85 protein-coding genes and 1 pseudogene are annotated in these 101962 nt (G+C 44.8%); 43 read left to right on the top strand and 43 right to left on the bottom strand.

What is annotated here, in order from left to right; all coding sequences use genetic code 11:
- Positions 1-322: 322 nt before the first annotated feature.
- A complete protein-coding gene (locus R7Q39_RS20435; RefSeq protein ID WP_242013366.1) occupies positions 323-949 on the bottom strand; it encodes a LysE/ArgO family amino acid transporter in 627 nt (208 codons plus the stop codon).
- A gap of 1 nt (position 950) precedes the next feature.
- Positions 951-1655 (bottom strand): B3/4 domain-containing protein, encoded by a 705-nt coding sequence (locus R7Q39_RS20430; RefSeq protein ID WP_005389417.1) that lies wholly within the window; start codon positions 1653-1655, stop codon positions 951-953.
- A gap of 45 nt (positions 1656-1700) precedes the next feature.
- On the opposite strand from R7Q39_RS20430, the gene R7Q39_RS20425 reads away from it, so the two are divergent.
- Positions 1701-2303 (top strand): helix-turn-helix domain-containing protein, encoded by a 603-nt coding sequence (locus tag R7Q39_RS20425; protein ID WP_025768446.1) that lies wholly within the window; start codon positions 1701-1703, stop codon positions 2301-2303.
- A gap of 306 nt (positions 2304-2609) precedes the next feature.
- On the opposite strand, the pseudogene R7Q39_RS20420 reads toward R7Q39_RS20425, so the two are convergent.
- Positions 2610-3955 (bottom strand): annotated as a pseudogene (locus tag R7Q39_RS20420) (PLP-dependent aminotransferase family protein).
- Between the two features lie 161 nt (positions 3956-4116).
- On the opposite strand from R7Q39_RS20420, the gene R7Q39_RS20415 reads away from it, so the two are divergent.
- Positions 4117-4725, top strand: coding sequence for a LysE family translocator (locus R7Q39_RS20415; protein ID WP_005389411.1), 609 nt, complete (start codon positions 4117-4119; stop codon positions 4723-4725).
- Between the two features lie 169 nt (positions 4726-4894).
- On the opposite strand, the gene R7Q39_RS20410 is transcribed toward R7Q39_RS20415, so the two are convergent.
- Complete coding sequence (locus R7Q39_RS20410) at positions 4895-5140, bottom strand: hypothetical protein (protein WP_033906842.1); 246 nt, start codon at positions 5138-5140, stop codon at positions 4895-4897.
- Between the two features lie 40 nt (positions 5141-5180).
- Complete coding sequence (locus R7Q39_RS20405) at positions 5181-5396, bottom strand: DUF3820 family protein (RefSeq protein ID WP_005375557.1); 216 nt, start codon at positions 5394-5396, stop codon at positions 5181-5183.
- Between the two features lie 144 nt (positions 5397-5540).
- Between R7Q39_RS20405 and R7Q39_RS20400 the strand changes: the two genes are divergently transcribed.
- Positions 5541-5849, top strand: coding sequence for a cysteine-rich CWC family protein (locus R7Q39_RS20400; protein WP_080276966.1), 309 nt, complete (start codon positions 5541-5543; stop codon positions 5847-5849).
- 38 nt (positions 5850-5887) lie between these two features.
- Here R7Q39_RS20400 and R7Q39_RS20395 read toward each other — a convergent pair whose 3' ends face one another.
- Positions 5888-6232 carry a HopJ type III effector protein gene (locus R7Q39_RS20395; RefSeq protein WP_005375560.1) on the bottom strand — a complete coding sequence of 115 codons (345 nt, stop codon included), beginning with the start codon at positions 6230-6232 and terminating at the stop codon, positions 5888-5890.
- A gap of 199 nt (positions 6233-6431) precedes the next feature.
- Here R7Q39_RS20395 and R7Q39_RS20390 point away from each other — a divergent pair, with 199 nt between their 5' ends.
- Entirely contained in the window at positions 6432-8201 is a 1770-nt protein-coding gene (locus R7Q39_RS20390) for a choice-of-anchor I family protein (protein ID WP_318076724.1), read from the top strand.
- Positions 8202-8272: 71 nt separating this feature from the next.
- Here R7Q39_RS20390 and R7Q39_RS20385 read toward each other — a convergent pair whose 3' ends face one another.
- Together R7Q39_RS20385 and phhA are read right to left on the bottom strand one after the other, a co-directional pair.
- On the bottom strand, positions 8273-8611 hold the full coding sequence (locus R7Q39_RS20385; RefSeq protein WP_005375563.1) for a 4a-hydroxytetrahydrobiopterin dehydratase: 339 nt from the start codon (positions 8609-8611) through the stop codon (positions 8273-8275).
- A complete protein-coding gene (gene phhA, locus R7Q39_RS20380; protein WP_318076723.1) occupies positions 8601-9395 on the bottom strand; it encodes a phenylalanine 4-monooxygenase in 795 nt (264 codons plus the stop codon). Before phhA ends, R7Q39_RS20385 begins: the two co-directional genes overlap by 11 nt.
- Positions 9396-9617: 222 nt before the next feature.
- Between phhA and R7Q39_RS20375 the strand changes: the two genes are divergently transcribed.
- Complete coding sequence (locus tag R7Q39_RS20375; RefSeq protein ID WP_318076722.1) at positions 9618-11591, top strand: acetoacetate--CoA ligase; 1974 nt, start codon at positions 9618-9620, stop codon at positions 11589-11591.
- Positions 11592-11739: 148 nt separating this feature from the next.
- Here R7Q39_RS20375 and R7Q39_RS20370 read toward each other — a convergent pair whose 3' ends face one another.
- Positions 11740-12315: a class I SAM-dependent DNA methyltransferase gene (locus R7Q39_RS20370; protein ID WP_017821100.1), complete on the bottom strand. Its 576-nt coding sequence runs from the start codon at positions 12313-12315 to the stop codon at positions 11740-11742.
- Between the two features lie 171 nt (positions 12316-12486).
- Between R7Q39_RS20370 and R7Q39_RS20365 the strand changes: the two genes are divergently transcribed.
- The gene (locus tag R7Q39_RS20365; RefSeq protein ID WP_115386719.1) at positions 12487-13365 is read left to right on the top strand and encodes a LysR family transcriptional regulator; all 879 of its coding nucleotides are present in this window, start codon (positions 12487-12489) and stop codon (positions 13363-13365) included.
- A gap of 176 nt (positions 13366-13541) precedes the next feature.
- Positions 13542-14435 (top strand): cation diffusion facilitator family transporter, encoded by an 894-nt coding sequence (locus R7Q39_RS20360; RefSeq protein WP_053303754.1) that lies wholly within the window; start codon positions 13542-13544, stop codon positions 14433-14435.
- Between the two features lie 151 nt (positions 14436-14586).
- Here R7Q39_RS20360 and yddG read toward each other — a convergent pair whose 3' ends face one another.
- Positions 14587-15489 carry an aromatic amino acid DMT transporter YddG gene (gene yddG, locus R7Q39_RS20355; RefSeq protein WP_042521459.1) on the bottom strand — a complete coding sequence of 301 codons (903 nt, stop codon included), beginning with the start codon at positions 15487-15489 and terminating at the stop codon, positions 14587-14589.
- 120 nt (positions 15490-15609) lie between these two features.
- On the opposite strand from yddG, the gene R7Q39_RS20350 reads away from it, so the two are divergent.
- The 5 genes from R7Q39_RS20350 to R7Q39_RS20330 all read left to right on the top strand — a co-directional run bounded on the left by R7Q39_RS20350 (position 15610) and on the right by R7Q39_RS20330 (position 19887).
- On the top strand, positions 15610-15759 hold the full coding sequence (locus tag R7Q39_RS20350) for a hypothetical protein (protein WP_017634379.1): 150 nt from the start codon (positions 15610-15612) through the stop codon (positions 15757-15759).
- Positions 15760-15771: 12 nt separating this feature from the next.
- Complete coding sequence (gene elbB, locus R7Q39_RS20345) at positions 15772-16422, top strand: isoprenoid biosynthesis glyoxalase ElbB (protein ID WP_318076721.1); 651 nt, start codon at positions 15772-15774, stop codon at positions 16420-16422.
- A 333-nt stretch (positions 16423-16755) separates the two neighbouring features.
- Positions 16756-17904: an L-threonine dehydrogenase gene (gene yiaY, locus R7Q39_RS20340; RefSeq protein ID WP_005442614.1), complete on the top strand. Its 1149-nt coding sequence runs from the start codon at positions 16756-16758 to the stop codon at positions 17902-17904.
- Between the two features lie 149 nt (positions 17905-18053).
- Positions 18054-19130 (top strand): PQQ-dependent sugar dehydrogenase, encoded by a 1077-nt coding sequence (locus R7Q39_RS20335; RefSeq protein WP_318076720.1) that lies wholly within the window; start codon positions 18054-18056, stop codon positions 19128-19130.
- 142 nt (positions 19131-19272) lie between these two features.
- Positions 19273-19887 (top strand): HAD family hydrolase, encoded by a 615-nt coding sequence (locus R7Q39_RS20330; protein WP_005388252.1) that lies wholly within the window; start codon positions 19273-19275, stop codon positions 19885-19887.
- 109 nt (positions 19888-19996) lie between these two features.
- Here R7Q39_RS20330 and R7Q39_RS20325 read toward each other — a convergent pair whose 3' ends face one another.
- The 4 genes from R7Q39_RS20325 to R7Q39_RS20310 form a co-directional block, all read right to left on the bottom strand.
- Complete coding sequence (locus R7Q39_RS20325; RefSeq protein WP_005388254.1) at positions 19997-20476, bottom strand: Dps family protein; 480 nt, start codon at positions 20474-20476, stop codon at positions 19997-19999.
- Positions 20477-20776: 300 nt separating this feature from the next.
- On the bottom strand, positions 20777-22777 hold the full coding sequence (locus tag R7Q39_RS20320; protein ID WP_213965130.1) for a methyl-accepting chemotaxis protein: 2001 nt from the start codon (positions 22775-22777) through the stop codon (positions 20777-20779).
- 121 nt (positions 22778-22898) lie between these two features.
- The gene (locus tag R7Q39_RS20315) at positions 22899-23252 is read right to left on the bottom strand and encodes a hypothetical protein (RefSeq protein WP_005375589.1); all 354 of its coding nucleotides are present in this window, start codon (positions 23250-23252) and stop codon (positions 22899-22901) included.
- A gap of 432 nt (positions 23253-23684) precedes the next feature.
- On the bottom strand, positions 23685-41786 hold the full coding sequence (locus tag R7Q39_RS20310; RefSeq protein WP_318076719.1) for a tandem-95 repeat protein: 18102 nt from the start codon (positions 41784-41786) through the stop codon (positions 23685-23687).
- Positions 41787-41969: 183 nt separating this feature from the next.
- On the opposite strand from R7Q39_RS20310, the gene R7Q39_RS20305 reads away from it, so the two are divergent.
- The 7 genes from R7Q39_RS20305 to R7Q39_RS20275 all read left to right on the top strand — a co-directional run bounded on the left by R7Q39_RS20305 (position 41970) and on the right by R7Q39_RS20275 (position 51522).
- Positions 41970-42338 carry a hypothetical protein gene (locus R7Q39_RS20305; protein ID WP_031777210.1) on the top strand — a complete coding sequence of 123 codons (369 nt, stop codon included), beginning with the start codon at positions 41970-41972 and terminating at the stop codon, positions 42336-42338.
- 9 nt (positions 42339-42347) lie between these two features.
- The gene (locus R7Q39_RS20300) at positions 42348-43697 is read left to right on the top strand and encodes an HlyD family type I secretion periplasmic adaptor subunit (RefSeq protein WP_318076718.1); all 1350 of its coding nucleotides are present in this window, start codon (positions 42348-42350) and stop codon (positions 43695-43697) included.
- Positions 43698-43700: 3 nt separating this feature from the next.
- Positions 43701-45932 (top strand): response regulator, encoded by a 2232-nt coding sequence (locus R7Q39_RS20295; protein ID WP_318076717.1) that lies wholly within the window; start codon positions 43701-43703, stop codon positions 45930-45932.
- The gene (locus R7Q39_RS20290) at positions 45907-47331 is read left to right on the top strand and encodes a TolC family protein (RefSeq protein WP_025768454.1); all 1425 of its coding nucleotides are present in this window, start codon (positions 45907-45909) and stop codon (positions 47329-47331) included. Before R7Q39_RS20295 ends, R7Q39_RS20290 begins: the two co-directional genes overlap by 26 nt.
- Positions 47321-48907, top strand: a complete 1587-nt coding sequence (locus R7Q39_RS20285) for an ATP-binding cassette domain-containing protein (RefSeq protein ID WP_258458024.1) — start codon at positions 47321-47323, stop codon at positions 48905-48907. Before R7Q39_RS20290 ends, R7Q39_RS20285 begins: the two co-directional genes overlap by 11 nt.
- Entirely contained in the window at positions 48904-51042 is a 2139-nt protein-coding gene (locus R7Q39_RS20280; RefSeq protein WP_318076716.1) for an ATP-binding cassette domain-containing protein, read from the top strand. The genes R7Q39_RS20285 and R7Q39_RS20280 overlap by 4 nt, the downstream gene beginning before the upstream one ends.
- A 105-nt stretch (positions 51043-51147) precedes the next feature.
- Positions 51148-51522: a hypothetical protein gene (locus R7Q39_RS20275; protein WP_238952544.1), complete on the top strand. Its 375-nt coding sequence runs from the start codon at positions 51148-51150 to the stop codon at positions 51520-51522.
- Between the two features lie 26 nt (positions 51523-51548).
- Here the strand turns inward: R7Q39_RS20275 and R7Q39_RS20270 are convergent, their stop codons facing one another.
- The 3 genes from R7Q39_RS20270 to R7Q39_RS20260 all read right to left on the bottom strand — a co-directional run bounded on the left by R7Q39_RS20270 (position 51549) and on the right by R7Q39_RS20260 (position 54736).
- On the bottom strand, positions 51549-52439 hold the full coding sequence (locus tag R7Q39_RS20270; protein WP_017635872.1) for an RNA polymerase sigma factor RpoD/SigA: 891 nt from the start codon (positions 52437-52439) through the stop codon (positions 51549-51551).
- Positions 52440-52767: 328 nt separating this feature from the next.
- Positions 52768-54210 (bottom strand): diguanylate cyclase domain-containing protein, encoded by a 1443-nt coding sequence (locus tag R7Q39_RS20265; RefSeq protein ID WP_238952543.1) that lies wholly within the window; start codon positions 54208-54210, stop codon positions 52768-52770.
- A gap of 229 nt (positions 54211-54439) precedes the next feature.
- Positions 54440-54736: an alternative ribosome-rescue factor A gene (locus R7Q39_RS20260; RefSeq protein WP_017635870.1), complete on the bottom strand. Its 297-nt coding sequence runs from the start codon at positions 54734-54736 to the stop codon at positions 54440-54442.
- Between the two features lie 365 nt (positions 54737-55101).
- Here R7Q39_RS20260 and R7Q39_RS20255 point away from each other — a divergent pair, with 365 nt between their 5' ends.
- The 4 genes from R7Q39_RS20255 to R7Q39_RS20240 all read left to right on the top strand — a co-directional run bounded on the left by R7Q39_RS20255 (position 55102) and on the right by R7Q39_RS20240 (position 56946).
- A complete protein-coding gene (locus R7Q39_RS20255) occupies positions 55102-55311 on the top strand; it encodes a cold-shock protein (protein WP_005375625.1) in 210 nt (69 codons plus the stop codon).
- An 89-nt stretch (positions 55312-55400) separates the two neighbouring features.
- On the top strand, positions 55401-55946 hold the full coding sequence (locus R7Q39_RS20250; protein WP_005375627.1) for a YaeQ family protein: 546 nt from the start codon (positions 55401-55403) through the stop codon (positions 55944-55946).
- Positions 55933-56475 carry a hypothetical protein gene (locus R7Q39_RS20245; RefSeq protein ID WP_318076715.1) on the top strand — a complete coding sequence of 181 codons (543 nt, stop codon included), beginning with the start codon at positions 55933-55935 and terminating at the stop codon, positions 56473-56475. The genes R7Q39_RS20250 and R7Q39_RS20245 overlap by 14 nt, the downstream gene beginning before the upstream one ends.
- A 111-nt stretch (positions 56476-56586) precedes the next feature.
- A complete protein-coding gene (locus tag R7Q39_RS20240) occupies positions 56587-56946 on the top strand; it encodes a glutaredoxin family protein (RefSeq protein ID WP_005375631.1) in 360 nt (119 codons plus the stop codon).
- 191 nt (positions 56947-57137) lie between these two features.
- Here R7Q39_RS20240 and R7Q39_RS20235 read toward each other — a convergent pair whose 3' ends face one another.
- Complete coding sequence (locus R7Q39_RS20235) at positions 57138-57764, bottom strand: OmpA family protein (RefSeq protein ID WP_025768460.1); 627 nt, start codon at positions 57762-57764, stop codon at positions 57138-57140.
- 282 nt (positions 57765-58046) lie between these two features.
- Here R7Q39_RS20235 and R7Q39_RS20230 point away from each other — a divergent pair, with 282 nt between their 5' ends.
- On the top strand, positions 58047-58679 hold the full coding sequence (locus tag R7Q39_RS20230; protein WP_042521488.1) for a thiol:disulfide interchange protein DsbA/DsbL: 633 nt from the start codon (positions 58047-58049) through the stop codon (positions 58677-58679).
- 13 nt (positions 58680-58692) lie between these two features.
- Positions 58693-59166, top strand: coding sequence for an FKBP-type peptidyl-prolyl cis-trans isomerase (locus tag R7Q39_RS20225; RefSeq protein WP_005375638.1), 474 nt, complete (start codon positions 58693-58695; stop codon positions 59164-59166).
- Between the two features lie 82 nt (positions 59167-59248).
- Here the strand turns inward: R7Q39_RS20225 and cyoE are convergent, their stop codons facing one another.
- From cyoE to R7Q39_RS20205, 4 genes are read right to left on the bottom strand one after another with little or no spacing between them, the layout of a single operon-like run.
- A complete protein-coding gene (gene cyoE / locus R7Q39_RS20220; protein ID WP_042521489.1) occupies positions 59249-60148 on the bottom strand; it encodes a heme o synthase in 900 nt (299 codons plus the stop codon).
- Positions 60141-61160, bottom strand: coding sequence for a COX15/CtaA family protein (locus tag R7Q39_RS20215; protein WP_064376784.1), 1020 nt, complete (start codon positions 61158-61160; stop codon positions 60141-60143). Before R7Q39_RS20215 ends, cyoE begins: the two co-directional genes overlap by 8 nt.
- Before the next feature lie 11 nt (positions 61161-61171).
- The gene (locus R7Q39_RS20210; RefSeq protein ID WP_064376783.1) at positions 61172-61708 is read right to left on the bottom strand and encodes a hypothetical protein; all 537 of its coding nucleotides are present in this window, start codon (positions 61706-61708) and stop codon (positions 61172-61174) included.
- Positions 61698-62489, bottom strand: coding sequence for an SURF1 family protein (locus tag R7Q39_RS20205; protein ID WP_182039332.1), 792 nt, complete (start codon positions 62487-62489; stop codon positions 61698-61700). Before R7Q39_RS20205 ends, R7Q39_RS20210 begins: the two co-directional genes overlap by 11 nt.
- Here R7Q39_RS20205 and R7Q39_RS20200 point away from each other — a divergent pair.
- Positions 62488-62724, top strand: a complete 237-nt coding sequence (locus R7Q39_RS20200; protein WP_005375504.1) for a DUF2909 domain-containing protein — start codon at positions 62488-62490, stop codon at positions 62722-62724. The genes R7Q39_RS20205 and R7Q39_RS20200 overlap by 2 nt on opposite strands.
- A 24-nt stretch (positions 62725-62748) precedes the next feature.
- Here the strand turns inward: R7Q39_RS20200 and R7Q39_RS20195 are convergent, their stop codons facing one another.
- From R7Q39_RS20195 to coxB, 4 genes are read right to left on the bottom strand one after another with little or no spacing between them, the layout of a single operon-like run.
- Positions 62749-63633, bottom strand: a complete 885-nt coding sequence (locus R7Q39_RS20195) for a cytochrome c oxidase subunit 3 (protein WP_005385214.1) — start codon at positions 63631-63633, stop codon at positions 62749-62751.
- 51 nt (positions 63634-63684) lie between these two features.
- The gene (locus tag R7Q39_RS20190; RefSeq protein WP_005385211.1) at positions 63685-64224 is read right to left on the bottom strand and encodes a cytochrome c oxidase assembly protein; all 540 of its coding nucleotides are present in this window, start codon (positions 64222-64224) and stop codon (positions 63685-63687) included.
- Positions 64225-64244: 20 nt separating this feature from the next.
- A complete protein-coding gene (gene ctaD / locus R7Q39_RS20185) occupies positions 64245-65876 on the bottom strand; it encodes a cytochrome c oxidase subunit I (protein ID WP_033906818.1) in 1632 nt (543 codons plus the stop codon).
- A complete protein-coding gene (gene coxB, locus R7Q39_RS20180; RefSeq protein ID WP_017821602.1) occupies positions 65873-67036 on the bottom strand; it encodes a cytochrome c oxidase subunit II in 1164 nt (387 codons plus the stop codon). Before coxB ends, ctaD begins: the two co-directional genes overlap by 4 nt.
- Before the next feature lie 330 nt (positions 67037-67366).
- On the opposite strand from coxB, the gene R7Q39_RS20175 reads away from it, so the two are divergent.
- A complete protein-coding gene (locus R7Q39_RS20175; protein ID WP_017821603.1) occupies positions 67367-69061 on the top strand; it encodes a phospho-sugar mutase in 1695 nt (564 codons plus the stop codon).
- Positions 69062-69159: 98 nt separating this feature from the next.
- Here R7Q39_RS20175 and R7Q39_RS20170 read toward each other — a convergent pair whose 3' ends face one another.
- Both R7Q39_RS20170 and R7Q39_RS20165 read right to left on the bottom strand, forming a co-directional pair.
- On the bottom strand, positions 69160-69582 hold the full coding sequence (locus R7Q39_RS20170; RefSeq protein ID WP_005375519.1) for a GNAT family N-acetyltransferase: 423 nt from the start codon (positions 69580-69582) through the stop codon (positions 69160-69162).
- Between the two features lie 79 nt (positions 69583-69661).
- The gene (locus R7Q39_RS20165; RefSeq protein WP_005375522.1) at positions 69662-70294 is read right to left on the bottom strand and encodes a LysE family translocator; all 633 of its coding nucleotides are present in this window, start codon (positions 70292-70294) and stop codon (positions 69662-69664) included.
- Positions 70295-70523: 229 nt separating this feature from the next.
- Here R7Q39_RS20165 and R7Q39_RS20160 point away from each other — a divergent pair, with 229 nt between their 5' ends.
- The 3 genes from R7Q39_RS20160 (at position 70524) to R7Q39_RS20150 (ending at position 72452) form a co-directional block, all read left to right on the top strand.
- Positions 70524-71351, top strand: coding sequence for an AraC family transcriptional regulator (locus R7Q39_RS20160; RefSeq protein ID WP_005385198.1), 828 nt, complete (start codon positions 70524-70526; stop codon positions 71349-71351).
- 79 nt (positions 71352-71430) lie between these two features.
- Complete coding sequence (locus R7Q39_RS20155; RefSeq protein WP_054574397.1) at positions 71431-72141, top strand: AzlC family ABC transporter permease; 711 nt, start codon at positions 71431-71433, stop codon at positions 72139-72141.
- Complete coding sequence (locus R7Q39_RS20150; protein ID WP_005385193.1) at positions 72141-72452, top strand: AzlD domain-containing protein; 312 nt, start codon at positions 72141-72143, stop codon at positions 72450-72452. The genes R7Q39_RS20155 and R7Q39_RS20150 overlap by 1 nt, the downstream gene beginning before the upstream one ends.
- Here R7Q39_RS20150 and R7Q39_RS20145 read toward each other — a convergent pair.
- Together R7Q39_RS20145 and R7Q39_RS20140 are read right to left on the bottom strand one after the other, a co-directional pair.
- Positions 72449-73063: a fumarylacetoacetate hydrolase family protein gene (locus R7Q39_RS20145; RefSeq protein ID WP_017635857.1), complete on the bottom strand. Its 615-nt coding sequence runs from the start codon at positions 73061-73063 to the stop codon at positions 72449-72451. The genes R7Q39_RS20150 and R7Q39_RS20145 overlap by 4 nt on opposite strands.
- Before the next feature lie 221 nt (positions 73064-73284).
- A complete protein-coding gene (locus R7Q39_RS20140; RefSeq protein ID WP_017821605.1) occupies positions 73285-74343 on the bottom strand; it encodes a porin in 1059 nt (352 codons plus the stop codon).
- A 609-nt stretch (positions 74344-74952) separates the two neighbouring features.
- Here R7Q39_RS20140 and R7Q39_RS20135 point away from each other — a divergent pair.
- The 3 genes from R7Q39_RS20135 to R7Q39_RS20125 all read left to right on the top strand — a co-directional run bounded on the left by R7Q39_RS20135 (position 74953) and on the right by R7Q39_RS20125 (position 77903).
- On the top strand, positions 74953-75924 hold the full coding sequence (locus tag R7Q39_RS20135; protein WP_136976480.1) for a porin: 972 nt from the start codon (positions 74953-74955) through the stop codon (positions 75922-75924).
- Positions 75925-76387: 463 nt separating this feature from the next.
- Positions 76388-77245 carry a DMT family transporter gene (locus R7Q39_RS20130; RefSeq protein WP_167415928.1) on the top strand — a complete coding sequence of 286 codons (858 nt, stop codon included), beginning with the start codon at positions 76388-76390 and terminating at the stop codon, positions 77243-77245.
- A 43-nt stretch (positions 77246-77288) separates the two neighbouring features.
- Positions 77289-77903 (top strand): glutaredoxin domain-containing protein, encoded by a 615-nt coding sequence (locus tag R7Q39_RS20125; protein WP_005385185.1) that lies wholly within the window; start codon positions 77289-77291, stop codon positions 77901-77903.
- Between the two features lie 127 nt (positions 77904-78030).
- On the opposite strand, the gene R7Q39_RS20120 is transcribed toward R7Q39_RS20125, so the two are convergent.
- From R7Q39_RS20120 to R7Q39_RS20110, 3 genes are all read right to left on the bottom strand, one after another.
- The gene (locus R7Q39_RS20120; protein WP_017635854.1) at positions 78031-78165 is read right to left on the bottom strand and encodes a hypothetical protein; all 135 of its coding nucleotides are present in this window, start codon (positions 78163-78165) and stop codon (positions 78031-78033) included.
- A gap of 133 nt (positions 78166-78298) precedes the next feature.
- Positions 78299-78646 (bottom strand): hypothetical protein, encoded by a 348-nt coding sequence (locus R7Q39_RS20115; protein ID WP_005375501.1) that lies wholly within the window; start codon positions 78644-78646, stop codon positions 78299-78301.
- Between the two features lie 176 nt (positions 78647-78822).
- Positions 78823-80016, bottom strand: coding sequence for a multidrug effflux MFS transporter (locus tag R7Q39_RS20110; protein ID WP_017635853.1), 1194 nt, complete (start codon positions 80014-80016; stop codon positions 78823-78825).
- Between the two features lie 105 nt (positions 80017-80121).
- Between R7Q39_RS20110 and R7Q39_RS20105 the strand changes: the two genes are divergently transcribed.
- Together R7Q39_RS20105 and R7Q39_RS20100 are read left to right on the top strand one after the other, a co-directional pair.
- On the top strand, positions 80122-81009 hold the full coding sequence (locus R7Q39_RS20105; RefSeq protein WP_025768470.1) for a LysR family transcriptional regulator: 888 nt from the start codon (positions 80122-80124) through the stop codon (positions 81007-81009).
- A 184-nt stretch (positions 81010-81193) separates the two neighbouring features.
- Positions 81194-83014, top strand: a complete 1821-nt coding sequence (locus R7Q39_RS20100) for a putative bifunctional diguanylate cyclase/phosphodiesterase (protein ID WP_318076714.1) — start codon at positions 81194-81196, stop codon at positions 83012-83014.
- Between the two features lie 106 nt (positions 83015-83120).
- On the opposite strand, the gene R7Q39_RS20095 is transcribed toward R7Q39_RS20100, so the two are convergent.
- Together R7Q39_RS20095 and R7Q39_RS20090 are read right to left on the bottom strand one after the other, a co-directional pair.
- On the bottom strand, positions 83121-84404 hold the full coding sequence (locus R7Q39_RS20095) for a peptidoglycan DD-metalloendopeptidase family protein (RefSeq protein ID WP_017635851.1): 1284 nt from the start codon (positions 84402-84404) through the stop codon (positions 83121-83123).
- Between the two features lie 124 nt (positions 84405-84528).
- On the bottom strand, positions 84529-85158 hold the full coding sequence (locus R7Q39_RS20090) for a hypothetical protein (protein WP_017635850.1): 630 nt from the start codon (positions 85156-85158) through the stop codon (positions 84529-84531).
- A gap of 200 nt (positions 85159-85358) precedes the next feature.
- On the opposite strand from R7Q39_RS20090, the gene R7Q39_RS20085 reads away from it, so the two are divergent.
- The 4 genes from R7Q39_RS20085 (at position 85359) to R7Q39_RS20070 (ending at position 90714) form a co-directional block, all read left to right on the top strand.
- Positions 85359-85760, top strand: a complete 402-nt coding sequence (locus tag R7Q39_RS20085) for a GFA family protein (RefSeq protein WP_017635849.1) — start codon at positions 85359-85361, stop codon at positions 85758-85760.
- Positions 85761-85913: 153 nt separating this feature from the next.
- Positions 85914-86585, top strand: coding sequence for a YoaK family protein (locus R7Q39_RS20080; protein ID WP_005375484.1), 672 nt, complete (start codon positions 85914-85916; stop codon positions 86583-86585).
- Between the two features lie 455 nt (positions 86586-87040).
- Positions 87041-88405, top strand: coding sequence for a YjiH family protein (locus tag R7Q39_RS20075; protein ID WP_136976482.1), 1365 nt, complete (start codon positions 87041-87043; stop codon positions 88403-88405).
- A gap of 437 nt (positions 88406-88842) precedes the next feature.
- Positions 88843-90714 (top strand): methyl-accepting chemotaxis protein, encoded by a 1872-nt coding sequence (locus tag R7Q39_RS20070; protein WP_318076713.1) that lies wholly within the window; start codon positions 88843-88845, stop codon positions 90712-90714.
- A gap of 144 nt (positions 90715-90858) precedes the next feature.
- On the opposite strand, the gene R7Q39_RS20065 is transcribed toward R7Q39_RS20070, so the two are convergent.
- The 3 genes from R7Q39_RS20065 to R7Q39_RS20055 form a co-directional block, all read right to left on the bottom strand.
- A complete protein-coding gene (locus tag R7Q39_RS20065) occupies positions 90859-91206 on the bottom strand; it encodes a hypothetical protein (protein ID WP_213972135.1) in 348 nt (115 codons plus the stop codon).
- A 232-nt stretch (positions 91207-91438) separates the two neighbouring features.
- On the bottom strand, positions 91439-92596 hold the full coding sequence (locus R7Q39_RS20060) for an amino acid permease (RefSeq protein ID WP_053303777.1): 1158 nt from the start codon (positions 92594-92596) through the stop codon (positions 91439-91441).
- Positions 92597-93319: 723 nt separating this feature from the next.
- The gene (locus R7Q39_RS20055) at positions 93320-93631 is read right to left on the bottom strand and encodes a hypothetical protein (protein WP_054730288.1); all 312 of its coding nucleotides are present in this window, start codon (positions 93629-93631) and stop codon (positions 93320-93322) included.
- Positions 93632-93772: 141 nt separating this feature from the next.
- On the opposite strand from R7Q39_RS20055, the gene R7Q39_RS20050 reads away from it, so the two are divergent.
- Entirely contained in the window at positions 93773-94105 is a 333-nt protein-coding gene (locus R7Q39_RS20050) for a helix-turn-helix transcriptional regulator (RefSeq protein WP_031780945.1), read from the top strand.
- A 111-nt stretch (positions 94106-94216) separates the two neighbouring features.
- Here R7Q39_RS20050 and R7Q39_RS20045 read toward each other — a convergent pair whose 3' ends face one another.
- The 3 genes from R7Q39_RS20045 to R7Q39_RS20035 all read right to left on the bottom strand — a co-directional run bounded on the left by R7Q39_RS20045 (position 94217) and on the right by R7Q39_RS20035 (position 96129).
- Positions 94217-94597, bottom strand: a complete 381-nt coding sequence (locus R7Q39_RS20045; RefSeq protein ID WP_005375467.1) for a hypothetical protein — start codon at positions 94595-94597, stop codon at positions 94217-94219.
- 167 nt (positions 94598-94764) lie between these two features.
- Positions 94765-95151: a GlcG/HbpS family heme-binding protein gene (locus R7Q39_RS20040; RefSeq protein ID WP_042521512.1), complete on the bottom strand. Its 387-nt coding sequence runs from the start codon at positions 95149-95151 to the stop codon at positions 94765-94767.
- Positions 95152-95160: 9 nt separating this feature from the next.
- Positions 95161-96129, bottom strand: coding sequence for an aldo/keto reductase family oxidoreductase (locus tag R7Q39_RS20035; protein ID WP_318076712.1), 969 nt, complete (start codon positions 96127-96129; stop codon positions 95161-95163).
- A 154-nt stretch (positions 96130-96283) separates the two neighbouring features.
- Between R7Q39_RS20035 and R7Q39_RS20030 the strand changes: the two genes are divergently transcribed.
- On the top strand, positions 96284-97159 hold the full coding sequence (locus tag R7Q39_RS20030; RefSeq protein ID WP_213961753.1) for a LysR family transcriptional regulator: 876 nt from the start codon (positions 96284-96286) through the stop codon (positions 97157-97159).
- A gap of 9 nt (positions 97160-97168) precedes the next feature.
- Here R7Q39_RS20030 and R7Q39_RS20025 read toward each other — a convergent pair whose 3' ends face one another.
- Positions 97169-98926 carry an SgrR family transcriptional regulator gene (locus R7Q39_RS20025; protein ID WP_318076711.1) on the bottom strand — a complete coding sequence of 586 codons (1758 nt, stop codon included), beginning with the start codon at positions 98924-98926 and terminating at the stop codon, positions 97169-97171.
- Positions 98927-99491: 565 nt separating this feature from the next.
- Between R7Q39_RS20025 and R7Q39_RS20020 the strand changes: the two genes are divergently transcribed.
- Together R7Q39_RS20020 and R7Q39_RS20015 are read left to right on the top strand one after the other, a co-directional pair.
- Positions 99492-100031, top strand: a complete 540-nt coding sequence (locus R7Q39_RS20020) for a redoxin domain-containing protein (RefSeq protein ID WP_005385152.1) — start codon at positions 99492-99494, stop codon at positions 100029-100031.
- Between the two features lie 512 nt (positions 100032-100543).
- On the top strand, positions 100544-101227 hold the full coding sequence (locus R7Q39_RS20015) for a hypothetical protein (protein WP_064369141.1): 684 nt from the start codon (positions 100544-100546) through the stop codon (positions 101225-101227).
- Positions 101228-101422: 195 nt separating this feature from the next.
- Here R7Q39_RS20015 and R7Q39_RS20010 read toward each other — a convergent pair whose 3' ends face one another.
- Positions 101423-101788 (bottom strand): winged helix-turn-helix transcriptional regulator, encoded by a 366-nt coding sequence (locus R7Q39_RS20010; protein WP_005375456.1) that lies wholly within the window; start codon positions 101786-101788, stop codon positions 101423-101425.
- Between the last annotated feature and the right edge of the window lie 174 nt (positions 101789-101962).

Raw genomic sequence — 101962 nt, 5'->3', positions numbered from 1 at the left:
AATGTAGCGAGTAGAAAAGACATTATTATTTTGGTTTTCATTTTTCCCTCAGCCGGTCAACACATTATTCTGCACGGCATCTAGAAAAATAACGCGCAGGAGATTCTCCATATATTTTGCGAAACATAGCAATAAAGTTACTTGGAGTCGAGTAACCCAAAGCAAGTGCCTACTTTGAACTGCGCCAGCACTCTCTTGGACAGAAATAATTTAGAGCATTTACTTAAATTAGCAAAATGCGAATAACTTCTGGTATGGAAAATCTGTGTCCAATCTGGCAGGAGCAGTTTAGTTATTGGAAATGCAGCTTTATCGAGACGCTCTATATGTATTGGCTTAACAGAGGTGTTGCGAGCTTCAATGCAATACCAAACATGATGCATGAAATCGCAGAATCTAAAATTCTCCATGTTCTTGGCTTACTAAAAAGTGGGATCAACTTGTTAGCCAAATACACTAATCCATAAAACCAGATCCCTGATGCAATCAGTGCCCCTATAACAAACAATCGTTTTTCATCAGGTTCCATTTGAGCAGTCACACCACCAAGGATCACCACCGTATCCAGATAGACATGTGGATTTAAAAAAGTGATAGCCATCGCCATTAAAACGACTTTTAACCAACTCTGGGCAATGTCCGAATTTTCCAACTCTAGGTGACTTGAACCATTCCATGCTGATTTTGCAGATTGGTAGCCATACCAGAAAAGAAATACTACGCCGCCAAGAGTCAAAAGGTCTTTCCATAATGGTGCTTTATAGAGCAGTGTCCCTATACCAAGTACACCAGTACTGATCAGTAGAATGTCTCCAAGAAAGCAGATAGTGGCAACGGACAGTGCGTATTGCTTTTTTAATCCGCACTTTAATAGAAACGCATTTTGGCTACCGATTGCGACAATCAAACTTCCAGAAACAACGGCACCCGTTAACAAAGTATTTATCACATCAAACCTCAATGGATTTTGAAGCAAACACCAACGATTGCTCTATCACTGAATCAGGCATGATCACTTGCAAGTGTTTAATCATTTCTTGCCCCGCCTCCTGCAAGCGTTCTAGTGGCATTTCAGGCAAGCTTTCTAGAATAAACCACATGTTACGTGTGTCAGATTCAATTCGGGTTCTGACACCCTGCCTCCAGTTCCAACGACGACAAGTAACGCCTACTTCATCGCGCCAAATTACTTCCCCAACATCAGGGTTTTCAATTGAAGCCTCACCATTTTTCATGGTGTCAAAGGATTCAGAGCCATCTGCGATAGTGAGTGTTGGCGTTCCTTGATAACTGTCCATATCTTCACCACCTACGGGTATGGCGTATCGAATACTGATGGCATTATAAATATCCACAATAGGGTCAATGCTCTGCATTCCTCCATCTTTCAATACTCGTTTTCGCAGTGCAGCAGCCGAGCAAGGGGTTCGATTTGGTTTAGCGCCAAATTGACGAAAAACGTCTCCCCACGCATTGATGTGTGATTCTGCCCATGGATAGTCGTTCTCAATGACGGAAGTACATGCTTCTTGCAGAACCCGTTTTGCATACTCTTGGCTCTGAACTTCCGTTCCTTTAACGGATATGCTCAATGCTTTGAACTCTGGTGCAATCTGGGAAATTCGAGCATCGATTGACGGCACTACAACAACCATTAGATAATTCCTTCAGTGATTCATTTTCATGCAAGATACATTACAATGACCAAAAAAGTCAATATATCGACCGACAGTGGCACTGATGCTGATTTCATTAATCAAGCGGTAGCCGCAAGGATCAAGGAACATCGAAAAAGGCTCAAGTTGTCACTGGATGCCCTGTCAAAAAGAGCAGGGATAAGTAAAGGCATGTTAGTAGAAGTAGAGAAAGGGGCAGCTAACCCTAGCATTTCGACGTTGTGTAAACTGTCTGCTGCCCTTGGGATTTCGGTTGCCGATATTGTGAATGTTGCGAGTAATCCAACAGTCAACATCATTGATAAAGAGGACATTCCAACGCTTTGGACTGGCGAGCACGGTGGTAGCGCAAAACTTCTGGCGGGAACAAGCGGCCCAGATATGATTGAGTTGTGGCGCTGGAATATGAAACCATCAGAAGTTTTTGAATCAGCAGGTCATCCACAAGGCACGTTTGAACTTTTTCATGTTGAGTCTGGAATACTCACTTTGAATATTGATGGGAAAGCCATAGAACTGCATGAAGGTCAGTCCGCTATAGCTAAAACGGATGTCCCTCACAGCTACTCAAACCAAGCAGATTCGGATTTAGTTTTCACTATGAGCGTTGCTGAGTTACATCGATAAGCCCACTCATTTAGAGGCGAGTTCAAATAAGATTTATTAAGGCAAAGCCATACTCACAATAGATGGATTAGTACTAGCCCCAAGTAACAATGGGGCACTTTTGCGTTGGAAAGTACTCAACATGAAGGCTCTCGACAAAGATGAATCAACTCGATGCTGCCCAAAAGACGTCTAAGCGAGTTTCAGATTTCAAGTAACTTTTGAGACTTTGAGCACAACTTCGAGCACTTTATGTATATCGGTGTGTTCAATCCTAATAGAGCATTGAATAGTTAGATATTGAGCAATCCATGTGAACTATGAAACTTAAGTTAACCGTTTGATTTGCTCTCTTACGATATCTAAAGCTGATTGCAATTGTAATCGGCTTAATGGACCTGCAAGTGATATCCTCACTGCTGCCGGCACTTCATACCGACCCACAGCAAACATTTCCGCTTCCCTCACTCTGACACCATGTTTCAACAACGACTGGTTAAAGTGATACCCTGTTAATGGCTCAGGCAAAGGTAGCCACACATTGTAACCAGGAACACCAATCTGGATTTCGGGAAATACTGCCTTCCAGATCCGATGACGTGCACTGAGTTCCATCGCTATCTTTTTGTCCACGGCTTGCATAGCTCCGCTAGTTAACCAACGACAAACAAGGTCGATTATCAAAGGGCTAACATACATACAACTGGCTCGTAGCGCACGTTGCAGTAAATCTTTGAACGACAAAGGCGAATGATGAAACCCAGCCGCAATCCACCTGCAAAGTACTTAGAAAAACTGCCCACGTATAAGGTAATATCTGGAGCGATAGCAACTAAGGGACTCTTTCGATGAGACGGTGGGCAGTAGAGAACATCGTCCTCAATAATCAACACATTGTAACGACGACATATCTCTATGATTTTTAGTCTTCGGCTATCCGTTAACTGAGCTCCGGTCGGGTTCTGTATTCCCGGCGTAAGATAAAGCAGTTTTGGGCGATGCCTCTTACAGTGCAAAGCCAGATCTTCTGGATCTAATCCATGTTCATCGACTTTTACTGGCACTAGCTTTCGTTCAGATTGCTGACATGCATAGATGAACTCTGGATAACACAGCCCTTCAGCAAGAATTGTATCTTTAGGGCGGCTCAGAGATTGAATAATCAACGAGATCCCGTGTTGCCCTCCATGAGTCCACACTAGACGCCGTGCATCAATATCGATATTGAATTTGGTCATCAGCCATTGTCGAAGAGTCTCGTTATGACCCTGAATGCCATCAGCGGAGTAGTAATCCAGCACGGCTGCCTGCGCAATTTCCTCGTGTGATAGCTCTTTCAACGCATTCGCAAGAAATTTCGGCTGCGATAATAGCAAAGGTCGGCAACGTGCCAGATCAATGCCTTTTTCTTCCAATACCGGATGATAAAAGTGGTTCAGTTCAGTTTCTCTGTTACGTACATAAGTACCGCTTCCTACTTTTGGTTCCGTTAAGCCCCTCCGCTCTAGCTCCCTATATGCCCTCGTCACCGTTCCAACCGTCACACCTAAGCGATAAGATAAAATACGCTGAGGAGGTAATTTAGTGTCTGGTTCGAGTTCACCACTCTCTATCACCTCAGCCAGTGCCATAAACTTAGGTCCGGAACGACCCGATATATCAGGGACTAACATTGTCTCTCTCCGAAGGGGTACAATTAATTCTTGTATTCAGGATAAATAAGGCCTGACGAAAATGAAATCAAAGAATTGTCACCATGACGCATTAACTGTAGGTCTCTCTCACTTCATCCCTTTATTCTTGGCTTATCAGCACTAATTTGAGAAGAAAAGAAATGACAACATTATGGGACCTAACTCCAGCGATGAGTTTATTTGCGTTTGTCACCGCCATAACACCCGGCCCAAATAACTTATTGCTCGCCAACTCAGGGGCACAATTTGGTATAAGGAAATCATGGCGACACCTAATTGGTATCCGTATTGGCGTAATAGGGTTAATTCTGCTTTGTGCATGTGGTGTCGGTGTTGCCCTACAGACTCATCCAAGTTGGTATCTCGCTATAAAATACATCGGTCTGGTTTACATGTTCTGGCTGATGATTAAGCTGCTATGTACCAACCCTTTCGCAGGCAAACCCACTAAAAGCAAACCAATCAACGTAACTCAGGCTACGTTGTTTCAACTGGGTAATATGAAGGCTTGGATGGCATCACTTGCTTTGGTCACAAGTTATAGTCTCCCTTCTAACTATTGGTTCTCTGTTACATTGATTACTTTCGTGTTTACGACATTCGGACTGTTTGCAAATATTACTTGGGTCTGGGTTGGTAAAAAAATTCGTATTTATCTCAATACCGTATTAAGACAGCGCGTATTCAACATCAGCCTAGCGACGATAACATTCATATCATTGTTACCAGTTTTGGGGCACTCTGCCTGAATGACAAAGAGCAGAGTTTTGTATGTATAAAATTGCCAATTATCTAAATTCGCATTTCGAGGCGTAACACACTTTGGGACAAAAAAGAGTCAGCCTAACGGTCTGGCTCTTTTGAATGAAAAAACAGTCTGGTGGGAGAACTTGTAAGGCTGTGGCAGGTTACACTCACTTACTCCTTAGGCAGGTGACCAGTTTCCTTCGCAAGCTTTTGCATCGCCTCGGCAAACGTTGTTGTCCCGCCTTTAGCTTTAAGCTGTATTACCTTATATCCCAACTTTTCCAACGCTTGGCGCTCTGCCAAAACAGCTTTGTCATTGTGTTGGCTACCTTGAGCTGGCTGATGAATGTAGCATCCCTCTAGTTTACCATCTTCGACCAATTGGTGATGTTTCAGTGCATCGATATCAAAATTCATAATAAGTCTTTTCATTAAGAGTGGGAGTTTCTGTGGCTAGTTACATACGCTTCAAAGGCTTCACGACACTATCTAAGCCTTCAATTTTGAGCGCTAAACATAGCTTGAGCAAATCCCCTAGCTCGCCGCTTGGCCAGCCCTTTTTATCAAACCACAGTAAGTATTCTTCAGGCAGGTCGATTAACACTCGCCCTGCATATTTCCCAAATGGCATTTGCATTCTAGCGAGTTTAATGAGGTTTTCTTTTTCTAACATAAGTGACAGAGAGTTAAGGTAACTCGCCCAAGGGTAACACTGGTTCTCCCTCCTCACCAGCAAATCGCAGTCACGTTTATTTTTGGCGGCCTTGACTCGCTTTATGCTAGAGTACGCGGCATAAAAAATGAGAACGAGAAAGCAATGAAGTCACCTTGTCGAGCAGCATGTAAAAATAACGCCGGAATATGCTCTGGTTGTCACCGAACGATGGATGAAATCATCCAATGGAAAGACAAAACCGATCTCCAACGAGATGCGATTATCGAACAAATCGCAGGAGAAGATTCAACACACAGTTGTCCTGAATGCGGGACTCAAGCCCATTGTGATATCGCCGCAGGCAAAGAGACATGCTGGTGCTTTACTATTGAAACCCGTGATTTACCCAAGCCAAGCGCCAACCAGCTGTGTTTGTGCCGAAAATGTCTAGAAAAAAAGCCAGTCGCGTAATATGACTGGCTTACTGATCATCGTTTTCTGACTGGTGTTTATTTAGCGGTTAAAGCGGACGCTTCAAACTTAATGCCTTCCCACCCTGTCACCATAAAATTACGAATATTCTGGTGATCGCTGTTCTCTGGATGCTGCAATACATCTTCACGATAAAAACGGCCAAAGCAGGCTAGCGTCGCTTCTTTGTCTAGGTTGTTTAGCAAACCGAAAGCGAAGATCTTACACGAACCGTTGTTCTCGCCTGCATTGTTTTGTGTCTCACCATTTACAAAAGCGGTTGGCTCAAACGTATAGTTATCTTCGATCACCGCCATCGTTGCTTCAAATTCGACCTGCTCTGGTGACGCTGCCAATAAATCTAAAAACGATTTTAATTCCATTATTCCTCTATCCCTACCTCATCATATTGATGACACATTAGTTTCATAAAAAGCCAATATAAGAGTCATCAATCATACATATATTCAGAGCCTTACCAAATCACACGTCATTCAGCGCTCTATCATTCCAGTTGCGGAAATGGACAGCAGCATAAAACCCATGCTGATTGACAACCTATCGGATTGATAAGGAGATATCATGATCACCCCTTTAAAGGCAATCGGTGCACTCGCATTGTCATCACTTGCCATCGCGTGTTCATCACAACCCGAAGATACCGTGGCTTCATTCGCTACACAATGCAAACCTACCACTGCGCCCGTTGCTGGGGAAACTTCAATTCAAGGGTTAACGTTTATCGGGACATCCGTTGCTGATGCTCCATTCGACACATCGGCAGCTGAAATCGTCAGTTATGACGCCTGTACAGATAAGCTCTATGTGGTGAATGCTCAAGCAAAACGTGTCGATGTAATGTCTATGGATGACAACGGCGTACCAACGCAAAGCGCATTCATTGATCTCAACAGCGCTGGCGAAGCAGCGGGCATTGAAATTGGCGCAGCAAACAGTGTCGCTGTATTCAATGGTTTGGTAGCTGTTGCGATTGAAAACAGTAATAAACAAGCGAATGGTATTGTTGGCTTGTACCGCTCCGACGATTTGTCATTAGTCATGACGTTTCCAACAGGCGCATTGCCAGACATGGTTGGCTTCTCGAAAGATGGCCGATACATCGCAACCGCTAATGAAGGAGAACCAAACAGCGATTACAGCATTGACCCTGAAGGTAGTATCACTTTGATCGATCTGAGCCTTGGTGTTACTCAAGCAGAAGTGACACAAATTGGCTTTAACGAATTTGATGGTTCACGAAAAGCAGAGCTCCCAATGAATGTGCGTATTTCGGGGCCAAACGCCACCGTCGCACAAGATCTAGAGCCTGAATACCTCACTTTTGCAGATAACGGTAAAATCTATGTCGCGCTACAAGAAAATAACGCCATGGCAATCGTCAATCCAGAGAGCAAATCGGTAGAAAAAATTGTTGGCTTAGGTGAGAAGTCTTGGTCGGGCGCTAAACTCGATGCATCCAACAAAGACAAAATCATTGGGAACTTGAAAAGCTACCCACAACTGGTTGGCTTATTTATGCCTGACACTATCGACAGCTACTCAGTGAATGGGAGTACTTACATCGTATCGGCAAATGAAGGCGACGGGCGTGAGTACGGATTCAAAACCACTCAAGAACTGTGCGACAAAGCTGGCTTTATGTGGGATGAAGACGATTACCTCGGTACAGATGAATATACATCTGAGCAAGGAACCTGTTTAAGCCATATTGATGAAGTGCGCGGTAAGAAGCTGAAAGTGGCAGCAGAACACCCATTGGCAGAGGCACTAAAAGACAACAAACAACTCGCGCGTTTAAAAGTGATTAAGCCGGAACAAACGCTTTCTGCACAAGAGAATGTTCAATCATTTGGCGCGCGTTCATTCTCGATTTGGGATGAAAACGGCAAGTTGGTCTTCGATAGTGGTGACGATTTCGCGACTATCGCGCTGCTGAATGAAGGTAAGAACTTCGACAGCACCAACGATAGCAATGACAGTGGGGATGACCGCAGTGACGACAAAGGCATTGAGCCAGAGGCAATTGAAGTAGCACAAATCAATGGTCGTCATTACGCGTTCATCGGCTTGGAGCGACAAGGCGGCATCATGATTTATGACATCACAGACCCGAAACAAGCGCAGTTCCTGCATTACGTAAACCGTCGTGATTACAGCCAACCAGTTTGTACTGAAGTGGAAGATGGCGAATGCGCGAACGACACTTACAATCCAAAAGCAGGTGATTTAGGTCCAGAATCCATTAATTACTTTACCCGTAATGGTGGTCATTTTATCGCCGTTGGCAATGAGGTATCGGGCACGACATCCGTCTTCCGAATCAATCTATAAAGTAATGTAAAAGTCATTTAGAACCAAAACGCCCGACGTAAGCCGGGCGTTTTTTTGTATGAGGTAATGTCCTACTCTGCCGATGCTAGCGCGTCACACTTTGATGCGCAGATAAAATCGTTTTTATGCAGACCTTTGATAGAGTGACTCCACCACGTTACGGTAACCTTACCCCATTCCAACAAAATAGAAGGATGGTGGAACTCATCTTCTGCCAGTTCCGCGATTTTGTTACTGAAAGCCCATGCTTGTTTGAAGTTCTTAAATTTATACACCTTTTCTAGTTGAGGTATATCTTCTCTTTCAATGATCTGCCAATCAGACAATTGCAGGAGCAGAGACTGTTGCTCTTCTTTGCTTAGTGCAATGGCATCGATACTACAAGCTTCGCATTTTTGTTCATTCAACATGAGCAGGTTCCTTTGGTTCAAAAAGTGGAGGAAGCAGTCCAGCTTCAATCGCTAGATCGGCTTGTTTCAATAAATTTAACTGACTGATTTTAAAAAGCTGAGAAAAGTCATCAATCACGTAGTACTTCGGTTGCATGATGTCGATACGATAAGGCGTTCTCAGCACAGTTTGTAATTCAAATGGGTCGCGAATTGCTGCATCACTCTCTAATGCGTAGAGGGTTTCGCCAGGAGATGAAAGAATACCACCACCGTAAATTTTGGTTTTGTCCCCTTCTTTCACCAAACCAAACTCTACAGTAAACCAGTAGAGACGAGCGAGATAGGCTCTTTGTTTTGGGATAGCGGCTTGCCCTAGTTGACCATAGTGCTCGGTAAATGCAGCAAAGTCTGGGTTGGTTAACATCGCGCAATGACCAAATATTTCGTGGAAGAAATCTGGCTCCTGTAAGTAATCGAACTCATCTCTTGTACGCAAGAATGTGGCGACTGGAAAGCGCTTATTACCGAGTAGATTAAAAAATCGGTCGAAATCAATAAGCGCGGGAACGGGCTCCACTTGCCAACCTGTTGTCTCCATCAAGACACGATTAATTTCTGGTAACTGAGGAACGCGGTCTTGAGGTAAATCAAGCAGCGTCAAACCGTGTAAATAAGCCTCACAAGCTCTGTTTTGGATCACACCCATTTGTCGTGTTACCAAATCTCGCCAAATGGCGTCTTCTTCACGGCTCCATTCAACCCTGCCTTCCTGGTTTACGGGTTTAGAACGATACTGCGTCACGGCTCATCTCCATTAACAAATCTTTTACATTAAGCCTATCTGTAGTCTTAAGAGCTTCCAATCCCTGCGCGATTTTCTCAGCACCATCCCGATGTAACATATTGTTTACAATGCATCGTAACTGCATGATTTTTATGACACGATATAATATCTGGCTTGTTTGACTTTATCGTGTATTCCTCTCAAACTAAAACCTGTTATCACTTTGTTATAGAGGGACCTATGCGCGAGAGCAGCAAAGTATGGCAACCGAGCGAAAGTCGTATCGAAGAAGCCAACATTACACAGTTTATTGAACACATTAATCGACAAGGAAATACCCTTGAAAGCTTCGCTGATCTGCATCAATGGTCACTCGATCATGTAGAAAAATTTTGGCAGGAAGTTTGGCTATTCTGCGACGTCATTGGCACTCAGGGAGAGACCATAAAAGAGCGAGCAGAAAGTCGCTGGCAGCAACCTGTTGAAAATAGGGATATAAAATGGTTCCCAAACGCGCAAATTAACTACGCCGAAAATTTGCTAACCTACGCGTGTCACCAACCCGATGATCTCGCTATTTGGTTTGAAAATGAACGTGAAGAAAAACAGACCTACACCTGGAAACAATTGTGCGAAGAAGTTTCGAGTGTGCAGCAATGGTTGAAAGAATGTGGAATTAAGCAAGGTGATGTCGTCGCTGGTTACTTACCTCACCTACCTCAAACGGTGGTAGCCATGCTAGCAACCAGTAGTTTGGGGGCGACCTGGACTTCCACCTCACCTGATTTTGGCGTCGAAAGCGTTTTGGAACGCTTTGGTCAAGTGAAACCCAAAATCCTGTTTACTTGTGATGGCTATACATTCAATGGCAAAACTTTCGATATGTCTGAGAAAAACCAGCATATTGCGGATCATCTTGATGGTCTTAAACAAGTTTGCCAAATTAGCTACCTTAAACCACACATTTTTGAATGCGATGTCTGCACCCAAGATTGGCAAAACGTCCTGAATCAATACACACCCGAAGCGCTGACTTTTACTCGTGTGAATTTTAACGATCCGCTATTTGTGCTTTATTCTTCAGGCACAACAGGCAAACCGAAATGCATCGTTCATTCCGTCGGCGGAACGGTGCTTAATCACTTGAAAGAGCATCAACTGCATTGCGATATTCAACCGAACGAACGCGTGTTTTATTACACGACCTGCGGTTGGATGATGTGGAACTGGCACGTTTCTTCACTCGCGAGCGGTGCATGTTTGGTGATTTTTGATGGTAGCCCTGTTTACCCCACTCATGATGTGCTCTGGGACCTCGCAGAACGAGCCGAAGTGACGCTGTTTGGAACCTCAGCAAAATACCTAGAGGCGCTGGAAAAAGCATCTTTTTCTCCGCAGAAAAGTGATGCATTTCCAAGTCTGAAAACCATTTGCTCAACGGGCTCTGTTCTGTATCCAGAACAGTTTGATTATGTCTATCAGCACATTAAAGAAGATGTACACCTCGCCTCGATTTCTGGCGGAACAGACATTTGTGGCTGCTTTGTATTAGGCAACCCTATTTCTCCCGTTTATCGGGGAGAGTGCCAATCAGCAGGGTTAGGGGTCGATGTCCGAGTCTTTAACCCACAAGGTAATAGCGTAATGGGAGAGCGCGGTGAGTTGGTTTGCGCCAATTCATTACCCAACTTCCCTGCTGGCTTTTGGAACGACACCGGTGAGAGATATCATCGCGCTTATTGGGATAAATTCGACAATATTTGGCACCACGGCGATGATGTTGAACAGACCAGCGTTGGGGGATACGTGTTTTATGGTCGAAGTGATACCACGTTGAATCCCGGTGGCGTAAGAATCGGCACGGCCGAAATCTATCAGCAAGTGAACTGTATAGACGGTATTCTAGATTCGATCGCAGTAGGAAAAGAAGTCGATCGCAACGAACAAATATGGCTGTTTGTCCAATTAGTCAAAGGGGAAGAGCTCAATGACGAGATGATCGCTTCCATCAAAGCACAGCTAAAGTCTGCATGTTCTCCAAGGCATGTACCTAGTGCAATTTACGCAATAAGCGATATACCTAAGACACGCTCAGGAAAGCTGGTCGAGTTAGCCGTTAAGCAAGTCGTTAACAACCGAAGCGTCGAAAATTTAGGCGCAATAGCCAACCCTGAAGTGCTGGAGGAGATACGCAGGATAGTCGTCTCAAAATAACCTCCGAAGACTAAGTTGTTCGAGTATGTCCTTGCCTGCACCACGACGCTTGTTTAGAGCAAGTGAAGTTACATATATCCTCAGCAGATAAGAAAAAAGCGAGCTTGTTAGCTCGCTTTTGTCATTTTTTGTTCTTTATTCAGCGGTATTAGCGACGACCAAGCCCCATTAATACCGACATTGTTTTACCATCAGATGTAATGTCAAAAACGTGTTGCGATTCAACTTCAGTAAAACCCGCTTCTTTCAGTGCACGCTCAGACTTCGCAAGGGTAAAACCGTCTTGTTCACATTCTGCAATCCAATCAAAATGAACAAAATAGCCGCCGTGGTTAAGTAGAGAATGCGAGATCGTTAATGACGCGTCTAAGTCTTCCACAAACGCTAAAACTGATGATGCAACCACCAAGTCGAACTGTCCACGAAAGGCCGGATGCTGAGCGACCAAGCCGCGAGATAATGCATCTACCACAGGTTCTACGTTGACGAGCTCTTTTTTATCGAGTTCCTCAATCATGGCTTCCGATGCGTCTAATGCTACGATGTCTTTAACCATCGGTGACAATCGTTGACTTAACTGCCCTGTTCCGCATCCAAAATCTAGTACTTTAATGCCATCAAGCTGAGTTAGCTGTTGTAACTGCTCAAACACCGACTGCGCAAATTGCTCTGTTGCTGGATTTGATTCCCAGTTTTTTGCTAAGCCGTCCCAATCTTGTGCCATCGTGGCCTCCATGTTCACTTTTTGTAACCCACATAGATTACCGCAAAACCGTTAAAAGACCATAGACTTATCTGGCGGATTCGCGTTTTTTTCGATAATCTTTCATGGCTTTGGGAGCGCATCTGCATAATACCCAAATTATTTGAATTCATTTATTGGTTGTGTCAAATCATGAACTTAACTCAAGTAGAAGCCTTCTGCACCATCGCTGAGTGTGGTTCTGTTTCTGAAGCGGCAAGGCAACTCGACTGCAATCGTACCAAACTCAGTATGTCGATTAAGGCATTAGAGAAAGATCTCGACGTTGAATTGTTTAACCGAACTGGCAACCAGCTCACCCTCTCTGAAGCTGGGAAAGCCATTTACAAAGATTGCGAACACCTACTTATCATCGCACAACGGGTCAGAAAGACCTGCGCTCAAATCTCGGAAGGGTTTAACGCGGAAGTTTGGGTAGCACGTGACGACTCCTTACCTGATGATCTCTGGCAAGAATTATCTCATACATTGAATAACCGCTTTCCTTCAACAACCTTCAACTTAATCTTGGCATCCAGTGGCGACTTAGCCAACTTGGTCAGTACCCACCAAGTAGATTTTGCTTTCGGCGTTGATTATGAGCGAGTAGACGATCCTCGTATCGTATATAACCCATTAGGCAAGATACGTATGATGTCAGTATGCAGTGTAGCACACCGCCTAAGTAAGATGCGCCGTGTCTCAGACGAAGATCTACGTAGTCAAATGCAAGCACTAATGGTGTACCTAAATGAGAAAGACAACCCTGAACTGCAACCTTTCTCGACTCGATATATTGGTTTTTCGAGTTTTGACTACATGCTGAACACCATCTTAGAAGAAGACGCTTGGGGCGTGCTTCCAGAACCATTAATCCGCCATTACCTTCGTCAGCAGAAGCTCGCCGTTATCAAACACACATACGGATTGACGCAAGAAGACTACTGTATGTTTTCACCTAACGGCCATGCTGAGCACCCTGCAATGACGTGGTTAGCAGATAAATTGAGCGAGTATTTATTTGACTTCTAAACATTTTATCAGTGAGCGTCAATTTTACTGACACCAAAAAACCACAGTAAGCCGTTGTTTTATAAGAACATAAATAAAAGCGCAATTTTTTAGATTAGTTACTGGTCACTTTGTGGTTGCCTAAATTACCTTATGAGCGAAGAATAGTAAGGTATTAAAATTCAAAGGCATCTTTTATGTGTGACAGGACAAGCAAAAACGAAAACCGTATTCTAACCATTTCAGCCCTTTTGGCATCTGGGTTCGCTGCTGGTGGTATGGTACTTGGCTTGCTTGTAGGCTCAATTGTCATCGTTTTTGACGGTGTTTACTCTTTGGTCAGCTTACTGTTAACTTTATTGTCACTGGCCGCTTCTTACTATATTAACAAGCCTTCAAAATCTGTATTCCCATTTGGAAAAGCGGTCTTAGAACCAATCGTTATTGCGATAAAAGCAGCCGTCATTTTAGTGGTTGTAAGCTTCTCTCTCTACTCTGCGATATCAGCATTGATGTCTGGAGGTCGCGAGGTCGATGCTTCTATTGCGACCTTATTCGGCATCGTGAATGTTATCGGTTGTGGTTACGCTTGGTGGTTTATGGCGAAACGCAGCCGCCGCTTCTCATCAGGCTTGATTGAAGCGGAGAAAAAACAGTGGCAAATGGATACTTTGTTGAGTGTGGCGGTGACCGTAGGATTTATCTCGGCTTGGGCTGTTTCACTAACGCCATTCTCTGAGTATGCGGTATATGCCGACCCCATGATGATGGTTTTAATGGGCTTTTACTTCCTCAAAGTACCGTTCGATATGCTAGTAGGTGCCTTACGTGAACTACTAATGATGGCACCAAGCAAAGAGCTGTGTCAGAGCGTTGGCAAAGATGTTCTTGAGATTGAAAAAGTAACTGAGCATCAATTGAAACTGGCTGGCGTAACGAAGGTTGGCCAAGAGCTACGAGTAAATGTGGACGTACATATTGATGACGACACATTGGAGCTTGATACACTAGAGCACACTCGTAAGCAGCTTATCAAGCGACTGTCGAAGCACAGATTCAAGCTTCAACTACACTTGAACGTCGCTTATTAGAGCGCCACCAAAGAGCCGTTAAAACTCAATAAAAAGCTCCCAATCTCGGGAGCTTTTTTAATTTTTTCGATTTAGTTGCTTCGTATTCGAATACAGCTCGCAAGGGAGATCTGTTCGTTGCTCACTTAAATTCTCCGATCTCGTTGGTAACTTACCCAGCCGCTTCGCGCTTCTCTTTAGTGACTAACCAACACATCAGCGAGCCCACCGTTACCATCACAACGCCCTGCCAAAAGCTATGGCTCAGAGTTACGCCAAGAATAATGGAAGAAAATAAAGCGGAAAAAATGGGCGTGAAGTAAGACAAGGTGGCGAGAAAAACCATATTGCCGCCAACGATCGCGATGTTCCATAAACCATAACCACCAGCCATTAAAGCCGCAGAAGCCACTAAGTACCCCATCGCTTCCCAACTGAATGTCATTGGTGGCTCATCCGTAAACGCATATTTGACCCAAAGCGAAACAGCTGTTGCAATGAAAAACAGGGTAATCGCATTATGTTTAGATTGCTGCCTTTGGGTTAAGTTGCAATAAAAAGCCCATATAACCGCGCCAGCGAAAGCCATAAAATACACCAGAGGGTTACTACTAACATTGGACATGATCTGAGTTATGGATAAGCCATTCTCACCGCTCACAGTCCAAGCAACCCCAACAAACGCCAGCGTAACTGCTGGATAAAGCAACCAGTTTGTTTTTTTATTGCTGCCAAGGACCGCAAATAAAACCGTCAGTGCGGGCCAAAGGTAGTTGACAATCGACACCTCAATTGCCTGCGCGCGCGAGTTGGAATATCCCAAAGATAGAGCGAGAAATATTTCATAACAAACGAACATCGCACCACCAAGCACAAGATACTTGGGAGAAAAGTAAGACAACTTTGGAATACCGACCACGATAAGAAGGAAAACAGAGCTAAGAGAGTACAACATGGCTGCCCCGCCTACAGGACCTAAACTCTCCGTAACCAACCTCGCGATGCCAAGCAGACAACTCCAAGAGAGAATCGCGATACAACCATAAAGTGTGAAACGAAATTGCACTGATTTCATGTGACCTACCACTCACGAATGCCAAAGGAAACGTCAGCTTAACTCAAAAATGATCAGGTTCAACGTACTGTTTTATAAAAATCAGTATAAAAATCATTCTATTAAGCCGTTGGAGTTGATATGAAACATTTTCTGCCCTCTAGTGTTATGCTTACACCCTTTGTTGTGCGCTACTATGATGAAGATGACAACGAGAGTGAAAACGTTAAAACACACTCGGAAACGCATGGTCTAGATAGCGAAGAGCAATCTAAGGAACGTTCAGAGTAAAGGAATCCAAACATGAAAAAAGTCGCAGTCATTTTAAGTGGTTCAGGCGTTTACGGCGGTTCTGAGATCCACGAAGCAGTGTTGGCGCTCTACGCCATCGAGAAAGCAGGGGCAACTTGGCACTGCTTTGCACCTAACATTGACCAACTCCATGTCATCAATCACCTAACTGGTGACGAAATGGATGAAACCCGTAACGTCTTGATCGAATCAGCTCGTATCGCACGCGGAAACATTGACGATGTTGCCAAACTTAACGTTGATGAATACGATGCCCTACTGCTTCCAGGTGGATTTGGTGCTGCGAAAAACTTAACCGACTTCGCCGTTTCAGGTGCAGAGTGCTCCATTAACACACACGTAGCTCAAGCTTGTCGCGCGTTTGCTAATGCGAAAAAACCAGCTGGCTATCTGTGTATTTCTCCTGTCATTATTCCGATGATTTATGAGCAAGGCGTGAAAGGAACGGTAGGCAACGATGAGGCAGTCTCAATAGCATTTAATCAAATGGGCGGTGAACACACCACGTGCCCTGTCGAAGACATCGTTTTTGATGAAAAACACCTCGTACTTTCAACCCCTGCTTACATGTTGGCAGAAAATATCTCTCAAGCGGCTTCAGGTATCAAAAAGTTAGTATCAAAGCTGATTAAAATAGCTTAATTATTAGTAGTTAACTTATAAAACACTTCCCTATCCCCATTGATAATTAAGTTATTAATGGGGATTTTTTATACTTTAGTCGAATTTAGAGATATATCCGCGTCAGAAGTCAATTTCTGCCAATCGTTTGCGTCCATAGTTTCATATTTGTTCTACTTTATATCAGTGTTGCACTTATACGCAGTGCAACAAGATCACTGTCACAGTTTTTCTCTTGCAAGTACCTCTAAGTAGGTAAACTTGCTTCAGATCAACTTCAATCTGGAAACGAATGTGCGACAGTAAATGGCAAATTAAGAAAGATTATTAAAAATAACGACGGAGCTATCCAATATGACAAGTGCATTTTTTATCCCTACGGTAAACCTAATGGGCGCTGGTTGTTTGAAAGACGCAGCAGACAGCATCCAATCTCAAGGCTTTAAAAAAGGTTTGATCGTTACGGATAAGATCCTTAACCAAATCGGTGTAGTCAAACAGGTTCAAGACCTTCTCACTGAGCGCGATGTAGCAACCGTTGTGTTTGATGGCACTCAACCAAATCCAACTATCAGCAACGTTAACGACGGCTTAGCACTTCTTACTGATAACGAATGTGACTTCGTTATCTCTCTAGGTGGTGGTTCACCACACGACTGTGCGAAAGGTATCGCGCTTGTTGCTTCTAACGGCGGCAAAATCGCAGATTACGAAGGCGTAGACCAATCTGCAAAACCAATGATGCCACTTATCGCGATCAACACGACGGCAGGTACTGCATCTGAAATGACGCGTTTCTGCATCATCACTGACGAAGAGCGTCACATCAAGATGGCAATCGTTGATAAGCACACAACACCGCTTATCTCGGTAAACGATCCAGAGCTAATGCTCGCTAAACCTGCTTCGCTAACTGCGGCAACAGGTATGGATGCCCTAACTCACGCGATTGAAGCTTACGTATCTATCGCGGCAACACCAATCACTGATGCGGTAGCAATTAAAGCGATTGAGCTTATCCAAGCTTACCTACGCACAGCAGTGAAAAACGGTGAAGATCTAGAAGCTCGTGAACAAATGGCATATGCACAGTTCATGGCGGGTATGGCATTCAACAACGCGTCTCTAGGTTACGTACACGCAATGGCACACCAGCTAGGTGGTTTCTATGACCTTCCACACGGTGTTTGTAACGCGATTCTTCTACCTCACGTACAGCGTTACAACGCGCAAGTATGTCCTGAGCGTCTACGTGACGTAGCAAAAGCAATGGGCGTAAACGTAGAAGGCATGTCTGCTGAAGCAGGTGCAGCGGCAGCAATCGACGCTATCGTTACTCTAGCGAAAGATGTGGGTATCCCAGCAGGTATTAAAGAGCTTGGTGCGAAACTAGAAGACATCCCAACACTAGCAGACAACGCACTGAAAGACGCTTGTGGTTTCACTAACCCTAAACAAGCAACTCACGAAGAAATCTCTAAGATCTTCGAAGAAGCGATGTAATCTCGCTAACTAAACAATTCTCTAGCCTTAATTCAATCCCCGATCTCGTATCGGGGATTTTTTACATTCATATACAAGTGAATCTCTGCCAAACATAGTCTTTTAGTGTTAGCTTTTAAGTATTAACACGATTCATATTGGAAGGAACCATGAGAACGATTGCTGCTACCCTACTCGCTTGTTTATCCTTTTCTGCCAACACTGCCGAATACCGTGCCAACGAAGTGGCGAGTGGATTTCAGATCCCTTGGGGGATCGAGTTTTTAGATAATCAACGCGTTATCGTCAATCAAAAGAACGGTACGGTTTCGTTGCTGGATATCACTACAGGCAAACCTCAAAAGCTGTTTAACGTCCCCGATGTGAACACCAGTGGACAAGCCGGCTTATTGGATGTCGCGCTCGCACCGAATGCCGATAAGCAAAACCCGCAACTCTTCTTTACCTACAGCAAGCGCACGAGTAAAGGCAATACGGTGGCGTTAGCGACGGCGCAATTGCAAAACAATCAACTTGTGGGTTGGAACGATCTCTTTGTTGCTGATGCCATCACCGACACAGGGCGTCACTACGGCAGTCGACTTTCATTTGTTGACGACAAAGTTTATTTCTCAATCGGTGACCGTGGCGAACGTGATAATGGGCAAGACACTCAAACCCATGCTGGCAGTATTCTGCGCCTTAACCTTGATGGTTCGGTTCCGCAAGACAACCCATTCAAACCTTCCGAAGCTCGTCCTGAGATATGGAGTTACGGGCACCGCAACCCACAAGGTATGTTTTACGACGAAGCAACAAAACAGCTGTGGTCTATTGAACATGGACCACGCGGCGGCGATGAAATTAATCTAATCAAGAAAGGCGCGAACTACGGCTGGGCTAAAGTCTCTCATGGTAAAGAATATTGGGGGCCGTTGGACGTTGGGGAAGCTAAGTCGTTACCGGGAATGGAAGATCCCAAGCTGGTATACGTCCCTTCTATCGCGCCCAGTAATATGATTTTGTACCGTGGTGATAAATACCCAGAATTGGACGGAAAAATCCTCGCAGGCGCATTGAAACTGGCGCACATCAACGTGGTTTCTATTGATAATGGCAACCTTACCGAATCAAAAAGATTAATGGAGAATCTTGGTGAGCGAATAAGAGATATAACCATCAGCCCCGATGGTTATATCTATTTTTCTACCGACAGCGGCAAAATATTTCGTCTTGAGGAAAGGTAATCAAACACTAAAATCATTAAGACTATTTGATTTGTGACGTACTAGTGATTTATTTTCGTACAATCTAAGCAGAAGAATCTAAACTTAACAATAACCTTTTGTTTTTTAAAACGATAGTTCGGTTAAGTTGTACGAGGTCATTATGATTCCATTCCCTTTACAGCTCGATAAAATTAAAGCCGTGGTGTTTGATTTAGACAACACCTTGGTGAGTTCTGATATGAACTTCGGCGAATTGCGACAACAGCTAGGTTGTCCGCAGAGTGAAGATCTATTGGATTTTGTCGACGCACTTGAGCATCCTCACCATAGAGAGCACGCTCATAACGTGATATTTGATTACGAGATTTCTGATGCTGAGCAGTCTGCTCCAATGATTGGCTGCCATGAGTTGCTCGCCCACTTGCATCAAAATGAAATCAAAACCGCTATCGTGACGCGCAACTGTCAAATCGCCACGCAGCGCAAACTAGAACACAACCAAATCTCAGTGGAACGAGTCATCACTCGTGAATGCTTCCCGCCCAAGCCAGACCCATTGTCTTTGCAGGTGTTGGCGAAAGAGTGGCGTTTGATGCCTGATGAAGTGCTTTATGTCGGCGATTACCTTTACGACTTACAGGCAGCGTATAACGCTCAGATGCCCTCTTGTCTTGTGCATCATGGTAATCAAGAAACTTTCAATGACTCAGCCTCGTTGGCGCTTAATGAACTCAGCGATTTATTGAGCCGTTTCGAATCCTTACCACGCAAATAAAGCACACACATAAAACACGCACACAAAAAAAAGGGGCACCAACGTGCCCCTTATGACTTATTCCCGATTGTTTCATGCGTTCCCAAGGATTGCTTGGGTGATGCGCTGCTTAGCCTTGTAGGTAAGCGTTAAGCATCCACATTAATTTTTCTTGCTCACGGATGTAGTCACCCATCAATGCCGCTGTACCTTCGTCATCTGCTTCACCCGCGTTTTGTAGAATCTCACGCTGTTTTAGAAGTAGAACGCTAAAGCCTTGAACTAGGCCTTGTACACACTCCTCACCAGAAGTCGCGTTTTGATGTTCTTTAATTTCACTTGCTTCCAAGTAGTTGCTGAATGCGTGCGCTGGCGTGTGACCCAAAGTTAGAATACGCTCTGCAAGCTCATCGATTTTTGTTTGTAGATCAGTGTAAATCTCTTCAAATTTTACGTGCAGTTCGAAGAATTGCGCACCTTTAATGTTCCAGTGGTAACCGCGAGAGTTCATGTACAACACTTGGTAATGCGCTAGCAGTTGATTGAGCTGTTGAGCTAGTTGTGCTGATTGTTCGCTGTCTAGACCAATTAGGCTTACTTGTTTGTTCATAATCTTGCTCCTAGAAGGATGATACCAATCGTAGTAACGAACGATTCTCTTACCGGGATTGGTATAAAGTTTAAAAATTCTTTTGCAGTATTTGCTGCCGATGGAGTCATATTACGACTCCGGCTCGGTGAAGAAAATTTGGTTTTAGCTATGATTTAAATAGCTAAATCCAATGAGCAAGTAGACGAATATCGGCGTATCATCCAACAAAAAGCCCCAACCCTTTTTGTGTAAAAAGGATTGGGGCTTTTTTACTATTTGGTTAACGTTCAAAAGTAGATGAACAGACGTAAATCTTATCTACGCCGTTGTAAAAGTTGCCATCTGTTGATTCAGCTCGGTAACTTGCTCTTTTACTTGCAATGATGTCTCTGATGCGCGTTGGCTGTTATTCGAAACCTCATCAACTGATTGAGTAATACCGGACATCAATCCAGTGATCGAATTGGTCGCATGAGATTGCTGCTCTGCCGCTGCCGCAAGCTCTGCCATTTGTTCATTCAAGGAACCTATTTGCTCGGTCGTGACGAGCAAACGAGTTACCGCTTTTTCAATATGCTCAGCGCCCTGCTCCGCAAGTGATTGGCTGTGTTCAATCTCCTCAACCACCGAATGGGTCGAGCGTTGAATCGCGTTGATAATGCCGTTGATTTCCGTCGTCGATTGAGTAGTGCGAGTCGCTAACATACGCACTTCGTCCGCCACAACCGCAAAGCCTCGCCCTTGGTCACCTGCGCGCGCTGCTTCTATCGCGGCATTCAATGCCAGTAAGTTAGTTTGCTCTGCCAAACCTTCAATCACTTCCGTCACTCGACCAATGGCTTCGCTCTCTTTGCTTAGCTGTGTGACTTGCGTACTCGCAGTTTCAATGCTGCCGTGCAAACTTTCCATAGTGACTTTGTTTTGCTCTAAAGCATCGCGACCTTGTTCAATCTCGCCTTTCGCATCAGAAAGCTTCTGCACAGATTGATTGGCTTGATCTAGAGTGTTACGCGCGGCTAAAGCGATTTCATCCAATTGGCTTCCCATTTCAACAATGCTGGTCTGTTGCTGTTCAACATTCGATGAAGTGACTTGCGCCGATTCCAACAAAGCTCCCATGCTGGTATCCACTTGGTGCGCTTTTTCACTCACCCCTGCCACAATGCTCGCTAACGATTGGTTCATACGGTTAATCGAATCGGTAAGGTCTGCCAATTCATCTTTCCCAACAACAGTTAACGGGGGCTGAGAAACGTCCCCTGACGCGATCGTCTTGGCTCGCTCCGATAAGTTTTTCACCCGGCGACCAATGGTGTTGCCCATGTATTTTGAAATCGCTACTGCGGCAAACAAAACTAATGCCGCTGCAATCAACATAGTGGTCAGTACGTTCTTGATCGACTGATTAATACCCTGTCCGCTTTGATCAGCACGACCTTGCTGAGCCAATACGATCGTTTCTAAGCTTTGGTCTAGGGCATCCGCTGCTGGCAACAGTTCGTTCGCCATCAGCAAGTTTGATTCATTCCACTCTGGCGATTGACGCAATGCAATTACCTGCTCTGCTAAAGGAAAGTACAGTTGCTGCATTTCCTTAAACAGTGACCACAATGATTGGTCGTTATCAGTCAGTCTGTCGAGTTTACTGTCGATTTCCGCCACGGACTGATTGTGGTACTTAATCAAGTCGTGGTATTTGTCCAAATGATCTTGCTGCCCGTACAACAGGAAATCTCGCAGAGCAGACAGTGCATTGGCGAGCGAGGTATAACTGTCGGCGTAGACTTTAAACAAACGCTTTCTGTCTCCACCAAATGGGTTTCCTGACTCTTCGTTGATTAAGCTTTGAAGCTGATCAAGTGCCACTTCTGCAATGGGTGCCGCTTCGTTAATAAAGAGGTTGTGCGCGGGTAAGTTCTCATCACTGTGGCTAAGTTCAATCAGCTTGTTCAAAGAGACTTTGACCGCATCCCACTGACTTTGAATCGCTTGAAAATCCTGTTCAGAGATCAACGCCTGCAAAGTTGGAAGCGACTCGTCTGTAGATGCCATGATATTGCGTACGTCCTCACTCAGACGTGCGCTCGCCTCTTCATCGCCACCTAGCAACATGTAGGCTCGAATAGAAGACAGCGACGCTTGAACGGACTGTTGGATACCGCGACTGGTGTCGACGGTCGGTAAATCGGATTTAAGTAACGAAGAGGCGTATTGCTCTACGGTGGTGACGTTGCGATACGTTAATACCGCTGATGCCATAAAAAGTACGGCTAGCAGCACAAAACTGAGCTGCAACTTCCCTGATATCGTAAGGTTCATCCATAAACTCCTGACAACGATGAGCCTTAAATATAACGATGTTTACAAAAATGTTAAATACGGGTATCAAAAGTTACCAAGAAAACCATGTAAACCACTATTTCAAGCCAATAAATGGGACTTATTCGAAGTATGGTATGCGCTCACTACGTAAAATCAGATAATTAACGTAAGTCGTTTCTAAGCAGTCTTGCTCCCACAACGAGAGAATCCGCTTGGTGGCAAAGTAGTAATCTTTATTACGCAGTAGCACGCCCACCGTACGGCTGAGCTGTTCAAAGCGCTGTTGCTCATTAGCAGAGATGTAATTGTCTTCATTTTGAATGATGGGCGCCAATCCATCGGCAAACCAATTGTTCAGAATTTCACGCATCTCTAGTTCTGACTCCGGCACATCGATACTCGACAACTCACGATGCTGTGGTGGTGGCACTATGTACTTCGATGCTTTTGGCGAACTGACATAACGGTACATGTCGCTCCTCCTTGTAAATGACTCTTATACCCAAGTGACTTCAAGATGCAGGATTCAGAGCGTTGTCATTGATTCGGGGTCAAGGAAAACAACGCAGCGTAATAGTCAGCTCTTTCCAAGTTGTTTGACACAGAAACCGAGTCAATGACACGCTCCCGAAGGGCGAGCTGTCTTGGTTTGTATACTTTGTTGTCGATTCTTGATTTAGACCCACTAGACCTTTAAATCGCCGCCGCGTCTACAAACCAAGCCATTCTCGCTGAACCTAACATCTCGAGGTTACTTGGGTATAAACTAGCTAAGAATACTTTTTTCAATTTCCAAGTTTTTTTCTACAGCTCATAGAAAGAAGCCCAACAAAAAAGCCATGCAAAGTAGGCTCTGCATGGCTTTGGTTCGGGCAGCAATGACACTGCCCTTGTCTAGGACTGGTTACATTGAGCTTTGATCGAAATCGTTGCCTTGGTCAGTACCCGTTTGAGTATCCGAGTCGAAGCTGCCAGAGTCATCCGTGAAGTCAACACCTTGATCTTGACCTCCCGCACTTGTCCAGTCGCTGCCGCCAGATTCCATACCCGCCATATCTGGTTGCTGATCTTGAGCAGAACCTTGCATGGTGTATTGATCATCGACTTCAACTTCAACTGTGCCACTCGCACCTTCTACTGCGCTGCCCAATTCGTCGTAACCTTGGAATTGGATTTCGCTCGTACCTTCGTAACCTTCTGGTAAGTCAACCGAAACTGGTTGGTTCAGGTTGCCACTTAATGTGAAGCTGCCATCGCCATTATCCAGTGCGTTGCTTACTGATGCACCATCAGGTAGACCGGACATTTCTGCATAATCCACCGATTCGTTACCACTGACCTCATCTGGAACCGAGATAGAAATGGTATCGCCTGGTGCTGCAGTCACATCAGCTGCGCTCTCCTCTTCACTGTCTGCACCGTTTGCTGCTTGCTCTTCAGGCTGTTGCGCTTCGCCGACTTGCTGCTCTGATGATGCTTGAGCAGTTTGGATTTGTGGCTCGTCGCTTTGCGCTGAATCGTCCGCAACTTGGATGCTCAGATTCTGAGTCGATACTTCACCATTGTCGTTGACCTGAATATCCATAGCCAAATTGCCATCGAAGTCATCGTTCGGCCAGTATGTCCACTCTTCATCACCTGATTTCGCGAAGAAACCAGCATCGTTTGCATCGGCTACATCCAACACTTCTGCTGAAGGGCTAATGCCAAGCTCATCAATCAACTGTGCTTCCGTTAGGGTTAGTGAACCATTATCAGCCAGTGCGTAGCCTTCGCTAGTTGTGGTTTCACCCTCACCTTGGATGTCGACATTAAAGAAGCTCTCAATGCGGTTTTCACCGTCAGTTGCAATAAAGCCAACTTGAACATCTCCGGTGTAGCCTTCTGCTGGTGTGAATTGGTAGTTACCTTGGTTATCGGTCTCTATCACACCTTGACCTTCCATTAGGCTCACTGACTCAATGCTCAAGCTGTCGCCTTCTACATCGCTCAAGGTCGATAGCATGTCATCATTGGTGAACGACAAGGTGCCATCCGCCGCCATTTCTGTGGTAGAAATGCTGTCGATTTCTGGAGAAGCATTCTCTTGTGGTGCATCTTCTTTCACGACCACACCTGTTTGCTCATCATGCAGCACACCGTCTTTATCAATCACGTAAGCGATATCCGCTTCACCAGTAAAGCCAGGTGCTGGATTGAATGTCCATGTGCCATCACCGTTATCGACAATTTCACCTTGGCTGCGATCAGCTAGGTGAACGAATTTCACTTCATCACCCGCGTCAGCGTCCACATTCTCTGCCAATCCGATTAGGTCATCTGCGGTTAGTATAACTGGCTCACCCGCTAGGGTTTCGAAGTCACCTGAATCGATGCCATCTTCGAACTCTTCTGGCTCGTCACCATAATCCACCGTTGTTGCGGTCACGGTTACGAAGAACTCGCCATTAAAGTCAGCCGGAGGCGTCATTTGCAGGTCTGAAATATCCCACTCGTTCAAATCGATGTATTGACCCGGTTCCGTAATGGTAATGGTGTTCACACCATCCGTAACTTCGAAGCCAACAGGGAAACCAGTCATCACTAGGTTACTTAACGTTTCTGAATCGTCGATTAGACCGACATTCAAGCCTAGGTGACCTGTTTCGTCCTCACCGAAGACTAACGGACCATCATGGTCGGTTGTGATGACTGCGCCATCCGCAACAGGGCGAACAAACACTGGTACATCAAGTACCGTCTCAAACTCACCGTCACTTACCACGACTTGCAAGTCAGAAACCCCTGCAAAATCGCCAGTCGGTGTGAATGTCCAAGTACCGTCACCGTTGTCTGTTACGTCACCACCATCTTCACCTTCTGCGGTGATAATGCGTGATACGACTAGGTTTTCAGTGTCGATATCGCCGAACAAGTTCATCAGGTCGCCAGCATCGAAGGTGAATGCGCCATCCTCGTCGGTTGCCATAAAGGCATTACCCACATTAAATGGTGCATCGTTGACTGGAATAACATCCACATTCAACGAGCCTTCAACCACTTCTTCACCATCCGTCGCGGTGTAGCCCAGTTCCACCAAACCATTAAAGTCTTGAGTGGTCACCAAGTGGTACATACCATCTGGTTGCTGAGTTAATGTCGCGTTTGCAGGAGCACGAACCGTGATGCTTTCTACGCTGATTTCGTCACCATCAAGATCCGTAACTTGATCAGCGATGTAAGCTGGGTCAATCACCATGACCACATCTTCTTCGCCTTGCATCTGGATGGTTGGCGCTTCTGGTGCATCGTTAACCGCTTCGACGTTTAGATTGCCTTCAACCGGCGTAACTAAATCACCATCGCTGACGCCGAACGACATTGGCACATCACCATTGAAGTTCTCAGCCGGAGTGAATGACCAAGTACCATCACCGTTGTCTAGCAAGTCACCGTATTGCTCATCAATCACTAAGTCGACAGCAGACAGTTCGTCGTAGGTGTTATCGATGTCTGTCGCGTTAGCAAGCAACATGTCCTGCGTGATAAGAATGGTGGTATCTTCGGTGCCAGCAATATTCACTGGCGTTGATTGCGGCGCATCGTTAATTGGGTTCACCGTTAGGTCAACGCCCACTTCCACGCTTGCACCATCGTTATCAATCAAGTCGAAACTTAGGTCTATATCGCCATTGAAGTTCGCATCAGGCGTAATCGTAAAGCTACCATCTTGGTTCTCAACAACGGTTGCATTGGCTACCGCGGTTAAGTTCACTGCTTCTAGATTATCGCTGTCGACGTCACCCGCTTGAGCCAGTAACTGCTCTTGACTCAATGTGATTGAACCGTCTTCATCGACGCTGTAAGCCAAGTCGCCAGATACCGGAGCATCGTTGACTGGCAATACATCAATGTTCGCGTTGGTTGTCGCAGTTGCACCGTCTTCATCAGCGATGACTACGTCTAGGCTTACGCCACCGTTGAAGTTTTCATTTGGTGCGAAGCTGTAAGTGCCATCGTCATTCGCCGTTAGAATGCCGTCGCTACCACTGTAAGAGACGCTTTCTAGGCTAACGTCGCCTTCCACGTCACTTGACTGCGCTAGCAGTTGCTCTTCCGTAAAGATAATGACTTCGTCTTCATTAACAGAGTAACTTGTCGCACCTGCGATTGGTGGATCGTTCACCTCAAGTACTGTGATACCCGCAGTGGTTGAGTCTGTCGCACCCTCTTCATCGACAACTACAACGTCTAGGCTGACCTCGCCATTGAAGTTCTCGTTTGGAGAGAAGGTGTACGTACCATCGCCATTGTCTTGGAAGACGCCATCGTTGCCACTGTAAGTCACACTACTGATGTCTACGTCGCCTTCAATATCCGACGAATTAGCCAGTAGTTGCTCGTCACTGATGGTGATCGAGTTGTCTTCATGTACTGTGTAAGACGTGCTGCCCGCAACCGGAGGATCGTTCTCTGGCGTCACACTCACATCAATGTTGGCAGAGGTCGTATCCGTCCCGTCTGATACATCAACCGTGAAGTTCACGTCACCGTTGAAGTTCTCGTTCGGTGCGAAGCTGTAAGTGCCATCACCATTATCGGTTAGGACACCGTCTGCACCTGTGTAAGTCACGCCTTCAACTGTTAGGTTGTCACCTTCTACATCCGTCGCGCCTGTTAGCAAGTCTGCATCTGTAAAGGTAAGAAGACCGTCCTCACCCACAGTGAACGCTTGATCTTGTGGCTCTGGAGCGTCATTGACTGGTGTTACTGTTAAGTCGAGACCAGCCGCAACCACTTCTTCGCCATCCGTGACATCGTAACTAAACTCAATGTCGCCGTAGAAGTTCTCGCTTGGAGTAATGGTGAAGCTGCCATCCTCGTTCATTTCAACCGTTGCATTTTCATCATTGGTGCTCAGGTTGATTGCACTTAGGTCATCACCATCGATATCAACAGCGTGTTCAAGTAACTGCTCTTGAGTCAGCGTAATGCTGTTGTCTTCGGCAGTTACCGCAGTGATATCACCCGTCACTTCTGGTGCATCATTGGTTGGCGAGATATGAATCGTCACATCTTGCGTTGCTGTTGCTGTTGTACCTGTATCTACGTCCGTAGAGGTTGCGTTCACAGTTAGCGTCACATCGCCGTTGAAGTCCGCAGAAGGAATAAACTCCAGCCCTTCTAGCTCGCCTGGTTGTAGTGACCAAGTGCCGTCGCCATTATCAACACCTGCTGATAGTGAGCTGCCTTCTGGCACATCTTCAATCAAGATAGAGAGGTTTTCTGAGCCATCGGTATCGGTTAACGCTGCATCGATATCAAGCGGCACTGGTGTATCTTCGGTACCAATGATTTGGTAATCCGCGTCTGCTACCGTGATTTCGATGTTGTCGATGCCGAATGATTCATCCCAAGTTGACTGATTCAAGGTTGAACCGAAGCCCAGTTGCAATTCACCATCCTCGACAGGAACCGTCAGATTGATTAGGTGAGCTTGGTCATTCCAACCACTAAAGCCTTCACGTTGAGAGGCTCCGTGGATAACTTCACCCACTTCGTTACCGTCAGAATCGTAAAGCGTTGTCGTACCATCTTGAGTACGGAACGCGGAGTTTTCCAAGGTGGTTAGCTGTTCACCGTCGACAAAGATTTGGAACGACTCGCCATCCCATGAATCGATTTCGTAGAAGCTAAACGATATATTCACTTCATTAACATCACTTGGAATATCGTAGGTTTTGCTGACCGCTTCATCACCGCCAGTACCACCAATACGACCCAGCATGTCGCCCGTTTCGAAGCCTTGTGAACTCTCTGTGTTCGCGTTCCAACCGTTCGAGCCAGACTCGAAGTTATCAGAAGCAATCACCAAGTCTGACGCAATCGACAGCTCTGGCATATCAACCACAGATTGAACATCAATGTTCGCTTCAGCAGGAACCGTTGCAGTGCCATCGTTGACATCAAACGTCACGTTCACATTGCCATCGAAGTTTTCATTCGGTGCAAAGGTGTACGTGCCGTCACCGTTATCAACCAAAGTACCGCTGTCAGAAGCAACATTTTCAACCGTTAGGTTATCACCATCGATATCACCTGCATTTTGCAGCAGTTGCTCTTCGGTAAAGGTGAAGCTGGTGTCTTCTTGCGTGACGAACTGTGGCTGACCAACCGTTGGTAGGTCGTTTACTGGATTCACAGTCAGATCGGCAGTCGCTTGAATGGTTGCATCGCCGTCCGTAATGTCGAAGCTCAGGTCAATGTCGCCATTGAAGTCCGCATTTGGTGTGATAGTGAAGCTGCCGTCATCGTTTGCAACAACGGTCGCATTACCGTCAACAGTCAGGTTGGATGCCGTTAGGTCATCACCATCCACGTCGCCAGCTTGAGCAAGAAGCTGCTCTTGGCTGAGAGTGATAGAACCATCTTCATCCACGCTGTATGCCAAATCACCTGATACCGGAGCATCGTTGACTGGCAATACATCAATGTTTGCATTGGTTGCTACCGTTGCACCGTCTTCATCGGTCACGACCACATCTAGGCTGACATCACCGTTGAAGTTTTCGTTTGGTGCGAAGCTGAATGTACCGTCGTCGTTATCGGTAAAGATACCATCGACGCCGCTGTAGCTGACGCTATCAATCGCGACATCACCTTCAACATCCGAAGCATTCGCCAATAACTGCTCAGAGCTAATGGTGATGACTTCGTCTTCGTTCACTGAGTAGCTAGTTGCGCCGGCAATTGGTGGATCATTTACCTCAAGTACTGTAATACCTGCGGTGGTTGAATCCGTCGCACCATCTTCATCTACCACGACAACATCTAGGCTGACTTCACCATTGAAGTTCTCGTTTGGCGAGAAGGTGTAAGTACCATCGCCATTGTCTTGGAACACGCCATCTGCGCCACTGTAGCTCACGCTATCAACCGAAACATCGCCTTCAATATCCGACGAATTCGCTAGTAACTGCTCATCGCTGATGGTGATCGAACTGTCCTCATGCACCGTGTAAGACGTGCTGCCTGCTACCGGTGGATCGTTCTCTGGCGTCACGCTTACATCGATATTTGCGGTCACGGTATCCGTGCCATCAGAAACATCGAAGGTAAAGTTCACATCGCCATTGAAGTTTTCGTTTGGCGCGAAGCTGTAAGTGCCATCACCATTGTCGGTTAGGACACCATCAGCACCTGTGTAGCTCACGCCTTCAACCGATAGGTCATCGCCATCGATATCTGTTGCGCCATCAAGCAGATCTTCATCAGTGAACAACAAGACGCCATCTTCACCAATGGTGAACGCTTGATCTTCTGGTTGTGGTAGGTCGTTAACTGGATTAACCGTTAGATCTGCCGTCGCGACCAAGGTGTCAGAACCATCACTGACATCAAACGCGATATCAATGTCACCATTGAAGTTCGCATCAGGCGTGATGGTGAAGCTGCCATCGTCGTTAGCAGTCACTGTCGCATTACCATCTACAAGCAAGTTTTCAGCAACAAGGTCATCGCCGTCCACATCGCTCGCTTGAGACAACAATTGCTCTTGGCTCAATGTAATGGTGTTATCTTCATCTACGTTGTAAGCCAAGTTACCCGATACTGGCGCGTCGTTGATTGGCAATACATCCACTGTGATATAGGTGTCGACTTCTGCGCCATCTTCATCACGAATAGTCACGTCCAACGACACTTGACCATTGAAGTTCTCATTCGGTGCGAAGCTACAAGTGCCATCGCCATTTACTGAGAAGATGCCATCTGGACCGTCGTAGCTGATGCTTACAAGCTCAACATCCCCTTCGACATCCGAAGCATTCAGAAGCACTTGTGATTCACTGAACGTTAGAACTTGGTCTTCATCGATGGTGTACGCAGTTGGACCTGCGATTGGCGGATCGTTCACCTCAAGTACCGTGATACCTGCGGTAGTTGAATCCGTCGCGCCATCTTCGTCGACCACGACAACATCTAGGCTCACTTCGCCATTGAAGTTCTCGTTTGGCGAGAAGGTGTACGTGCCATCACCGTTGATCTCCAGCACACCATCGTTACCGCTATAGCTCACGCTATCAATCGATACATCACCTTCAATATCCGATGAGTTCGCTAGTAGCTGTTCATCACTGATGGTGATCGAGTTATCTTCATGCACTGTGTAAGACGTGCTGCCTGCCACCGGTGGATCGTTCTCTGGCGTCACACTCACATCGATATTCGCGGTCACGGTGTCCGTGCCATCGGAAACATCGAAGGTAAAGTTTACGTCGCCATTGAAGTTTTCGTTTGGAGCGAAGCTGTATGTGCCATCGCCATTGTCAGTTAGGACACCGTCCGCGCCAGTGTATGTGACACCTTCTACCGATAGGTCATCGCCATCGATATCGGTTGCACCATCAAGCAGGTCTTGATCAGTGAAGGTCAACACGCCATCTTCACCAATGGTGAACGCTTGATCTTCCGGCTGCGGCAAGTCATTAACTGGGTTAACCGTTAGGTCCGCCGTTGCAACAATAGTATCGCTGCCATCGTTGATATCGAACGTGATATCAATGTCGCCATTGAAGTTCGCGTCAGGCGTAATGGTAAAGCTACCATCGTCATTAGCCGTAACCGTCGCATCACCGTCAACCACTAGGTTAGATGCAGTTAGTGCATCACCTTCTACATCCGTTGCTTGTGCCAACAATTGTTCTTGGCTTAGCGTGATTGAGTTGTCTTCGTCGACACTGTAAGCCAAGTTACCCGATACTGGTGCATCATTGATTGGTAAGACATCGACTGTGATGTAAGTATCGACCTCTGCGCCGTCTTCATCGCGAATGGTCACATCCAACTGCACTTGACCGTTGAAGTTTTCATTCGGTGCAAAACTACAAGTTCCATCACCGTTTACTGAGAAGATACCATCTGGACCGTCGTAGCTGATGCCAACTAGCTCGACATCCCCTTCAACATCCGAAGCATTCAGTAGCACTTGCGATTCACTAAAGGTTAGAACTTGGTCTTCATCGATAGTGTATGCGGTAGGACCTGCGATTGGTGGGTCATTTACCTCAATCACAGTAATGCCAGCAGTGGTCGAGTCCGTTGCACCATCTTCATCGACAACGACAACATCTAGGCTCACCTCGCCGCTGAAATTTTCGTTTGGTGAGAAGGTGTACGTACCATCACCGTTGATTTCCAGCACGCCATCGTTACCGCTGTAGCTCACGCTATCAATCGCCACTTCGCCTTCTATATCAGACGAGTTAGCCAACAGCTGTTCGTTACTAATGGTAATCGAATTGTCTTCATGAACGGTGTAAGCCGTGCTGCCTGCAACCGGTGGATCGTTCTCCGGCGTCACGCTTACGTCGATATTCGCCGTCACGGTATCCGTGCCATCGGAAACATCGAAAGTGAAGTTCACGTCGCCATTGAAGTTCTCGTTTGGTGCGAAGCTATATGTGCCATCACCATTGTCAGTAAGAACACCGTCCGCGCCTGTGTAAGTGACGCCCTCAACAGATAAGTCATCCCCTTCAATATCGGTAGCGCCTGTTAGGAGATCCGCATCAGTAAAGGTCAGCACACCATCTTCACCAATGGTGAACGCTTGATCTTGTGGTTCAGGCGCATCGTTAACTGGTGACACCAATAACTCAAGGTTGGTTGAGACAACATCATCGCCGTCAGACACATCGAACGTAAAGGTGATGTCACCATTAAAGTCCGCATCTGGCGTTAAGGTGTAAGTACCGTCACCATTGTCTGTGATGGTGATGTTTTCATCATCCGTTGCCAAGTTCAGTGCTGTCAGCTGGTCTCCATCCAAGTCACGCGCATTAGCGAGCAAATCTTCTTGCGTGATTAGGATTGAACCATCTTCTTCAACCACAGCAGAAACAGGCAATGCTTCAGGCGTATGTTCAATGTGAGCACCCGTTGCATTGACGTAGATGGTTTGAGAAACGGTTTCAGAATCATTATTTGATAGCTCTGTCGCCGTTGCCGTTACATTGATTTCTAGCTGTTGGTTAAAGTCTTCTGGCAATTGAATCTGTAGCTCTTGTTCAATTGCTGTGGTTGGAAGCGTTACAGAACCATCTGGACCTACTGTTACTTCACCGCTGTAGATCTGGCTGTTCACTTCACCAACATCAATGGTGAAGTTGAAGTCACTATAATCGGCATCGCCGCCACCGTAGAGATCTTCAAAGCCGTAAACCAGTTCACCGTCTTCGTTCACAGTAGTTCGAGTATGTTCAATGCCATCTTGGTTGAGCTCTGAGCTTGTGCCGCCATGGAAGACTGCATCACCAAATTGGCTTTGAATCACGGTTTCAGAACCATCAGCGCCAACAAACACGAGTTGTGGGTCGACCGTATCCATGTTCGCAGGAGAGCCATCTGCTGCACGGAACTCATATTGACCATCTTGCATTGATGCAAAGTCATTAAAGTTATGACCGTTAGGAATCAAGAATAGGTTGAAGCTTTCGCCTTCCGAGATTTGGAAACTGAACTGATCTTGTCCCGGAACTAGGTCACCGCCTCCGCCAACTTGAGAGGCGTTTTCGTACACCACTTCAACGCCCGTGATATTGCCGTCTTCATCAACTTTGTAATAGCCAGCTGCGTTTTGGTAACCCGCGGTTTCACCTTCAAAGGTAACCGTGATTTCAGTATCGTTAAAACTGGTGATACCGTTGTCTTGATCGTTAAGTACCCCTTCGTTGTCGTAGCTGATCACCGAACCTTCTGGAACACCATCCACGGTCACAGTCAGCGTTTCTGACAAGTCTTGGTCAACCAATGCTGCGGCGATGTTCACTTCAACAATACCGCCTGGCTCAACCAAGATCGCTTGGTCATCCACGTTTCGACCGTCGCCATCAGTGATGACTAGGTCTGGCGCATCTGCTACGGCTTCGATATGGACATTAATGTCTTGCTCAACTTCATCAGTACCGTCAGAAACCGTAAAGCTGAACTGCAAGTCACCACTGAAGTGCTCTTCTGGTACGAAGCTAAATGTACCGTCACCGTTGTCCGTTACAGTACCTTCATCACCCGAGTAGTTAATGCTGGTAACGGTGAGGTCATCACCATCAATATCAATCGCGCCACTTAGAAGATCTTCTTGCGTGAACAGGATACTGCCATCCTCTTCAATGTGGTACATGCCAGGCGCAACAATTGGAATGTCATTGACTGGGTTCACCGTCAATGTCATTTCATTGGCAACACTCAATTCGCCGTCGCTCACTTCATAAGTAAACTCGATGTCTCCGTTGAAGTGCTGTGAAGGCGTAACGGTAAAGGTGCCGTCTCCGTTGTCCACGATAGAGGCATTCGGATCATTGGTTTCTAGTGCCGTTGCGTATAGGTCATCACCATCTTGATCGCTGGCGTTCTCAAGCAGCATTTCTTGTGTCACGAGGATAGAGCCATCCTCGTCCACGTCTGCCACGATTGGTGCTGCTTCTGGTGCGTCGTTGACGAACTCAACTTTCAAGTCGATGTTTGCCGCCACCACATCGGTGCCATCACTCACATCAAACGTGAGGTCAACATTACCAAAGAAGCCCTGCTCTGGCGTTAACGTGTAAGTGCCATCGCCATTGTCTGTTACTTGAACCGTATCGCTTAAACTCGTCACGTTAACAACAGACAGATCATCGCCTTCGATGTCCGTCGCTTGAGCCAGCAGCTCTGCTTCAGTAATCGTGATAGCTTCACCGTCTTCTGTGGTGAAGGACAAATCAGGTACATCTGGCAGGTCGTTCACTGGGTTAACGGTGAGGTTTAGATCCGCGGCGACGGTTTCGATCGCGTCAGTTACGTCATAAGTAAATTCGATTTCACCAAAGAAGTTTTCACTCGGCGTAATCGTGAAGCTACCATCAGCGTTCTCAACGATGGTTGCATTAGGATCGTTGGTCGACAGGTTCACCGCTTCAAGGTTGTCACCATCCACGTCCGTCGCGTTCGCCAACAAGTCTTCTTGAGTGATGGTAATTGAGCCATCTTCATCGACGACCGCATCAACAGGACCGCTGACCTCTGGACCTTCGTTGACGATCTCAACATCGATCTTCGCAGTGCTTGGTACACTTGCTTGACCATCGCTGATGTCGAAGGTCAGGTTCACTTCACCGTAGAAGTTCGAAGTTGGCTCGAAGGTAAAGGTGTTGTCGCCGTTGTCTGTCAACGTACCTTGTGACTGGTCAACAAGCAGCAGGTTCTCGATATGCAGAATGTCGCCATCCACATCGGTCGCACCTGATAACAGGTCTTTTGCTTCGATGATGATGGTGCCGTTTTCTAGCATTTGAGTATGCAGCGGTGCACCAGGGACTGGCACATCGTTGACCGGAATAACGGTCAGATCTAGATGGGTATCGACTTCATCGGTGCCATCGAAGACTTTGTAGTCAATGTCGACTTCACCATTGAAGTTTTCATTCGGCATAAAGGTGTAAGTGCCGTCGCCATTGTCGACAAGCTCACCGTTATCACCGCTGTAAGAGATATCAGAGATAGACAGCGCATCGCCTTCTACATCACTTGCATTCGCAAGCAGGTCGTCCGCGCTAAACGTAATGCCTACATCCTCATCAGTCGACAATACAATCGGACCAGAAACGATTGGCGCATCGTTTACTGCTTCGAAGTTGATGTTGATGATGTTGTCGTCAGTGAGTTCACCATCCGTAACTTGGTAACCCAGCTCAATCTCACCGTAGAAGTTCTCATCTGGTGTGACTGTCCATGTACCATCGCCGTTGTCGGTTAACGTAGCGTGCTCCGCGTTATCCCCCACCAGCTCTAGGTTTTGAATATCAAGAACATCGCTATCGATATCACTCGCTTGTGCTAAAAGCTGTTCTTCTGTGATTACCACAGAGGCAAACTGCGTAGAACCTTCGGTATCGATGGTCACATTTGGCAGGTCAGCGGTCAGTTCGATTTCACTGTCACCTTCACGGATATTCAGTTCTACCGTTTCAGTGATTTCCGTGCCGTCCACGCCAATAGATGTGAACACCGCTTCATCATGACAAGTTTGCGAAACCGTCATGTTTTGAACCACGTAAGTACCGTTACCTTGAATCGTTCCTAACTCAAAGTAAGACACTGGCTCGTTCACCGTTAGGGTGTAATCCGTCTCATAGCTACCACGATCTTCTTTGTGGTAAGTCATCGAGTCGATCAAGTCACCATCAGAGTTGAATGCGCGAATTTCGACTTCGGTAAAGTGGCGAGACTCTTCCATAAACCAGCCGCCTAGACCATCTAGGTGGAAGCTGATTTCGTTGATGTCTTGACCTTCAACGGTCACAGTTAGTTTTTCATCACCACTCAAGCCTTGGCGGTCAGTATCGCCAATACCATGCCCAATGTGTGTGTTACCATTCCACGCACCAAGCGGATCATCATTACTCTGCACCGTGACGGTCAAATCACCATCAGTGAACTGGCGAGTATATGGGTCAATTTCATCACCCCAATCATCAACACTTGCATTGTCATCAAAGGTACCGATTTGAGTGGTATGCGTACCGTTCGCCAACGCATCATCATTTGGAATGAAGCGCACTTCCGTATCTGCAGGAACCTCCTGCCCGACTTCTAGCTGTACCCATTCGTCATTTAGATTCGCTTCAATGATGCCGTTTTCAGGGGCTTGGTCGAGACGTAACGCAGGCTCTTCACGCAGAGAAACACCCACGGTTTGGTCTTCTTCCGCTTGAATAAAGATTTCGTCGCCCGCTTCTGGCGCATCGTTGACAGGATTAACGGTCAGATCCAACGTGGTCAGAACATCATTTTCGCCATCGCTGATGTTGTAAGTGAAGTCCAACTCACCATTGAAGTTTTCCGTATGCGTAATGGTGAATGAACCATCGTCGTTGGCTACGATCGTCGCATCCGGGTCATTGGTTTGTAGATTGCTGGCAACAAGGTCATCACCTTCAATGTCTGTCGCATTCGCAAGCAATTGTTCTTGCGTGATGGTGATGGCGTTATCTTCATCCACCTCCGCTTGAATGCCTGACGTTTCTGGTGCGTCATTCACCGCGATAACATCGATGCCTGCGGTTGTTGTATCCGTTGCACCATCTTGGTCGATAACCGTAACGTCGAGAGAAATGTTACCGTCAAAGTTCTCATTTGGCGTGAAGGTATATGTGCCGTCGCCATTGTCCACGAAGCTACCGTCGTTACCAGAGTAGCTAACATTCGCCAAGGCTACATCGCCTTCCACATCAGAAGAGTTAGCTAACAACTGCTCGTCACTAATGGTGATTTGACCGTCTTCTTGAACCGTGTAAGACGTAGAACCGGCAACCGGTGGATCGTTCACTGGTGTCACGCTGACATCAATGAATGCTGGTGTTGAACCTGTGCCGTCAGACACATCGAATGTGAACTGAACATCACCGTTGAAGTTCTCATTCGGCGCGAAGCTGTAAGTGCCATCGCCATTGTCGGTAAGAACACCATCGGCACCTGTGTAGATAACGTTTTCGATAGACAGATCATCGCCATCAATATCCGATGCGCCTTCCAATAGGTCTGCATCCGTGAACAGCAAGGTGCCATCTTCTTCTACCGTGAACTGTTGATCTTGCGCTTGTGGCAAGTCATTCACAGGATTAACCGTAATATCCAGACCAACTTGTACCGAGCCACCATCGTTATCAATGATATCGAAGGTCAGGTCTAGATCGCCGTTGTAGTTTTCATCCGGTGTGATGGTGTAGCTGCCATCATCGTTGTATTGAATTGTCGCGTTGTCATCTGTCGATAGATTGATGGCTTCAAGGTTCTCACTATCAATATCGCCCGCTTTGGCAAGCAACTGCTCTTGGCTTAGCGTAATTGAGCTGTCTTCGTTGATGGTGTAAGCCAAATCGCCCGATACTGGTGGATCGTTGATTGGTAATACATCAACATTGATGTGCGTATCAACGGTTGCCCCATTCTCATCTTGAATGGTCACATCCAACTGAACTTGACCATTGAAGTTCTCGTTTGGCGCAAAGCTACAAGTACCATCGCCATTGACGGTAAAGATACCATCCGAGCCTTCATAGCTGATGCCAACAAGCTCTACATCACCCTCGATATCAGATGCGTTGGCAAGAATTTGTGACTCACTGAATGTCAGTACTGAATCTTCGTCAACCGTGTAAGACGTTGGACCGGCAACTGGAGGGTCATTCACTTCAATGACCGTAATGCCTGCGGTCGTTTCGTCAATCGCACCTTGCTCATCCGCCACAATCACATCAAGGCTGATATCACCGCTGAAGTTCTCATTCGGCATGAAGGTGTAAGTGCCGTCACCGTTGTCTTGGAATACGCCATCGGTGCCTGAATAAGTCACGCTATCGATAGACACCGCACCTTCCACATCCGAAGAGTTAGCCAGAAGCTGCTCGTCAGAAATGGTAATCGCATTATCTTCATCAACCGTGTAAGACGTTGAACCAGCAACCGGAGGATCGTTCACTGGAGTGACGCTCACGTCCACATTGGCAGGTACGGTTTCAGTACCGTCAGAAACACCAAAGCTAAAGCTGACGTCGCCGTTAAAGTTTTCATTTGGAGCAAAGGTGTAAGTACCATCGCCGTGGTCAGTCAGCACACCATCGCTGCCTGTGTAACTAATGCCATCAACCGTTAAGTTGTCGCCATCGATATCGGTCGCGCCAGCAAGTAGGTCCGCGTCGGTAAACTGCAGTGTGCCGTCTTCTTCAACACTGAACTGCTGGTCTTGAGGAACAGGAAGATCGTTAACCGGATTAACCGTTAGATCCGCCGTTGCTTGGATAGTGTCTGTGCCATCTGTAATGTTGAATTGGATATCAATGTCACCATTAAAGTCCGCATCTGGCGTAATCGTGAAGCTGCCATCGTCGTTCGCTGTGACGGTTGCGTTTCCATCGACAGTCAAATCGCTAGCAGTCAGGTCATCGCCCTCAATATCAGACGCTTGAGAAAGAAGCTGTTCTTGGCTGAGTGTAATCGCACCGTCTTCATCAACGCTGTAAGCCAAATCACCCGATACTGGCGCATCATTGATTGGCAATACATTCACATTGATGACGGTATCAACTTCTGCACCATCTTCATCTCGAATGGTCACATCAAGCTGAACTTGTCCGTTAAAGTTCTCGTTTGGCGCGAAGCTGCACGTGCCATCATCGTTAACGGTGAAAATGCCATCCGGACCATCGTAACTAATGCCAACAAGCTCTACATCGCTTTCCACATCAGAGGCATTCAACAGCACTTGCGACTCACTGAAGGTCAGAACTGAATCTTCATCAATTGTGTAAGAAGTTGGTCCAGCGACTGGTGGATCGTTCACTTCCAGCACCGTAATACCAGCAGTGGTGGCATCCGTTGCGCCTTCTTCATCAGCGACGACGACATCAAGCGTCACTTCACCATTAAAGTTTTCATTTGGAGAGAAGGTGTACGTACCGTCACCATTGATTTGCAACACACCATCGCTGCCAGAGTAGCTCACGCTATCAATCGAGACATCCCCTTCTAAATCCGAAGAGTTTGCCAACAGTTGCGCGTCAGAAATGGTAATAGAGTTGTCTTCGTGAACTGTGTAAGACGTTGAACCAGCCACCGGAGGATCATTCACCGGCGTGACGCTCACATCTACATTCGCTGAAACCGTATCTGTGCCATCAGATACGTCGAAACTGAAGTTTACATCGCCATTGAAGTTCTCATTTGGCGCAAAGCTATACGTGCCATCGCCATTGTCAGTTAGAACGCCGTCGGTGCCTTCATAGCTGATTCCCGTTACAGAAAGGTCATCGCCTTCAATATCGGTAGCACCTGCAAGCAGATCCGCATCAGTAAATTGCAGTGTGCCGTCCTCTTCCACACTGAATTGTTGGTCTTGAGGAACAGGCAGATCGTTGATTGGGTTAACGGTTAGGTCAGCGGTTGCTTGAACGGTATTCGTGCCATCTGAGATATCGAAGCTGATGTCGATATCACCATTGAAATCTGCGTCTGGCGTAATAGTGAAGCTGCCATCGTCGTTTTGAGTCACCGTCGCATTGCCATCTACTGAAAGGTTAGACGCCGTCAGTGCATCGCCTTCCACATCGGAAGCTTGTGACAACAACTGCTCTTGGCTCAAACGAATCGAGCCATCTTCATCCACCGAGTAAGCAAGATTGCCTGATACTGGCGCATCATCGACAGGTGTAACGCTTACATCAATGTTGGCAGAAACCGTATCTGTGCCGTCGGACACATCAAAGCTGAAGTTCACATCACCATTGAAGTTTTCATTTGGCGCAAAAGTGTAAGTCCCATTACCGTTGTCGATCAGGATGCCGTCGCCACCATCGTAACTCACACCTTCAACTGTTAGGTTATCGCCCTCAATATCCGTTGCGCCAGCAAGCAGGTCAGCGTCCGTAAAGATCAGCGTGCCGTCTTCTTCCACGCTGAACTGCTGGTCTTGAGGAACCGGCAAATCGTTTATTGGGTTAACGGTTAGATCAGCGGTTGCTTGAACGGTGTTCGTGCCATCGGAAATATCGAAGCTGATGTCGATATCACCGTTGAAATCTGCGTCCGGCGTGATGGTGAAGCTACCATCGTCATTTTGAGTCACCGTCGCATTGCCATCTACCGAAAGGTTAGACGCCGTCAGTGCATCGCCTTCCACATCGGAAGCTTGCGACAACAACTGCTCTTGGCTCAAACGAATCGAGCCATCTTCATCCACCGAGTAAGCAAGATTGCCAGATACTGGTGCGTCATCGACTGGTGTGACGCTTACATCAATGTTGGCAGAAACCGTATCCGTACCGTCGGACACATCAAAGCTGAAGTTCACATCGCCATTGAAGTTTTCATTTGGCGCAAAAGTGTAAGTCCCATTGCCGTTGTCGGTCAGGATGCCGTCGCCACCATCGTAGCTCACGCCTTCAACGGTTAGGTTGTCGCCTTCAATATCCGTTGCGCCAGCAAGCAGGTCAGCATCGGTGAAGATCAGAGTTCCGTCCTCTTCCACCTCAAAGGTTTTATCTTCAGGCACTGGTGCGTCATTGATTGGACGAACGGTTAAATCGATAGAACTTGAAACGGTTTCTTGACCATCACTGATATCAAACGTTAAGTCGAGTTCACCATTGAAATCAGCGTCTGGAACCACGGTGAACGTGCCGTCACCATTATCGACAACTGATGCATTAGCACCCACTTGCACGTTAAATGCGGCAAGATCATCGCCATCAACATCACTCGCGTACCCGAGAAGTTGTTCTTGAGTGAAGGTAATAGTGCCATCTTCATCCATGATGTATGCCAGATCTTGCCCTACTTCTGGCGCGTCATTTTCACCTTCGACTTTAATCTGGAACGTCTCGCTCGTAGTTTCGGAGTCGAAATCGTCTTCTACTTGCGTCGTGGTTTCTTCGCTGGTGTCTTGTACATCCACCGCGAAGCTCTCTTCAGTGGTTTCTGAATCTAGCTCGTCACCACCTTGAGAACCTTCAGAGTCTGAAGAAGCACTTGGCGCAGATGAAGTTTGTACCGCTTGTCCTTGCGCTTCATTGCCTTCTGCGTCCGAACCACCTTCAGAGCCAGAGGCATCACCACCACCGACCGCTTGGGCACCCGCCCCAGAATCCGAACCACCGCTGCCCAGAGTCTGGTCACCTGATTCTCCGCTAGAAGCTACACTATCAACAACATTGGATTGTGCAGCGTCAGAGTCGCTGCTACTTTCAGTATCCTCTTCTTGAACTGCGCCACCCGAGCTCACTGCTTCTTCTTCCGTACCCGCGCCACTAGGATTTTCTTCCATCGCACGATTGGCTTCATCAACAGCATCTGCACTTTCAGCACCAGTCGCTACAGTCGAAGAGACGGTCGACTGCTGTTTTTCTTCTTTTTTCCCCGTATCCTTCGTTTCTGTTTGCTCTACCGCATCGTTAAGCTTTTCATTGTCTTTTTCTTGATTAGTGTCGCCTGCCATTACAGCCTCCGTTGCTTTTTAGCTAACTGATCGTATTTAGAGGCAGTAAAGGACACCATTTTTAGAAACCAACTTTTTTATACAACTTTTTTCATACCTTTCGAGTTCCATAAAAACAAAAAAATTTGAAAACCCAGTATAAAGATCCTTACTTGTTGTCATTAAAGCAATTAGTGCGGTGGGATAATGATAAATATGACAAATCTGTTGCGCTCAGTCGACAACAGCCATAAGGGGCTGCAATTGCTATTAGGCGATTTTTACCAAGATTTCAGTGATGCAGGGATTGATATTGAGATGCTGCATAAACAAAACCGTTTTGAAGCACTCAGATGTTATTCAAAAAGGCTAAAGACCATTCTCGTCTTGTTATGTGATGACGACTTACCACCAAAATTGGCAAAGCTTGAACACTTAAACAAACACCATTTCCCTGCTCCTAATGAATTGATCGAGGACGTTAAAACCGAGCTTAACAACGTAAACAAACAAATTAGCCAGCTGTTAAAAATCGAAAATTCAATCGATAGCCGCACAGGTAGTGAATCGTAGGGGTGGCTCATGAGTAATAAGCAAATAGAACATCACCTCAAAAAGGCGCTTGTTTCGAACAACGAAGCGTCGAAGGTAACAGCAGACGATACAATCGTGCTAGCCAGTGCAATGACCAGCGTACACAAAACCTTGCTGGTTATCTTTTTGCTTTCCATGGTGGCTATCGCCGTGGCATCTCAGGCTCGTATCGACATTGTGGTGTCGGTGCGCGGTGAGCTATTGCTCGAATCTGACATCGAAAAAGTGCAACACCTTGAAGGCGGTATTCTAGAAGAAATGCTAGTGCGCAAAGGCGAAGTGGTTTATGAAGGTCAGCCTATTGCACGCCTTCGCTCTCTGGATAGAAACACTCAACTTGATACGGTAAACACAGAGATCATTCAGCTTGAGCTAGACAAGATTCGTTACGAAAGCCTGCGCGATATGGTGGAACCCGATTTTTCTGCCTACATCGAAAAGTACCCAGAATTAGTGCAAGTCAACATGAATACCTGGCAGCAAGAATTTTCTAAAAACCGTTCCAATGAAGAGTTGATCACTCACGATATCCAACATAAGAATTCGCTTATTGATTCAATGCTCAAGCGCCGTAAAAGCTCCGATAACCAGCTCTCCTTAATACGCAAGCAGCTCAATATTAAGAACACCTTGTACAAAGAGGAAATGGCGTCTTACGTCGATGTTCTGAATATGCAGGTTCAAGAGTCAAACATGGTGCGTGAGATAGAAAACCTTGATGAGTCGGTCATGAATGAGCGCTTCCAACTCGACAAACTAGAGAAGCAGTACCGAGACTTGGTGGAGAATCGTAATACCGAGTATCAAGCACAAATCATTCAAGCAAACAAGGACTTAAAGTTGAAACGTATATTACGTCCTCAACACTCAGATAAAGTGGATCGCCTCGTGGTTTACGCCCCTATTGACGGTGTAGTAGATAAAGTGCACTTCAACTTCCGCTCCGCTGTGATACCGCCAGGTGAAAGCATCGCGGACATTGCACCGATCAATAACGCCCTTCACGGAGAGGCGAAGATCCCGCGTAAAGACATGGGTTTTGTAGAAATCGGACAAGCGGTCAAAGTGAAGATGGATACCTACAACTTTGCCAAATACGGATTTTTGGAAGGTCGAATTGCATCGATCAGCCGTTCTTCTTATGAAGAAGAAGACGCTGAATTCTATCTCGCGGAAATCCAAATCAGTCAAAACTATCTAGAGCGCGGAGGCACACAATACAAGCTGTCCCCTTATATGGAGTTTACCGCAGACGTGAAAACAGGTTCACGCCGGGTGATCGAATACGCAGCGAAGCCGGTTATGTCGGCTATCGAAGACGCATTCGATGAGAGGTGATGGATGAGTAGCAAACCTTCTTACAATATTTCCGTTCCTGTTATGCGCCTAAGCATTGCTTTCAGCTTGATGCTGGCTGCCCTCGCCTTTTATTTGTATATATCTTGGGAAAAAGTGGATTCAGTCGAGAAAGTGCAAAACGCGCCTCTGTTGGTTCAAGCTCAACAGCTCAACCAAACTATCGAGTTTGATATTCAAACGCTTCAACGCTGTTTAAGCGCACGTTATTGCAGTACAACAGAGCTTGATTTTGAGGTTCTGAAAGACGAAATTGACCAATTTAAGTCGCTCGCGTCACTCAACAAAACCGAGTTTAGCTTGGTGGGCGCGACCGAATACACGCAGCTTGAACTGGCAATCAATCGCTTCTCAGACAGCCAAAAAACACGCGACGATGTGTTGGCACTGTACCTCTCGCTCACCAATAACTACCTACAAATGGACGACAACTACCGGACCATATTTAACAACCATGCGAGCGACCTAATGATGGAGAAAAACGAGTTCTTCATTTGGTTGTTTGTGGTCGTTGTCGTACTGGTTGGTATCGCAGTGCTATCGAACTTGGTGGCAATCCTTAAACTGAAAAAATCCAGCTCGAATGAGCGTGACATTGACCAAGAATTCGATGAGCTTTATCAAGAGCTCAAACAACTGGATTTACAAAGGTTGGAAGAGTTGCTGAATGAAGTGAGCATCAATCCTAAGCAGCGTCAGATCTACTCTCACCTAAAACTGATTTTCAGCAAACTCGAAGAACAAAAACGCAATAACGATCTCTACAAGCAGCTCTATGCTCTGATTGGTTACGAGATTCGTGGCATCACCAACACCATTAACGGCGGCGTGCAATATCTCGTTCAAGAGACCGATGAGAGCGGAGTGTTGATGGCGCAAGATATAACCTCGGCTGCCAATACCCTGTCTGAATTGGCAGAGAACTACAACCGACTCATTTCACAAGGGACCGAGAGCAAATCGAAAGAGTTTTCACTGCTGAATGTACTGTCTGAATTGATGATTCACATCAGTTCAAAAGTGCAGCGAAATGAAGGTGAGCTAGACTGCTTTATCTCGGATAACCTACCAAACCGTGTTGAAGGACAATCCACCAGCTTATTCTGGGTGTTGTTCCTACAGCTATCAAATGCCATCCAACTCAAAGCCGACAAGAAACTGTTTGTCACCATTGAATCTGGGGCGGCGTCAGACATTGAAAACACCCGCTTGACCATCAATCTAAACTTCTTAACCACGCTGGATGTGCCGTTTGCCAAGCTCAATACCCTACACTGGAGCGACCATAAACAGCACACAGCAACCAAAGACGATTTGGCGAAAAGCGTGTTGAAAGATTATGGCTATTACGAGAGCCATTGGTATCAATCGGGCAATCAGGAACGTTTTCAAATTCAGCTCGATTTGAAAGCCAAAAGCTTCCACACCGAGAAAACTCGCTTCGACAATAAACGTTTGTTGCTATGTGCCAACTCTCAGCTGCGCATTGATGTAATGAACAAAATGTTGGCCAACTTAGGATTAGAGATCACACCAATTCGCACCCCGAACGAGCTCTTCTCTGCTGCAAAAACCTTTGGCGAATACGATGCCATTATGCTGACCGACACGTTCGAGCCAAACAAGCTGCCCTCACTGAGCAAAACGGTGAAGTCGCAACTGCGCAATCACCCGAACACTAAGTTGTTGCTTTCAGTTACTAGCACTCAGCAAGCACAAGAGAGCCATACCTTTGTCGACAAGATTCTGAACTCTCCTGCGATTCCATATGAGTTCATCCCTAACCTGTTAGCAATCATGGAAGCGGAAGCCTCTGAAGATCAGATGGAGAACAGCTCATTCCTGATTGTTGAGGATGACCGTGTTCAACAGATTCTACTCAAACGTATTTTGAGCAAGCAAGAATACGAAGCCGACACCGTTGGCGATGGCGCAGACGCCGTTCAGCACTTCATGAATCAGCGCTCGGACATCATTTTTATGGACTGCATCATGCCAGGCATGGGCGGTATTGAAGCAACCAAACGCATTCGACAATACGAACAAGAGAGCGGACAGAACCCTTGCACCATTATAGGTGCGACAGCATTGACCAGCAGTAATGAACACCAAGCTTGTATCGAAGCTGGAATGGATTACGTGATCAGCAAACCTTATAAAAACGACGAAATCATCAAGGTGATCAACAAGTATGTGGCGGTACAGAAACTTAACTAGCTGTGTATTGGCAGCGCTTACATTGAGCAACGCTCCTTCGGCAATGGCGACCACCTTGCTTGAGGCGGTCAAACTCGGCTTGGAAAACAATTTATCTCTGCGCGCTAGTGACAAAGGCGTGGAAGAAAACGAATACAACATCGACATTAGCCGTTCTAAGTTTCTACCCTCTTTAAACGGTGCTGCTGATACCACATGGAATGAAAACGAAACCATATTAACGGGAACACCGGATACACGTTCTAGCTACAACTCGAACAGCTACAGTGTGTCTTTATCCCAATCGGTGTTTAACCTTGGTGACATCTTTAAATACGGCACCGCGAAGCTTGATTTCAACATTGAAGAAATCAAACACGAGAACAAAATCCAGAGCACCATTTCTGAAATCGCGACGCAATATTTCGAATACCTCAAAAACAACGCGCAAATCAAAGCCACCCAAGTAGAACTTAAATCGTCTGAAACACGTGAGCGCCAAATGCGTCGCAACGTGGAACTTGGCAACACTGCGGCGAGCGAGTTGTATGAGGTAATTGCCCAGAAAGAAGGCATTGCCAATCGCTTAAGAACCTTAGAGAAAGACCGGCGCGTAATTTTGAACGGTTTAGAGATTCAAGTTCAATACCCAGTCACCCCATCACAGGACATCTACGAAAGCGTGCCCTTGGCGGAAATCAGCGAATCCGAACAACGTGAGATTCTTGAACAAGCTTTGAAGCTCAATAACGACTTATTGGTTGCGAAGAAAACCGTCGAGCGCAGCCGAAGAGGCTTGAAAGAAAGCGGTTCAAACTTTGTGCCGACCGTATCGCTCTCTGCCAGTTACCGTTACGACGATGCGAACAACTATGACCGAACCGACCCAACCGCAACAGGGGACAGTAACTCGACCAGCGTCGGGTTGAACTTGAATGTGCCAATTTTCTCCGGCGGTTCGGATTACTACGGTTATCAAAAATCGTCGACTGCCATCGAGCGAACCGAGCTGCTGTACCAAGATTCATTGTTCGCGACGCGCAATAGCGTTAACACCTCAGTACTCAACATTAACGACTTCTCCCGCGCCATCAGCAGTTACGAGAACATCATCCGTGCCAACTACTCTTCCTACAAAGGCATTCAACGCGCCTATCAGCTTGGTACGCGAACCATTACCGACTTACTGGCAGCGGAAAGTAAACTGTTCAGCGCACTACGTGATTACGAGAGCGCGCGCTATGACTACATCATTGAATCGATCAATCTTGAGCAAATCAAAGGCATGCTATCGGTTCAATCTATCGAAAGCATCATGCAGTTGATGAGCGATATCGAAGGCAGAAGCAATCAAGACTTAGTTCCAAAACACCTTCTCTCTAAACCATCGATTAAGAAAGGAGGTCGCAATGCAAACTGAGCACTTTTCCCAAAAGATTAACTTTGCTGACAAGTGTTATCTGACTTTCTCAACGGTCATCTCAACACTGTTTGGTTTAGTGCTGCCCTTTTCGATTCTTATTATCTTTGACCGTGTTTTACCTAACCAAGCCAAAGACACGCTGTTTCTTCTGTTTGCCATTATCTTGATCACCATCTTCCTCGACTATCACTTAAAGAATCAGGAAGAGAAGATTTCGTCGGTGATCATGAAGCAATTCGAAACCAACTTAACCAACAAGGTGTTTCAATCAATCTGTTTGGCTGAGATATCGAAGTTTCGTCGTCTAGAACCCGGTGAATACCTAGAGCGTATTGCGACCATTCCAGAGATTAAATCCTTCTTTGGCGGAGAATCTGTACGGGCATTGATCAACCTTGCCGTCAGCATACTGACCATTCTGATTATCGGTGTGATCAACATTTGGGCGGGAGTGACCATCTTGCTCGCCTCCATCATTTTGGCGGTGTTCGCACTCAGTCTTTCCAAGCAGAAAATCAACAGCTTAGAAAACAAATCCGACATCGAAGGCTTAACTACTTCTAAAATCATCGAGATCATCTCTAGCCCACTCGATATCAAAGCGCGCAATATGGAATATCGCGTTGAGAGCTTGATGACACAAATGGTGGAAGAACGTGAAGTCGAGAACATCAAATACGAGCAAATTGAATCAAACTTCAACCTTATCTTGTCGCTCATACAACAGCTCTCCATCGCTTGTGTGGTGGTGGTTTTGGCAACGGCAGTTATCAACATGCAATCGAGCCAAGGCATCATGGCTGCCATCATCATGCTTACCAACCGCTACTTCGCGCCATACCAGCAAGTAATGCGCACGGTGAGTCGATGGGAGTTGAACAAGCTTCATATTCAACGTATCGCCGAGCTGCTTGAGCTTGCTGCATCTATAGAACAACAAAACGACACGACGGAAGTCGAGCGCATCTCGGTGAAGTATTCGGAAAAACAACGCATTGAGTTTGAACGCGGTCAGGCTTACTTGCTGACGGGGAAAAGCGGCGCAGGTAAAACCCACCTCGCCAATTGCATTACGCGGCAAAACACCGACAGCAAGCTCGATATCCAAATCAACGAGACACCGCTCGATGACGTCAACTACAACGTCTGGCGTAATAGCGTGCTCATGGTCGACAAAAGCAGTTCGTTCGTCGAAGGCACCATCATCGACAACTTGACTTGTTTCCGCCCGAGCTTAAATAACACGGCATTTGCGCTTTGCGAAACCATGAACATCAAGGCACAAATCGATGCCCTTCCCGCTGGTTTTTACACCGAGCTTAAAGGACATTTACGCAACCCATTCTCGCGCCAAGTCGCTTATGCCTTGTTGTTAGTGCGTGCCTTACTCGCTAACAAACGTGTGTTGATCTTCGACGACATCGACTGTGTTTATGATGACGACTTTGCTCGATTGGTTTTGACCAGCACCGCCTATCGCGCCAACGACAAAATCCTCATCATCGTCAGCAACAAGATGGACAAACTCAATCACCGCCTCAAACGCGTCAAACTTACCGGAGGTGACCAATGAGTATTTTGGTTGATTTTAACAATGTCCCTCAGCGCTTGTTGGACTTTGAGGCTCGCAGTTATGACGAGCGATACAATGAGTCACCTTTGATTCGTGGTTTAGCTTACACCCTCATAGCGCTTGAATGGGAAGGCACACCTCCTATCCTCAGCGACGCTTTTATCCCCAAACCAAAAGACAGCGACAGTTTTATCGCTACGATTGAACGCCTTGGTTACCGTTGTGACGTCACCAAACTAAAAACGTTGGAGCACATCGAGGGGCATCCTCATCCTTGTTTTATCGAGATAGAAAACCTCACTGCGATTTTCTTGGGCACTAAAGACGGCAAACTGATCCTGTTTGATTACACAAATAACAACACCATTGAATACCCGCTCTGCAAGAAGCCGTGCTTGTTGGTCTCGATCAGCGAATACTCCCGCTTATTCCGAGAACCGCCACCTGAATCTCAAGACCGCAGTAACTGGATTAAATACGCGTTTTATCGCTACAACAATGAACTCAAAAGCCTGATTATTCTCAGCTTCGTGGTCAGCATTCTCGGCGCACTCCAGCCCTTTTTTATTATGAGTGTGTACAACTTCGCCTTAACCTCTAGCTCGCAAGCCACGCTTTATTGGCTCACGTTATTTGCTGTGATTGTTGGGTTCTCGGAATACTTTTTCAAGAAAATGCGGGTCAACATCATCGCCACATCAGGAAAGGATTTGGCGGTGCATATTTCTCAAAACGTAATATCCAAACTGTTGTGGCTTCCTTATTCGATGACATCTACCGCTGGTGTCTCTTCTCAGTTAGCACGATTGAAGGACATCGACACTTTCCGCCGTTTGGTAACCGCAGAGTCAACATTAAGCTACTTCGACATGCCGTTTGTTATCGTATTCATTATTGCCATTGCTCTTATGTCTGGTACCGCAGCGCTAGTCGTTATGGCGGGGTTGATTCTAATGTTGGTGTTCTGTGTTTATTCTCGTTACATCTACTCGCAAGCCACGTCCAAGAGCTCTCGCGCCAACGCCATGGTTTCTTACCAATGGAATGAGATTCTTCGTGGTATAAAAACCATCCAAGGCTTGCCATTATTGCGTGTTATCCAGTCCCGCTTTAGCGCATCGCATTTACAAAGCACCAACGATGCAGAACATGTTTCAGTGACTAATAGCAGGGTTCAGGCAGCAGGCGGGAGTTTGATTCAGGTTATTGGTACCGCAAGTATCGTCGCGGCCGTTATCGGCGTGATGGACGGCACCTCCGATGCAGGTGCAATGCTTGCTACCGTAATTTTAGTCTGGAAGGCGTTGGGGCCAATTATGGGCATCTACAACTCTATTTCTAAGTTCCAATCCATTAAGGCGTCTTCTGCGCAAATCAACAACCTTATGGCGATGAATGACGATAAGCTAACGTTAGAGAAAAGCCCCCCTATTCGCCTCTTTCAAGGTAGTATCGTCGGCTCTGGTGTGAGCCATCGTTATAGTGGTGCGGCAACAGGCTTAACTAATCTTGGTTTTAAAATTCCACCGGGCGCAAAAGTCGTGATTTGTGGACCAACAGGTTGCGGTAAAACGACGCTCATCTCTATTATCGCTGGGCTAGAGGAACGCTATCAAGGCTCAGTTTCGGTGGACGGTTATAACATCAAACAGTTCAACAGTTACCGCTATCGAACCTCGATTAACTACATCCCGTTTAACCTGCATATTTTTGAAGGCTCCTTGGAGACTAACTTCATCTTGCATAATGGATTAATCCCAACAGAAAAAATGCGTGAAATGGTGAGTTTCTTTGAGCTCGATACATGGTTACCACAAGGCCTGGACACTCAATTGAGCGTTGATATCTGTAAAAGTTTACCAAATGGTATTCAACAAAGACTGCGGCTCGCATTAGGGCTAGGCAACTGCGAACAATCTTTGATTATCATTGACGAGCCATTTAATGGTGCAGAGCAAGAAAACTCCCACTATTTCAAGCGGTTATTTAGCGACAAACTACTCAATAAGACCGTTATTTTCTCAACGAATGATCCGGGCATGATCTCTACATCCAACATGAGCTTAGTCTTGGAGCCAGATGGCAACCTGAAATATTTCGGGTTAACCGATAAGTACTTAAAAAGTCTAAGTTAAGTTCGGAATGTGGTGTGGTTCATCATTCATACTTGAGCACGGTCATTGACAAAAATGTAAACGATGAGACTATTTACTCTGTAAGCGCGTACACTAAGGAATCCGATGTATACATTTGTTGCAGACAAATTGGATGTGGTTTATTTATCAACAATACCAGAAAACTACCAGTTACAAGACTTCGATGTGCCTGAAGAAGAACTCGAAATTCGTGAAATTGTAGAGGTATGGTATGAGTCTGCGTTTCTACCTGACTTTAACCTTCAACACATCGACATCGAAAACAAAACCGCATTAGTCGAGACACAAGCGCAAGTCGTAAACAACTACACAAGTACGCTCGCTTTTTTACTCAAAAGTCGCACTTATCGCGCAGCACTTAACCGATTATTGAGTGTATGGAGATTGGAGGCAGCAGCTAAAGCACAGCTTGAGCTGCTGTTACTTACGGAAGAACAGAGTAGCAAGCCAGTAAATTAATCGGCTAGGATAAGGGGCTAAAAATCTTAAACCCAACCATCGAATCGGAGACGTTTCTGCACGCGTTCAACCGCCTCTATCTGCATCTGACGAACACGCTCGTTAGATACGTTTAATAACAGGCCTATTTCCGACAAGGTTTTCACTCTCTGGTCAAATAATCCGAATCGATGGATCAAGACTTTCTGCAACTTAGTTGGCAAAGTTTTAATAATATTTTCAATAGCTTGAGTAAAGCACTGGTTTTCACAGTCTTGTTGTGGATCTGGCGTATACTCACTTTCACACAGTTCAAGAACAAATGGAACACGATGTAGGTCCGCCGTGGTCGATACATCAATAAACCCACTTAGAGCAACAAGTTCATCTATGCGCTCTGCTTTCACCCCTGAGCAGCGTGAGAGTTCAGAAATAGACAACTCCTTGCTCTCACTTTTTGACGCATCGAGCTTTTTTAAAGCCAGGCTATTTATCTCTTTGCACACATGAGCAGGTAAACGTACCGTGCGGCCATTGTTCATTAATGCCGCTTCTATATTCTCGCGAATCCACCATACCGCATAAGTAGAAAAACGGTAGCCTGGCTCAGGATCGAACTTATCGACCGCTTTTATCAAACCAATGTTACCTTCTTCTATTAAATCGAGCAGAGTAAAGTTATTACCTGGCCGTTTGAGGTAACCTTTTGCGATTTTCACAACAAGTCGAAGATTAGACTCAATCAACATTTCGCGCGCTTCTTCATCACCAGCTCGATTAAGTTTGGCGTAATGCAACTCCTCTTCACGAGACAACAAATCAATGCCCACAATATCTTTGAGATAGTGAGCATAAGGGTCTTTCCCAACTGACAACGATTCTTTCATTGACAGTTCATCCGTGACAGCTCGGAACCTAGCAAAGCATTCGTTGTTCATTCCCCGTCCTTCTCAAGCCAACTTATTTCTTATCTTCTTTAATTGTTTTTGTACAACACCGTATGCATCATGCTTTATATGCATTACTTTACACTGAGTGTAGACAGGGGTTCTGATCTTTACCAAGAAATCACTTATCACTTTAAAACAATTACTGCTTCTATGATAAAAACGTGAGCAGGCGGGGGTTTATATATATGAGAGTGCAAGTATTTGTACGCAAATTGGCCTCAAAGAAAACAACGCAACGTGATCGTCAACGCTTACCACCTTACTCTGACTAAAACTTTGAGGCTTGAGGATGGTTTGAAGTATCAGTTGAATTAGCTTAATTCACTTGACGAAGCGCAGGTAGAAGCTGACAGTCTGTTATAACTTGGAAAACTGCACGATTCTTTCCTTCAGACTTACCTTGATACATCAACTCGTCAGCATCTTGCAAGCTCACGATGTGGGTAAACTCAGGATAGTAAGCACAGCCCAAACTGATACTCAAATGAATTGCTTGTCCGCCCAGTATAACAGGCTGATCGTAAACGGCTTTACAAAGCATATTGGCAAAATTGAGCGCTTCTCGCTCTGACAGAGAAGACGTAACGAGTGCGAACTCTTCTCCTCCAATTCTCGCCAATGTCATTCGGTCATCAGTCATCGACTTAGCGGCTTCTGCGATGGCAACTATTGCTCGGTCTCCAGCAAGGTGGCCATATCGATCATTGATTGATTTAAAATCATCAATATCAAACACCATCACCGTTAAGTTTCGCTTCAAATGATTCAGTAGCGCCAATTGCTCAATCAGGTGTCTACGGTTGTATAGCTTTGTGAGAGAATCCGTCAACGTCATCTCTAGCAATTGCTGATTGGCAATCGTTAATTGCCTTGTCCGAAGAGCAACCATACGTTTGAGGGCAAAAATATGATAAAGCGTTGCGACCGCCATAATGAAAATAGCAATAGGGAAAAGATAAAGTGGATAAACCGTTTTCACCAGACTCCAACGGGTGAGGATCCGCTCACGATCCGTATCGATGACTTTTTCAAACGCTCGTGATACCTCTAAAATGGAAGTTGCACTGTGCATTCCTGCTGCAATCCGAAGATCTTTACTATATAAGCTAATTGTCGGGACAAACATACCCGCTCCCGGCGTGGTTGCCATATAAAAGTTAGCAACTTGCAGGTCCGCAACGAAGTACAGCACCTTTTTATCGACGGCGGCTTGTATCATCGAATCATTGTTAATGTATTCTGCGATAGGTGCATTCGGATAATTCGTCTGAACAAACTCAGACTCGTAACTTCCTTTAACAACGCCAATTGGCAGCGTCATTTCGCCAGTTAAAACACTCCTGATATCAACCGAAAGTACATCTTTATTTACGTACAATTTGGTTTGGATAGGCATTATGACTGCGCCAAAGTCCATATACTTCGCCCTTTCGGGCGAGTAGACAAGTCCTCCGTGAAAGTCAGCCTTACCCTCTTTTACGGCTTGCAAAGAAGCATCCCAATCCAAAAGGAGAAACTGAACGTCGATTTGGTTGTTCACCGCGTACTCTTTCCAAAAGTCGATTAAAATACCTTTAGGTTCACCATCTGGGCTAAGGTAAGAGAACGGCTTCCACGCTTTGGAGTTAGCAACAATTAAAGAATGAGACTCTGACTTGTGTGCATGCGCCATCGGACAAATGGACAGCCACAGTAGTAATAAAGAAGCACACGCTTTTTTACATTTGCAACCATAAGTACCATAACTCGTCGATGACATACCTACTTCTCACCAGTCTTTTTAAACCATAATCTCGGCTGTTTGATTAGACTAAAGATATAGTAGAGTTGCATAAGACAGGAAGTGACGCTTATTGATATGAATCTAACTTAGTAAGTTTTAGTACTTAATTGGTACTTTCAACGCCTAGTTCGCTGAAGCAGTTGAAGCAGTTGAAGCAGTTGAAGCAGTTGAAGCAGTTGAAGCAGTTGAAGCAGTACATGATAAATTAGGAAAACTTATCTGGTACTAAAAATTGAATATCATCAGTTTTGCAAACACCTAGTACCAACAAAAAAGCCCTATTCAAAATCCACCTTGGGGAGAACTTTGAATAGGGCTCTTTGCCTCTATGCTTCATTTTACGGCTGAAGCTACCTTTACCTTTTTTCGCTTTAACGACTCGTGTTTGGAACAGCTGACTGGTAACAACCGCTTTTAACGCGTTGTCTTTGATTTCACCTCTGCCGAAGTCGGTCTCATGTTGTGAGCCACTCGGTTGAGGACTGATTTTACGCTTTGCCATAAATCCTCCTTAATGGTCGAACCAGATTGGACAATAATTATATAAATAAGTCAAATTTATAGATTTAGTTGAATTTTATGCTAAAAAACTTCACATCACCGTCATTTATTTGAAATTTAATCAAAAACATGCTGGTTAAATAGTGACTAAATACAAATATTTGTCCATAAAGCACTAATATATGTTGACTCTTCGTGGAATTAACCTAGACTCAAACACGGCTAGAAAGAAAGTTCTTTGTTTTCACATTTCGTTGGATTACTTGTAACCCGTCGTCCTGTGGTACGCAATAGCAATTTATTTTTCCACGCTATAAGCGCCGTTGAGGCGAAAGATTACATTATTTAGATATTTAGGAAATAGACATGTCTAACACAGCTACTGGCACAGTTAAGTGGTTCAACGAAACTAAAGGCTTCGGTTTCATTCAACAAGAAAACGGTCCTGACGTATTTGCTCACTTCTCTGCAATCACTGGTGACGGCTTCCGTACTCTAGTTGAAGGCCAGAAAGTAGAATTTGTTATCTCTCAAGGTCAAAAAGGCCCTCAAGCAGAGCAAATCAAAGTACTTTAATTCTTAAAGAATTTGATACGATAGCCAGCTTTTAAAGCTGGCTATTTTTTTGCCTAAAACTTATTTTGCCAACAAAACGATATAAATCCATGGCTCTTAAACCAACCATTTACAAATTTCGTATCGCCATTTCCGATATGAATAATGACTATTACGATTCTAAAAATCTAACTATCGCCCTTCATCCTTCTGAAAAGCCGCAACGAATGTTGGCTCGCATTCTAGCTTACTGTTTAAATGCTCAAAGCAATCTGGAGTTTACAAAAGGACTCTCTACGATTGAAGAGCCTGATTTATGGCATGTTGGCGATGATCAAAGCATTACTCACTGGATTGAAATTGGCGAACCAGAACCAGACAGAATTAAGAAAGCTTCTCGCCTCGCAAAGCATGTAAAAGTTTACACTTATAACACCAAAGCGGCTGTCTGGTGGGACAAAATGTCAGGAAAGTTCTCAATGCTTCCCGTCAACGTAGAGAGCTTTGACTATGACGCTATCGACTTGATTTGTCAGCATCTTGACCGAGGTACTAGCCTTTCTGTTATGATTACTGGCAGCTCAATTTTTGTTGATATCAATGATCAACATATCGAAGTAACGGTGAAGGAACTAAAAAACCATGACGTCTCTTAGTGAACTGAGTCAAGAGATGGGATTTGAAGAAATCCCCTTTGTTAAAGAACATAAAGCAGCAAAGCGGCGTTGGTTAAAAGAACAGTCACAACTATTTACAAAAGTTTGTGAGAACAAACCCACAACAGCACCTACTCTTCACCTGCTTGGCCTTTTGACCAAATCACATATTGAAGCAAGTGCTAACTACGAGCAACATGCTCACTCTACCCAGCGTATGCAGCAAGTTCTGACTGACTCCTTGGGTAATGAGCTCGCGGATAAGTTTACTAACCAATCTGCTGAAGACCTAATCTTATTCACCCACCTTTGGTTATACACGCAAGGCTATTTAAATATGGATTTCAGCTTGGCGCACGATCATGCCGAGCAGACTCAAAATACATTGCAGCATGAGCTTGTCATAAAACGCATGGACGTTGATGCATTCAGAACCGAACTCATGCAAAGTTTTTATCAAGGTAAAGAAGCCCGTCCGGCTTCAGCAAGTGGCTTTTGGGGTTGGTTTAAACGTCTATTTTCCGCATAAAATACATGGTTTTATCCATTTCAAACAACTGATAGACTTCACGCTCAGTGCAACAAGCATCATGATTGCATTCTTAAAGGACAGTTACCCAATGAACGTCAAGGGATCATTATGAAGTTTATCCGTTGGATTTTAGGCAAGGTTATCTTATTGCTGAACGCGGTGTTCTCACCTCGTGGTATTAAGCGCACCGCAGAAGAACAGCAACGTATTGATGAAAAAGCGAAACAATACGCACTTTACCAATTTGAAGCCTGCCCTTTTTGCGTAAAGGTCCGCCGTGCAATGAAGCGTCAATCGGTGAACATTGAGCTACGTGATGCAAAAAATAATCCTACTCATCGAGCTGAACTAGAGCAAGGTGGTGGGCGAGTTAAAGTCCCTTGCCTTCGTATCGAAAAAGATGGCGAAACACAGTGGTTATACGAGTCATCTGACATCGTCGCTTACGTTGAAAAAGAATTTGCCTAAGTTCCCCCTATGAACATTGGCGGATGTAAAAGAGGCACCTAACGGTGCCTCTTTTCTATTTTTTCTAGCTAAATGTTGCCGTGCGAGCTTTCCTTATTCAGTCTTCTTGCTCAACTCCGAACTTAAACTCCACTAAGCAAATAACGGGTATGCAAGAACAACACAACGAAGATTACCACCCAACGTCTGCGTTATTCATCCACGATCAATGTTAGCTCTACGCGCCGATTGCAAGCTTTACCACTCGCTGTCGCATTGCTGCACTTCGGTACATACTCTCCGAAGCCTCTAGAAAACACTCGTTGACGTGGAATACTCGTCGCCAATAATTGTTTTTCTACTTCACGAGCTCGCTTTTCAGATAGCGTGTCGTTGAAACTTTCAGCTCCCGTACTATCCGCATGACCATCAATCACGACATCAACATCAGTTCTTCCCGCCAGATAGTGACCAATGTTTCGAATCCAGTCTTGAGATTGAGCAGATAACCGTGCAGAGCCCGTTTGAAAATGCACTTGCTCTTTCAAACGTATCATCAGGTGACCACCACTGAGCGTCTCGTGAGGAATGTTATGCCTGCTCAGGAACATTTCCAGAGAGGTCACGTTTTGCGACTTTTTTACTGACGCCCTCGCCGTTTGATATGAACGAGGGGAAGAAGCCACATTGGATGCGCTCGGGTATCCCCATTCTGGGTGTCTCAGCTCAGTGTTTGATTTAGGAGCTGTATCTAAAATGTTCCCACCTGGGACCATATCTTGATCGAGGCTACTGCACCCGGCCAGAATGCCACAAACAATTAAAAACCAATGCTTCATACCATTACCAACGTAGAAAAACTCTTGTTCATTGTGTCGACAAAACACGCCGAATCTTTAGCGCTTTTGTCCACCGATTGGTTTGTCTATGCAGCGTTCATGCCACTGGAGTCAATGCCAAATCATCTCTCAAATAAAAAGCAACACTAAAATACCCTACCCTTACAGCCCATACGTCAGGCTAAGTCTGTTACCAATGGTCTCACTTTATTGTTATTTAATGGTTTTAGTCACTATCGTTAACCGATAAACTAACGCAAATTTCTCATTTAGAGCACTACTATGTTAAAAACCATATCGAAAGGCTTTGCTGTTGTTGTTGCCGTAATGGCTTTGTCGGCATGCGATAGCGGCAAGAGTCAGCCTCAGCAAGGCAAACAATACGAAGTTTTGCCAGTATCCCTTGAAGAATATGATTTAGCTCCCCTGACTGAAGCATTCTCTTTAACTTGTGGCCACTGCCGCTCAATGGAAGAGTTTGTCCCTCAAATTGAATCATTGACCGATCAAAGCGTTGAAAAAATGCATGTAACGTTCAATGAAAGTGCACAAGTGAGCGCCATCATCTTTTATACTGCCGTAATGCAGCTTGAATCAACACCAGATAAAGCGTTTATGGCAGATCTTTTTACTGCTGTGCAAATGGGTGCCGATGCAACGGCTGAGGAACGCCAAATCGCTGTTGAGAAAGCCTTTGAGTCTCGCAACCTTATCAGCCCTTACCATTTAGATGAAGCACAGCAAAAAGCGCTGTTTGAGTACATCACTAAGGCAGAAGCGATCACCACGCGAGGCCAAATTAACTCCGTTCCAGCCTTTATCGTAAACGGAAAATATCAAGTAATTACTGGTGGTCATGACAGCGTTGAAGCCATGGCAGAAACCATCAACTTTTTGCTAAAACAACCTAAATAGACAAGGAGATTACGTGTCTAAATTTTTGTTTCCTCTTATTATTTTTATTTTGGCGGGCTTTTTCATTTACCGTACTTGGACAAACCATAAAGTAGCAGATGAAAACTTTGCCAAAGGCCAAGCATTCTTACTAGAAAATGCGAAAAAAGAAGGCGTCATCACAACAGAAAGTGGCCTTCAATACATGGTTCTTGAAAAAGGCGAAGGTGAGGTTCACCCAACGGCAACAAGTAAAGTAAAAGTACACTACCACGGCACCTTGATTGATGGCACGGTATTCGATAGCTCTGTTAATCGTGGTGAGCCGATTTCATTTGGTCTTAACCAAGTCATTAAAGGCTGGCAAGAAGGTCTACAATACATGGTAGAAGGTGAGAAAATCCGCCTTTTCGTACCAAGCACGCTTGGCTATGGTAAGAGTGGCTCTGGCCCAATTCCACCAGCAAGTGTTTTGATCTTTGATGTTGAACTGCTAGAAATTCAATAAATCTAGAAAGCTTTGTCTTAAAGCCAAAGTATCAAAACCAAAAACGCCGCGAACCACGCGGCGTTTTCTGTTTTAAGAAAGGTTAAAAACCAATATAGTGATCCGAAAGCAATGCAATGAACAACGCCAAAAGATGATAGATAGAGAATTTAAACGTCTCCATCGCGGTATTTGGCTCTGGTGCATATTTTAGCTTCCATGCATGGTACATAAAGCCAGCATTGAGGAGTAGCGAGGCAAAAAGATACACCACGCCGACCATACCAACCAAAACCGGTAGGACACAAACCAAAGTCAATAGCACCGTATACAACAGAATAGAAGTTTTGGTGTACTCAATGCCGTGTGTCACTGGCAGCATGGGAATATCTACCTTGCGGTAATCCTCGACACGATGAATAGCCAGAGCCCAAAAATGTGGTGGCGTCCAGATAAAAATGATCATTACGAGCAGCCAGGCATTCGCATGTAATTGCCCTGTTACAGCAGTCCAACCGAGAAGAGGCGGCATCGCACCGGCAATCCCTGCAATGACGATATTTTGGGGCGTAGCACGTTTGAGGTACATTGTGTATACCATCGCATAGCCGAGCAAACTCATCAAAGTCAACCATGCCGTCAGCGGGTTGACTATCGCATAGAGAAGTACAAACCCTAAGACACCTAAAACTGTAGCGAAGGCTATCACCGATGATGGTTTAGTCTCACCCGATGGCAATGGTCGTTTGTGTGTACGTGCCATTCTCGCATCAATTCGGCGGTCAATTAGATGATTAAACGCTGCCGCAGACCCTGCCATCAGACCAATCCCCGTTAGGCCAACTACCGCCTGCAACCAGGGGAAATCATCAACCGGGGCTAAGCTCATACCTACTACTGCCGTCACCAACATTAACGCCACCACTTTAGGTTTCGTTAACTTCAAATAAACGGAACTTAGTCGCTTTCGCCCATTTAACGACAGCGCGATTTCTTTACTCATAGCGAACTCCTTTCGCGGTGTAATTCCAAGCCGTTTTACCCTGCCACAAGTAAAACTGGCTAACACAAACGAGACTCAACATAACAGCGGCACCAAGGTTGTGCGCCACCGCGACATAGATAGGAAGTTGAAATACTACGTTGCTTACACCCAGCATAATTTGGCACACCAGAGTGAATAACAACCACCCTCCAATTCTCTGTGAATGATGAGAATCTTGCCTCATAAGCCCAATACTATAAGCCAATACCACGGTGGCGGTAACAATAGCGCCTATACGATGAGTGACGTGTATAGTCATTCTTGCCGGATACTCCAAGACACCAAATTCATAATTCTCGAATCCAGTTTGCCAGAAAGAAAACGCTTCTTTCCATGAGAGATGGCTCATCCAGTCTCCCTCACAAATCGGCAGTGTGGTACACATCAGCGCAGCATAATTTGACGAAGTCCATCCTCCAAGGAGCACTTGCACCAAAACAACCAGAAAAACCAACAATGAAAAGCCTCTCAGAGAGCTAGAAGATGGAGAGAAATAGAGATTGTTTTGCGCTTTTAATTGGCAGTAAAAAATCGCCTGTAACGCCAATAAAACAAAACCACCGAGCAAGTGAAGCATCACGATGACGGGCATTAATTTAAGAGTAACTGTCCACATTCCCAAAAGTGCCTGCCCAATCACCAATACGCTTAGCAACATCGGAATGGTTGAATTTACACGCTCAGACCTTACTGATATCGCTGCCATCGCAAAAATGACTAAACCTAACGTTCCCGCAAAATAGCGATGAATCATCTCAAGCCATGCTTTCTCATGCTCTACTGCCCGCTCGGGGAAGTTCAGGTTAGCACGTATGACGTCTTCTTCTTGATGCGGTACAGAAAAGTGCCCATAACAACCAGGCCAGTCCGGGCAACCTAACCCTGCATCTGAAAGGCGAGTATATGCCCCTAATATGATCACCACGAGAGTTAGCAGCAAACTGAATCTAACCAACTGAATTAATTTCATATGCACTTCCTCTAACCGACTCGTGACAGTTTTAAGAGCTTGCGTAAGTCCGCCAACATACCTTTATTCAATAGGACTAAGTCCTCATTTGGTTTCGGCGAGTAAGACATCACCAGTTGCCCAAGAGGATCAACGATCAATATTTGCCCAGGTTTCACTTTAGCGGTAACCAATTCATTCATTTGCATCGCTAACATCGATACTTCCATGGGTTCTGAATGCTCAGTCTGCCAAACGACTGGCACTACTCGCTCTTGATACTTACCTAAAGCAACATGGCTTTGCTGAAGCAGGTAAAGCTGCTGTTTACACTGTTCAGTGCATTCGTTAGGCAATACATAAGCGAGTTGCCAACCATGGTCTTTGAGAGGTGACTCTTGACCAAGCTGCTCTAACGTCGTATATGGTTCGACTAACTCGCCTCTATTGGTCACTCCGCTTTGATACCACCCTTGTGTGAGAATGACTTTTGCAATGACAGCGGGAAGCGCGAACGTACAAACCAGCGCAATCAACATTAGTCGTCCTTTGGTTACTTTAGATGTCATGCTTCACCTCCATGTGACGCAACTTTTTTTGCCAACGAACAAAAACAATTAAAGTCAGTATTAAGAAAACACCTGCCATCGAAAACCATTGAATCGAATAGCCAAAATGTTTGGCACTATTGAGTGGCAATGGATTCCAAGGAAAGTCATAGGGCCAACGAGTTAAATTGTCTGGCTGCAAGACTGCGGGCATAAGTTCAATATTCAGTAGCTGATTCAATTGCGCGATGTTTAGGTTTTGCACGCGAATAACATCGCCAACTTCCGGCATTAACTCTGAACTCAGTGGATTAGTAGATTTTCGGTACAGGCGTCCTGTGATGAAAGTCGAATTATCGAGTTTGGTGACCGTTGGTAACACTGAGCGTTCTGCTCTTCCCTCGACAAAACCAAGCTCCAATAACGCATAGGCACTAGGCTCATCGATCGTCAATACAATCTGAAATGCTAAATATCCCACACTGCCTTGATGCGTTTGGTTGTCTAACAAAATTACGGGAAACGCCTGAGGAACAACATTAACTTCCACTTTTTTCCCGAGGATACTTTCCTCTCGCCAGTCGTTGTCTTCAAGAACGACGCTTAGTGCTTGGTACGCACTATCCGCACGCGCGAGAATGGCTTGTTCCAATGCTTGTTTTTCTTGCCCTCTCTCAAACTGCCAAAAACCCAGTTTGACCAAAAGAGAAAACACAACCACAGTTAAACCAACTGCAACCCAAAACCGTTTCGATAGCCATAATTGTCTTGATAACAACAATGATGAAACCGGAGGTGCCATGTCCACCGTATTTCTATTCAAACTGACGCTTGTCCTTTTGCTGCTTTTCATTATCTTCAACCTCGCAAAAGCGCTTATCGAAATGGTTCGTGAAGACCCAGATAATCCTGAAAAAAGAGACAAACCCATGAGTCATTACTTAGGCCGTCGAGTCATGTTCTCCGCTTTGGTGGTCGTCCTTTTGCTTATTGCGCTCAGCTCGGGTTGGCTAGCACCAAACCCTCGCCCTTATTAGTCGAACCAAGAGTTCACACTGCGCCTAAAGTACGTAAACAAACACAAACAGACATAACCAAACCACATCCACGAAATGCCAATACCAGCTGCCCGCTTGAAAGGCAAAATGGTTCTTTGGCGAAAAGTGATCTTTAGCGATTCTGAACAGCAGCACGATCAAGAAGATAGTCCCAAGACAAACGTGTAAACCGTGGAACCCCGTCAACATGAAGAACGTGTTACCGTAAATACCGGACTGCAACGTGAGCCCTATGTCTTGATAAGCATGAACATACTCAACCGCTTGGTAATATAGGAAAAAGCCAGCAAGTACGATGGTTATCTCTAACCAAACAATCAGTGCCGTTCTTTTGTCTTGTTCAAGGCTTATATGCGCCATATGTAGCGTAATAGACGACAATAGCAGCAAGATAGTATTGGTAAGGGGTATGCCCTGCCACGGCATAGCTTGTGTTGTTTCTCCTCCCGGCGTCAGTGTGAGTGGCCACATCGCTTCGAAGGTTGGCCACAGGACTTCGTTAGTCATGAAGTTATTATCTGCCCCACCTAACCAAGGCACAGAAATCATTCTGGCGTAGAACAAGGCACCAAAAAAGGCACCAAAAAACATCACTTCAGAAAAGATAAACCAGCTCATTCCTTGGCGAAAAGAACGAGTAATTTGCGAGCTGTATTTTCCACTCAGTGATTCAGTAATCACATTACTAAACCAACCAGCCAACATGTAAAGCAAGAACAAGAAGCCCACCGCTAGCACAATGCCACCAATGGTTCCCACTGCACCGTCACTTTGTGTCCCCTGGACGGTCATGCCTGCGCCAACAGCAACCAAAAACAGAGCAAATGCACCGATGATCGGCCAGCTACTTTGAGCGGGAACATAATATGTTCCTGGCTTGTTACTCATAATTTCTCTCCTTACTGACCAACCTTGGTCTGTATCTCTCTCCCTGAGTGGCTAAGAGCCTGTAGGAGGGGGAAGTTTATAGAGTGTGTAAGACAGCGTTAACGTGTGTATAGACTCCGGCAAGTCCGGTTCGATATAAAAAATCAACGGCATTTGAGCTTGCTGTTTACCATCCAGAGGCTGCTGGTTAAAACAAAAACACTCAATCTTATTGAAGTAAGCAGCTCCAGTCCCGGGAGAAACAGAAGGAACGGCTTGCCCCACCAACTTCTGCCCGCTTTCATTAAATGCAAGGTATTCGGTTTGCACGACTTCACCTGGGTGAACATCCATCGAAATCACTTTGGGTCTAAACTCCCAAGGCATATCTGGGCTGACATGCGCCATAAACTCCACGCGAACAGTTCGGCTCATGTCCGGTTGCATACCTGTCGGTTGAATGGCGGCTACTTCACTTGTCTTTCCATTGATTCCCAGTGCGTCGCACATCACGTCATAAAGTGGGACCAGTGCATAGCCGAAGCCAAACATTAACAGGGTCGCCAAAAGCAACTTCACTGTGAGCTTCTTGTTTGATGGATTCGGTTTCATGTCACTCACCCCACTCTTTGCTAGTCAATCTTAGGCGGTGTAGTAAACGTATGATGCGGCGCAGGGCTTGGCACTGTCCACTCTAAACCTTCCGCACGTTCCCACGGTTTTGCAGAAGCCTTCTCCCCGCCACGAATACACTTGATCACCAACCATAAGAAGATCAGTTGTGACAACCCAAATGCAAACCCACCAATTGATACTATTTGATTAACATCAGCAAACTGAATGGCGTAATCCGGTATGCGCCTTGGCATGCCTGCTAAGCCTAGGAAGTGCATTGGGAAAAACAGGACATTGACGGAAATAATTGAGCACCAGAAATGCCATAAACTCAGCTTGTGGTCGTACATATTGCCCGTCCACTTAGGTAGCCAGTAGTATGCCGCTGCCATGATCGAGAATACCGCACCAGATACCAACACATAATGAAAATGGGCAACCACGAAGTAAGTGTCATGATATTGGAAATCCGCCGGCACAATCGCCAACATCAGTCCCGAGAAGCCGCCAATAGTAAAAAGCACAATAAAGGCAATGGCAAACAACATTGGCGTTTCAAATGTCAGAGCTCCACGCCACATGGTGGCAACCCAGTTAAAGACTTTCACCCCCGTTGGTACCGCAATCAGCATAGTGCAATACATAAAGAAGAGCTCAGCAAAAACTGGCATCCCCGTGGTAAACATGTGGTGCGCCCACACAAGGAAAGATAACAATGCAATGCTGCACGTCGCGTAAACCATCGAATGATAACCAAACAGCTTCTTACCACTGAAAGCAGGCAGAATAGCGGAGATGATTCCAAACGACGGTAAAATCATGATGTACACTTCTGGGTGACCAAAGAACCAAAAGATGTGTTGGAACATTACCGGGTCACCACCACCAACTGCGTCAAAGAAGCTAGTCCCGAAATATTTGTCAGTAAGAACCATGGTCACCGCACCCGCTAGTACCGGCATAACCGCGATCAACAAGAAAGCGGTGATTAGCCAAGTCCAAACAAACATTGGTAACTTGAACCAAGTCATTCCCGGAGCTCGCATATTTACGATCGTCACGATAACGTTGATCGCGCCCATAATGGAGCTGATACCCATGATATGAACAGAGAATACAAACAGCGCAGTGCTATCCGGGCCATAAGTCGTGGACAGCGGAGCATAAAACGTCCAACCAAAATCAGGACCGCCACCAGGTAAAAACAACGAGCTCAACAAAATAAGAAATGCAAAAGGTAAGATCCAAAAGCTCAAGTTGTTCATACGCGGCAGCGCCATATCTGGAGCGCCGATCATCATCGGGATCATCCAGTTAGCAAGACCCGTAAATGCTGGCATCACCGCACCAAATACCATTACTAAACCGTGTACCGTGGTCATTTGATTAAAAAACTGCGGATCGACTAACTGTAGCCCTGGCTGGAACAGTTCGGCACGAATGATCATAGCCATCGCACCACCTGTTAGAAACATCGCAAAGCTAAACCAAAGGTAGAGGGTGCCTATGTCTTTATGGCTTGTAGAATACAACCAACGAGTGATGCCCTGGGGTGCATGATGCTCGTGACCATCATCAATCGCAATCGTACTGTTCGCACTGGCTTCTGCTGGCGCAGACTTCACTGCCTTATCTATTGGCTTACTCATATTTCCTCCTTAGCACTGCCTTGTGCCTTAAAGGCATTCACATCGGATGCTTGCACTGTATCGCCAGTATCGTTGCCCCATGCATTTCGTTGATATGTGATAACCGCGCCAATTTCTTTGTCACTTAACTGATTAGAAAAAGCCTGCATTGCGGTGCCAGGGCGACCGTTGACAATAATATCTATGTGCTCTGTAACATCTCCGGTTGCAATAGGACTGCCTTTAATCGCGGGAAATGCACCCGGAATCCCCTCACCATTTGCCTGATGACACACAGCGCAACGCGCCGTGTATATCGATTCGCCTTGCGACATCAATTCGTCCATAGATAAGTCTTGAGAGAGCGCTTCTTGTGCCGCCGCTTTTTGAAGTGCGAGTTCTTGCTTCTTACTCGCTAGCCATTCATCGAACTTTTCTTCTTCCATCGCATGCACCACCACTGGCATAAATCCGTGTGCACGACCACATAGCTCCGCACATTGGCCGCGATATACGCCTGGCTCATCAATTCTTGTCCATGCTTCATTAATAAAACCTGGAATGGTGTCTTTCTTGACGGCAAAGTCCGGTACCCACCAAGAGTGAATGACATCATCAGAAGTCATCAAAAAACGCACTTTGCGATTCACAGGCAACACCAAAGGGTTGTCTACTTCCAGTAAGTAATGTGCGCCTTTAGCTTCGATTCCATCAATTTGTTTTTGGCTGGTGGCAAGCAAACTAAAAAACTCAACATCTTCGCCAAAATAGCTGTAATGCCATTTCCATTGCGAGCCTGTGATCTTGACCGTGATATCCGATTGGCTTGTATCTTCCATTGCTACTAGAGTTTTTGTTGCGGGAATCGCCATAGCGACAAGAATGATGATGGGTATGACCGTCCAAATAATTTCCACTTTTGTACTTTCATGGAAATGTGCGGCAACTGCTCCTTTTGACTTGCGATGACGGAAGATGGAATAGAACATCACACCAAAAACAATCAAAGCAATTACACAGCAGATATAGAAAATCAGCATATGTAATTCATACACTTGCCCACTTATCTCTGTGACCCCTTTTGTCATGTTGTAGTCATTTTCCTTTGACCAACCAAAAGAGGAAAATGTGATTAAAATCACATTCAGTGATAAGGCTAGAGTAGTCGTTAATCTTTTCAAAAGATCTCTCCTCTGCTCAGCCGCTGCGCCTACGCGAGCTTCCTTGCGTCCCGATGCAAATATCGAACAACTTTACGAAAAATCACAAAAACTACGATTTCGACACGGTTTGTTATATTTATGTTAAAAGGCTAGTTATAGTTCCAAGGTTCTTCAAGAAATTAAATATGATTAAATTTTGTTCGGATAAGAAAAATTAATTCGGTTTATCGATTGCCCTCTTTGAAATGTAATTGAGAACCATTTACATTGATTTAAAAGAAAACATTGAGATACTTACCAAACGAAGTGTCCAAGAAAGTAGGCTCCACCTACTAAGGAATGACTGATATGACAGCACTAATTACTCAATGGCTAGAACGAGACCCTGATCCTAAGACTCGTGAAGAGCTACAACACCTCGTCGATACGAACAATGAACAAGAACTTACTGATCGCTTTGGCTCACGCCTTGCCTTTGGTACTGCAGGCTTACGTGGCAAAGTGGGCGCAGGTCCAAACCGAATGAACCGCTTGGTGATTCAAGAGACCGCCACTGGTTTAGGGCACTATTTGCTTGAGCAAGTCAAAGATGCCGCGAGTCGTGGTGTCGTTATTGGCTACGACGGTCGTCCCGATTCAAAACAATTCGCGCATGATACCGCATCCGTACTGACGGCCCTTGGTATCAAGGTTTACCTAACGTATGACGTTGCAGCAACCCCAATTGTCGCGTTTGGTGTCCGTACATTGAATGCGGCGGCCGCTGTTGTTGTTACTGCCAGTCACAATCCACCAGAATACAATGGCTTTAAAGTATATTGGGAGAATGGCGCACAGATTATTCCTCCGCACGACTCTGGAATCGCAGCGAAAATTGATGACGCAACAACGAAGCCATTACCTTTAATGTCTCTCGATGATGCAAAACAGCACGGTTTGTTAGTTTGGTTGGAAGACGACTACTACCAAACTTACCGTAAGACAATGAATGAAAACGCGCTGCTTACTCCTGACAACAACACCGATATTTCTATCGCTTACACTGCGATGCATGGCGTTGGCGCGAATATGGCGGAAACGCTACTTGCCGACGCAGGCTTCCAAAAAGTGGCAAGTGTTAAGGAACAGCGCGAACCTGATGGAAGCTTCCCAACCGTCAACTTCCCAAACCCTGAAGAAGCCGGTGCAATGGATATGGTGATGGCGTTAGGTAAGTCCGTAGATGCCGATATCGCTTGCGCTAACGATCCAGATGCGGACCGTTTTGCCGTGGCAGTTAAACGCCCAGATGGCGAGTATCAAATGCTAACGGGTGATCAGGTGGGCTCACTGTTTGGCGATTACTTGTTGGAACAGCAACCTAACGCTTTGGTTGGCAACACCATCGTATCCTCAAGAATGCTGAGCAGCATCGCTAAGGCGCATGGCGCACAATACTATCAAACATTAACTGGCTTTAAATGGCTTACTAACGTTGCCATGGAACAAGAGACAGAAACCAACCCATTCTTGTTTGCTTATGAGGAAGCGCTCGGTTATACCGTGGGTAACAAGGTGTGGGATAAAGATGGTTTATCTGCAATCGTCGCGTTTTCACAGCTAACAGGCAAGCTTAAAGCGCAAGGCAAAACACTGTGGGATAAACTGGAAGAGCTGTACCGCGAGCACGGTTTCTACTTCAACGCACAACGCAGCATCGCTCTCGACCCGAACTCTCCACCAATCGGCGACAAACTCCGAGCAAATCCACCAACAGAGATTGCTGGTAAAAAAGTTGCAGTAACCGAAGATCTAAAAACATCGGTTCGCATGTTTGACGACGGCTCTGAAGAATCCATTGACTTACCGGCAAGTGACGTATTGATTTATCACCTAGAAGATCAATCACGCGTGATTGTTCGTCCTTCTGGTACTGAGCCAAAACTAAAATGTTACTACGAAGTCATCAACCTCTTCCCTGCGGATATGAGCTATGAGCAAGCACAGCAAGCAGCAGAAGCGAAGATGAACGAACTTATCGACGCGCACCAGCAAAGTTTGTAAGTCAAAGAGAAACATAGATATTTGATACAACAAGAGGCGCAAATTCGCGCCTCTTTTTTGATTTTCACTAGAACAAGTCAAGCTAACCCGTGCTTTCCCTAGCCTACAATTTCCTTTTGTAGAAAGTACTTGTGGATGCCCTCTGCAGGATAGCCTGAGTACTGCCCCACTTTCTCAAAACCCAATTTGAGATAGAACTCAAGAGCTTGAAAGCTGTAGGTATCCAAATAAACATGGGTAACCCCATGAGGCTTTACTTTTTGTTCTAGCATCGACATTAATTGACTACCGAGACCAGAGGTTCGACTTTCAGCGTCTACCCACAAAAACTCCACAAACACCGTATTTTTAAACATTTCGCCAGTCAAGCCACCCATGATCTTGCCATTCTCATCTTTTGCGAAACAGCCTACAGCATGCACTTCCCCTTCAGGTAAATGCAGTCGGTTATAAGATCGAATACCTTCACGAACAAAATCAAGGTCTGTTTGATCTGGATTTAAACAAAATTCAAGCTTCATATATCCTCTCCTTAGGAAACACCAATATCCTAAAACAAAAAGCCAGCAATTGCTGGCTTTCTGATGGAATATGATAACTTTACAAGGCGAAACTACTCAGCATCCACAACGCCAGAATAACAAACACTAACCCCATTAGTTTATGTTGATACGTGCGGAATTTTTCGTTCTCGAGCAGCCCTTTGCCCAATGTGCCTGCTAACCCAACAAGTAATAAATTGAATGACAAGCCAAGAACGTTCAACAATAACCCTAGCGCTAGCATCTGCTCACCGGAAGATGCCGTGATATTGCTTGAGACAAACTGCGGCAAAAACATCACAAAAAAGACCAAGGCTTTAGGGTTGAGCAAATTACTCATCAAAGCACGTTGATAATAAGTTGATGCCATTTTGTTTTGACCATCAAGCTCTGGAGCCGAAGATGCCTCAGCTCGTAAGCAGTCCCAACCCATTTTTAACAAGTAAGCGCCACCTAGTAGATGAAGGACTTTAAGGGCTATTGGGCTCATGGCAATCAGGGTAGATACTCCCATCGCAGCAAGCAAAGTAAGAATAACACCAGACGTCGCATTGCCTAAGCTAGCAAAAAGACCGACCTTCTTACCGTAACTCATACTAGAGCTCGCTATCAGCAACATATCGGGCCCTGGTAACAGCAACAAAGCCACTACTGCGGTGAGATAAACAGGAAGTACAGATAAATCAATCATGATGGAACCGCTTTTCTACAACAAGGCGGCGAATGTTATACCAACAAAATAACATCATCCAGCCCAAAATAGCCAAGATAAGTCAAAAAATAAAAATCATAGTTTGCCCAGTTGAAAAGTAGCAATCAATTCGCCTGTTTATCAAAATCAAATAGCAATTTTGTACAAAAATAAGCACGATGGATCCGTTACACTTCTAAAATGATTTTCTTGAGCAGACCGGATAAAGATGAAAGAAAAGAATAAGGAAATCGCTACCTTCAAGATAGCTCAAGAGCTCGGCGGTTTAGAACTTCTCGATGCAAAGTATGAGAAGCAGAATTTTTCACGCCATAGCCACGAAGGTTACACTATTGGTGTCATCGAAAAAGGGGCACAACAATTTTTTAGGACGGGCGGGAATCATATCGCGCCACAGGACAGCATCATCCTTGTTAATGCAGATGAAGTACACAACGGGCATTCAGCCTCGGAAGGCGGTTGGGAATACAAAGCAATGTACCCTGTACCTCAGCAGTTTCAAACTTTAGGACAAGAGCTTGGTTCACCAAATGTAGCTCTGCCCTATTTCCCTCAACCTGTGGTTTACGATCCTGAGCTGGCTAGTCAGTTACGATTGGTATTTGAAACACTAGAAAAATCAGACAACCGTTTATTGAGAGAAACTTTGGTTTACGGCACGTTGATCAAGCTAGCCAGTAAACACAGCACTCATCGGGCACCACTGAAAGAGTCAACCAGAGCTCAGCGACAAGTGCAGCTCGTCAGAGAATTTTTGGAAGACTTTCCACAAACGGACGTCTCACTAGAAGAACTCGCCAAACTGTCTGGATTAAGCCCTTTTCATCTGCTGAGAGAGTTTCAAAAGCAATTTGGCTTTCCGCCTCATGCCTATCAAATTCAGCAACGTTTACGTATGGCGAAGAAGCTACTAAAAATGGGACAAAAAATTTCAGACGTGGCACAAGAATGCGGCTTCCATGATCAAAGCCATCTGCATCGACACTTTAAAAAAGCCATGGGCGTCACTCCCGGCCAATACGTCCGTCACAGCTAAAGCAGCAATATTGTACAAGGCGTTATGCGACTACCGAGCTATCTTGGTAATCTGATTTAGGAATAAATAAGAAGAAACTATGGACCACACTTTGCCGTTACAAAAAGAATCAAAAGCCACGCTATTTTGGCAAGGTACACTTGCGATGATGCCTCTGAGTATCGCAGTGCTCCCTTGGGGCTTACTCGCAGGCTCATTCGCAATTGATACTGGGCTTCACCCTTTGGAAGGACAAGCACTATCCGCCATTCTGTTCGCAGGTTCTGCACAGCTCGTCGCGATGGGTATGATTAAAACGGGAGCAGGTCTAGTGACCATGTTACTGACAACGTTTTTTATCACCTCTCGACACTTCCTCTACAGTGTATCGATGCGCAGTAAAATTGCACCGCTCCCTCTAAAATGGCGATTATCACTCGGCTTCTTACTTACTGACGAGCTGTTTGCGATTGTAGGCCACCATTCCGATAAACAATTTAATCGCTGGTATGCACTTGGGGCTGGTCTGAGTTTTTACCTGTTTTGGAATGTCGCGACATTGACGGGCATTATTGCGGGAAGTCTAATCCCTGAACTGAACGAAATGGGTTTGGAATTTGCTGTAGCCGCTACTTTTATCGCGATAGTAGTACCCACCATTAAAAATGCAGCGGTGCTCGCGAGTGTTATTGTGTCTTTGGTGAGCTCAGTTGCCCTAACCTATTATCAAATTGAGGGAAGTTTGATGATTTCGAGCATTTTAGCCATGCTTACTGGTTACTTTGTGGAACAAGTAAAGGAGAAACGCTAATGATCATGTTGGCTATTTTGCTGATGACGGTACTTGTTTTCACCAGCCGCTACTTGTTTTTAGAACCCAAGCTACCATTGCGATTAGGGACGCGCACTCAAAAAGTACTCAATTACGCTAGCCCCGCAGTACTGACTGCGATCTGGGCACCGATCGTTTTCATTCCCGATGGGGAGCTCAGCGTCAATGTGCAAAACCCATTTTTACTGGCTGCCGTACTGGCTGCTTTAATCGCGTATTTTACTAAAAATGTTCTTTTAACGACGGTTATCAGTATGGTGGTATTTCTCGTTCTACGAATTTGGCTTTAATCCGCCAACCACTCAATCTCCAACAAGGTGACATCGCCACACTTTAATCGACCAAGGAAGATGTCACCTTCATGTACCTCACCAACGCCCTTTGGTGTACCAGTCATCACTACATCGCCATCTTGAAGTGTTGTGTAACTGGTTAATTCATCCAGGATAGTTAGCGGCGGATAGAGCATTTGGTTAACGTGACCTTTTTGTACACGAACACAGTTGATTAAGAGCTCAAGGTTAAGATCATTGATATCAATGTTATCCAAAGAGACAAACCGACTAAACACAGCAGAGCCATCAAATGCCTTAGCTCGCTCCCACGGCAACCCCTGATTTTTAAGCGAGGATTGCAAACCACGCTTGGTCAGATCCAATCCCAAACCAACCGCTGAATAACGTCCATCCTTGATCAAAAAGCAGATTTCAGCTTCATAATGAAGGGGCTCTTGATGGAATGAACGCAGAGTTGTTGATACGGAAGTTGCGGGTTTATTAAATACAACCATTTGCTCAGGCATTGCATTATTAAGCTCATGAATGTGTTCAACGTAATTTCGTCCAACACAAAGCACTTTACCCACTTCTACTTTCTTTTCTTCAACTTGAATAACACTCATCATTCTTCCCTGCAAAACAAAAATCCCATCATAATCTAACCTATTGACTTAACGACACTAAATAGCAACCTCTAGTGTAAAAAATAAGACATTCACCCCGTTTTGAGTTTTGTATCATCTAATTGAAACAGCAAAGTATTTGTAAAACAAATAGACAAAAAAGCCAGCACGAGGCTGGCTTTAGATCAATGAGCTTGAATAATAGTTCTCGCTAAACCCTATTATAGGTAGTAACGAGCACCTAACGCCCATTTGTCATCAGTTTCACGACCATTGTCGTCATTTAGGTCAAACTGGTAACCCGCGTAACCAACAAATTTAGGCGTGAAGTTGTATTCTGCTTGTAGTGCCATTTCTTCACGAGCAGTTTCTGTTTTAGAGTTCTTAAACTCTTTACCTTCCACCATCTCATAGTTAACACTCAAGTTTAGGCTGTTTGCTAGAGCGTATGCGATGATCGCTTCGTATGCATCACTTTCTTCTAAACGGTCGCCTTTTGCACTGAAGTTCATGTTTTCGTTTGAACCATAAACCGCAGCAAGGAATAGGCCTTGGCCGTACGCACCGTAAGATGCTGATACAACGTGTGATTCCGCCGTGTGCTTACCTGCATATGCAGGGTGCTGGAAATCGCCGCCATTGTAAGAGTAACCGATTTTAGCGCCCATGATTGAGTAAGAAAGCGCAGCTTGCACACGGTCATCGTATTTAGCACCGCCAGTTATAACTCCAGCATCGTTGCGCGTGTAATCATCGTTTGCACCCTGCCAACCAAGACCAAAGTTGATCACACCCGCTTCACCCAGCTCGATGGCATTACGGTAAGAAAGCATTTTATCCGCACGGCCAGTGCCAAGGTTTCCATGATCGTCATAGATGAAGTCGTTGGCAAACGCGATTGGCATATCTGCAATACCTGCGACATCGTAGTAAGGTGACCATTGCGTACCACCTACTGCACGACCATAAACCTCATGCGTTATACCTAAGTAACCTAGACGAGTTTTAAACGACTCTTCACCACCGTCTAAGTAGTTTAGCGCCCATTCACCACGTGCGTCTGCGGTGAAGCCATTACCCAAATCCTGTGTCGCAGAGATATTGATACGAGGAGAGTTAGTACCCACATCCGTGTCACCTTGCTCTGATCCATTTAAATTAACAGAAACGTGGCCGCCCATCGAAAATGTTGTGCCATCGTTATTATATAGTTCCACTGCAACTGCTTGAGTACCGAAGGTTGCTGCCGCGATTGCCGCTGCTAATAATTTTTTATTCATTTCTAAATCCATTACTTATTAGTTGGTTAGTCAGTTTTAGACCCGGCTTTGGTTCACTTTCGTAAAAACGAAATGATGAACAAAGAGAGGAATACAAAGGCTATCCGAGGCATCGTTTCCACCAGATTAGTTTTACCTTTGTGTAACAACTGCCGACACTTTATTTGATTAGTTCCTGACAACCGAGTGAAAAGATCTCAGACAAAACCTAAAAAGCAATCGTTTACTTAGTCTTCAAGAAATCGAGAAATAAAAACCTTACAATAAGAAATGCTTTAGAGAGAGTTAACTCACAAATAGCTGATGATTCGCTATTTTTAGGCCAAACTTCCCTGCCAAATTGAAATGTTTACTTACATTTAGGGTCAAGAAGCAATTCAGGAACTTTTTGAAAAAAACACAGTCTTTAACGGAGAGGAAAAAACCTCAAAAAAGATAAACCTTTCTTTTTATAAGTGGTATGAGAAGGGGAACTTATTCTTTCCAGCAATAAAAGTGCAATCAAATCATAACTTAACAGAAATCTATCTTTCATTTTCAGCCTTTACCTTAGCGTCATCAACACATCGGGCAAGAAAGCCCATCGATTACAACTAGGGTAATAAGAAAATGAAAAAGGCAGCACTAACTACTGCAATTCTTACAGCATTGGTATCAGCACCATCATTCGCAGCAACTGTATACAAAAACGACGGTACTGAATTAAAAGTTGGCGGCCGCGTTGAGTTTCGTGGTGACTTCATCGGTTCAGACGGTGCTGAAATTGAAGGTTCCATGGAAGATAAAAGCCGTGCTCGTCTTAACCTAAAAGGTAAAACAGACATCGGCAACGGCCTTTCTGCTTTCGGTGTTTACGAAGCCGAACAAAAAACGGGCAAGAGTGAATTCAAAAACCGCTACATGTATGCAGGCGTCGACTCTGATATCGGTGCTTTCTCTGTAGGTCGTCAAGACATGGCTGCAGTCATCATCTCTGACATGACGGATATCACAGAATTCTCTGGTGTTCAGCAAGTTATTGATTCGTCGTCTGATAAGCAAGACAGCGTTTTCGCATACCGTGGTGCGTTTGATGCACTACAACTTCAAGCAACCTACCAAGCAAACTCTAGCGATAACGAAGATAAATACGGCATCTCTGGAATGTACTCACTACCAATGGGACTCGACTTTGGTCTTGCATACTCTGGTGGCGATGTAGATAAAGATAACTCTGAAGATCAAATTCTAGGTGGTATCGCTTACTCGATGGACAACCTTTACCTAGCAGGTACTTATTCTCAAGGTTCCCTGACTGACTCTGAAGACTTTACGGCTTACGAGCTAGTCGCAAGCTACAAAGTAGCAAGCAAAGTGACACTTGCAGCTCTATACACAGCTCAAGAGAATGATCCAGACAACGGTTCAAAGTACGACACAGTTGAAGGTATCGAGCTTGTTGGTTACTACAAACTAAACAGCAACTTCCGTACTTACCTGTCTTACTACATCAACCAACTTGATGAAGCAAAAGATGCAACAACAGGTCTAGTAACAGAAGGCGAAGATACACTGCGCCTAGGCGTACGTTACGATTTCTAATTCACTCTTGTCCTAAGAGCGAGTCCACTTGGCCAGCACCTTTGCTGGCCATTTTTATTTAACCCAACACAACTCGATAAGTTTTCACACTATCCAAGCATCGCTCAGCAATGAAAAACGAGCGTAACGACGCCTACTTCTGCCCTCTTTTAATGCGATTGATCACTAAGTTAGTGCATTTCATCTAATCGACAACACAGAAAAACCAAAAAACCATTTAAAATCAAACACATAAAAGTTGGCACGTGTTCTGCAATATTATTTATGCAAATGCATGGCAGCGTTTGTGCTTCTCGTTCTTTGTACCTGTTATAACAGGCACGTCCTTTGAATTGGTAATGTCGCCTCCCTCTGGGAGGCATTTTTTTATTGGCGCGAAAAACAATAGGACGTATGATCCCGCCACCTCTATCAAACTGGAATTTTTCAATTGAATCATCATCCTGTTCAAGGTGCGTCCTGGATGCTAGCAGCTGGCTTGGCATTCGCCATAGTGAACAGCTTCGCCCAAATTGCTAGCATCAACTTTGGTGTCTCTTCCACCACATTTGCGTTATTCCAATATGCAATCGCCTTATTTGTTATTCTGCCCTACCTACGTACACTTGGGATTAGACGTTCTTTAAGAACCCAACACTTTGGCTGGCATGCATTCCGCATTTTTCTCTCTGTTATCGGGATTCAACTTTGGTTATGGGCTCTCGCTTACCCAGTTCCAATTTGGCAAGGCATTGCACTTCTCATGACCTCTCCGTTATTTGCCACAGTTGGTTCTGGCTTGTTACTCAAAGAGAAAGTAGGTACTGCACGCTGGCTCGCTACATTGACGGGGTTTGTTGGTGCCATGATCATTCTTGAGCCTTGGGCAGACTCATTTACATGGGCGACCCTGCTCCCTGTTGGCGCCGCATTTTTCTGGGCAGCGTATTCATTAATGGTTAAAAAAATGTCGGTAAACGATCCGCCTTCAACCATGGTCGTCTATTTATTACTGCTGATAACGCCATTTAATATCTTGTTAGCGATACCGACGTTTACTATGCCAGATACGTGGACGATATGGGGTGTGCTTTTAGCCGCAGGTGCACTTACAGCACTCGCTCAATGGGCTATCGTTAAAGCATATGCAGTAGCAGACGCCTCATTTGTGCAACCATTTGATCACGCCAAACTGCCTTTGAATGTTGTTGCTGGTTGGTTGGTGTTTGGTTGGGTGCCACCTGGTCGTTTATGGTTAGGTGCTGCGATTATTATTGCATCTATTGCGTTTATTACGCATTGGGAAGCGAAAAAGACAAAGTTAGTTGAAAGAAAAATCTAATTTAAAAGTTCTATATTTTCAGGAAAGGAAATGAGGAACCCATATGAGTCAACCAATCAAAATTACACTGTATCGCTGGGCTGGTAGTTGGGGCCCATTCAAAGTCAATATTCCTTGTGGTGAATGTACATTAACCAAAGATATTTTAAAGGATACTTTTGAAAACGAACTAGCCGATGTGCCCGTTGAACTTGAAGTAAAAGATTGGTTATCGCACTGGTGGGAACCATTAAAAGCTGGTGCTTGGCATGCACCCATTCTTCTTGTCGAAGGGAAAGTTATCAGCCAAGGAGAAGCATTGAATCGGGGTGTGCTTGTACAGTCTGTTATTGCTGAGTGGGTAAAACGCGATGAGCTAAAAGGCAACATTGTTTATGGTAAAGCAACTTGCCCTTACTGTGTCAAAGCCAAACAATTACTTGACGAGGCTGGCGTTCAGTATGAGTACCATGATGTAGTTAAAGACAGCGCCGCCTTATACCGCATGATTCCTGAAGTAAAAGCCATCATTGGCGAAAAAACACCGGTAACAGTGCCGCAAATCTGGTTAGATGGAAAATATATTGGAGGCGCTGACGATTTAGAAAAGTGGTTATCAGCAAAGGGGCTAGATAAAGTGCCTAACAATGTTGTGGAGATACCAAGCCAATCCGCGTAATTCTAGATTTAAATGTCATCAGTCTTTGAGTAGCGTTTTGCCAATGTTGTGCAATATGTTGGCTACTTACTAACAACAAAACAGAGAAAAGCAAAAAGCCCTGATTTTTCAATCAGGGCTTTTTAAATTATTTCGCCAGTTTTTTAATAACACGAGCAAAAACAGAAGCTTTTTTCTTCTTCGCTTTACCGTAAAGCGCTTTGTGCATCGCGTCTTTTGCAATCATCTGGCCAATATAAGCACCACCAAGTTCGTTACCCATGACCTTCTCCTGAATGTATTGACTTAACTATGTTGTAATTTTACACCACAATTAGATAAAAACAAGACTCCAGTCACATTTATTTTGTAATTAACTTTCAGTTTGATTTTCGTGGATTTCTTGAAATGAGCGTCTATCGCTTAGGTTGTTGGTATGTTTTTCCCGCTGCGACGTACGTATCTTTCTGTTTGATTTCAAAGAATGTTTCAAAGAACCACGCAGCAAACTTGATCAAGTGATCGCCTTCATTCATGACGTGCTCTACGTATTCTTGCTCTTCTCCGGACTCATCTTCTTGAGTGGTAATATGGTAAATACGTTTCTCACCATCAACTTCTGCAAGGCCAAACTGACCCGTTAGGGATTGCGCCGCTTGTGCAACTTCTTCTTCCTCACACGCCTTCAAGATTTCAAGTGCCTTTGGCATGCTTTCTTGCTGAGTAATTTCTTTTACCAGTGTTTCAAATTCGTTTTGTTGCATTCTTTCACCTAACGATTAGAGATCGGATAGCCATTGGGCAGAAATGTATTCCAAGCTTGAGAGAAGTATCAAGGTTCGCCCTCTTCCTTTCAAACCAAGTCATTCAGTATACACAACAGGCCAGACTTAATTTAGCTGCGCATTTTAGAAAGCCGACCTTCTGGTTGCAAGTATATTCAGATGGAAGTTTCTGCTTGAACCGTCCCTTCTGGCACTTTACGAAATTGGCTTAGTACAAGAACAAAGCAAGAAAGTAACGCAATAAACAAATAAAACACCCCAAGCTGCTGCTGATTCGTAACCCATGAGTCTACTAAGTACCCACCAAACAAACCTGCTAAACACATTTGAATAGAACCAGATAGCGCAGAAACCGCGCCTGCCTGTTGCTTATGTGGTGAAAGTAGCAAACTGATCGAGACCGGGAATGACATTCCTTGAGCAAAACTTAAACACGTGAATGCCGTCAGCAATGAAAATACACTGAAGGGTGTAACCAACAACATGAAGCCAGCAATAGCAACAATCGCGAAACTCATCAGCAAGATTTGCTGAGCTTTGTAACGAGCGTTGATCAAATTCAGCACTAAGCTACCCGTCAGCAAACCAACTGATGGTATGATCATTAAAGAGCCGTAATCTGCCGCCGTTAATCCTAACTCTTGTTGCATTAAAAATGGATACAAGGAGAGCGTAACCAGAGCCGATAAATAACTAAGCCAGTTGTAGCTCGCACTACCAATCACTTGTGTATTCGTTAACAGACGCAAATAGTTCGCGCTTACTTCGCCTACTTTAAATTTTCTCTTCGGATAAGGCAGCGTTTCTGGCAGCACCAATAAACCAAGTGTAAAAATTGCCATTAAGTAAATCAGCACAAACACGAAGACAGCATGCCAACTCAGGTGAAAAGCAATCCAGCCACCAAACAGCGGAGCAATAATTGGCATCACTGAAGCAGTGACTGAAATATAAGATAGCGCTTTGGTTAATTGCATACCGTCATAACTATCACGCAGTACTGACCGACCAAGTACCGAAGCGCTGCCCGCTCCTAGGCCTTGCAGTAACCGTCCCGCTTCAAGGGCAACAATGTTGTCCGAAAACGCGATGCAAATAACCGTACCAACTAGATATACACTTTGCCCCAGAATAAACACCGGCCGACGACCAATCGCATCAGACAATGGGCCGTAAAAAAGCTGAGAGATACCGAAGCCAACGAGAAATAGCGTGACGAGATTCTGAATCGAATGTTGCGGCAAATTCAAGTCATGACCAATCAATGGCAAAGAAGGAAGATAAATACTAACGCCAACTTGGCCTGTGGCAATGATCATCATCGCTAATAACAATGGTGTTTTACGCAAACGTTCCTCCTACTTTGTGACAGATTGATGGCAAACAGTGTATATTTGATACTCAAAGATGATAATCAGCTAAGTTGGAAAGGAATTAATTCCCAAGGAGATACAATGGACTGGATTCAAAGCGTGAAGAGTTATATTCGTGTGGTCGAAGAAGGTAGCTTTAATGCAGCAGCGCGGAAACTCAATACCACCAGCTCAGCTATCAGTAAGCGAGTTCAATGGCTAGAAGATAAAATTGGCGTTCAACTACTCAAACGTACGACCCGCTCAATTAGCCAAACTGAAGCTGGTGCTCTGTTTTATCAACGAGCAAAAAGTCAGCTTGATTCATGGCAATCGGTATTAGATGAAACTCGCTCAGTCAACCAATCACCAGCGGGGCTATTAAAAATTGGGGCAACGTTGGCCGTTGGTTCTAAATTTCTAGTTCATTATCTTGATGATTTTCTTGATAAATATCCAGACATCACACTTCAATTAACAACAACGCTACCAGGTCAATTGCCAGAGCTAAGCTTAGACCTGTTTATTAGCCGGGAATTAGAGCAACTGAACTCTCTAAGTTTCAAAGCTACTGCACTTTTCGAACATAAAGCCCAGTTTTACGCCGCGCCTAGTTACCTAAAGAAATATGGCACACCACAATGCGTTGAGGATCTGACAGAGCATAATGTCCTGATTTGGGGAGAAAAACCCTCACGAGAAATCAAAACAAATCGAGGCAAACGTATCAGCTTGTCCGGTAACTTTGCCACGACCAACCCAGAAGCGCTGTTTCATGGTGCCAAAAGAGGCATGGGTATTTTGATGACGAACAACGTCATGATCAAAGATGATCTCAAATCCGGCGCGTTAGTCCCTATCCTGCCCGATATCACAGCGGATAAAGCCACTGTATATGCCTACTATCCAAAGCTGGATTATCAGCATACCCGAACTAAGCTATTCCTCGATTATCTCAAATCACGATTAGAAGAGGAGAAGCGCGCCTAGCTTAGCGTTTTTTATCGCTATAGCTTTAAAAGGTTCAAGCATAAAAACATGAAAATAATGATTTGTTCGTTCACAAAATTTGAAAAATCTGCCTTAGTAACCGATAGTTTATTTGATGCATATCAAATAATAATTCGTCGTGTCTTACACGATATGTTAATAACAACGCTAGGTGAAATGCTCAATGGGTCAGGTACAAATCAGTTTCCACAAAATTGATGAGATATTGAAGCTAAACGGCACGGCTCAGCTAAACCGAGTCACGCTAGATATTCATCAACACTTGCAGAGCCATTGCACTTGCGTTGTAGAAGTTGCGCATCTTCAGCATTCGGCTCATACCATTTCCTTCGCCAGCAATGGAAAAATTACAGACAACCTAAGCTACCACCTTTCAGGCACCCCCTGTGAAAAAGTGGCGAAAGACATTGGCGAACATATTTTCTATCAAGACCAGGTATACAAGCGTTTTCATGAAGATCAGATGTTTCAAGAAGATGGCATTCAAGCTTACATTGGCCTGCCATTGAAGACACAAAATGGCGAAGTTCTGGGAATTTTACTGTCTACCTTTACCCGAAGCATCCACGCGAAAGAAGCGCAAGATATCCTCGACTTCCACCGATTTTATGCCAATGTCATTATTCATAGCTTACGTGAAAAGTGGGTCAGTGAACGTTCAGATAAGCTTCTTAATCAGCTTAGCTATGAGGTATCGCATGATAACCTAACTGGACTGCTCAACCGTAGCTGTTTAGCTGATACCTTGGAGACATTAACGCAGCAGGCGACTCGCCCATTCAGTTTGGCGTATCTTGATATCGATAATTTCAAATCGATCAATGATATCAACGGAAACTATATCGGCGACCAAATCATTAAGTTCACAGCTAACGCCATTCAACAGAGCTTGTCGTCGCCAAACAATGCGTTCCGTGTTGCAGGAGATGAATTCGCCTTCATCACGTACGACGAAGATCCTGTCGCCGTGTGTCAGGAAGTACTCGACAAAATTGAAAGCGGCTACAGCGACAAATCTAACCGGATTTCTTTCACCGTTAGTATTGGTATTGCACGTGCCCCAGTACATATGTTGAACAGCGATGAGCTGATTTTGAATGCCAGTCTCGCTCTCAAAGATTGTAAAAAACACCGCGATACACGGATTCAGCATTACGACACACACCTTAGTGCGTTATACCACCGTAGGACGCAGCTTATTGAGGCAATGCGAATCCAGCTAAGTACTGATATACAAGACAGCGATGAGTTGTATGTAGTGGTTCAACCGATCGTTGATATCACGAGCGACCGCTGGAATTACTTTGAAATTTTGACTCGTTGGAATAGCAATATCTATGGAAATATCTCTCCAGCGGAGTTCATTGAAGCTGCCGAACAATCAGGCCTGATTATCGAGTTAGGTGAACGGATTATTGAACTCGCGTGTATCGCAAAGCAAGAACTCGAAGCGAACCTAGGCTATAAAGTCAAACTCTCCATCAATTGCTCAGCGTATGAGCTGGTTGATTCCAACCGTTATATTAATCACTTAACCAACATGGTTGAAAAGTATCAGCACGAAGCAAAAGACTTTGTTATAGAGCTCACCGAGACCGTCTTACTCTCACAAAGTGGCCGTGAACAGATGGTACTTAACTCGTTGCGATACTTGGGTTTTAAAGTCGCACTGGATGATTTTGGTACGGGATACTCAAGCTTGAACTATATACACAATTATCCGATTGATAGCATCAAAATCGATGCTACCTTTGTGCAGAACATGCTCTCAAATACAACCTCTGAACAAGTAGTGTTTTTGATAGCGCAATTGGCAGAGCTGCTTGATGTGGATTTGATTGCCGAAGGCGTAGAAGACGATAGAGCACTGCAAAAGTTAATTGAAATGGGCTGCCACTACATCCAAGGTTATTTTTACTCTCGTCCACACAGTGTTGAAGAAATCGTACACCTGATAAATGAACGTGAAGTACGGAGTGCCTAACGTACTGAACAGACTGCTGTCATAGAATTCAAATCTAGTTAATGCACAAAGTAAAAGAGACCAAGCTATGCTTAGTCTCTTTTTGTTTTTTGAGCGAAGTACTTTATTACAGCACTGCTTTCTCTTTATCGCGTAATAGTTTATCCATTTCATCTCTGTTCGCGACAAAAGTAGCCATCTCTTTCTTAGGAACAGAACTCGCCATTGGGATATTTGCTCGCATAGCGTTAACTGGACGGCCGTATTCAATCAACTCATAGTGAAGGTGTGGCCCAGTCACTCGACCTGTTTTACCAGAAAGACCGATACGCTGGCCTCGAGAAACCTTTTGCCCTTTCTTCACCAAAATCTTACTTAGGTGTAAGTAACGGGTTTTGTATTTGCTGCCGTGCTCAACAACCACGTAGTTACCCGCATAAGGGTGTTTACGAGTCATGATCACTGTACCATCACCAGTAGAAACGACGGGTGTACCGGTTGGTACAGCAAAGTCAGTGCCGTTGTGCGGCGCAACACGCCCCGTTACTGGATGTAAACGATTAGGATTAAAGCCAGAACTGATACGCCAACGACTACTTACAGGGTAACGCTGGAATGCGCGCTGTAAGCTTTCACCTTTGGCATTGTAGAATTGACCATCAGTATGAAGGTAAGCGGTGATCTCGCGGCCGCGATTATAAATCTTAATCGCTTCAATTTCGTTCTTACCTGTTGGTACACCATTGATGCTTTGTGAGCGACGAACAACTTCAAATCGATCACCTGCACGAAGATCACGTCCAAAGTTAAGTTGTTCTTTGAGTAAGCTTACGACTTGACTCACTTCCGCCGACGTTAAACCTAAACGACTCGCAGAAGAAGAAAAACTGCCTTGAATAACGCCAACTAAAGGCTCTTGGCTCCACACGCCAGGAATGGAAATATCAGTAAAGTCATAGCTACCATCACTATTCAGCTTGTAGACCACTTTATCTGCAATAGAAAATTGCAGTTCCATTTTCGCTAACTCGCCTGTCGCATCATCACGCCAGAAACGGAGCGTATTGCCCGGCTTAAGTGTATCAAGTGCCAAGTAGTTCAAATCCGTTTCCATTACTTTCATTAACGAGCTGTAACCGAAACCGAGCTGACTAAAAATAGTGCTTAGGTTGTCACCTGCTTGGATTTGATATTCGAAGTTCGGGGGAGTGACAACTTCGGCAGTTGTCGCATCAAGAATTTTTTCAACGACCTGAGATTCAGGTAGGTTCAATGCGATGGTTTTGGTTAAAGATGACTCTTTGAGAGAGTGAGAAACACCAATCGCAACTAAAACTGGCAAGGAGTATAACAGCAGCGCTCTACGACTTGTCAGATTCGGCAACCGTCTTGTAATTTCATTTGTAGACACGGGAATTACTATCTCCTTTCAAACAAGGCTCATAGCTTATGCATTCCCGAATAAGAAATCACTAGGAAATTTCGAGATCTAGCGCAGAAAATACTGAATTTTTACAGAACTCAAAAAAAATTCATCACTGTTGCATATGTAAGTTATTCCCTACACGCTGTAATGTGGATGAATTGAATTGATTTGGCGTGTCTGCCATTGCTTGATCGTCACCGTGCGCTAAATATGAAAGCGTGATAGTTGTATCACTTTTCCATTCGAGCTGAGTAAATTTCACGCGGTCACCAACAAAAATACTGTCTAAAAGTACAACTCGGCTCGGCACGGGGTCAAACTTGAACAAGCCAACATAGTTAAACGAACCGCTACCTTGTGTCGTTACAATCATCGGTGCAACAACCCATGAAACACCTTCAATCTCACGCTGACTAATCGACGCAGTTGGGACAAGTACCTGACCTTTCGTCGCACCTGCATCATAGTCACCTATCAAATAGCCGTTTTCTTTATCCCACTCATCAAGAAAAGTGACCGCACCCTGCTCGGGGACTTGTATCGTCCAAGGATTACGTGCAGTGATACCAAGCGTCTCTTGCACAATAACGTTAGTTTCTACTTCTGTTTGAGGAAACTTAGCCATGATCTCGTCATCAGACAAACTAAAACGATAAACACCTGCGATCACAACCACAACTAATAAAACGATTGGAATAAGTAGAATAAGTGGTATCGGCAGGATTTTTTTGTGAGTCATGAAAGCTTCCTTGTTTCAAGGTATAAACGAAAAGCGAGTATACCATTGTATACCCAAATGATTTCACCTCTTCAAGTGTTTCAAAATTAAACTAAACTGATTATATCCAAATAGTTTCAAGTCCAGAGCTCATAACGAGCTAGTGACACAAGCTCTGTGCTCTAGGTCTATTGGTGTATTGGGACAAATAGGTAATCACGATGACAAAAACCATTCATACATGCGAGTGCGCCTGCGGTTTAGTTGAGATCCGTTGTAAGGGAGAGCCCACCCACACGTCTGTCTGCCATTGCTTCGAATGCCAAAAACGAACTGGCAGTGTTTTTGGGGTACAAGCTCGCTTTGAAAAAGAGCACGTTACTTTAAACGGTGAAGTCACTAGCTATACCCGAATTGGCGATGATGGCAGTGAGGTTCAGTATGACTTTTGTCCATCCTGCGGCACGACAATGAGGTTGTTCGTTTCTGCATACCCGGAAATCATGATCATTCCCGTCGGTCTATTTACCGATAAAGAGTTCCACCAACCTACCGTTTCAGTCTATGAACAAATGAAACACGGGTGGGTGAGTTTCGAATGCACAACGGAACACATCTGCTAGCGAGCAATCCGCGTTCACGTATTTACTTTGGCTCGGACAAACGACCTATAAGTGAGATTTTTTTGAGAATGATCAATCGAGTTTTACTGTAAAGGGTTTCGTAACTCGGTGTGAGCGTTATAATCGGCTCCTAATATTTGGTTGGGGTTTATTGTGATTTCCAGACTTCCTCGTTGGGTGGAATATGGCGCGTTTCTACTAGCTCTTCTCGCGGGCTGCGTCAACGCCGTTGGTCTTCTCGGCTTTCAACACCAAGCGATAACTCATCTTTCGGGAACCGTAACTCAGCTAGGGAACAGCTTGCTAACAGGTGTGGATAGCTCCATTCACCTGCTCTTCATCGTATTTAGCTTTTTGATTGGCGCTGCCTTTAGCGGCTTTTTTATTGAAAGCAGTGCGTTAAAACTAGGGCGAAGATATGGTGTTGCACTGTGCATAGAAGGGAGCTTGCTCTTACTCAGCTTGGGCTTTTTGGTGCAAGGGGATTTGTACGGCCAATATCTAGCATCAGCAGCATGTGGATTACAAAACGCAATGATCACCACGTTTAGCGGCGCAGTAGTCAGAACCACACATATGACCGGAATCATCACCGATCTAGGGATTATGATTGGAGAGAGCTTGAGAGGTCGTCAATTTGACCGACGTAAAGCAAAATTATTCCTATTCATTTTCTTTGGCTTTTTGTTTGGCGGCGTCGCGGGAGCGGCTCTATTTACGGTATATGGTTTATATACGCTGGTTTTCCCAGCAATATTGGCTTTTTCTACAGCTCTGATTTACTGGAGTTACCTATACATACTTAGCCGTCAACAAAAAGCATAAAATTTCGATCCGATTGAAGCGACATGCTTCAATCAGATTTGGCTCAATAGGTTCACACTGCAACGGTACAAGAAACGCTGAACGGTATTTTGACACCACTAAAAACCTTAGAATAGATAAGGCTAACTGAATTTCTGGCAAAGAAGTTAGTTAGATCAAAATCACATTTGTTTACCATTTTATTATTCCAGTCACAATGCGCCCCATAATTCACTGCGCAATTCGCCTCTCGTGCTACAATTTTCTAACACAAGCAACATATTCGCATACACTTAGACGTTATTTGACCAATTACCCGACAAATCGGCTGAATAACTAGATGTATTTAATGAATAGTATTGCAATGGATGCAGTTTGCGGGTACCCTCCGCAAAACTGTGATTAAATACGGATGTTTAGTGAATATTTATGTCATGGAAATGGCAAGTATTGACTAGTAGTAACACGAGACAACTATGCATAACACCACTAATGCTACTGAAGCTCCTAAGGGCAACTTTTGGATGTTTTTCATCCCATCCCTAATTGGTCTTCTACTCTTTATGGCTCCGATCTCTTACGATGGCGGCCTAACCATTCCCGTTGCCGTGATGGCAAAAGTCATCCCAGCGGTGTTAGGCGATACCTTGATTGCTATCGTCACCAGTATCATCGCTTTCATGGCCGTTGCTTCTGTTCTTTGCAAAATTTTTAAGCCAGCTGCAATTTTACGTAATGGTTTTTTAAACGGTCTCTTCAACCCATCTCCACTTTGGCTCGTTGTTCGTTTAATCGGCGGCGCTGCCGTGTTAATGACGTTTTTCCAAGTGGGTCCAAAAGCAATTTGGGAAGAAAACACTGGCGGGCTTGTTCTTACTGGTCTCCTACCTACTCTGTTTGCCGTTTTCATTTTCGCGGGTTTACTGCTTCCGCTTCTTTTGAACTTCGGTCTTCTGGAGCTATTTGGTGCGTTACTCAGTAAAATAATGCGTCCGGTATTCAACCTACCTGGCCGCAGTGCAATTGACTGTATGGCATCTTGGTTAGGCGACGGAAGTGTTGGTATCTTGCTAACCAGCAAGCAATACGAAAATAAGTTCTATACTCAGCGTGAAGCGGCTGTTGTCGGGACCACTTTCTCAGCAGTATCGATCACGTTTAGCTTAGTTGTTATCGCTCAGGTAAAACTAGAGCACTTATTTTTGCCTTTCTACGGCGCTATCTGTCTAGCTGGTATCGTAGCTGCGATTATCATTCCTCGCCTGCCTCCGCTTAGTCTGAAGAAAGATCGCTACATTGACGGCAGCAACCCAGATAAAGACGCAGATACAGTGCCAGAAGGCCACACCACATTCTCTTGGGGTATGGATCTAGCTCTTAAGCGTGCTGGTCAAGTCACATCGGTTCAGTCTGTATTTAAAGAAGGCGTACACAACGCAGTCGACATGGTATTTGGCGTACTACCTGTAGTTATGGGTCTTGGTACCGTCGCATTGGTGATTGCAGAATACACGCCTGTATTTGCAATTCTGGGTCAACCGTTTATCCCATACCTAGAGCTACTGCAAGTCCCTGAAGCTGTTGCAGCATCACAGACAATAGTTGTTGGCTTTGCAGATATGTTTATTCCAGCAATTTTAGCGGCCTCAATCGATAACGAAATGACACGTTTTGTTATTGCAGCAATGTCAGTAACTCAGCTTATCTACATGTCGGAAGTAGGTGCCCTACTGTTAGGCAGCAAAATTCCAGTAAACATTGTAGAGCTCTTCGTAATTTTCATTTTACGTACGTTAATCACGTTACCTGTGATTGCTGGCGTTGCTCATCTTATTTTCTAAAATCGAGACGTCAATTAACAAAGGCTCCGCATCGTCGGGGCCTTTTTTATACCTAAAACTCCGTCCACATTAGGCTTTTAGTAAAAAGCTCATAATTTACAAAGACAAAACTTAAACAAAAACACCTGTCAGCACCAACAAAATTTTCATCACCTCACCTGTAAAACCAGTTGATACCACTGTTTGTTAAGCAATTCTTTTCATTATGACGATTTCATTAATCGAGCTCGCAAACATGATCACACTCACAAGTTTTAACGTAAACTATCGTTTTGTTTAAATTTAGTTAAAAAAGACGACAAATGAGTTCATGTTTTTGACAAAGATGTCGATAAAAATATAACCAAACACAATAGGTTTCTCTTTATGCCCAATTCGCTCGGTTTAAAAGAGGCGAAAGCAAAGTGGAACCAACCGGGAGAATCAGAGGAAAGCTCATGAAATTCAGACATAAGGTTGTCACAGCCTCTTCATTTTTGCTGCTAATTACCGTGTCGTTATTGTCGACACAACAAGTTATGACCATCCGCTCCCAAACTCAGGAGCAAATCGACTCAAGTGTCAACGAGATATTGACCAGTGTTGGTAACACTGTGCAATCAGAAATGGATGCAAAGAAGGATCTCGCTCGCTCCATTACTGAAGTGATTGAGCTTGATCCCAGTTCACATAGCTATGTTCAAAACATACTTGAAAGACCGACGCCAAAAAGCAGCTTCCTTGCCATCGGTTTTGGTTATGAAAGTAATGGCTTTGTGATTGAAAATGACGACGGCTGGGATGCGGGTCCAGACTACGACCCACGTCAGCGTCCTTGGTTTATTGCAGCTAAGAGCAAAGGCGATTTGGTCGTAACCGATCCGTACGTCGATGCGTCTTCGAAAAACGTTATCATCTCTGTTGGTACACCAGTAAAAGAAAATGGCCAGTTTTTAGCCGGTATGTTTTATGACCTCGAATTAACTACCCTTTCAGATCTGGTCAACCAAGTGAATCTGTTTGATGCTGGTTACTTATTTCTGGTCACCGCTGATGGCACAACCATTGCTCACCCTCAAAGTAAATACAACGGTGAGAAAGTCGGTAGCTACCTCCCGCAAATCGAACTTACGCAATCAGCACAACATGTTGAGATTGATGGCAACCGCTACATGGTTAACCTGACTCACATTCCTGGCGAGAACTGGTACGTAGGTTCGGTGATCGATGAAGCTGTTGCCTATTCTGCCGTAGGAGAGCTTCGTAACAACGCTATTATTTATTCAATCATTGCCGTGATTGCATCTATTATCGCCCTAACTCTGTTGATTCGCACTCTCATGTGTCCTTTGGACACGCTAAACAATGCGATTAAAGATGTAGCATCAGGGAAAGGCGACCTTACACAACGCCTCGAAACAGATACTGACCAAGAGTTTTCTGAGCTTGCCACAAACTTCAATACGTTCATGGAGAACTTACAACAGCAAATCATTGAGTCGAAACGTATTTCTGATCAAATTTTAAATGGAACTCAAATCACCGCTGAGGGCGCAAAAGACTCGGCAGGCGCAATTCACACTCAGCTGCAAGAGCTAGAACAACTTGCTACCGCGATGCATGAGATGTCTGTCACCGCGACAGAGGTTGCTAATAATGCGCAAGGTGCGGCAAGTGCAGCCAAAGAAGCCGACCAAGCAACGGTTGAGGGGTCTTCTATCGTTGGTGAATCGACACAAACGATAAACATGCTTTCCGATAGCATTGACCTTGCAGTCGAAGAAGTACAAGTGTTGGAATCTGCTACTGCCAATATCGAAACGATTCTAAAAGTCATCAACGATATTGCGGACCAAACGAACTTACTCGCGTTGAATGCCGCAATCGAGGCTGCACGTGCGGGAGAATCTGGCCGAGGCTTCGCCGTTGTTGCAGATGAAGTACGTACACTGGCACAACGTACTCAAGAGTCGACAACAGAGATTCGTACTATGATTGAGCAACTACAATCTGGCGCTTCATCTGTGGCAAATGCCATGCATCAAAGCAAAGGTAGTGCTATAGAGGCCGTTGAAAAAGCGGGTTTAGCAAATAGTGCGTTACAACGCATTCGTGACGCGATTCAGCGTATTTCCGATATGAACTTGCAAATTGCCTCAGCAGCGGAAGAGCAAAGCCTTGTCGCTGAAGAGATCAACAACAATACGGTGAATATTAAAGACCTATCGACTCAAGTCGCCGAATCGGCAAATCGAACCAACGACGCGATGCAGGCGCAACAAGAAGATGTACATAAACAAGATCAAATCTTAAATAGATTTACTGTCTAACACTCATCTAAGCAAAAACAGCGAGCACCGGCTCGCTGTTTTTGCTTTTAACCCTCAACCCTAGTATTGGTCGATGTTACATGTGCCATGTTGTTGCTATTAAGCTCAACATTACAAGAACGCCGACTATGTGCCCTTTCAAGTTTAATTGAACTCGACATGGATATAGCGATCATTAGAACGGCGATAATAACGGTCGTCCACTTTTAGATAAGTGAAATCTCCAATCTTTATGTAGGTACTATTCCGAGGAATTCGGTCATGGTAATAGTAACTGCGCCTTGGTCGTCTGGTCTCCACATAAATAACGTCACGATGTTTGTGTTTATGTTTATGCTTGTGCTTGCGCTTGTGTTTATGATGGTAGTTATGCGCATGATGGTGATCGTACCGATGTCCATGCTTATGCTTCGGGTCAGCCACCGCTTCTGTACTCAACACACCTAAAGACAACATAACGCCAACCATGGCAAAAGATAATTGCTTTGACACAACAGAGCCTCTTATTCATATCAACATCGATATAATAGAAGGGTGAATCACTGTACATGTCAGCCTTTCGCTAAGGAGTTTTACTAAAAAGTCAGCGCTAACCGTGATTATCCGAGGAACGTCAAACATCACAAATGCTGATGACTTCGAGTGGCCTGGGTTCGGCTATGAATACAAAAAAGCCGCCCGTTTGACTACGAGCGGCTCAGTTTTTAAATAAGCTAGCGTGATTTTATACTGCTTGGGCAAACAGCAAGAAACAGCCGAATAGGAAGATCATGCTCATTCCCATTGCGCCGCCACCAGCTTCATAAATATTGTCATCTTCTACCGGCACTCGGCGCACTTTCATGGTCATTGATAATGGAACAAAGACCGCGAGAAACACAAGAATAATCCCCGCGTAGCTGAGAATAGCTAGGAAGTGTTCTGGGGCAAATACAGCACCTAATAGTGGTAGTACAAAAGTAGTAACAAAAATCACTGGCTTACTTGCTTTCAGTAGGTCTGCATTTTGATCGTATAGCGCCATTGCAACACCTAAGAACGACGTTAGTAGTGCCAAACCAGTAAACATGGATAGGATGAACTCTAAGCCCTCGTATTGCTGACCTAGTACCGATATCAACTCTGTTACGTTGGAGTATTGAACAAGCTCATGAGGTGGTAGGTTGCCGACAACCGCTAACAACCATAATAGGTAACAAACAAGCGGAATAGTTGAGCCCACGATAATCATATTACGCAGCTGTGTTTTACTCGCTTCTTTGTTGTAAGTTACAAGCGATGGGATAACGACCATAAAACCGAAACTGGTGAAAAGCACCGAACTGGTTTTGATAAGTGCCATTTTATCGTCGCTCACAACCTCATCAAGTCCTTCAAACGAGACGCTTGGTGCAAGCGCAAAAAGTGTCAGGATCAGCGCTACGATCATGCCTAGGAACAAACCGCGATTCAGCTTATCTACTACCCCTGTACCTGCCGAAACAATGATACCAACTAAAAGAGTAAAACCGACTTGGCTTGAGATCGTAGATGTTGGAAGCCCAAATGAGGCTGTTACTTTTTGTACGAGATCACCCGCACCAATGATGTAAGCCATTAATAGACAAACTAACAGGGCGTAAAGCAAGCTGTTGGTTACCAACTGGCCTCCTTTACCAAGCGTTTCGCGAGCAATTGCATTCATGCTCACACCACCACCTACTTTGCAACTGGCTTCAAGAAGGAGCAGCGCAGCATAAGTCGTTCCAGCCCAGATGAACAACATAAGAAGAGTGCCCCAAAGGAGGCCAAATTGAGCAAGCACCATTGGTATAGCAAGCATACCAGCGCCAAGAGCAGTACCTGCAACGATCAGGGAGCTGCCGACAAGTTTTAGGTTCACGGTTAATACCTCTAAATTCAATCCGTTAATTTCTCGCCAGTTGTGCTTTATCTAAAGCACACAAAAAAACGCTCCGACTTAGTCAAAATTTGGTTACAAGAGCACTATGTTACAAGAGCCCTGTATGGCTAAGAAAACACGCAACAAAAGGTGGTTAATCATTTGCACATGAACACTTGAGAGTCGTTTTTGGCGATGTCATCGTTGATGAAATGTGCGCAACTTTGGGTTCGAAGCAAAATTGTTCATCTTAATTCATCAACCCCATTCGTTATGAATGGATTTGGTTCGAAAAGATTGTAAGGCATAAGCAGGACGATTGAAAAGCAAAAGGTCAATCTTATAGCGATATATTTTAACAACTCTTATCTTTTACCTAAGATGTGTTGTTTTTTTCGTCACTAATTAGTCTTTTATCGCTTAAAGAGAAGGAAGAACGTGCTCAATGGCTCAATTTGGCTGGGTGTACAGATTAATTTACAGTTTAAGTGAAGGTGTTAGATTCCAAGGACGTAGCCTAGATCGGACAATATCGCTATTATTCGCTGCGTACCGACACTGTTCGGTTCACATACCTCTAAACACTGATTTACGGTTCGAAAATATAGGTAAATGAGTGTCCGAATGCTGGGTGTGGTTCCCCAGCATTTGCATCCTTTCTTTTAGATGTCATCAATTGATCGAAATTGCGTAAATCTTGTATCGCCCGACTTTACGACTGTGTTAATGCGCTTTATCTAGCGCGCCAATGATATAAGTTAACACTGGAATACCCATATCGGCGACCTGCTTCTCAGTCTCACTCATATTTTCATGCGCCATCCGCAGCTCTACTTCACTTATCGATTCTTTGTGAAGGTAAAGCTCTTTGTAGTTCATCAATCGCTGTTGTGACTGTTGAATCAGTGTCACAACATTCTCTTTAGTCTCACGATGTTGCTGATCAATTTCACTAAATAAATGATCTAAAATGCGTTGCATTTTGCGAATAGAAGCTTTCGTTTCTATTGATTTGTATGATTGATACTTTTCCATTGAGTTAATAACTGACTAAAATATTTACGTTTTTATAAGACAGTTATTTTTATACTGATTGCAAAGCAGGTAAATATGTGGTGGTTAAACTGGTCCACTTCTTGCTCCGTTTAGGTCAAAACTGTCCTTTCAGGAGAGCACATGCAGGTAGACCCTATAATTCAAGCACTGATCGCAAGACGAAAATCGAATGGCCTCTCCCGTGAGCAAATGGCAAACATCGCTGGAATGAGCGTAAAAACATATCAAAGGATCGAGCGCGGAGAGTCCGATCTTAAACTCTCACAATATCGTGCCATATTACGTTCGCTTCATTTGACTGACCTAGATATTGCTTTAGATGTACGTGATGTTCAGCATGTCACAGCAAATGACCTAACGGCCGTGGCGAGATTGCTCTCACCGGAAGCTCAGTCCCTGCTCGTTCGCCTATTATCGTTAGTCCTTGAACAAAAGAACAAGAAAGGTGATTAACGACATTGCTCATACCCAAACGATGAATGCCCTGTTGAGCGTTGAAACATGAATCGTTTAGACAAAAATAAAACTCGTCAAATGACGAGTTTTATTCTTTATATCAGTCCGTTACTCTAGGCTTTTCAATTCCGATGTATCAACGCCTTTTATTGCATCTTTCGCCACCTTATCAGGATCAAAGACATCACGTTCTTCATATGAATTATCAATCATGCCTTGTCCTATCGCGGTCGCCTGCTTTTGTAACTTGTTACCCTCTACCTCACCAGCATCCCAGCCTTGCCGATAATCTGAGTCGGTTTGATACCTTGTTTCGTCCTTAATATAGTGTTCAAAATCATTCCCTGCCTCTTGCATACCACTATGCCGACCGTCATGAAAGCCTTGGATATAAGCTTCATCATAACCGCTCTCTTTTAACGCGCTGTCACTCGTACCACAGCCTGAGAGGAGAACAAAAAATAGCGAAACGAATACCTTATGAAACATATTTAGGCCTCAAAGCTTTCAAATAAATTAATCATAGTTCGCGATTTCAACTTCTGCTTACTTCAGGCTATTAGATAGCATTGTGACTCGACGAAGCCTGTGAACTTGAGTCCCTACAGTGAGTACAAAGCTGGACAAAGCATCACACCTACTGATAAACATTATACTCAACGCGCGTTTAATACTTCCATCGCAAGTGCTTCATCATCTTGCTCAGCCAAACCACTGATACCAATTGCACCGACGATTTTCCCCTCTTGTTCTATAGGCACACCACCCATAAAGCCTGTGATCTTCGGGTCAGTCCAATAACTCAACTGCTTACCCGTCTCACGAGCCCAAGCGCCCAGATTGCCGCTAGGTTGGCGGTCTCTAGCCGAGGTGTAAGCTTTGTTCTGTGCCAACAAACCTGCTTGTACGCTCACATCATCCATTCGGGCAAAACCGAGCAATTCACCATGCGTATCAACCACGGCAACCGCAATGTTTTGCTTGCGAGCAGTCGCAATTTCCAATGCCGTTTGAATTAGAGTTTGAACTTGTACGTATTTCATTTTTCTCTCCTACGGGATCTCATGACCAAGGGTTTTCTCGAACAAGCCATACCAATGGCTACGTGATAGCGTGACGCTCTCTACTTGAGCACAAGCGCGAATACGTTGTGGGTTTGCAGTACCAATAACAGGTTGAATTTGGCTTGGGTGACGCGTCAAGAAGGCTAAAACAATCGCCTCAGACGACACGCCATATTCAGCTGCTAGCGCCATTACCATCTCCGCCGTCTGTCTGGTGTTGTGATCATCAGAATGTAAGCCACGCTCTGAGAATCTTCCTTGCGCCATACTGCCCCACGCTTGCAGTTGGATATTGTGCCTACGGGCATGTTCCAGTGTTCCCGCAACGTAGTCAGATGCGGACGAAGGAAGCCCCATATCTTGCTTGATGAAGTCAGACTTAGCCAGACTCATTTCCAACTGGTTCGCCACAATAACTTCGCCCGTTGCTTGTTGAAGAAGATCAATTTGAGCACTGTTCATGTTAGAAACACCGAAGTGGTTAACTTTGCCAGCTTGTTTCAGTGCTTGGAGCGCTGTGCCCAGTTCTTCAAATTCAACCAGAGGATCAGGACGATGCAGCATCAAAACATCAAGGTTTTCCACGCCAAGGCGCTCAAGAATGCCCTCAACAGAAGCCGTCACCCATTTGGCAGAGAAGTCATACTGCTTAACACCTTGCTCATCTCCTAGACGGATGCCGCACTTGGATTGCAGATAAATTCGCTCTCGTAAGGTTGAGTCATTGGCTAAGATGCACCCAAACACTTCTTCTGCCTTACCGAATTTGTAGATATCCGCATGATCAAAGAGATTGATGCCAACCTCTAATGCAGCCTCGACAGCGGCATAAGCTTGGTTTTCATCTTGGGCGGTTAATGGGTTGCGATTCCACTCCCCTCCAAGTCCCATACAGCCGAAGACCAAGCGGCTAACGTTAGGTAAGGTTTTGGCGAGCGGTAGTGTTGGATTGTTCATCGTTATTCTCACTTTTCCGATTTCTGCATCTTCAATTTCTTAAGTTAACTCTAACCATCTTACCGTTCGTGAAAATTAGTTTAATACCGTAAAATCGAATTCATTATCCTCGTTATCGAACAATTAAAGCGAACAATAAAGACGAGCAATAAAGATGGCAGATTATAAGAGAATCGAAAAACTGATGCTGTTTGCTGAAGTGGCTCAAACACTCAATTTTTCTAGAGCAGCGGAGCAACTTGGCATTTCTAAAAGTTACCTGTCGGAACAAATCAAGCGCTTAGAATCGGAACTCGCCACGCCTTTGATTGTTCGAACTACACGCAGCGTGAGACTAACAGCAGAAGGTGAATCGATCTTTGCACAAGCGGAAGATCTCAAACGCCGCGTAATGGAAATGGAAAAGAGTTTAAGTCAGCAATCTGAGCAAGTAGACGGTCTGATTCGGCTTACTGCTCCCAAGATGTTTGCCGAAGCGGTGCTGCATGATTTGTGTGTGGCGTTTCGCGCTTTACATCCAAACGTAGAGTTCGAGATTCTTTCTAGCTATCAAGCGTTTAATCTGACGGAAACCAGCGTCGACTTTGCGTTTCGAGCAACAAGAACGCCGCCCGAGAATATGATTGCGCATCACCTGCTGGACTACCACCACTGGCTGGTTGCCTCACCTCTATATCTGCAAGAAGAAGGTACGCCAGAGACGTTAGCGGATTTAAAACAGCATCAATGCTTAACCACGTTGCATCAAAAAGAATGGCCTTTAAAAACGGGAACAGTTCAAACCCAAGGCTGGCTTTCAAGCAATGAAAACCGCTTACTCAAAGAATCAGCCCTGTCTGGCAATGGCATTGCTCGGTTAGCAAGTTACTTTGTCGAACAAGACGTTGAACATGGTCGTCTAATGCAGGTTTTATCGGAAGAAACCGACCACCAGCACAACGCGGTTTACTTGGTGTACCCACAACTTATCTATCAATCGGCGAAAACCAGAGCCTTCATTGAATTCGTGAAGCAGCACTTTGCTAAATAACTAAGGTAGTTAATCCGCCGACCACACCGAGCGAATATCTGGCCAACCCCAGTTAGTAAGAGCGACGTCTTCTAAAACGCCTTGGAAACGCAAAGTTTGTGTATGGTGGAACATGGGTGCAATCCAGTATTCGCTGATCAACGTCGATGCAATTGGATCCAATGCATTAAGGTAGTCCTCAAGTGGAACGAAAGATCTGACTCTCTGTAGTTGTTCATCTAACCATTGTGCGTTCTTCTCTCCCAAAGTGTGGAATAGCACAGCGTTGCTGAAGAAGTTCGTGAACGCTGAGGCATGACGATTATCATCTAGGTTTATGTTCGTCACGACCATCGTCTCATTTAGCTCACCATTCTTAGCTTTCTCGTTCAGCTCACGATAGGAATACATAACAATTTCTACTTTACTGCCAACACTCACCAAACGATTAGAAATAGCCCGCGCACAGCGACGCAACGCGGTATAGTTATATCCGGCTATCGTAATGTGTTTAGGTAACTTAAGCGGCTCACTAAACGGACGGAGCACTGGCTTCCAACCTGGTAGCAGGTTATAAGCGGGTATACTCCCAAATACAATATTCTCGCGGCGCATCACTTCGGCCAAGTGCTCAGGTTGAATTAGCTCACTAACATAACGGCGCTGCGCTAAAGAGAGTTTGTGCTTAGCGTGCTGATTAAATAAGGCGAATAAGCAACCATCTTCTATTCGGCTACGCTTGCTCGCCGATGAGTTTTCTCGGTTTTGCGTCGACATATAGTGTCCACACAAATCCTCCTCGGGCGAAGCATCCCTTTGCAACGTATTTGCTGCCAATGACGGGTTCTCCATCTGCTCGTCATTAACAATCCAGATAGTCACCAAATCCGTTAGAACTCTACATGCGTAGTAACCATTAAATGCTTGCAGTTTTAAACGACTTTCATTGTGCTCGACAACAGAGAATGGGCCACTTCCGACCACCAGCTTGTTATTCGCTACGTTAACTTGGCTTACTGGTTGAATGCCGTATTTCACCCCAGAAATAAGTCCAGCAAAGCCCAAGTCAGCTCGATTAAGCTTAAAAACAACTTTCAGTGGCGTTGGCGCAGTAATGTTAGCAACATGTGCCAACTCTTTTTCGTAGTACTGTAGTGAACTCAACTTTGCAAACAAGCTAACCACTGTTTCTGCATCAATGGAATTACCATTATGAAAAGTCAGACCTGGACGAAGGTAAAAAGTCCATTCGTAGGTGTCTTCGTCATAACGCCAGTGATGTGCGAGTTCTGGTTGCACTTTCCCATTGTTATCACTCGAAACTAAGCAACAATAGATTTGCCTTAATAAGAAACGTTCGCTGCTACGCTGAAGTTGATGTGGAACGACGCGCTCAAACATTCGCTTATAGGTTAATTGAATATTGAGCTGTCCTTCTTGCACAGAAGCACCAGACGTTGTTTTTAACAAACGGCCAAATGCCACTTCGTCTTCATCTAATATCGCCAGTGCTTTTTCATACTTGCCTAACTTGATACGTTCAAGAGCCAAGCTCTCTTTTAAAACGTCTAACTCCATATTCAGAATAAGAGTCGATCGTTGGTTCCGCCCAGCTTTCGGGTGCCAGCTCAACCACGCCTTCTGCTGCATTTGCGTTAGCAGGCTACGAGCATGCCGAGAAGAAGTGAACATGATGTCGGCAATGTCCTGTAACGTGGTTTTTGTTTCATCACCAACGCTAAACGAGAGTAATCGTTGGTAATAGCGAAACAAATTGAGATCAGACACTGAATCAACCTTAGAGCTGTGAAGTTTGTGGATAGGAATAGTTTACTTAAGTTGGCGGCAATAAAATAAGAAAACTTCCTAATTATCTGTTCCCCTTTTCCACAATTAACCTCCAAATTCGGCTTTAAAGCCCCAGATATTTACGTTATTAGGAACAAAGTTAACAAAAGCACTCTCTTTTTTATCTCCCCTTTTATACGCATAATTTACTCGTCAGCGTAAAGGAGGAAGAAATGAAGAAGCCAATGATGGCGTACTTTTTTCAGCAACGCCTAGCTCAATCGAGTAATAAAATAGAAGTGATGACTCTGGTTTATCTTAACGATATGTTCCAGTGGTCATAGCCTAACCTCAAGCAGAACTTAGCTCCTGATACTACACCCCCACTTCGTTGTATCTTAAGTTCTGCTTTTTCATCTTTTGCACTCTACTACCTTATTGCAGGTTACTAAAAGTTAACTAGTTGAAACACCGCAAAACAGAGTCTACATTGAAGTCTCATCCCCCAATCGCTTTGTTGAGAAAGGGGCATTCATGGATATACACCACCAATTCGGGAGTCAATATGGCAACTTCAGTGAAACTTAAAGCGGGCGACAGCTTCCCTCATCTTCAAGCCACTTTGCTAGATGGTTCAAGCGTAACGTTGGGTCAGCCGCAAGGTGATGCGACTTGGCAAGCAGTATTCGTTTATCGTGGTAAACACTGCCCTCTTTGTACTAAGTACCTCAATGAGCTTGAGAGTTACAAACAGGCTTTCGCTGATGCTGGCGTCGATATTCTTGCCGTTTCTGGCGATTCAAAAGCACAGCTAGAGGGGCATCTAGAGAAACTCGAAATCAGCTTCCCTATCGCTTACGGCCTGACCGAAGAACAAATGAAAACGCTAGGCTTGTATGTATCTATTCCTCGATCTGAACAGGAAACCGATCATAATTTCGCAGAACCAGGTCTGTTTGTGGTGAATGAACACGGCGACTTACACGTGGTGGATATTTCAAACAACCCGTTTGTTCGCCCTGAGCTTGGCGCGCTATCACGCGGATTGGCATGGATTCGCGATCCAAACAATAACTACCCTATCCGTGGCACATTGGATTACTAATATCTTCTACACCCAAGTAAACTTTCTATCCTTAAATAAGCTAGGATTCTTGCCTTAGTGAGAATAACTTGGAATGCATATCAGATCCGTGAGATCTGATATGTATCAACAAGTTGGAAATAGAGTCCTTGTTCATTATACAACGCCTTGATGAAAAACAAGATCAGTGAAGCCCAGGCTCCCCTCAAACAACGTTAGTTATTTACTTCTAAGTCACTTTCACGATAAATACATGAAATTAAGACTAAAAACTTAGACTTAACGGATATATAAATCACAACGGTACCTACACAAGTAGTTGGCTAGCGATTATTATCCTATTGCAACTCACAATTGTGCAAATCTAATAATTCATACCATAAATGAAAACATAGATACCGTAAGAGACAAAATAAAAGCAAACGATTAAATTACCAATAAAACACCGTTCAATTAAAATAAAAAACATTTCACTTTATAAAAATGTAATTAATCGTTATTTGCAATCACACATCTTAATTGAGAAATACAGTATGAATAAAATCTCTTTGCTTTATATGGCCGTTTGTATCGGATTAGTTGGATGCGGTTCAGGAGGAAGCGACAACGATCCAGCAAAAGATATACATCCCACCATTTCAAATCCGGAACAAGTCAACGCAATGACGGTGGACAAAGGTCATTTCTATTGTTCTGTAAACCAACAAAAACTGGAACACGGAGGGACATCTGCAACTATGTCCTACCTGATTGAAAAGAAAAGAAATTCTACGGTTGTCGACGATTATGAATGTACCGAATACGGTTTAAAGAAAGGTGAGTCAATTATCGTCACTAAAAGTGCAATTGAAAACTTTTCATACTCAAAACATTATAGAAGCACGAAGAAGAATGACATTAATAGGTTTAAAATCATCTACCCTACAGGGCTTACGACTCCGATTAATAAAGATTATGAAAAAATTACGATCACGTATAATACGGAGAGACCTGACGTTAACATTAAGATAATTCAATATTTTGACGAAAAGTCTAAATTATATACCATCAAAAAATATGAAAGCCACGTTAACGACAACTCACCAATAGGTTTAGTTGAGAAAGAGGAATTCGATAAATATTCCGATTTTGAAAAGAAACTGGAATTAAATAGTGCTTTTTTAAATTCAACTGAAGTGAGTGATTTATTCTACAACTTATTAAGTATGATAAAATAATAACTAAAAATCAAAAACTTAAAAAGTACGATTATGCTCAAGTAGCTTCGATATGCCTGACTCGAAAGAGTACGTTGTTTTACGAAACAAATTACGATTTAAATGAAGCACATCTAAGTTACTTGGGTATAAACGGCGATGTATTGTTAATCAGCTTTCAAAAGAGAGTAACGTTTGCGATTAACTACTTTGGTCTTAACGAAGCTCAATTTGATGCTTTTCAGACCAAATTCGCAAATCATCAAGAATCTTAAGTGCGGTACGGCCGAACTCTGTTAGTTCATAGCTTACGGCAATTGGGCGGTCGCTGATCACTTTGCGCACCACCATACCTTCCGCTTCTAGCTCTTTAAGGCGTTGGTCGATCATCTTTTTACTTGCACCGCCTAGCATGCGTGCTAAGTCATTGAAACGAACTGGGCCGTCTTTCAAATGATAAATCAGAGAACCTTTCCATTTACCACCAATTAGACGCATCCCTTTCTCGATAGCACATGGCTCCGCACATACGTTCGCCACTGACTTACGACCTTTGCTATCTACACTGATTCTGCTTTCCACAATACACCTCAAGATACGCACCTAATCTAGGTAACGAAAAGTAAGCTAGATACATTTAGTTCTTTAGAGTAATAAAAACGTCACCTCGCCGCAAACAAGTAAATTACCACCTTCTAAAGAAGGTGGCTTTGTGTGAGCCCCCTAAAAGGGGGCCTTTGTTTAGTCCAGCGCCAA

Source organism: Vibrio sp. 947 (assembly GCF_033339115.1).
Taxonomy (GTDB): Bacteria; Pseudomonadota; Gammaproteobacteria; order Enterobacterales; family Vibrionaceae; genus Vibrio; species Vibrio alginolyticus.
This window is presented reverse-complemented; position numbering and strand designations above follow the sequence as displayed.

Coding starts and splice junctions, on each gene's coding strand:
- R7Q39_RS20430 (WP_005389417.1), bottom strand. CDS start 1,655: ATGGTTGTTGTAGTGCCGTCAATCGATGCTCGAATTTCCCAGATTGCA.
- R7Q39_RS20425 (WP_025768446.1), top strand. CDS start 1,701: ATGACCAAAAAAGTCAATATATCGACCGACAGTGGCACTGATGCTGAT.
- R7Q39_RS20415 (WP_005389411.1), top strand. CDS start 4,117: ATGACAACATTATGGGACCTAACTCCAGCGATGAGTTTATTTGCGTTT.
- R7Q39_RS20410 (WP_033906842.1), bottom strand. CDS start 5,140: ATGAATTTTGATATCGATGCACTGAAACATCACCAATTGGTCGAAGAT.
- R7Q39_RS20405 (WP_005375557.1), bottom strand. CDS start 5,396: ATGTTAGAAAAAGAAAACCTCATTAAACTCGCTAGAATGCAAATGCCA.
- R7Q39_RS20400 (WP_080276966.1), top strand. CDS start 5,541: ATGAAGTCACCTTGTCGAGCAGCATGTAAAAATAACGCCGGAATATGC.
- R7Q39_RS20395 (WP_005375560.1), bottom strand. CDS start 6,232: ATGGAATTAAAATCGTTTTTAGATTTATTGGCAGCGTCACCAGAGCAG.
- R7Q39_RS20390 (WP_318076724.1), top strand. CDS start 6,432: ATGATCACCCCTTTAAAGGCAATCGGTGCACTCGCATTGTCATCACTT.
- R7Q39_RS20385 (WP_005375563.1), bottom strand. CDS start 8,611: ATGTTGAATGAACAAAAATGCGAAGCTTGTAGTATCGATGCCATTGCA.
- R7Q39_RS20375 (WP_318076722.1), top strand. CDS start 9,618: ATGCGCGAGAGCAGCAAAGTATGGCAACCGAGCGAAAGTCGTATCGAA.
- R7Q39_RS20370 (WP_017821100.1), bottom strand. CDS start 12,315: ATGGCACAAGATTGGGACGGCTTAGCAAAAAACTGGGAATCAAATCCA.
- R7Q39_RS20365 (WP_115386719.1), top strand. CDS start 12,487: ATGAACTTAACTCAAGTAGAAGCCTTCTGCACCATCGCTGAGTGTGGT.
- R7Q39_RS20360 (WP_053303754.1), top strand. CDS start 13,542: ATGTGTGACAGGACAAGCAAAAACGAAAACCGTATTCTAACCATTTCA.
- yddG (WP_042521459.1), bottom strand. CDS start 15,489: ATGAAATCAGTGCAATTTCGTTTCACACTTTATGGTTGTATCGCGATT.
- R7Q39_RS20350 (WP_017634379.1), top strand. CDS start 15,610: ATGAAACATTTTCTGCCCTCTAGTGTTATGCTTACACCCTTTGTTGTG.
- elbB (WP_318076721.1), top strand. CDS start 15,772: ATGAAAAAAGTCGCAGTCATTTTAAGTGGTTCAGGCGTTTACGGCGGT.
- yiaY (WP_005442614.1), top strand. CDS start 16,756: ATGACAAGTGCATTTTTTATCCCTACGGTAAACCTAATGGGCGCTGGT.
- R7Q39_RS20335 (WP_318076720.1), top strand. CDS start 18,054: ATGAGAACGATTGCTGCTACCCTACTCGCTTGTTTATCCTTTTCTGCC.
- R7Q39_RS20330 (WP_005388252.1), top strand. CDS start 19,273: ATGATTCCATTCCCTTTACAGCTCGATAAAATTAAAGCCGTGGTGTTT.
- R7Q39_RS20325 (WP_005388254.1), bottom strand. CDS start 20,476: ATGAACAAACAAGTAAGCCTAATTGGTCTAGACAGCGAACAATCAGCA.
- R7Q39_RS20320 (WP_213965130.1), bottom strand. CDS start 22,777: ATGAACCTTACGATATCAGGGAAGTTGCAGCTCAGTTTTGTGCTGCTA.
- R7Q39_RS20315 (WP_005375589.1), bottom strand. CDS start 23,252: ATGTACCGTTATGTCAGTTCGCCAAAAGCATCGAAGTACATAGTGCCA.
- R7Q39_RS20310 (WP_318076719.1), bottom strand. CDS start 41,786: ATGGCAGGCGACACTAATCAAGAAAAAGACAATGAAAAGCTTAACGAT.
- R7Q39_RS20300 (WP_318076718.1), top strand. CDS start 42,348: ATGAGTAATAAGCAAATAGAACATCACCTCAAAAAGGCGCTTGTTTCG.
- R7Q39_RS20295 (WP_318076717.1), top strand. CDS start 43,701: ATGAGTAGCAAACCTTCTTACAATATTTCCGTTCCTGTTATGCGCCTA.
- R7Q39_RS20290 (WP_025768454.1), top strand. CDS start 45,907: ATGTGGCGGTACAGAAACTTAACTAGCTGTGTATTGGCAGCGCTTACA.
- R7Q39_RS20285 (WP_258458024.1), top strand. CDS start 47,321: ATGCAAACTGAGCACTTTTCCCAAAAGATTAACTTTGCTGACAAGTGT.
- R7Q39_RS20280 (WP_318076716.1), top strand. CDS start 48,904: ATGAGTATTTTGGTTGATTTTAACAATGTCCCTCAGCGCTTGTTGGAC.
- R7Q39_RS20275 (WP_238952544.1), top strand. CDS start 51,148: ATGTATACATTTGTTGCAGACAAATTGGATGTGGTTTATTTATCAACA.
- R7Q39_RS20270 (WP_017635872.1), bottom strand. CDS start 52,439: ATGAACAACGAATGCTTTGCTAGGTTCCGAGCTGTCACGGATGAACTG.
- R7Q39_RS20265 (WP_238952543.1), bottom strand. CDS start 54,210: ATGTCATCGACGAGTTATGGTACTTATGGTTGCAAATGTAAAAAAGCG.
- R7Q39_RS20260 (WP_017635870.1), bottom strand. CDS start 54,736: ATGGCAAAGCGTAAAATCAGTCCTCAACCGAGTGGCTCACAACATGAG.
- R7Q39_RS20255 (WP_005375625.1), top strand. CDS start 55,102: ATGTCTAACACAGCTACTGGCACAGTTAAGTGGTTCAACGAAACTAAA.
- R7Q39_RS20250 (WP_005375627.1), top strand. CDS start 55,401: ATGGCTCTTAAACCAACCATTTACAAATTTCGTATCGCCATTTCCGAT.
- R7Q39_RS20245 (WP_318076715.1), top strand. CDS start 55,933: ATGACGTCTCTTAGTGAACTGAGTCAAGAGATGGGATTTGAAGAAATC.
- R7Q39_RS20240 (WP_005375631.1), top strand. CDS start 56,587: ATGAAGTTTATCCGTTGGATTTTAGGCAAGGTTATCTTATTGCTGAAC.
- R7Q39_RS20235 (WP_025768460.1), bottom strand. CDS start 57,764: ATGAAGCATTGGTTTTTAATTGTTTGTGGCATTCTGGCCGGGTGCAGT.
- R7Q39_RS20230 (WP_042521488.1), top strand. CDS start 58,047: ATGTTAAAAACCATATCGAAAGGCTTTGCTGTTGTTGTTGCCGTAATG.
- cyoE (WP_042521489.1), bottom strand. CDS start 60,148: ATGAGTAAAGAAATCGCGCTGTCGTTAAATGGGCGAAAGCGACTAAGT.
- R7Q39_RS20215 (WP_064376784.1), bottom strand. CDS start 61,160: ATGAAATTAATTCAGTTGGTTAGATTCAGTTTGCTGCTAACTCTCGTG.
- R7Q39_RS20210 (WP_064376783.1), bottom strand. CDS start 61,708: ATGACATCTAAAGTAACCAAAGGACGACTAATGTTGATTGCGCTGGTT.
- R7Q39_RS20200 (WP_005375504.1), top strand. CDS start 62,488: ATGTCCACCGTATTTCTATTCAAACTGACGCTTGTCCTTTTGCTGCTT.
- R7Q39_RS20205 (WP_182039332.1), bottom strand. CDS start 62,489: ATGGCACCTCCGGTTTCATCATTGTTGTTATCAAGACAATTATGGCTA.
- R7Q39_RS20195 (WP_005385214.1), bottom strand. CDS start 63,633: ATGAGTAACAAGCCAGGAACATATTATGTTCCCGCTCAAAGTAGCTGG.
- R7Q39_RS20190 (WP_005385211.1), bottom strand. CDS start 64,224: ATGAAACCGAATCCATCAAACAAGAAGCTCACAGTGAAGTTGCTTTTG.
- ctaD (WP_033906818.1), bottom strand. CDS start 65,876: ATGAGTAAGCCAATAGATAAGGCAGTGAAGTCTGCGCCAGCAGAAGCC.
- R7Q39_RS20175 (WP_017821603.1), top strand. CDS start 67,367: ATGACAGCACTAATTACTCAATGGCTAGAACGAGACCCTGATCCTAAG.
- R7Q39_RS20170 (WP_005375519.1), bottom strand. CDS start 69,582: ATGAAGCTTGAATTTTGTTTAAATCCAGATCAAACAGACCTTGATTTT.
- R7Q39_RS20165 (WP_005375522.1), bottom strand. CDS start 70,294: ATGATTGATTTATCTGTACTTCCTGTTTATCTCACCGCAGTAGTGGCT.
- R7Q39_RS20160 (WP_005385198.1), top strand. CDS start 70,524: ATGAAAGAAAAGAATAAGGAAATCGCTACCTTCAAGATAGCTCAAGAG.
- R7Q39_RS20155 (WP_054574397.1), top strand. CDS start 71,431: ATGGACCACACTTTGCCGTTACAAAAAGAATCAAAAGCCACGCTATTT.
- R7Q39_RS20150 (WP_005385193.1), top strand. CDS start 72,141: ATGATCATGTTGGCTATTTTGCTGATGACGGTACTTGTTTTCACCAGC.
- R7Q39_RS20145 (WP_017635857.1), bottom strand. CDS start 73,063: ATGAGTGTTATTCAAGTTGAAGAAAAGAAAGTAGAAGTGGGTAAAGTG.
- R7Q39_RS20140 (WP_017821605.1), bottom strand. CDS start 74,343: ATGAATAAAAAATTATTAGCAGCGGCAATCGCGGCAGCAACCTTCGGT.
- R7Q39_RS20135 (WP_136976480.1), top strand. CDS start 74,953: ATGAAAAAGGCAGCACTAACTACTGCAATTCTTACAGCATTGGTATCA.
- R7Q39_RS20130 (WP_167415928.1), top strand. CDS start 76,388: ATGCTAGCAGCTGGCTTGGCATTCGCCATAGTGAACAGCTTCGCCCAA.
- R7Q39_RS20125 (WP_005385185.1), top strand. CDS start 77,289: ATGAGTCAACCAATCAAAATTACACTGTATCGCTGGGCTGGTAGTTGG.
- R7Q39_RS20120 (WP_017635854.1), bottom strand. CDS start 78,165: ATGGGTAACGAACTTGGTGGTGCTTATATTGGCCAGATGATTGCAAAA.
- R7Q39_RS20115 (WP_005375501.1), bottom strand. CDS start 78,646: ATGCAACAAAACGAATTTGAAACACTGGTAAAAGAAATTACTCAGCAA.
- R7Q39_RS20105 (WP_025768470.1), top strand. CDS start 80,122: ATGGACTGGATTCAAAGCGTGAAGAGTTATATTCGTGTGGTCGAAGAA.
- R7Q39_RS20100 (WP_318076714.1), top strand. CDS start 81,194: ATGGGTCAGGTACAAATCAGTTTCCACAAAATTGATGAGATATTGAAG.
- R7Q39_RS20090 (WP_017635850.1), bottom strand. CDS start 85,158: ATGACTCACAAAAAAATCCTGCCGATACCACTTATTCTACTTATTCCA.
- R7Q39_RS20085 (WP_017635849.1), top strand. CDS start 85,359: ATGACAAAAACCATTCATACATGCGAGTGCGCCTGCGGTTTAGTTGAG.
- R7Q39_RS20075 (WP_136976482.1), top strand. CDS start 87,041: ATGCATAACACCACTAATGCTACTGAAGCTCCTAAGGGCAACTTTTGG.
- R7Q39_RS20070 (WP_318076713.1), top strand. CDS start 88,843: ATGAAATTCAGACATAAGGTTGTCACAGCCTCTTCATTTTTGCTGCTA.
- R7Q39_RS20055 (WP_054730288.1), bottom strand. CDS start 93,631: ATGGAAAAGTATCAATCATACAAATCAATAGAAACGAAAGCTTCTATT.
- R7Q39_RS20050 (WP_031780945.1), top strand. CDS start 93,773: ATGCAGGTAGACCCTATAATTCAAGCACTGATCGCAAGACGAAAATCG.
- R7Q39_RS20045 (WP_005375467.1), bottom strand. CDS start 94,597: ATGTTTCATAAGGTATTCGTTTCGCTATTTTTTGTTCTCCTCTCAGGC.
- R7Q39_RS20040 (WP_042521512.1), bottom strand. CDS start 95,151: ATGAAATACGTACAAGTTCAAACTCTAATTCAAACGGCATTGGAAATT.
- R7Q39_RS20035 (WP_318076712.1), bottom strand. CDS start 96,129: ATGAACAATCCAACACTACCGCTCGCCAAAACCTTACCTAACGTTAGC.
- R7Q39_RS20030 (WP_213961753.1), top strand. CDS start 96,284: ATGGCAGATTATAAGAGAATCGAAAAACTGATGCTGTTTGCTGAAGTG.
- R7Q39_RS20020 (WP_005385152.1), top strand. CDS start 99,492: ATGGCAACTTCAGTGAAACTTAAAGCGGGCGACAGCTTCCCTCATCTT.
- R7Q39_RS20015 (WP_064369141.1), top strand. CDS start 100,544: ATGAATAAAATCTCTTTGCTTTATATGGCCGTTTGTATCGGATTAGTT.